This window comes from Rhizobium sophoriradicis, from assembly GCF_003939025.1.
GTDB classification, from domain to species: Bacteria; Pseudomonadota; Alphaproteobacteria; order Rhizobiales; family Rhizobiaceae; genus Rhizobium; species Rhizobium sophoriradicis.
Map to the genome: position 1 here is coordinate 56,628 of NZ_RQIH01000010.1, position 111,402 is coordinate 168,029.

Annotated in this window: 108 protein-coding genes, 1 tRNA gene and 2 pseudogenes (2 of these 111 running past the window's edge); 52 read left to right on the forward strand and 59 right to left on the reverse strand. The window is 62.0% G+C overall.

Features of this window, described 5'->3' with window-relative positions:
* Positions 1-66, forward strand: partial view of an SDR family NAD(P)-dependent oxidoreductase gene (locus EFR00_RS17895; protein WP_038692636.1) — the 3' end only. The gene continues 660 nt to the left of window position 1, outside the view; the window shows 66 of its 726 coding nt (coding positions 661-726); its start codon lies off the left edge, out of view; the stop codon is at positions 64-66.
* Positions 60-548, forward strand: coding sequence for a RidA family protein (locus tag EFR00_RS17900; RefSeq protein ID WP_009995796.1), 489 nt, complete (start codon positions 60-62; stop codon positions 546-548). Before EFR00_RS17895 ends, EFR00_RS17900 begins: the two co-directional genes overlap by 7 nt.
* 54 nt (positions 549-602) lie before the next feature.
* Here the strand turns inward: EFR00_RS17900 and EFR00_RS17905 are convergent, their stop codons facing one another.
* The gene (locus EFR00_RS17905) at positions 603-1,142 is read right to left on the reverse strand and encodes a Pycsar system effector family protein (RefSeq protein ID WP_009995794.1); all 540 of its coding nucleotides are present in this window, start codon (positions 1,140-1,142) and stop codon (positions 603-605) included.
* Positions 1,143-1,272: 130 nt separating this feature from the next.
* On the opposite strand from EFR00_RS17905, the gene EFR00_RS17910 reads away from it, so the two are divergent.
* A complete protein-coding gene (locus EFR00_RS17910; protein WP_077992893.1) occupies positions 1,273-5,055 on the forward strand; it encodes a FecR domain-containing protein in 3,783 nt (1,260 codons plus the stop codon).
* Complete coding sequence (locus EFR00_RS17915; RefSeq protein ID WP_077992895.1) at positions 5,055-7,034, forward strand: CHASE2 domain-containing protein; 1,980 nt, start codon at positions 5,055-5,057, stop codon at positions 7,032-7,034. Before EFR00_RS17910 ends, EFR00_RS17915 begins: the two co-directional genes overlap by 1 nt.
* Before the next feature lie 430 nt (positions 7,035-7,464).
* Here the strand turns inward: EFR00_RS17915 and EFR00_RS17920 are convergent, their stop codons facing one another.
* Positions 7,465-8,046 (reverse strand): TetR/AcrR family transcriptional regulator, encoded by a 582-nt coding sequence (locus EFR00_RS17920; RefSeq protein WP_077992898.1) that lies wholly within the window; start codon positions 8,044-8,046, stop codon positions 7,465-7,467.
* Between the two features lie 143 nt (positions 8,047-8,189).
* On the opposite strand from EFR00_RS17920, the gene EFR00_RS17925 reads away from it, so the two are divergent.
* Positions 8,190-8,747, forward strand: coding sequence for a DUF308 domain-containing protein (locus EFR00_RS17925; protein WP_009997024.1), 558 nt, complete (start codon positions 8,190-8,192; stop codon positions 8,745-8,747).
* A 110-nt stretch (positions 8,748-8,857) separates the two neighbouring features.
* On the opposite strand, the gene EFR00_RS17930 is transcribed toward EFR00_RS17925, so the two are convergent.
* Complete coding sequence (locus EFR00_RS17930) at positions 8,858-9,391, reverse strand: GNAT family N-acetyltransferase (RefSeq protein WP_009997025.1); 534 nt, start codon at positions 9,389-9,391, stop codon at positions 8,858-8,860.
* Between the two features lie 174 nt (positions 9,392-9,565).
* On the opposite strand from EFR00_RS17930, the gene EFR00_RS17935 reads away from it, so the two are divergent.
* Positions 9,566-10,546 carry an SDR family oxidoreductase gene (locus EFR00_RS17935; RefSeq protein ID WP_077992900.1) on the forward strand — a complete coding sequence of 327 codons (981 nt, stop codon included), beginning with the start codon at positions 9,566-9,568 and terminating at the stop codon, positions 10,544-10,546.
* Between the two features lie 84 nt (positions 10,547-10,630).
* On the opposite strand, the gene EFR00_RS34240 is transcribed toward EFR00_RS17935, so the two are convergent.
* Both EFR00_RS34240 and EFR00_RS17945 read right to left on the reverse strand, forming a co-directional pair.
* The gene (locus EFR00_RS34240; protein WP_225880951.1) at positions 10,631-11,068 is read right to left on the reverse strand and encodes a hypothetical protein; all 438 of its coding nucleotides are present in this window, start codon (positions 11,066-11,068) and stop codon (positions 10,631-10,633) included.
* Between the two features lie 394 nt (positions 11,069-11,462).
* On the reverse strand, positions 11,463-12,215 hold the full coding sequence (locus tag EFR00_RS17945) for a nucleotidyltransferase domain-containing protein (RefSeq protein WP_077993083.1): 753 nt from the start codon (positions 12,213-12,215) through the stop codon (positions 11,463-11,465).
* 272 nt (positions 12,216-12,487) lie between these two features.
* Here EFR00_RS17945 and EFR00_RS17950 point away from each other — a divergent pair, with 272 nt between their 5' ends.
* Both EFR00_RS17950 and EFR00_RS17955 read left to right on the forward strand, forming a co-directional pair.
* A complete protein-coding gene (locus EFR00_RS17950) occupies positions 12,488-13,183 on the forward strand; it encodes a fumarylacetoacetate hydrolase family protein (protein ID WP_009995765.1) in 696 nt (231 codons plus the stop codon).
* Positions 13,184-13,195: 12 nt separating this feature from the next.
* Positions 13,196-13,726, forward strand: a complete 531-nt coding sequence (locus EFR00_RS17955; RefSeq protein ID WP_009995766.1) for a gamma carbonic anhydrase family protein — start codon at positions 13,196-13,198, stop codon at positions 13,724-13,726.
* A 342-nt stretch (positions 13,727-14,068) separates the two neighbouring features.
* Here EFR00_RS17955 and EFR00_RS17960 read toward each other — a convergent pair whose 3' ends face one another.
* Entirely contained in the window at positions 14,069-14,470 is a 402-nt protein-coding gene (locus tag EFR00_RS17960; protein WP_010055797.1) for a hypothetical protein, read from the reverse strand.
* A gap of 387 nt (positions 14,471-14,857) precedes the next feature.
* A complete protein-coding gene (locus EFR00_RS17965; protein ID WP_009993373.1) occupies positions 14,858-15,430 on the reverse strand; it encodes a transglutaminase-like cysteine peptidase in 573 nt (190 codons plus the stop codon).
* Positions 15,431-15,621: 191 nt separating this feature from the next.
* Here EFR00_RS17965 and EFR00_RS17970 point away from each other — a divergent pair, with 191 nt between their 5' ends.
* Positions 15,622-16,683: a hypothetical protein gene (locus EFR00_RS17970; RefSeq protein WP_077992901.1), complete on the forward strand. Its 1,062-nt coding sequence runs from the start codon at positions 15,622-15,624 to the stop codon at positions 16,681-16,683.
* A 221-nt stretch (positions 16,684-16,904) separates the two neighbouring features.
* Here EFR00_RS17970 and EFR00_RS17975 read toward each other — a convergent pair whose 3' ends face one another.
* Genes EFR00_RS17975 through EFR00_RS17985 form a run of 3 tightly spaced genes read right to left on the reverse strand, consistent with a single transcriptional unit; the run spans position 16,905 to position 19,064 of the window.
* Positions 16,905-17,303, reverse strand: coding sequence for a Fur family transcriptional regulator (locus tag EFR00_RS17975; protein WP_010054217.1), 399 nt, complete (start codon positions 17,301-17,303; stop codon positions 16,905-16,907).
* On the reverse strand, positions 17,300-18,115 hold the full coding sequence (gene znuB / locus EFR00_RS17980; RefSeq protein ID WP_077992903.1) for a zinc ABC transporter permease subunit ZnuB: 816 nt from the start codon (positions 18,113-18,115) through the stop codon (positions 17,300-17,302). The genes EFR00_RS17975 and znuB overlap by 4 nt, the downstream gene beginning before the upstream one ends.
* The gene (locus EFR00_RS17985) at positions 18,108-19,064 is read right to left on the reverse strand and encodes an ATP-binding cassette domain-containing protein (RefSeq protein ID WP_009993021.1); all 957 of its coding nucleotides are present in this window, start codon (positions 19,062-19,064) and stop codon (positions 18,108-18,110) included. Before EFR00_RS17985 ends, znuB begins: the two co-directional genes overlap by 8 nt.
* A 101-nt stretch (positions 19,065-19,165) precedes the next feature.
* Between EFR00_RS17985 and znuA the strand changes: the two genes are divergently transcribed.
* The 3 genes from znuA to EFR00_RS33065 all read left to right on the forward strand — a co-directional run bounded on the left by znuA (position 19,166) and on the right by EFR00_RS33065 (position 21,725).
* Complete coding sequence (gene znuA, locus EFR00_RS17990) at positions 19,166-20,242, forward strand: zinc ABC transporter substrate-binding protein ZnuA (RefSeq protein ID WP_077992905.1); 1,077 nt, start codon at positions 19,166-19,168, stop codon at positions 20,240-20,242.
* 113 nt (positions 20,243-20,355) lie between these two features.
* On the forward strand, positions 20,356-21,561 hold the full coding sequence (zigA, locus tag EFR00_RS17995; protein WP_077992907.1) for a zinc metallochaperone GTPase ZigA: 1,206 nt from the start codon (positions 20,356-20,358) through the stop codon (positions 21,559-21,561).
* On the forward strand, positions 21,558-21,725 hold the full coding sequence (locus EFR00_RS33065; protein WP_164519039.1) for a hypothetical protein: 168 nt from the start codon (positions 21,558-21,560) through the stop codon (positions 21,723-21,725). Before zigA ends, EFR00_RS33065 begins: the two co-directional genes overlap by 4 nt.
* Positions 21,726-22,016: 291 nt before the next feature.
* Here the strand turns inward: EFR00_RS33065 and EFR00_RS18000 are convergent, their stop codons facing one another.
* Positions 22,017-22,343, reverse strand: a complete 327-nt coding sequence (locus EFR00_RS18000) for an RcnB family protein (protein ID WP_077992909.1) — start codon at positions 22,341-22,343, stop codon at positions 22,017-22,019.
* A gap of 339 nt (positions 22,344-22,682) precedes the next feature.
* Here EFR00_RS18000 and chrA (EFR00_RS18005) point away from each other — a divergent pair, with 339 nt between their 5' ends.
* The 3 genes from chrA (EFR00_RS18005) (at position 22,683) to EFR00_RS18015 (ending at position 25,849) form a co-directional block, all read left to right on the forward strand.
* Positions 22,683-23,915, forward strand: coding sequence for a chromate efflux transporter (chrA, locus tag EFR00_RS18005; RefSeq protein ID WP_077992911.1), 1,233 nt, complete (start codon positions 22,683-22,685; stop codon positions 23,913-23,915).
* 125 nt (positions 23,916-24,040) lie between these two features.
* Positions 24,041-24,424 carry a VOC family protein gene (locus EFR00_RS18010; RefSeq protein WP_038692638.1) on the forward strand — a complete coding sequence of 128 codons (384 nt, stop codon included), beginning with the start codon at positions 24,041-24,043 and terminating at the stop codon, positions 24,422-24,424.
* 93 nt (positions 24,425-24,517) lie between these two features.
* Positions 24,518-25,849, forward strand: coding sequence for a hemolysin family protein (locus tag EFR00_RS18015; protein WP_038689835.1), 1,332 nt, complete (start codon positions 24,518-24,520; stop codon positions 25,847-25,849).
* Here EFR00_RS18015 and chrA (EFR00_RS18020) read toward each other — a convergent pair whose 3' ends face one another.
* Positions 25,850-27,271, reverse strand: a complete 1,422-nt coding sequence (chrA, locus tag EFR00_RS18020) for a chromate efflux transporter (protein WP_077992913.1) — start codon at positions 27,269-27,271, stop codon at positions 25,850-25,852. It abuts the gene before it with no gap.
* A gap of 1 nt (position 27,272) precedes the next feature.
* A complete protein-coding gene (locus EFR00_RS18025; RefSeq protein WP_009994915.1) occupies positions 27,273-28,088 on the reverse strand; it encodes a chromate resistance protein ChrB domain-containing protein in 816 nt (271 codons plus the stop codon).
* A gap of 289 nt (positions 28,089-28,377) precedes the next feature.
* On the opposite strand from EFR00_RS18025, the gene EFR00_RS18030 reads away from it, so the two are divergent.
* Positions 28,378-28,701, forward strand: coding sequence for a hypothetical protein (locus tag EFR00_RS18030; protein ID WP_038689841.1), 324 nt, complete (start codon positions 28,378-28,380; stop codon positions 28,699-28,701).
* 239 nt (positions 28,702-28,940) lie between these two features.
* Here the strand turns inward: EFR00_RS18030 and EFR00_RS18035 are convergent, their stop codons facing one another.
* The 5 genes from EFR00_RS18035 to EFR00_RS18055 all read right to left on the reverse strand — a co-directional run bounded on the left by EFR00_RS18035 (position 28,941) and on the right by EFR00_RS18055 (position 32,528).
* A complete protein-coding gene (locus EFR00_RS18035) occupies positions 28,941-29,243 on the reverse strand; it encodes a hypothetical protein (RefSeq protein WP_077992915.1) in 303 nt (100 codons plus the stop codon).
* A 125-nt stretch (positions 29,244-29,368) separates the two neighbouring features.
* A tRNA-Lys gene (locus EFR00_RS18040) sits at positions 29,369-29,444 on the reverse strand.
* Between the two features lie 228 nt (positions 29,445-29,672).
* The gene (locus EFR00_RS18045) at positions 29,673-30,584 is read right to left on the reverse strand and encodes a PhzF family phenazine biosynthesis protein (RefSeq protein WP_039620743.1); all 912 of its coding nucleotides are present in this window, start codon (positions 30,582-30,584) and stop codon (positions 29,673-29,675) included.
* Positions 30,585-30,648: 64 nt separating this feature from the next.
* Positions 30,649-31,422, reverse strand: coding sequence for an NUDIX hydrolase (locus tag EFR00_RS18050; protein WP_077992916.1), 774 nt, complete (start codon positions 31,420-31,422; stop codon positions 30,649-30,651).
* On the reverse strand, positions 31,419-32,528 hold the full coding sequence (locus EFR00_RS18055; protein WP_077992917.1) for an endonuclease/exonuclease/phosphatase family protein: 1,110 nt from the start codon (positions 32,526-32,528) through the stop codon (positions 31,419-31,421). Before EFR00_RS18055 ends, EFR00_RS18050 begins: the two co-directional genes overlap by 4 nt.
* A gap of 189 nt (positions 32,529-32,717) precedes the next feature.
* On the opposite strand from EFR00_RS18055, the gene EFR00_RS18060 reads away from it, so the two are divergent.
* The gene (locus EFR00_RS18060; protein WP_164519041.1) at positions 32,718-32,924 is read left to right on the forward strand and encodes a hypothetical protein; all 207 of its coding nucleotides are present in this window, start codon (positions 32,718-32,720) and stop codon (positions 32,922-32,924) included.
* 20 nt (positions 32,925-32,944) lie between these two features.
* Here the strand turns inward: EFR00_RS18060 and EFR00_RS18065 are convergent, their stop codons facing one another.
* The 4 genes and pseudogenes from EFR00_RS18065 to EFR00_RS18080 form a co-directional block, all read right to left on the reverse strand.
* Positions 32,945-33,964: an ABC transporter ATP-binding protein gene (locus EFR00_RS18065; protein WP_009995099.1), complete on the reverse strand. Its 1,020-nt coding sequence runs from the start codon at positions 33,962-33,964 to the stop codon at positions 32,945-32,947.
* On the reverse strand, positions 33,952-35,646 hold the full coding sequence (locus EFR00_RS18070; protein WP_077992918.1) for an ABC transporter permease: 1,695 nt from the start codon (positions 35,644-35,646) through the stop codon (positions 33,952-33,954). Before EFR00_RS18070 ends, EFR00_RS18065 begins: the two co-directional genes overlap by 13 nt.
* A 7-nt stretch (positions 35,647-35,653) precedes the next feature.
* Positions 35,654-36,556 carry an extracellular solute-binding protein gene (locus EFR00_RS18075; RefSeq protein WP_077992919.1) on the reverse strand — a complete coding sequence of 301 codons (903 nt, stop codon included), beginning with the start codon at positions 36,554-36,556 and terminating at the stop codon, positions 35,654-35,656.
* A gap of 148 nt (positions 36,557-36,704) precedes the next feature.
* Positions 36,705-37,471, reverse strand: a pseudogene (locus EFR00_RS18080) (alpha/beta fold hydrolase).
* Between the two features lie 192 nt (positions 37,472-37,663).
* On the opposite strand from EFR00_RS18080, the gene EFR00_RS18085 reads away from it, so the two are divergent.
* From EFR00_RS18085 to EFR00_RS18100, 4 genes are all read left to right on the forward strand, one after another.
* Positions 37,664-38,134: a MarR family winged helix-turn-helix transcriptional regulator gene (locus EFR00_RS18085; protein ID WP_009996706.1), complete on the forward strand. Its 471-nt coding sequence runs from the start codon at positions 37,664-37,666 to the stop codon at positions 38,132-38,134.
* Positions 38,135-38,362: 228 nt separating this feature from the next.
* Positions 38,363-39,418 carry an aldo/keto reductase gene (locus EFR00_RS18090; RefSeq protein ID WP_009996712.1) on the forward strand — a complete coding sequence of 352 codons (1,056 nt, stop codon included), beginning with the start codon at positions 38,363-38,365 and terminating at the stop codon, positions 39,416-39,418.
* Between the two features lie 156 nt (positions 39,419-39,574).
* Entirely contained in the window at positions 39,575-40,618 is a 1,044-nt protein-coding gene (locus tag EFR00_RS18095; RefSeq protein WP_077992920.1) for a DUF2278 family protein, read from the forward strand.
* Between the two features lie 300 nt (positions 40,619-40,918).
* On the forward strand, positions 40,919-41,857 hold the full coding sequence (locus tag EFR00_RS18100) for an IS110 family RNA-guided transposase (RefSeq protein WP_077992921.1): 939 nt from the start codon (positions 40,919-40,921) through the stop codon (positions 41,855-41,857).
* Positions 41,858-42,137: 280 nt separating this feature from the next.
* Here the strand turns inward: EFR00_RS18100 and EFR00_RS18105 are convergent, their stop codons facing one another.
* Entirely contained in the window at positions 42,138-43,358 is a 1,221-nt protein-coding gene (locus EFR00_RS18105) for an aminotransferase-like domain-containing protein (protein ID WP_077992923.1), read from the reverse strand.
* Between the two features lie 318 nt (positions 43,359-43,676).
* Here EFR00_RS18105 and EFR00_RS18110 point away from each other — a divergent pair, with 318 nt between their 5' ends.
* From EFR00_RS18110 to EFR00_RS18125, 4 genes are all read left to right on the forward strand, one after another.
* Positions 43,677-44,777: a branched-chain amino acid aminotransferase gene (locus tag EFR00_RS18110; protein ID WP_077992925.1), complete on the forward strand. Its 1,101-nt coding sequence runs from the start codon at positions 43,677-43,679 to the stop codon at positions 44,775-44,777.
* 83 nt (positions 44,778-44,860) lie between these two features.
* The gene (locus tag EFR00_RS18115; protein ID WP_077993087.1) at positions 44,861-45,448 is read left to right on the forward strand and encodes a class I SAM-dependent methyltransferase; all 588 of its coding nucleotides are present in this window, start codon (positions 44,861-44,863) and stop codon (positions 45,446-45,448) included.
* A 189-nt stretch (positions 45,449-45,637) separates the two neighbouring features.
* Positions 45,638-45,901: a helix-hairpin-helix domain-containing protein gene (locus EFR00_RS34245; protein WP_125461983.1), complete on the forward strand. Its 264-nt coding sequence runs from the start codon at positions 45,638-45,640 to the stop codon at positions 45,899-45,901.
* Positions 45,902-45,927: 26 nt separating this feature from the next.
* Positions 45,928-46,671: a TIGR04290 family methyltransferase gene (locus EFR00_RS18125; protein WP_009997064.1), complete on the forward strand. Its 744-nt coding sequence runs from the start codon at positions 45,928-45,930 to the stop codon at positions 46,669-46,671.
* A gap of 28 nt (positions 46,672-46,699) precedes the next feature.
* On the opposite strand, the gene EFR00_RS18130 is transcribed toward EFR00_RS18125, so the two are convergent.
* The gene (locus EFR00_RS18130; RefSeq protein ID WP_077992927.1) at positions 46,700-48,448 is read right to left on the reverse strand and encodes a hypothetical protein; all 1,749 of its coding nucleotides are present in this window, start codon (positions 48,446-48,448) and stop codon (positions 46,700-46,702) included.
* 141 nt (positions 48,449-48,589) lie between these two features.
* Here EFR00_RS18130 and EFR00_RS18135 point away from each other — a divergent pair, with 141 nt between their 5' ends.
* Genes EFR00_RS18135 through EFR00_RS18145 form a run of 3 tightly spaced genes read left to right on the forward strand, consistent with a single transcriptional unit; the run spans position 48,590 to position 51,297 of the window.
* Complete coding sequence (locus tag EFR00_RS18135) at positions 48,590-49,693, forward strand: inositol-3-phosphate synthase (protein WP_077992932.1); 1,104 nt, start codon at positions 48,590-48,592, stop codon at positions 49,691-49,693.
* The gene (locus EFR00_RS18140; RefSeq protein WP_077992936.1) at positions 49,690-50,289 is read left to right on the forward strand and encodes a histidine phosphatase family protein; all 600 of its coding nucleotides are present in this window, start codon (positions 49,690-49,692) and stop codon (positions 50,287-50,289) included. The genes EFR00_RS18135 and EFR00_RS18140 overlap by 4 nt, the downstream gene beginning before the upstream one ends.
* A gap of 33 nt (positions 50,290-50,322) precedes the next feature.
* Positions 50,323-51,297, forward strand: coding sequence for a beta-xylosidase (locus tag EFR00_RS18145; protein ID WP_077992938.1), 975 nt, complete (start codon positions 50,323-50,325; stop codon positions 51,295-51,297).
* Here the strand turns inward: EFR00_RS18145 and EFR00_RS18150 are convergent.
* Both EFR00_RS18150 and EFR00_RS18155 read right to left on the reverse strand, forming a co-directional pair.
* Positions 51,271-52,572: a Coenzyme F420 hydrogenase/dehydrogenase, beta subunit C-terminal domain gene (locus tag EFR00_RS18150; protein WP_077992940.1), complete on the reverse strand. Its 1,302-nt coding sequence runs from the start codon at positions 52,570-52,572 to the stop codon at positions 51,271-51,273. The two genes, EFR00_RS18145 and EFR00_RS18150, sit on opposite strands and share 27 nt — an antisense overlap.
* A 115-nt stretch (positions 52,573-52,687) precedes the next feature.
* Complete coding sequence (locus EFR00_RS18155; RefSeq protein WP_077992942.1) at positions 52,688-53,749, reverse strand: polysaccharide pyruvyl transferase family protein; 1,062 nt, start codon at positions 53,747-53,749, stop codon at positions 52,688-52,690.
* 304 nt (positions 53,750-54,053) lie between these two features.
* On the opposite strand from EFR00_RS18155, the gene EFR00_RS18160 reads away from it, so the two are divergent.
* Together EFR00_RS18160 and EFR00_RS18165 are read left to right on the forward strand one after the other, a co-directional pair.
* Positions 54,054-54,731: a winged helix-turn-helix domain-containing protein gene (locus tag EFR00_RS18160; protein ID WP_009996331.1), complete on the forward strand. Its 678-nt coding sequence runs from the start codon at positions 54,054-54,056 to the stop codon at positions 54,729-54,731.
* The gene (locus EFR00_RS18165; RefSeq protein WP_077992943.1) at positions 54,718-56,112 is read left to right on the forward strand and encodes a sensor histidine kinase; all 1,395 of its coding nucleotides are present in this window, start codon (positions 54,718-54,720) and stop codon (positions 56,110-56,112) included. The genes EFR00_RS18160 and EFR00_RS18165 overlap by 14 nt, the downstream gene beginning before the upstream one ends.
* Here the strand turns inward: EFR00_RS18165 and EFR00_RS18170 are convergent.
* The 7 genes from EFR00_RS18170 to EFR00_RS18200 form a co-directional block, all read right to left on the reverse strand.
* Positions 56,039-56,887 carry a glycosyltransferase family 25 protein gene (locus EFR00_RS18170; protein WP_077992944.1) on the reverse strand — a complete coding sequence of 283 codons (849 nt, stop codon included), beginning with the start codon at positions 56,885-56,887 and terminating at the stop codon, positions 56,039-56,041. The two genes, EFR00_RS18165 and EFR00_RS18170, sit on opposite strands and share 74 nt — an antisense overlap.
* Before the next feature lie 266 nt (positions 56,888-57,153).
* Positions 57,154-58,173 carry a ketol-acid reductoisomerase gene (gene ilvC, locus EFR00_RS18175; RefSeq protein ID WP_077992945.1) on the reverse strand — a complete coding sequence of 340 codons (1,020 nt, stop codon included), beginning with the start codon at positions 58,171-58,173 and terminating at the stop codon, positions 57,154-57,156.
* Between the two features lie 50 nt (positions 58,174-58,223).
* Positions 58,224-58,889: a TetR/AcrR family transcriptional regulator gene (locus EFR00_RS18180; protein ID WP_179363927.1), complete on the reverse strand. Its 666-nt coding sequence runs from the start codon at positions 58,887-58,889 to the stop codon at positions 58,224-58,226.
* 114 nt (positions 58,890-59,003) lie between these two features.
* Complete coding sequence (locus EFR00_RS18185; protein ID WP_077992946.1) at positions 59,004-59,306, reverse strand: hypothetical protein; 303 nt, start codon at positions 59,304-59,306, stop codon at positions 59,004-59,006.
* 90 nt (positions 59,307-59,396) lie between these two features.
* Positions 59,397-60,332 carry a pirin family protein gene (locus tag EFR00_RS18190; RefSeq protein WP_077993092.1) on the reverse strand — a complete coding sequence of 312 codons (936 nt, stop codon included), beginning with the start codon at positions 60,330-60,332 and terminating at the stop codon, positions 59,397-59,399.
* Between the two features lie 145 nt (positions 60,333-60,477).
* Positions 60,478-61,518, reverse strand: a complete 1,041-nt coding sequence (locus tag EFR00_RS18195; RefSeq protein WP_038689893.1) for an LLM class flavin-dependent oxidoreductase — start codon at positions 61,516-61,518, stop codon at positions 60,478-60,480.
* 220 nt (positions 61,519-61,738) lie between these two features.
* Positions 61,739-62,398, reverse strand: a complete 660-nt coding sequence (locus tag EFR00_RS18200) for a hydrolase (protein WP_010045003.1) — start codon at positions 62,396-62,398, stop codon at positions 61,739-61,741.
* Positions 62,399-62,538: 140 nt separating this feature from the next.
* On the opposite strand from EFR00_RS18200, the gene EFR00_RS18205 reads away from it, so the two are divergent.
* Complete coding sequence (locus EFR00_RS18205; protein WP_038689896.1) at positions 62,539-63,411, forward strand: LysR family transcriptional regulator; 873 nt, start codon at positions 62,539-62,541, stop codon at positions 63,409-63,411.
* Positions 63,412-63,877: 466 nt separating this feature from the next.
* Positions 63,878-64,618 (forward strand): SDR family NAD(P)-dependent oxidoreductase, encoded by a 741-nt coding sequence (locus EFR00_RS18210; protein WP_009996289.1) that lies wholly within the window; start codon positions 63,878-63,880, stop codon positions 64,616-64,618.
* Positions 64,619-64,915: 297 nt separating this feature from the next.
* On the opposite strand, the gene EFR00_RS18215 is transcribed toward EFR00_RS18210, so the two are convergent.
* The 4 genes from EFR00_RS18215 to EFR00_RS18230 all read right to left on the reverse strand — a co-directional run bounded on the left by EFR00_RS18215 (position 64,916) and on the right by EFR00_RS18230 (position 70,497).
* Positions 64,916-66,547 (reverse strand): FGGY-family carbohydrate kinase, encoded by a 1,632-nt coding sequence (locus EFR00_RS18215; protein ID WP_009996290.1) that lies wholly within the window; start codon positions 66,545-66,547, stop codon positions 64,916-64,918.
* 206 nt (positions 66,548-66,753) lie between these two features.
* Positions 66,754-68,436 carry a hypothetical protein gene (locus EFR00_RS18220; RefSeq protein WP_077992947.1) on the reverse strand — a complete coding sequence of 561 codons (1,683 nt, stop codon included), beginning with the start codon at positions 68,434-68,436 and terminating at the stop codon, positions 66,754-66,756.
* Complete coding sequence (locus EFR00_RS18225; RefSeq protein WP_077992948.1) at positions 68,436-69,494, reverse strand: glycosyltransferase family 2 protein; 1,059 nt, start codon at positions 69,492-69,494, stop codon at positions 68,436-68,438. Before EFR00_RS18225 ends, EFR00_RS18220 begins: the two co-directional genes overlap by 1 nt.
* A 94-nt stretch (positions 69,495-69,588) precedes the next feature.
* Positions 69,589-70,497, reverse strand: coding sequence for an AraC family transcriptional regulator (locus EFR00_RS18230; protein WP_038689905.1), 909 nt, complete (start codon positions 70,495-70,497; stop codon positions 69,589-69,591).
* A 215-nt stretch (positions 70,498-70,712) separates the two neighbouring features.
* Between EFR00_RS18230 and EFR00_RS18235 the strand changes: the two genes are divergently transcribed.
* Positions 70,713-71,759: an NAD(P)-dependent alcohol dehydrogenase gene (locus tag EFR00_RS18235; protein ID WP_009994926.1), complete on the forward strand. Its 1,047-nt coding sequence runs from the start codon at positions 70,713-70,715 to the stop codon at positions 71,757-71,759.
* Between the two features lie 525 nt (positions 71,760-72,284).
* Here the strand turns inward: EFR00_RS18235 and EFR00_RS18245 are convergent.
* The 3 genes from EFR00_RS18245 to EFR00_RS18260 all read right to left on the reverse strand — a co-directional run bounded on the left by EFR00_RS18245 (position 72,285) and on the right by EFR00_RS18260 (position 75,150).
* Positions 72,285-73,550, reverse strand: coding sequence for an NAD(P)/FAD-dependent oxidoreductase (locus EFR00_RS18245; RefSeq protein WP_077992951.1), 1,266 nt, complete (start codon positions 73,548-73,550; stop codon positions 72,285-72,287).
* Positions 73,551-73,898: 348 nt separating this feature from the next.
* Positions 73,899-74,402, reverse strand: a complete 504-nt coding sequence (locus EFR00_RS18250; protein WP_009996254.1) for a BA14K family protein — start codon at positions 74,400-74,402, stop codon at positions 73,899-73,901.
* A 283-nt stretch (positions 74,403-74,685) separates the two neighbouring features.
* Complete coding sequence (locus EFR00_RS18260) at positions 74,686-75,150, reverse strand: Lrp/AsnC family transcriptional regulator (RefSeq protein WP_009996256.1); 465 nt, start codon at positions 75,148-75,150, stop codon at positions 74,686-74,688.
* A gap of 154 nt (positions 75,151-75,304) precedes the next feature.
* Here EFR00_RS18260 and EFR00_RS18265 point away from each other — a divergent pair, with 154 nt between their 5' ends.
* The 5 genes from EFR00_RS18265 (at position 75,305) to EFR00_RS18285 (ending at position 79,504) form a co-directional block, all read left to right on the forward strand.
* A complete protein-coding gene (locus EFR00_RS18265; protein WP_077993093.1) occupies positions 75,305-76,024 on the forward strand; it encodes an aspartate/glutamate racemase family protein in 720 nt (239 codons plus the stop codon).
* A gap of 231 nt (positions 76,025-76,255) precedes the next feature.
* Positions 76,256-77,173: a bifunctional helix-turn-helix transcriptional regulator/GNAT family N-acetyltransferase gene (locus EFR00_RS18270; protein WP_009996459.1), complete on the forward strand. Its 918-nt coding sequence runs from the start codon at positions 76,256-76,258 to the stop codon at positions 77,171-77,173.
* Between the two features lie 60 nt (positions 77,174-77,233).
* The gene (locus EFR00_RS18275) at positions 77,234-77,857 is read left to right on the forward strand and encodes a TetR/AcrR family transcriptional regulator (RefSeq protein ID WP_039620812.1); all 624 of its coding nucleotides are present in this window, start codon (positions 77,234-77,236) and stop codon (positions 77,855-77,857) included.
* 102 nt (positions 77,858-77,959) lie between these two features.
* The gene (locus EFR00_RS18280; RefSeq protein WP_077992953.1) at positions 77,960-79,168 is read left to right on the forward strand and encodes an MFS transporter; all 1,209 of its coding nucleotides are present in this window, start codon (positions 77,960-77,962) and stop codon (positions 79,166-79,168) included.
* 105 nt (positions 79,169-79,273) lie between these two features.
* Positions 79,274-79,504: a DUF6429 family protein gene (locus tag EFR00_RS18285; RefSeq protein WP_009994991.1), complete on the forward strand. Its 231-nt coding sequence runs from the start codon at positions 79,274-79,276 to the stop codon at positions 79,502-79,504.
* Positions 79,505-79,520: 16 nt separating this feature from the next.
* On the opposite strand, the gene EFR00_RS18290 is transcribed toward EFR00_RS18285, so the two are convergent.
* Positions 79,521-79,937: a winged helix-turn-helix transcriptional regulator gene (locus EFR00_RS18290; protein ID WP_038689919.1), complete on the reverse strand. Its 417-nt coding sequence runs from the start codon at positions 79,935-79,937 to the stop codon at positions 79,521-79,523.
* Between the two features lie 123 nt (positions 79,938-80,060).
* On the opposite strand from EFR00_RS18290, the gene EFR00_RS18295 reads away from it, so the two are divergent.
* Positions 80,061-80,966, forward strand: a complete 906-nt coding sequence (locus tag EFR00_RS18295; protein WP_009994993.1) for an SDR family oxidoreductase — start codon at positions 80,061-80,063, stop codon at positions 80,964-80,966.
* Between the two features lie 225 nt (positions 80,967-81,191).
* Here the strand turns inward: EFR00_RS18295 and EFR00_RS18305 are convergent, their stop codons facing one another.
* Positions 81,192-81,944, reverse strand: coding sequence for a pyridoxine 5'-phosphate synthase (locus EFR00_RS18305; protein WP_009995278.1), 753 nt, complete (start codon positions 81,942-81,944; stop codon positions 81,192-81,194).
* A 443-nt stretch (positions 81,945-82,387) separates the two neighbouring features.
* Between EFR00_RS18305 and EFR00_RS18310 the strand changes: the two genes are divergently transcribed.
* A complete protein-coding gene (locus EFR00_RS18310; RefSeq protein WP_009995279.1) occupies positions 82,388-83,077 on the forward strand; it encodes a MerR family transcriptional regulator in 690 nt (229 codons plus the stop codon).
* Positions 83,078-83,130: 53 nt separating this feature from the next.
* Here the strand turns inward: EFR00_RS18310 and EFR00_RS18315 are convergent, their stop codons facing one another.
* Together EFR00_RS18315 and EFR00_RS18320 are read right to left on the reverse strand one after the other, a co-directional pair.
* Complete coding sequence (locus EFR00_RS18315) at positions 83,131-84,258, reverse strand: ATP-dependent DNA helicase (RefSeq protein WP_077992957.1); 1,128 nt, start codon at positions 84,256-84,258, stop codon at positions 83,131-83,133.
* 70 nt (positions 84,259-84,328) lie between these two features.
* Positions 84,329-85,255, reverse strand: a complete 927-nt coding sequence (locus EFR00_RS18320) for a LysR family transcriptional regulator (protein ID WP_009993775.1) — start codon at positions 85,253-85,255, stop codon at positions 84,329-84,331.
* Between the two features lie 131 nt (positions 85,256-85,386).
* On the opposite strand from EFR00_RS18320, the gene EFR00_RS18325 reads away from it, so the two are divergent.
* The 4 genes from EFR00_RS18325 (at position 85,387) to EFR00_RS18340 (ending at position 88,721) form a co-directional block, all read left to right on the forward strand.
* Entirely contained in the window at positions 85,387-85,866 is a 480-nt protein-coding gene (locus EFR00_RS18325) for a carboxymuconolactone decarboxylase family protein (RefSeq protein ID WP_009993773.1), read from the forward strand.
* 68 nt (positions 85,867-85,934) lie between these two features.
* Positions 85,935-86,690 (forward strand): SDR family oxidoreductase, encoded by a 756-nt coding sequence (locus EFR00_RS18330; protein ID WP_077992959.1) that lies wholly within the window; start codon positions 85,935-85,937, stop codon positions 86,688-86,690.
* Positions 86,691-86,725: 35 nt separating this feature from the next.
* Positions 86,726-87,142, forward strand: a complete 417-nt coding sequence (locus EFR00_RS18335) for a cupin domain-containing protein (protein ID WP_009996859.1) — start codon at positions 86,726-86,728, stop codon at positions 87,140-87,142.
* A 97-nt stretch (positions 87,143-87,239) separates the two neighbouring features.
* On the forward strand, positions 87,240-88,721 hold the full coding sequence (locus tag EFR00_RS18340) for a cyclic nucleotide-binding domain-containing protein (protein WP_009996858.1): 1,482 nt from the start codon (positions 87,240-87,242) through the stop codon (positions 88,719-88,721).
* A gap of 116 nt (positions 88,722-88,837) precedes the next feature.
* Here EFR00_RS18340 and EFR00_RS18345 read toward each other — a convergent pair whose 3' ends face one another.
* Positions 88,838-89,326 (reverse strand): RrF2 family transcriptional regulator, encoded by a 489-nt coding sequence (locus EFR00_RS18345; protein ID WP_077992962.1) that lies wholly within the window; start codon positions 89,324-89,326, stop codon positions 88,838-88,840.
* A 212-nt stretch (positions 89,327-89,538) separates the two neighbouring features.
* Here EFR00_RS18345 and EFR00_RS18350 point away from each other — a divergent pair, with 212 nt between their 5' ends.
* Genes EFR00_RS18350 through EFR00_RS18360 form a run of 3 tightly spaced genes read left to right on the forward strand, consistent with a single transcriptional unit; the run spans position 89,539 to position 91,235 of the window.
* On the forward strand, positions 89,539-89,919 hold the full coding sequence (locus tag EFR00_RS18350; RefSeq protein ID WP_009996856.1) for a COG4315 family predicted lipoprotein: 381 nt from the start codon (positions 89,539-89,541) through the stop codon (positions 89,917-89,919).
* A gap of 21 nt (positions 89,920-89,940) precedes the next feature.
* Positions 89,941-90,456, forward strand: coding sequence for an RNA polymerase sigma factor (locus tag EFR00_RS18355; RefSeq protein WP_009996855.1), 516 nt, complete (start codon positions 89,941-89,943; stop codon positions 90,454-90,456).
* Positions 90,453-91,235 carry an anti-sigma factor family protein gene (locus tag EFR00_RS18360; protein WP_009996854.1) on the forward strand — a complete coding sequence of 261 codons (783 nt, stop codon included), beginning with the start codon at positions 90,453-90,455 and terminating at the stop codon, positions 91,233-91,235. The genes EFR00_RS18355 and EFR00_RS18360 overlap by 4 nt, the downstream gene beginning before the upstream one ends.
* 3 nt (positions 91,236-91,238) lie before the next feature.
* On the opposite strand, the gene EFR00_RS18365 is transcribed toward EFR00_RS18360, so the two are convergent.
* Genes EFR00_RS18365 through nthA form a run of 3 tightly spaced genes read right to left on the reverse strand, consistent with a single transcriptional unit; the run spans position 91,239 to position 92,882 of the window.
* Positions 91,239-91,607, reverse strand: a complete 369-nt coding sequence (locus tag EFR00_RS18365) for a nitrile hydratase accessory protein (protein ID WP_009996853.1) — start codon at positions 91,605-91,607, stop codon at positions 91,239-91,241.
* Complete coding sequence (gene nthB, locus EFR00_RS18370) at positions 91,594-92,253, reverse strand: nitrile hydratase subunit beta (protein ID WP_077992966.1); 660 nt, start codon at positions 92,251-92,253, stop codon at positions 91,594-91,596. Before nthB ends, EFR00_RS18365 begins: the two co-directional genes overlap by 14 nt.
* Positions 92,250-92,882: a nitrile hydratase subunit alpha gene (nthA, locus tag EFR00_RS18375; protein ID WP_039620842.1), complete on the reverse strand. Its 633-nt coding sequence runs from the start codon at positions 92,880-92,882 to the stop codon at positions 92,250-92,252. The genes nthB and nthA overlap by 4 nt, the downstream gene beginning before the upstream one ends.
* Positions 92,883-93,201: 319 nt before the next feature.
* Between nthA and EFR00_RS18380 the strand changes: the two genes are divergently transcribed.
* The gene (locus EFR00_RS18380; RefSeq protein WP_077992968.1) at positions 93,202-94,473 is read left to right on the forward strand and encodes an SDR family oxidoreductase; all 1,272 of its coding nucleotides are present in this window, start codon (positions 93,202-93,204) and stop codon (positions 94,471-94,473) included.
* A gap of 41 nt (positions 94,474-94,514) precedes the next feature.
* Here the strand turns inward: EFR00_RS18380 and EFR00_RS18385 are convergent.
* Positions 94,515-95,107 (reverse strand): annotated as a pseudogene (locus EFR00_RS18385) (LysE family translocator).
* 148 nt (positions 95,108-95,255) lie between these two features.
* Here EFR00_RS18385 and EFR00_RS18390 point away from each other — a divergent pair.
* Positions 95,256-96,104, forward strand: coding sequence for an aldo/keto reductase (locus EFR00_RS18390; RefSeq protein ID WP_077992970.1), 849 nt, complete (start codon positions 95,256-95,258; stop codon positions 96,102-96,104).
* 163 nt (positions 96,105-96,267) lie between these two features.
* Here EFR00_RS18390 and ilvN read toward each other — a convergent pair whose 3' ends face one another.
* The gene (gene ilvN / locus EFR00_RS18395) at positions 96,268-96,840 is read right to left on the reverse strand and encodes an acetolactate synthase small subunit (protein ID WP_009994120.1); all 573 of its coding nucleotides are present in this window, start codon (positions 96,838-96,840) and stop codon (positions 96,268-96,270) included.
* 23 nt (positions 96,841-96,863) lie between these two features.
* Positions 96,864-98,654, reverse strand: a complete 1,791-nt coding sequence (locus EFR00_RS18400) for an acetolactate synthase 3 large subunit (RefSeq protein WP_077992972.1) — start codon at positions 98,652-98,654, stop codon at positions 96,864-96,866.
* A 323-nt stretch (positions 98,655-98,977) separates the two neighbouring features.
* Here EFR00_RS18400 and EFR00_RS18405 point away from each other — a divergent pair, with 323 nt between their 5' ends.
* A complete protein-coding gene (locus EFR00_RS18405; RefSeq protein WP_077992974.1) occupies positions 98,978-101,017 on the forward strand; it encodes an ATP-binding protein in 2,040 nt (679 codons plus the stop codon).
* Here EFR00_RS18405 and EFR00_RS18410 read toward each other — a convergent pair.
* Together EFR00_RS18410 and EFR00_RS18415 are read right to left on the reverse strand one after the other, a co-directional pair.
* Complete coding sequence (locus EFR00_RS18410; RefSeq protein ID WP_077992976.1) at positions 101,014-101,928, reverse strand: dihydrodipicolinate synthase family protein; 915 nt, start codon at positions 101,926-101,928, stop codon at positions 101,014-101,016. The two genes, EFR00_RS18405 and EFR00_RS18410, sit on opposite strands and share 4 nt — an antisense overlap.
* A 20-nt stretch (positions 101,929-101,948) precedes the next feature.
* Positions 101,949-102,563 carry a LysE family translocator gene (locus EFR00_RS18415; RefSeq protein ID WP_077993094.1) on the reverse strand — a complete coding sequence of 205 codons (615 nt, stop codon included), beginning with the start codon at positions 102,561-102,563 and terminating at the stop codon, positions 101,949-101,951.
* 95 nt (positions 102,564-102,658) lie between these two features.
* On the opposite strand from EFR00_RS18415, the gene pdxR reads away from it, so the two are divergent.
* On the forward strand, positions 102,659-104,137 hold the full coding sequence (pdxR, locus tag EFR00_RS18420) for a MocR-like pyridoxine biosynthesis transcription factor PdxR (protein WP_183738681.1): 1,479 nt from the start codon (positions 102,659-102,661) through the stop codon (positions 104,135-104,137).
* Positions 104,138-104,170: 33 nt separating this feature from the next.
* Here pdxR and miaA read toward each other — a convergent pair whose 3' ends face one another.
* Complete coding sequence (miaA, locus tag EFR00_RS18425) at positions 104,171-105,067, reverse strand: tRNA (adenosine(37)-N6)-dimethylallyltransferase MiaA (protein WP_183738683.1); 897 nt, start codon at positions 105,065-105,067, stop codon at positions 104,171-104,173.
* On the opposite strand from miaA, the gene serB reads away from it, so the two are divergent.
* Positions 105,066-105,956, forward strand: coding sequence for a phosphoserine phosphatase SerB (serB, locus tag EFR00_RS18430; protein ID WP_077992981.1), 891 nt, complete (start codon positions 105,066-105,068; stop codon positions 105,954-105,956). The genes miaA and serB overlap by 2 nt on opposite strands.
* Positions 105,957-106,242: 286 nt before the next feature.
* Here serB and EFR00_RS18435 read toward each other — a convergent pair whose 3' ends face one another.
* The 5 genes from EFR00_RS18435 to EFR00_RS18455 all read right to left on the reverse strand — a co-directional run.
* Positions 106,243-107,958: a DegQ family serine endoprotease gene (locus EFR00_RS18435; protein ID WP_077992982.1), complete on the reverse strand. Its 1,716-nt coding sequence runs from the start codon at positions 107,956-107,958 to the stop codon at positions 106,243-106,245.
* 191 nt (positions 107,959-108,149) lie between these two features.
* Complete coding sequence (gene hflC / locus EFR00_RS18440; RefSeq protein WP_077992983.1) at positions 108,150-109,121, reverse strand: protease modulator HflC; 972 nt, start codon at positions 109,119-109,121, stop codon at positions 108,150-108,152.
* A gap of 3 nt (positions 109,122-109,124) precedes the next feature.
* A complete protein-coding gene (gene hflK / locus EFR00_RS18445; RefSeq protein ID WP_038689963.1) occupies positions 109,125-110,213 on the reverse strand; it encodes an FtsH protease activity modulator HflK in 1,089 nt (362 codons plus the stop codon).
* Positions 110,214-110,362: 149 nt separating this feature from the next.
* Positions 110,363-110,881: a dihydrofolate reductase gene (locus tag EFR00_RS18450; protein ID WP_009996664.1), complete on the reverse strand. Its 519-nt coding sequence runs from the start codon at positions 110,879-110,881 to the stop codon at positions 110,363-110,365.
* Between the two features lie 13 nt (positions 110,882-110,894).
* Positions 110,895-111,402: the 3' portion of a thymidylate synthase gene (locus EFR00_RS18455; protein ID WP_077992984.1), read on the reverse strand. The gene runs 287 nt beyond the window's last position; the window shows 508 of its 795 coding nt (coding positions 288-795); its start codon lies off the right edge, out of view — the gene reads right to left on this strand; its stop codon occupies positions 110,895-110,897.

Genomic DNA, 111,402 nt, shown 5'->3' on the forward strand with positions numbered 1-111,402 from the left:
GAAGCTCCGCGCGTCACCGGGGAGGTGCTGCACGTCGATGGCGGCGCACATCTGGGCAAATGGTAAACCATGAGAAAGCGCAGGCAGCCGGCGCGGAACGGCGGCTGCAGGAACTCGGCATCACCCTTCCCCCGCCGCCGACACCCTTTGGCGCCTATGTCGAGGCGACGAGAACAGGCAATCTGGTCTTCTTCAGCGGCATGCTGCCGGTTGTCGGCCATGAGCCCCGCTATATCGGCCGTGTCGGCGGCGCGCTGACATCGGAAGACGGCCGCAAGGCAGCCGAGACGGCGACGCTGAGCGCGCTCTCCGCCGCCAGGGATTATCTCGGCTCGCTGGATAGCGTCGTGAGGGTCGTGAAGCTCGGCGTCTATATCGCCACCGAAGGCGATTTCCGCGACCACCCCAGGGTCGCCGACGGCGCGTCCGAATTGCTGTTTGCGGTCTTCGGCGAGGAAAAGCTCTCCGGCCGCGTCGTCCTCGGCGTCGCCAGCCTGCCCCTCGGCATGCCGGTCGAGATCGAGCTCGTTATCGAAGTCGAGGATTGAATGAGCGGGGCGCGCGCGTCTCAGCGCGCCCTGCATTCTTGCCTTCGCTTGCGCTCAGCCTGCCGCCAACAGCAGCACATAGGCAATGACGCTCACCATCAACCCGCGAAAGGCGAATGTGACGCAGCGATATTTGCTGCGGGCGATGCAGGAAAGAATTTCGGCGTTTTCGAGATATTGATCGAAAAGGTAGCGCGCATCGCGCCGCAGCGCCGCCTCGAAGAACAGGTCGCGGTGCTTGGGCCAGGCGCCCCAGAAGAGCGACGTCGAGGTGCCCAGACGTCGAGGCAGAACGACCAGGATCGCCGAGAGAATGGAGAAGACCGAGGCTGCGGCAAGCAAGCCGGAGAACAGAATGCTGCCCGGCGCACCGCTGACATAACGCGTCGGGCTGAAGACTGCCCTCACCTCACTGGAGCTCACCAGAAAGGCGAGCATAAAAGTAAAGATATAGGCGGCCTTCTGATCGGATATCTTGATCTGATCGTAGAATATGTCATTGATTTTCTTGATGTGGTCGAAATACTCGGAACCGACATCGCCGCTCGACGGCCTGCTCAGCATAACCTCCGTGGCACTTTCGAATTCGCTCACCTGAATACTCCATCCCCTAAAGTGTTTCCCTGATATTACACTTTGGAACGAAAGCAAGAACACGTGTGCAACATGCTTGACTTTTCCACTCTACACGGACAAAGGGGAAGACGGGGATGAGGTCGAGATCATGCGGGGTTATTCCAATAACATCTGTCGCATCGGCATGGCGCTGGCGTTTGCCGTGCCCGGTTTCGGCCGGCCCGCAATGGCCGATCCCGTGCCGCGCGCAACGCCGGTCGCCGGCTCCGTCATCGCCCGCAAGACCGGCGAGGAAGTCCGTTTCATCGACGTGTCGGACTGGCGCGTCGTCGACATCAACCAGGATCTTCTGACCGGCGACGTGCTGCGCACCAATGCCAACGGCCAGCTCGCCATCGTCTTTTCCGATCACACCCAGGTCCGCCTTGGCCGCAATTCGTCGCTGCAGGTCAAGAAGATGGCAGCGAGCGGCGATACGGTGCTCGAGCTTCAGGCCGGCACCATCTGGGCCCGCGCCCAGCGCGGCGGCCAGGGCCTGACGGTCGAGACCCCTGCGGCGGCGGCCGCCATCCGCGGCACCGACTGGACGATGACCGTCGAGGGCGCCAAGACCTCGATGATCGTGCTCGAAGGCCGCGTCGCGCTCAGCAATCCGCAGGGCAGTGTCGAGGTGAGCGAGGGCGAAGGTGCGGTCGCCACCATCGGCCAGGCGCCCACCAAGATCATCAGCGTCAATCCCGATGATCGCGAACAGATGCTGTTCTATCTCGACCTGCGCGACGGCTTCGACCTGATGCCGACATCGCCGCTGCGAGCCGACCGTATGGCCGCGGAGCGCCGCCGTCTGCTGGCGCTGCCGCCGGAGCGTCGCACCACCGAAGACTGGTTGGAACTTGCCGAAGTGCAGAGCGCCTTCGATGGCCGCCAGGCCGCGGCCGCAACCTTGCAGAAGATCCGCGGCCGCAAGCTGACGGCGGCCCAGCAGGCCCGCGTCGACCTGATCGACGCCACCATCGCCGGCTCGGAGAAGCGCTACGGCGATGCCGCCAGGCTCTTCCACAAGGCTTTGCCGCATCTCGACCCGACGCGTCGCAACATGGCGCAATTCGGCGGCTATTTTGCCCGCTCGCTCGCCGATCCCGCTCATGCCGAACAGCCCCCGGCCGATACGACCGGCCCCTATGGCGCGATCATGCAGGCCTATACGACGGGCTTCTTGAAGGACCCGCGCGCGGCAATCGAGATCATCAAGAAAGCCGAGCAGCGCTATCCCGACGATCCGACCCTGCCGGCAGTCCGCGCAGAGCTGGCAGAACTCACTGATGACCGCGAGCAGATGAAGGAAGCGATAGAGCGCTCGCTGGCGCTCGATCCAGATCATCCGATGGCGCTCTCCGCCCGGGCGAGCTACAAGGCGGTGTATGAGAGCGACATCAACGGCGCGCTTGCCGACCTGAATCGCGCGATCGAGCTTGCCCCCGGTGGGTCAAGCACGCTGAATTCGCTCGGCCTGCTGCAAAGCTCGCGCGATGCCAATGGCGAAGCGGAAAAGGCCTTCAAGAAAGCGATCGAGCTCGATCCGCAGGATCCGCTGCTCCACGCCAACCTGGCAATCCTCTATCTCGATCAGGCGCGCATGAAGGAAGCCAAACGCGAGATCGACACGGCAATCGCACTCGATCCCTCGTTCGACATCGCCCTTCTCGCACGGGGCCGCTATTACCTGCAAACCGGCGAACGCGACAAGGCGCTGCAAGACCTGCTTGCCGCCAGCACCGCCAACCCGGCGCATTCGCAATCCCAGCTGATGCTCGCCGCCGCCCATTATGAAAAAGGCGACCGCATTCCTTCGCAGCAGGCGCTCGACAATGCCGACCGGCTCGATAAGAACGATCCCGTCATTTCCGCCTTCCGCACCGCTGTCGATATCGACGATTACGACGCCGACGGCGCGATCCGCAACGCGCAGGAATACCTGCGCCGCTCGCGCGCTCGCGGCGGCGATTACAGCGGCCTCGGCGCCAATGCGAGCGCCGGTTCGACGCTCAACAACGCCTTCCGCCTGCAGGGCCTCGATGCCTGGGGCCGTTATTACGGCGATGCCGCCTTCGACCCCTTCAAAGGCACCGGTTATATCGACCAGTCGATCAAGGGCAGCATCTTTCCCTTCGTCAACGCGACGAGCTTCAGCGACGACAATATCATCCAGAACCGTGGCAACGCGTCGAGCTACTCATCCTTCATCCAGGGCCTGCTGCTTTCTCCGCACATGCTGTCGGGCCGTTCGCGCTCGGCTACGCTGTTCGACGTACCCTTCATCGAAGGCTCGCTCGGCGGCGGCATCAACAGCGTCGACGGCCATACCAGACGCATCGGCGAAGCCGATATCCAGGGCTATTCCAACGAGACGATCCCGATCAGCTTCTATGCCAACCTCAACTGGGAGGAGATTGCCCACGACGGCAACTATACGGATTTCGGAGGCTTCTCCACCGACAACAAAATCCTTGGCGGCAACGGCTATCTCACCGCGACGATCACGCCGGACGATCGCGTCGTCGCTTATGTCAACAGCGGCCGACGCGACTATAACCTCGATACTTTGAGCGAGAACTCTCAGCTGTCGACTTTTTTGAACGACGGGTTGTTCCGACCCATTTTCGGCCCCGGCGGTCTCGCGGCACCTGACGAATTGCCGCTCTACCTGAACCGGCGCGATATCAGTACGACAACCAATGCCGGCATCGGCTGGAGCCACACATTCGGCTACGAAAACGTAATGAACGCCGCACTGCTCTATTCCGCGGCAAGGACGAAGACGACGACAGACCTGCAATTCGACTGGGAGAGGGTGCCGATCCTCGGTGGTCCAGGCACCGACATTCGCCCCTTCGGCCAAACCATCGAGGATCTGAATTCTAAGACCTATGTCGCAGCCCTCAACCACAACATCGGCACCGGGCCGTTGACCTTCCGATACGGCATCGAGGGCGGCTGGATCGACGCCCGCAACAGCAGCTACTTCAATCTCGAAGAAATCTTTCCCGTTCTCCTGCCGGGGGTTACTCTCGGCCCGACTGAAGCCGAAAATCGTGTTGACATCGCCCGCGCCTACATCGACGTGCTGCACGAGATCACGCCTGATCTGAAGGCCGAATATGCGCTGTTCGGCACGCAGATGAGCGGTGGCAGCATCGATGTCAACCGGCTCGAGCCGCGCGTCGGCCTTGCCTGGTCGCCCGTCGAGAACCACTGGCTGCGCGCCGCTTTCATGCGCCAGGGCGTCGATACCGGCGTTCCCACCCTCGCCCCGATCGGCATTCTCGGCCTGCAGCCGAACCAGCTCGCGGTCGGCATCGATGGCTATACTGATACTGTCGCGTTGCAATGGGATGCCGAATGGACCGACCGCTTCTTCACCTCGGTCGAATATCAGCACCAGGACTTGCATGATTTCTCGATCGACCTGCCGCTGATCTCGCTGCCCTCTTCGGATAGTCTGCCGCTGTCGCGCGGCAGCCTCGATCGCGCCGCCATCACCGCCAACGTCGTGCTCGGTCATGGTTTCGGCCTTTCCGCCACCTATGCTTATATGGAATCCGAGAACAAGGATCCGCTGGAGCCGAATTACGGCGGCTCGCTCCCCTATATCCCGAGGAATTCCGGCCAGATTGCGCTGACCTGGGTCAACGAATCCAAGGTCAAGGCGACGGTAGCGGCGAATTACATCGGCGAGCGCGACGGCGATCGCTTCGGCACCAAGCTCGACGATTACTGGAGCCTCGACGCCCACTTGGTCTGGGAGCCGTTCGACAAGCGCATCGAGCTCGAGGCGGCCGCCTATAACCTGCTCGACGAGGACTTCGAGATCACGCCCGGCGTGCCCGGCTGGGGCCGCGCCTTCAAGGGCACGCTCAAAGTCCGCTTCTGATGCGGGCGGAGCACAAGCCGCGGCAGGCCGGACTGGACGGCGGCCAGGCCGGAAGCCGCCGCCTCCGGCTGCTGGTGCTGTCGCTCACCGTATTGATCGCCATATCGTTGCTGTCGCGCCTGCCCGCCTGGTCGCTGCTGGAGCTTAGAAGCTTCGACTACCTCTCGACGTTCGACGATCCGCGTCCGCCGCCGGGCGGGCCTGTCATCGTCGCGATCGACGAGCCCTCACTCGCCGATATCAACGCGCAATGGCCCTGGCCGCGCAGCCTGCATGCCGAGCTCGTCACCCAGCTGCGTGCAGCCGGCGCCCGCGTGATCGGCCTCGATATCATCATGGCGGAGCCCTCCACTCCCGGCAACGACGCGGCAATCGCCAAGGCGGTTGGTCCCGATGTCGTGCTTGCCGGCGACGAAACGCTGATCGAGACGCCGCAGGCCTCGCAGCTGATCCGCGCCACGCCGCTGCCGGCGTTGACCGACGCAGGTGCGGTGACCGGGATTGCCTCCGTCGATCTCAGCGGCGACGGCATCTTCCGCCGCATTCCCGGCTATGAGGACGGCTTTGCCGCCATGCTGGCCAAGGCCTCGGGCGCGGGGGCGGAGATCCTGCCGGCCGGCCAACTGATCCAGTCCTTCGGCCCGGCCCGCAGCTACCCCACAGTCTCCTATTACCAGGCGCTCGACCCTGAGAACCTGCTGCCGCCGGGTTATTTCAAGGACCGCGTCGTCCTCGTCGGGCTCAGCCTGCAGAATGCGCCTGAAATCGACAAGGGCGGCGTCGACGCCTTCGCCACGCCTTACACGGTTCACACCGGCAAGCTCGTCCCCGGCGTTGAAATCCAGGCGACGATTTACGACAATATCCGCTACGGCCTGTCGATCGCGGAAGCGCGCCTGCCAACCGTCGCCGCCTGCATCCTGATCTCGGTGCTGCTTGCGGCGCTCACCGTCTGGCGCTCGACGGGATGGCTGACGATCGTCACCAGCGCTGCCGCCCTCCTCGCCTTCGTGGCCATCAGCTTCGCCGGCATCCGGCTTGGCCATGTCTTCGTTTCGCCGCTCGGGCCAACGGTCGCCTATATCGCGGTCGCCTTCGGCCAGGCCGCCTTCGACTATGCCGAGGAGCGCCGCAACAAGCGTCAGATCATCCGCGCCTTCGCCCAATATATTTCGCCCGATCTCGTCCGCCGCCTGTCGAGCGACCCGTCGCAGCTGAAGCTCGGCGGCGAGCGGCGCACGCTTTCGGTGCTGTTTTCTGACGTGCGGGGCTTCACCACCATCGCCGAGACGCTGAAGGACGATCCGGAACAGCTGACCGGCCTGATCAACCGGCTGCTGACGCCACTCTCCGACGTGGTGATGGATCACGGCGGTACGATCGACAAATATATGGGCGACTGCATCATGGCCTTCTGGAATGCACCGCTCGACGATCCCGATCATGCGTTGCACGCCGTGCGCGCCTCGCTCGCCATGCAGGCGGCGATCTCGCGGCTGAATAGCCAGCTGGAGCGGGAAGCGGCCGCAATCGGCCGCAAGCCGCACGTACTGAAGATGGGTGTCGGCATCAACACCGGCGAATGCATCGTCGGCAATATGGGCTCGACCCGCCGCTTCGATTATTCCTGCCTCGGCGACAGCGTCAATCTGGCCTCGCGCCTGGAAGGCGCCTCGAAGAATTACGGCGTGGCGCTGCTGCTCGGCGAGGAAACCGCACGGCTGATCGCCGCCAATTACACGGTGATCGAACTCGACCGCATCATCGTCAAGGGCCGCACCGTGCCCTCGCCGATCTATACCGTCGTGCATAAGGCCGATGCCGAAGCGCTGGTCGCGCATGAGGGTTTTATCGAGGCGAAGTATGCCGGCACGCTTGCGCCGTCCGACTCGGTCTTCGACACGCTGGCCGCTGATATCCCCGAGCTTTCCGCCTATTACGCGATCGTGCGGGATGGACTGACAGAAGGCGGGGAATGACGGCGCAGCATTTCTGGCCACATGAGTTGGGCGCGGCACCCTCCAACGCTTCTCATCCTGATGAGGCGCGCAGGCCAAAGGCCGGAGCCTCGAAGGACACGCCGCAGCGCTGCTCCTTGCAGCCATCAACCGACAGCGCACCCGCCTCGTCCTTCGAGGCCCCTGCGGGCACCTCAGGATGAGGCTCTCTTGAGCGCTGGGGCGGCATCCGCCAACGCCCGTTGCCATCGGCGCGGCACACCTCCAACCTCCCTCATCCTGAGGCGCGCAAGGCCAAAGGCCCGGAGCCTCGAAGGACACGCCTCAACGCTGCTCCTTGCAGCCATTAACCGACAGCTCACCCGCCTCGTCCTTCGAGGCCCCTGCGGGGCGCCTCAGGATGAGGCTCTCTTGGGCCTCGGCGCGGCATCCGATTGGGAAGAGGAGATCGTTATGCTGTCCGCAGCCTCGCGATCTCAGGTCCAACCACCGCGATGAACAATCCAGGATCGCTAAGAGCCCTCGCCGAAAGCATCGCCCCATGGACCGATGCCATCAGCATCTGGGCCTGCTCTTCCGGCCGCCTGTCCAACTGGAACAGGCCCTGCTCGAAGCCGGCCTGCAACACCGAGGTCAGCCATGCCGCAAGATTTCGGAAATGGGTGCGAACGCGTGATGCGACCTCATCGGGCAGCATCTGCATTTCGCTGGCAAGCATGGCGCAGATGCAGAAGGGCTGCGAAGCGTTCTCGATGCAGGAACGCCAGTAGTCGATGTAGAACTGCAGCTGATCGGCAGGGCTTGCGGCCTGCTCGCGCAGCGACTGCAATCCTGCAGCCGCCTGCTTGGTGTAGCGATCCACCAACACCGCGACCAGCTCGGCCTTCGCAGGAAAATGGTGGTGGATGCTCGCCTTGCGGATGCCGATCGCGGCCGAGATGTCGGCGTAGCTGAAGCCGTTATATCCGCCCGCCACGATGAGCGACTGGGCTACGCCGAGAATTTTATCCGAGGTGGAAGCCATTGATTTCATGATGTCGCCTACCTTCTGGTAGGCAGATTGTCAAGGCCGTTCGGCAATCCTTTACTCACAATGAGGTGTTCGGGCGACGCATTGACTCAGGGCTTTCATCTTCCTACTAGTAGGTAGGCTAGCAAACCAAGAAGGACCTGCCGATGCAAAACAATTCCTCTCCCCAGCCCAACTGGCTGAGATCCTATTATTTCACGCGCGCCGCATTCTCTCTGACCTGGATTGCCGCGGCCATTCTCTCGGGCGGGCAATCCGGCCCTGCCGCCTTTCTGCTGGTGATCTATCCCCTGTGGGATGCCGCCGCCAACCTGGTCGACGCCCGCGTCAATGGCGGCCTCAAGGCCAACCCTTCGCAGGCATTGAATGTCGTCGTCAGCACCATCACCACGCTCGCCGTCGTCATCGCACTCGGCAAAAACAGCTATGCCGTTCTCGCCGTCTTCGGGGCATGGGCGATCCTTTCCGGGCTCTTGCAGCTCTCTACCGGCGTCAGGCGCTGGCGCCTCTACGGCGCCCAATGGGTGATGATCCTCAGCGGCGCGCAATCGGCGCTCGCCGGTGCCTTCATGATCAGCCGGTCTCTCGGCACCGCTTCGCCGACGATTCTTGACATCGTTCCCTATGCAGGCTTTGGCGCGTTCTATTTCCTGCTTTCCTCGCTCTGGCTTGTCGCCGCAGCCTACCGCAAGGCACAGGCATAAGCGCGGCGTGCCATGACGGCGGCAAGTTCTATCTCATTTGCCGCCGCCGCAAGGACGACCATCGCGATGAACGCTTTTGTCGGTACGATCGCGAGGGTGTGGCGGCATCGCTAGGGGGGCAAATTCCCGATTGCATACAAGTTGGTCGGCGCACCGTGCAGCATGACCTCGCATTCGAACAGGAATCCACATTTTTCAAGGATGCGTGTCGATGCGGCGTTGACTGGGCGAACCAACCCGATCACGCGGAAAGCATTGAGATCGCCAAAGGCAAAGGCTAACGTATCCAGAACCAACTCGATGGCATATCCCTTCCCCCAGCTTTCCGGCTGCAGGTGATAGGAAAGATTGAGGCCACCGAATTCTTTCGAAACGGTCACGCCGCCGAAACCGATCAGCGCGCCATTCGCCTCGACCGCCCAACGCCCGAAGCCATGATCTTTCCAGTGCGCAATATCACGCGCGAGCCGCGCCGCACTTTCTTCCGGCGTATCCGGCCGCGGCACCGGTCGATGCGCGACCACTTCCGGTCGTAAAAAGAGTTCCGTCAGGAAATGAATATCCGCAGCCGCGGGGATTCTCAGCCGCATCCTCGCAGTGTGCCGGATTGCCTGCGGCGCGTCATTGAGCTGTTTCTCGACCATCTTCTACCTTTTCAACCCCGCCCCGCCGCTCAAGGCCCTTACGGAGCGCCTCGGGGTAAGGCCTTTGTGTGGCGCTGCCATTCTCAGTTGGCGAGATTTCAGCGAGACGGCCATATTCTTTCACGCTATGAAGGGTCATACAGATCCCGCCCATCAGACACTAAGGCCGCTCATATGACTTTGAAAGTTCTCTTCATTGGCGGCACCGGCCAGATTTCCTACCCTTGTGTCGAACGCGCCGTCGCCGCGGGCCACCATGTCAGCGTCTTCAATCGCGGCTTGAGAGACGCCGCCCTACCCGCCGGTGTCACCTCGATCGTCGGCGAATTGGGGTCGAGCGCTTACGCCGATCTCGCCAAGGCCGGATATGACGTCGTCTGCCAGTTCATCGCCTTCACGCCCGATCAGGTCGCCCGCGACATCGAGGTCTTCTCGGGCAATTGCGGCCAGTACATCTTCATTTCCTCGGCTTCCGTCTATGAAAAGCCGCCGCGTCACTACGTGATCACAGAGGAGACGCCGGCGATCAATCCTTACTGGCCCTATAGCCAGGCCAAGATCGCCTGCGAGGAGCTGCTGAAGACGTCCGCCAACCTCGCCTGGACGATCGTCCGCCCTAGCCACACGGTCCGCACCGGCCTGCCGATCATGATGGGCGACAGCGACATCATGGCAAGGCGCATGCTGGACGGCGAGCCCATCATCGTGGCGGGCGACGGCCACACGCCCTGGACGCTGACCCGCTCGGTCGATTTCGCCGTGCCTTTCGTCGGCCTGTTCGGCAAGCAGGCGGCGCTGAAGGAGATTTTCCACATCACCTCCGACCGCGCGCATATCTGGGACGACATCCAGAAGACGATCGCGAGGCTGCTCGGCGTCGAGGCGAAGATCGTCCACGTGCCGACGGACACGCTTATCCGCTACAATGCGGAATGGATCGGCCCGCTGCTCGGCGACAAGGCCTGGACTGCCATCTTCGACAATTCCAAGGTCAAACGTGTGGCGGGCGACTTCACCTGCGCCGAAAGCCTCGACGAAATCCTCGCCGACTCGATCATGCACCTGAAGCAGCGCCTGGCCAAAAGCCGGCCGCCAAGGGGTGAGCTTGATGCTCTGATCGACAGGATTTGCGCCGAGCAAGGCGCTTTAAGCTAAGATATTCCGCGGGCGTGAACAGATGGCGCCAACGCGCCGCGGGAGGCGCCACCGCCTCGTCTGTCGATGAGGAACGGCCCTGCTCTATTTCTTTCTGACATTGATATTGACCGTCACGTCCTTGATGGTCCCTTCGCCGTAGGAGACCCTCACTTTATACATATCCTTTCCGGAATATCCGCTGTTGGAAGTATAATATTCGGACACGCCAGGAGATTTCCTGGAATTGCACCTGATCTGGGGGGCGCCTGTCGAATAATGTGAGAAAATCTTTTCGCTGACAAATTCTACCGATCCATGCGCGGGGGGCTGCACCAGCTTTATGCTCGGCATTGTCGCAGCGGTGCAGTTTGCATTCAGATTATAAGATTGGCCCATTTTTGTCCGCTCTCCACTCACGGCGCGGCTATGATCGGTGGAGACTTGAACACCATCCTTATTGGTAACGCATCCGGACAGACCCAAAGTTACGGAAAATATAGGAATTAGAATATGGTGTGCCCTGAACAGTCGCCCCGACATTCTTCTTTCATCCTCTGTTTTAAAAATATTACAATTAACCTTATCCAACTGGCCGGTCATTGCAATGGCACGGGTCCACCTCGCGGGGCTGATCCTGCTGCAGATGCCCTCTTTGCTCAGATGCGAGGTCTTGTCCGTGCGCCGAAGGTAAAGCGGCGTTCTCCGACACCTCTCGTCGGGCGGCATCCTCCAATGCTCCTTATCCTGAGGTGCGCAGGCCAAGGGCCGGAGCCTCGAAGGACACGCGCCGACGCTGCTCCTTGCATCCATTAACCGCCAGCACACCCGCCTCGCCCTTCAAGATCCGTGCGGGGCATCTCAGGATAAGGCTCTCGTGGACGCCAGCGCCTTGGCAATGCCGGCGGACGAAAACAATGCCGCGGCTTCCCCGTATCTATTCCGGCCGCCGCGCCTCCGGCGGAGCCTCCTGCCTGAAGCCGTCGAAACAGCGGCCGCCGTGCAAAGCGAGCTCGCGGTTAGCCAATGCGAGTAACCGGCTGCCGTCACCCTGCGCCGCCAGCCTGAACGCAGCGTCGAACTCGGCTGCGACCTGCACATCGAGCCTCCTGATGAGACGCGGCGCCCATTTGCCGCGGCCGGTCCACGCGCCGCGCCCGAGCAGGATCAGATCGGCGAGCTTCTGGTAGAGAGCCGCGGCGATGGCGGCGATTTCATCCGGCGGGCGGTCGCCGCGCAGGTCATCGGCGTAATCGGTGACCTGATAGCGCAACATGTCGTAGCTTGCGCCGGCAAGCGGTTTTGGCCCCGCTTCCAGCACACCCACCGCCTTTGCCTGGACCAGGCGCGCACGCTCGATATCCGGCCCCGCGATGCTGCCGGTTGCGACCATGTTGACCATGATGGGACAGCCGCTCTCGGCATCGGCATGGAGATAATGCGCCAGCGTCTCTTCGTCGTGGACGAAGGACTCGACAGGAAAATCCCCTTCGGTGAAGGATTCCCGCCAGGCTCTTTCCAGCGACGGAAACACCACGACTAGGTCGATATCCGAAAATGCGGTCCCCTCGCCGCGCATGATGGAGCCGGAGACATAGGCGAAGGCCGCCCCGGCATAGCGCATGGCAAGGGCGCGACGGGCGGCAGCAAGCGCCCGCTCGGCAACTATCTGTTTCTGGATATCCATGATCTCGTCCTCGAATGCGGGAGGCGAGCGGGCAAACAAAAACCCGCTCGTTTCCGGCGGGTTGGGCCTCGGCAGCAATGAACGGAATTCAGTCCACGCGTCCGCCACCCACCGCCGAGGCGGTGGTCGTAGACGTCGAAACTGCAAACATCCTGTTCATCGCGGCGAGGATATCGCCGGGCGGCAACAGCGTCAATGCGAGTACAATGCTTCCCCGCCCCGCCGTTTTCCGTCTAAGATGCGGGAAAGACTCGTTGAACAGGAAGAGCCCGCCCATGTCCGATTCCGCCACCGTCATCCCGCTTCCCGCACCTGTTCTGCTGCCGGTGAACGGCAGCGACGAGCGCTTTCCGGTGCGCCGCGTCTATTGCGTCGGGCGCAATTATGCCGACCATGCGATAGAGATGGGCCATGACCCCAGCCGCGAGGCGCCCTTCTTCTTCCAGAAGAATGCCGAGAACCTGCTGCCGCCGGGCAGCGCCTTTCCTTATCCGCCGCTGTCGAACGACGTGCATTACGAGGTCGAATGCGTGCTGGCGCTGAAATCGGGCGGCGCCAACATTGAAGCCCGCCAAGCGCTCGACTGCATCTACGGCTATGCCGTCGGCATCGATTTCACCCGCCGAGATCTTCAGAGTGAGGCCAAGAAGCTCGGCCGCCCTTGGGAAGTGGCCAAGGCCTTCGAACATTCCGCGCCCGTCTCGGCGATCGTGCCGACCAGTCGCATCGGCCATCCCGGCGAAGGCAGGATCTGGCTGGAGCAGAACGGCAAGCGCGTCCAGGACGGCAATCTCAACCAGATGATCTGGAAGGTGCCGGAGATCATCGCCGAACTCTCGACACTCTTCGTGCTGGCGCCCGGCGATGTCATCATGACCGGCACGCCAGCCGGCGTCGGCGCAGTCGCAAAGGGCGACCGCATCACCTGCGGCATCGACGGCGTCGCAACGCTGTCGGTCGAGGTCGCCTGAGAGGAGCTTTCCATGCCTGTCTACGCGCTTGGCGGACTGACGCCGAAACTGCCGCCCGCCGGCCTCCACTGGATCGCCCCGGACGCCCACGTCATCGGTAATATCGAGCTCGGCGGGAATGTCGGCATCTGGTTCGGCTCGGTGCTGCGCGGCGACAACGAGAAGATCACCATCGGCGCCGGCACCAACATCCAGGAAGGCGTGATGGCCCATACCGACATGGGCTTTCCGCTGACGACGGGAGAGAACTGCACCATCGGACACCACGCCATCCTGCACGGCTGCACGCTCTGCGACAACGTGCTGATCGGCATGGGCGCGACCATCCTGAACGGCGCCAAGATCGGCAATAACTGCCTGGTCGGCGCCAATGCGCTCGTCACCGAAGGCAAGGAGTTTCCCGATAATTCGCTGATCGTCGGGGCTCCGGCGCGTGTCGTGCGGGTGCTCGATGAAGCGGCGGTGGAAGGCATCCGCCGCTCGGCGGAGAATTATGTGAAGAATTGGCAGCGTTTTGCGCGGGATCTGAAGCAGATCGGGTGATCGGCGGAAGGGCGGCAGGGCCATATTTTACCCTTCGCTTACGCGCCGTGCAGTCGCGGCGTGCCGTGAGGCCCCCTCATCCGCCCCTTCGGGCCACCAACCGGGGTCGAGCCACAGGTCTCGACCCGTCCTTCGGACCCCCGCTGGGGAGAAGGGGAGCAGGACGCGCTAACCTCATTCTCACATAAGTCTCAAGTGAAGCGAGACGCTGCCGCGATTCCGCTTCTCCCCGGCGGGGAGAAGATGCCGGCAGATGAGGGGGTGAGTGGCAGCGACACCTCTGCAGTCAACAGCGACGTTAGCTGCGGTGGCGGCAATGGGGAATATCGCTGAAAAACTGCCTTATTCGGCCGCTTCCATGAACTGGCTTGCTCCAGACGAGGCGGCGAGCGCCCGAACCCTGGCTTCCGTCTTGGCGATCAACTGATAGAATTCGTCCTGCGCTTCGACATCCAGCTGTATGACGGCATTGACATCATCGGGCGTATCGCAAACACAGGCGACCGCCGAAATCGGACAGATGCCGCCGGGGTAACGCTTGCCTGTCCCCGTATAGGCGCGACGGCCCCAACGCTCGGAATAGACCGTTTCCTCTCGATCGAGGTGGAGGATCGTTCCCTTGCAGGCGGTCACAATGGCCGCCTTGCCGTAAGCGAACCAGTGATAGTTCAGCTTGCGGAGAATATATTTGCCAGTGATGTCTTCGCCAGCCAGTTCGGCAGGGTCTTCTATCATTCTGATCATGACGGCGTCCTCAGCGTCTGGGCAATATCCTTCAAGTCCTCTTGCGCAGCAAGACAAAAAACGCTGCTTTTGGAGGCACTTAGTCACAAAGTGTTTCCGATTCTTACATCATCCGCGTTTTTGGCAGCCTTTCGGATGCACAATTCTTCGTCGAATTTGCCGAGACCTGCACCCGCATCGCCTTCTCGCGCACGCAGTGATGTTATTGCGCTTCTCTACTCAGGCTTGATATGCACCGATAACGGCCTGAAAACTGCACCGATCTCCGCCAATCGGAAGCATCGAAGAGACCGCAGGGACGGTGCGGGAGACTTTCTGCTAGATCGGATGGCCAGGCGAGCGGGCCGACCGCGCCAAGCATCTTGGCGTTTGGACGACGCGTCGGGTTCAGGAGAATTCGCCGGCGCGGGGACCGGCAAGCGTCACCCGCCAGCCGGTTCGCGATTGAAAATCCTGAGTGGCCAAAAACGTATAGCCCGTCGTGCGCCAGAGTCTGACGGCGCTTGTGAGATTGTCGAGCACGTAATCGCCACCGTCTGTGCGGGCAATAAGAACGACGTGATTTTGATCATGCGGGCCGATGACCACGGAAAGCGCCAGCCTGTTTGACGGAAAACCAGCGTCGATCAGGTCCTTCATCTTCTGGAGGGCGTAGTCCTCACAGTCGCCCCGGCCGGCAACCGGCAGAGACCAGGCATCCCCGTGGGAAGACGGACGATCTTCCGCGGGGATGATGCGTCCATTGACCGCCCGATTGACCTTTTGAAGCAGCGTTATGCCTGCCGCGTCGTGCAGCTGTTGAGCCGCCACCCTGCCGCACAGCCACTTATACTTGGCGCAGGCCGCCGCGAATCCCACGGGCGCGCCGATACTTCTCGTCACAGGCAAGGAGGATCCGGCAACAGCCTGAAAAGGCACAAGAAAGGACAAAATGGCAGCGAGAGAAAAGAGACGCTTCATAGCCGATTCCCCATATTTACGCCTCAACAGTAACACGGTCGAGATAAAAATTTATTAAAATTTTATACTTGCGAATTTAACCGTAATATCTAATGAGAACAGATTAACTATCGTTTATTCTTCCGATTAATAGACCGTTAGTATAAACACTCTCCCAATTAACATTCGGTTAACCTTGGGAGACGATTGAAATGAGCAGCAGAGCATCGAAATTCAGCGTGGCCGTTGCTTTCCTTATGGCAAGCAGCAGCTTGACCGTGGCAGCCCCGACAGTCGTTAATTGCAATACCGCCGTGCGCGGCACGCTCGAATACCGGCTGTGCATGCCGACCAGATCAATATCCCCAGGCAATCCGAACGACAGCGACCGCAGCAGCAATGGCATTGGCGGCAAGAAGACGTCGAGCAGCAGCTCGACTGCGCAGACCGGCGGCAAGAGTGGCGGCGGCAGTCAGGTTGCGAACGACGGCGGAAAGAACACCGACGAGGGCGAGGGCAATGATGACCCCGGAAAGGACGACAATGACGGCCCTGGCACGGGTGACAATGACGGCCCCGGAAAGGGCGACAATGACCACCATGGTAAGGGTGGCAAAGACCACCACGGCAAGGGTGGCAAAGACCACCACGGTAAGGATGGTAAAGACCACCACGGCAAGGACGGTAAAGACCACCACGGCAAGGATGGCAAAGACCACCATGGTAAGGATGGCAAAGACCACCACGGCAAAGATGGCCACGGGAAAGACAACCATGGTGGCAAGGACCGCGATCATCACGGCAACGACAAAGGCGACAAAGGCGGTACCGATAAGAGCGACAACGGCGGCTCTGGCAAGAACGACAATGGCAGTTCCGGCAAGAGCGATGACGGCGGTTCCGGCAAGAGCGACAATGGCGGCTCCGACAAGAGCGACAATGGCGGTTCCGGCAAGAGCGACAATGGCGGTTCCGGCAAGAGCGACAACGGCGGTTCCGGCAAGAGCGATAACGGCGGTTCCGACAAGAGCGACAATGGCGGTTCCGACAAGAACGACAATGGTGGTTCCGGCAAGAGCGACAATGGCGGTTCCGACAAGAGCGATAACGGCGGTTCCGACAAGAGCGACAATGGCGGTTCCGACAAGAGCGATAACGGCGGTTCCGACAAGAGCGGCAATGGTGGCTCAGACAAAAGCGACAATGGTGGTTCCGACAAGAGCGATAATGGCGGCTCCGGCAAAGGCGGTTCCGGCAAGGGCGGACCGAACTGAGCTTGTCATTGCAGAGCCGCTCGAGGTGAGGCCGGTCTCCGGCCTCACCTTTCTTAGGTCATCGCTTGAAGCTAAGCAGGTAAGTCATTCACCGCGCGGACGCGCGGTGGCTGGATTCCTGTGAGGAGCACAGGAATGAGGCTGGAGAGGCGGGCGCTTCCCCACAAATTTTCGGTCAGCGCAATGGGATAACATGCCAAGAATACCTTGGAACAAGTCACTTACGCCGCGCAGGTCTCGCAAAGGCCGCGGATCTCGATCGTCGTCTTCTCCGGCTTGAACTTCTGCCCGCGCACCCAGGCCATCAGCCGGTGGTCGACCTCATGGTCGTGGAACTCCATCACCTGGCCGCAGCTTTCGCAGATGGCGAAGGCGACGATGCCGTGGCTGTGGCAATTCTCGCCGGGATGGGCGCAGGCGACGAAGGAATTGATGCTTTCCAGCCGATGCACGACGCCGTATTCGAGCAGCTTCTCCAACGCCCGGTAGACCTGCAGCGGCGCGCGAAAACCGTGATCGCGCAGCTTGTCGAGGATGGTATAGGCGCTGAGCGGCCCTTCGGCCTTTTCGAGCACGTCGAAGACCAGCGACTGGTTCTTGGTCAATTGCGGTGTCGTCATGAGCCTTGTCCTTGCATGACCGCGCGATGGCGCCTGACGGGAAGCAGGCTGAGAATGAAGAGAATGAGCGCCGTAACCACGATCGAAGGCCCCGACGGCGTGTCATAGGTGAGCGAACCGAACAGCCCGCCGACGACGGCCGCCGCGCCGATCAGCGAGGCTAACACTGCCATGATCTCCGGCGTAAGCGAGAAACGTCGCGCCGCAGCCGCCGGAATGATCAGCAGCGAAGTGATCAGCATGATACCGACGATCTTCATGGCGATGGCAATGACGACGGCCATCAGTAGCATGAAGAGCAGCCGCGCCCGCTCGGGTCTCAGCCCCTCGGCTTCGGCAAGCTCGGCATTGACGGTTGCCGCCAGCAGCGGCCGCCAGAGCCAGGCGAGCGCCGCGAGCACGAACAAGCCGCCGCCCCAGATCAGCGCGATGTCGGTCCTGGAAACGGCGAGGATATCGCCGAACAGAAAGGCGATAAGATCGATCCTGACCCAGCTCATGAAGGCGACCATGACCAGGCCGATCGCCAGCGTTGCATGCGAGAGGATGCCGAGCAGCGCATCGGCCGACAGCGCCTGACGCTTCTGCAGGAAGAGCAGCAGCACCGAAACGAGAGCTGCGACCGCGAAGACGGCGAGCGTCAGGTTGAGTTCGAAGAGCAGCGACAGCGCCACGCCGAGCAACGCCGAATGAGCGATCGTATCGCCAAAATAGGCCATCCGCCGCCAGATGATGAAGCAGCCGAGCGGTCCCGTCGTCAGCGCCAGCCCGACACCGGCAAGGATGGCGCGCACGAAGAAATCGTCAAGCATGGCGGCCCTCCCCGCTGCGGGAATGGGCGTGTTCATGCGCATGATCGTGTGCGTGATGACCATCGCGAGCATGAGCATGCGCGTGCTCATGCCCATCATGTGCGTGCTCATGGGTGCCATGAGCGTGCCCATGCCCATCATGTGCGTGATGGCCGTCCTCGGGATGGCAATGATCCGTCACGGAACCATCGGCATGGCGCACGCGACCGTCCGGCAGATGCGTGTGATCGTGGTGATGGCTGTAGACGGCAAGCGTCTGGGCAGCACGGCTGCCGAACAGGCGGACATATTCCGGGCTGCGGCTGACGGCCTCCGGCGTGCCGCGGCAGCAGACGTGACCGTTGAGGCAGATCACCGTGTCGGTCTCCGCCATGACCACGTGCAGATCGTGCGAGATCAGCAGGATGCCGCAGCCGCTGGCGTTGCGGATCGATTTGATCAGGTCGTAAAGCGCGATTTCGCCGGAGAAATCCACGCCCTGCACCGGCTCGTCGAGCACCAGCAAATCGGGCTTGCGGGCGATCGCCCGCGCCATCAGCGCCCTTTGGAACTCGCCGCCGGAGAGATGCTGCACCTCCGCATCGATCATATGGGCGATGCCGGCAGCTTCGAGGGCTGCCTGCATGTCGCCCTGCGGCAGCGGGCCGGTCAGCGTCATCAGTCGGCGCACCGACAGCGGCAGCGTCCAGTCGATCGAAAGCTTCTGCGGGACATAGCCGACCTTGAGGCCGGCCAGCCGCTCCACCCTGCCCTCGTCAGGCTTCAACACGCCGATCGCTGCCTTGGCGCTCGTCGATTTGCCCGAGCCGTTCGGCCCGATCAGCGTGACGATTTCGCCGCGTGACACGGAAAACTCGACGCCGCGCACCAGCCAGCGGCCGCCGCGCAGGACGCCGACATTCTCGAGCGAGACCAGCGGTTCGCCCTTCTTGTTTGCGGGAGAGAGCATCAAATTTTCCGACAGCGCTGTTGCATCCTGCTATTGCACACGTTATAGCATAACGCAATTGATGTAATAACATAACACTTGCAATTCAAGCGGAGCACCTGATGAAACGCGCCCTGAGGCCTCTGAAAACGTGGGCCTTCAATGTCCCGGCAGTCCTCTCCATTCCGGCTTTGGCGATCCCCGCTTTGCTCTTTGCCGGCACGATCCGGGCGGCCGACGCGCCGGTCGTCGTCACCTCGATCAAGCCAATCCATTCGCTCGTTTCGGCGATCATGCAGGGTGTGGGCGAACCGGAGCTGATCGTCGATGGCAGCGCTTCCCCGCACACCTACAGCCTGAAGCCGTCGAATGCTCGCGCGCTGCAGGAGGCCAAGGTCGTCTTCTGGGTCGGGCCGAACCTGGAAGCATTCCTGGAAAAGCCGCTCGAAGCGCTGGGCTCGAACGCCAGCGTCGTCGAGCTGGAGAATGCGCCGGGGCTGACCAAGCTGCCCTTCCGCGAAGGCGGCGCCTTCGAGGCGCATGATGACGGCGACCATGAAACCGCCGCGGCTGATGACCACGGACATGAAGCCGCCGGCACCGGCCATGACGGTGGCCACGGACATGAGGAAAACCACGCCCATCACGACGATCACGAAGAGCACGAACACGGGCATGGCGCCTTCGATACGCATCTCTGGCTAGACCCGATGAATGCGAAGGCGATGGCCGCCGTGATCACCACGACGCTGGTCGCCGCCGATCCCGCCAATGCCCTGACCTATCAGGCCAATGCCAAGGCACTGGATGACAGGCTGATGGCGCTGGACAAGGAGATTGCTGCGACGGTCGCCCCGGTCAAGGACAAGCCCTTCGTCGTCTTCCATGATGCCTACCAATATTTCGAGCATCGCTACGGCATCCGCGTCGCCGGCTCGATCACCGTCAGCCCGGAAACCATTCCCGGCGCCGAGCGCGTCTCGGAAATCCACCGCAAGGTCGGCGAACTCGGCGCAACCTGCGTCTTTGCCGAACCGCAATTCGAGCCGCGCCTCGTCAATGTCGTCATCGAGGGCACCAGCGCCAGATCCGGCGTGCTCGACCCCGAAGCGGCGACGCTGAAGGCCGGCCCCGATCTCTACTTCACCCTCATGCGCGGCATCGCCGAGAGCATGAAGGCCTGCCTCTCCAGCGCATGATTGCCGTGCAATCTCCTGGAGAGAGCTGAGGCGGAAAGAGGCGGATGACCCCGTTCCGCCTTTTTTCGGTTCAATGCATGTAATGATATAACATTAATATCGATGAGGTTTCCATGGACGACAGACTTCCGGTCACGGTGCTTTCCGGCTTTCTCGGCGCCGGCAAGACGACGCTGCTCAACCACGTGCTCGCCAATCGCGAGGGCCTGCGCGTCGCCGTCATCGTCAACGACATGAGCGAGGTGAATATCGACGCCGCCCTCGTGCGCGACGGCGGCGCCAATCTCTCGCGCACCGAGGAGCAGCTGGTCGAGATGACCAATGGCTGCATCTGCTGCACGCTGCGCGACGACCTTCTGAAGGAGGTTCGCGACCTCGCCAACCAGGACCGCTTCGATTACCTGCTGATCGAATCGACCGGCATTGCCGAGCCGCTGCCCGTCGCCACCACCTTCGAGTTCCGCGACGAGAACGGAGAAAGCCTTTCGGATGTCGCGAGGCTCGACACGATGGTAACGGTGGTCGACGCCGCCAATCTGCTCGCCGACTATGCCTCCGCCGATTTCCTCGCCGATCGCGGCGAAACCGCAGGTGACGGCGACAACAGGACCCTCGTCGACCTGCTGGTCGAGCAGATCGAATTCGCCGATGTCGTGGTGTTGAACAAGATCGGCACGGCAAGCGAGGATGAGCGCGACGCCGCGCGCAAGATCATCATCGGCCTGAACCCCGATGCGAAGCTGATCGAGACGGATTTCGCCAAGGTGGCGCTGAAGGACGTGCTCGGCACCGGCCGCTTCGATATCGACAGGGCCGAGACCCATCCGCTGTGGTACAAGGAGCTGCACGGCTTCAAGGACCATGTGCCGGAGACCGAGGAATACGGCATCCGCTCCTTCGTCTATCGCGAGAAGCGGCCGTTCCATCCGGCCAAGCTCCAGGCCTTTCTCGACAAGACCTGGCACGGCGTGGTGCGCGCCAAAGGCTTCTTCTGGCTGGCGACCCGCCCGCACCATGTCGGCGAGATCAGCCAAGCGGGCGCGATCGTGCGCACCGGCAAGATGGGCCTCTGGTGGGCAGCTGTCCCCCGCCAACAATGGCCGCAGGAGCCAAGCTTCCTCAACGCCCTCGGCCCCCATCTCGATCCGGTTTGGGGCGACCGCCGCCAGGAAATCGTCTTTATCGGCGCCGACCCTATGGACGAAGCCTGGATCAGGAGAGAACTCGACGCCTGCCTTGTCGAAGGCGATGCCTTCACGCCGGAGCGCTGGCGCAACCTGACCGATCCTTTCGCCAGCTGGAACCGGCAGGCCGCATGAAGGCGACGGCGATCAACCGTTACCGCTGCGTCTGCGAGGAATGCGAGCCCTTGCCGCCGGTCGACGGGCTGCATCCGCTGACCTATGAGCGGGAGGCTGAGGTTGCGGCAGAAAGGCCGAAGAGATTGCTCGGGATCATTGCCGAGCGGGTGAAACGCGCATGAATTTGCGCAATTCGCGTACTTCTCTCCTTCTCGCGTCGGCGTTCTGTGGCACCCCCCTCTGCCCTGCCGGGCATCTCCCCCACAGGTGGGAGATCGGCAAAGGGTTGGCTCGCCAATCCCTCTCCACCGTCATGCGGAACACAGGTTCGTCAATGTTTGGGGAAACCATCGCGCCCAGCCGATCTCCCCCTTGTGGGGGAGATGCCCGGCAGGGCAGCGGGGGGTGCCACACGGCATTCCTTCCCTCTCAGAATCTAGGAAAGTCGGCCGAAGCCGCCCCCTCACTGCCGATCAACGGCCGACGATGACATTCGAAATGACACCGTTGGTGATGCCGATCAGCAGGAAATCGCGATCGGCGCGAACCCAGCGATAACCGCGCGGCGGAGGGGCGAGCCGATAGCGGCGGTAGTCGTTGATGTTGGAGAAGCGGCGGCGCTCGCTGGCGTTGACGCGGTATCCTTTCTTCCAATGGGGCCGGACGACCGTTCTTTCAACGATCACCCTCTTCTGCACGACCACGGGCGGGCGGCGGAAATCGTCCGCGCTGGCCTGTGAGACGGCCATCGGCGTGAGAAGGAAGGAAGCGGAAAGAAGAGCTGCAAAGATCTTTTTCATGTGTGGTTCCTCGTGTTGGGCACGGGAGAAAACTAGGCCCGAAAAGATGAACCGAAACTGAAATTTAAATTAAACTTTCGTAATGGAATCCTTGGCCTGCGAGGCGAATATTACATTTTAGGTAAAGCTTATGCATCGACATTGGTGGCCGCCTTCGCCCTTCGAGGCCCAGGCCAAAGGGCGGAGCCTCAAGGACGCGGCGGGTGACGGGACAAAGGCCAACCATCGCGAACGTTAGAATGCCGTCTGCGCCTTGCCGCTCGCGCGGGAGCGTGTAGTTTCGGTCGCGCGTCAATTCAGAGGTAAGCAAGACATGTCCCCTTCCCGGCGGAGGCAACAATGAGCGCTCACAACGATGCCCTAACCGTGGCCGGGCCTGCCGACGGCTCGCCGCTCGAGGTTTTCCGCGTCTTCCTCAAGCTCGGCCTCACCTCCTTCGGCGGGCCGATTGCCCATCTCGGCTATTTCAGGGACGAACTGGTGGCGCGGCGCAAATGGATCGACGAGGCTGCATACGCCGATCTGGTGGCGCTCTGCCAGTTTCTGCCGGGGCCCGCCTCCAGCCAGGTCGGCTTTTCCCTCGGCGTCCTCAGGGGCAACGGCCTTGTCGGCGGGCTTGCGGCCTGGTGCGCCTTCACGCTGCCGTCGGCGCTCATGCTTTTTGCTTTCGCGCTCGGCGCCACCGCCTTCACTGGCCCGCTCGCCGAAGGCCTGCTCCACGGGCTGAAGCTCGTTGCCGTCGCCGTCATCGCACAGGCGATCTGGGGCATGGCGAAAAGCCTGACGCCGGACCGCGAGCGCGCCGGCATTGCGCTGGCGGCGATTGCCATCGTCATCTTCGTCGGCGGATCATTCGGCCAGATGGGCGCGATCGCGCTTGGAGCGGCAGCGGGCCTCTATTTCTGTCGCGCCGATGCGCCGGCGCTTGCCGGCCGTCTCGGCTTTCCCGTATCGCGCCGTGCCGGCGCGATCGCCCTTGTCCTCTTTGCCGCCTTCTTCCTCATCCCGCCGCTTCTCGCCAATGCGACCGGCCATCAGGGGATTGCGCTCTTCGATGCCTTTTACCGCTCGGGTGCGCTGGTGTTCGGGGGCGGCCATGTCGTGCTGCCGCTGCTGCAGGCGGAAGTCGTCGCCCCCGGCTGGGTGACGAACGAATCCTTCCTCGCCGGTTACGGCCTGACGCAGGCGGTGCCGGGCCCGCTCTTCACCTTCGCGGCCTATCTCGGCACCGTCATGGCGCCGGCGCCGAACGGATGGGTGGGCGCCGTCATCGCGCTTGTCGCGATCTTCCTGCCGGGCCTGCTCCTCGTCTACGGCATGCTGCCCTTCTGGGATGGCCTGCGCACCCGCCCGGCGATGCAGGCGGCCATGCGCGGCGCCAACGCCGCCGTCGTCGGCATTCTGGGCGCTGCGCTTTACAGCCCGGTCTGGACGAGCGCCGTGCTTTCGCCGCGGGATTTCGCATTGGCGCTCACCGGCTTTCTGCTGCTCACCGTCTGGAAGGCGCCGCCCTGGATTATCGTCCTGCTGCTGGCGGCAGGTTCGGTCTCCCTCGCCGCGGCCGGCGCATAGCGCCACGATCGGATTCGATTTTCGGAACGATTGGGCGCAGATTTAAAACAGGAGCGTCCGCCGCGCGTCCCGTCGGGCCGCCGCGTGCAGCGCTCCGCGACAGTGGAAACACCATGGAGGAAACCATGCCCGGCATCAGCATGCGTTATATCGTCGACGACGTCGACGCCGCGGTGGAATTCTACACCAGACATCTCGGCTTCTCCGTCGCGCTTCACCCGGCGCCAAGCTTCGCCATCCTCACCAGGGACGGCTTTCGGCTGCTCGTCAGCGGCACGACGGGTCCGGGCGGAGCCTCCCAGACAATGCCGGACGGACGGAAGCCGGAACCCGGCGGATGGAACCGCATCCAAATCGAAGTCGCCGACCTAGAGGCGGAGGTCACGGCACTGCGCCAGGCCGGCGCGCGTTTTCGCAATGAGATCGTGCAGGGCATGGGCGGCAAGCAGATCCTGCTCGATGACCCCGCGGGAAACCCGATCGAGCTGTTCGAAGCGCCGAAAAGATGAGCATAGCGGCATCGCAAGAACGACGGCTGCGCCTTGCCAGCCGTCCCCGAGCGTGTAGTTTCGGACTCGCGTCAATTCAGAGGTAGGCAAAATATGTCCGAATCCGCCGGCGGGCTCTTCGACTATGTCGGGATACTAGCGGTGTTCTTTCTCGTCGCCGCCAACGGCTTCTTCGTGGCTGCCGAATTCGCGCTTGTGTCGGTCAGGCGCAGCCGTGTCGCCGAGCTTGTCGCGGCAGGCCGCATGAACGCCTCCGCCCTCCAGCGCGCCGTCGACAATCTCGACGCCAATCTCGCCGCCACCCAGCTCGGCATCACCATCTCGTCGCTGGCGCTCGGCTGGGTCGGCGAACCGGCGCTCGCCCATCTGATCGAGCCCCTGCTCTCCTGGCTGCCCGAACCATGGGCAGCAACCGGCGCCCATACGGTCGCGATCGTCGTCGCCTTCGTGATCATCACGGCGCTGCATATCGTGCTCGGCGAGCTCGCGCCCAAAAGCCTGGCGCTGCAGCGCAGCGAGGCCACCTCGCTGGCCGTCGTGCGTCCGCTCGAGCTCTTCCTTGTATTGTTCAAGCCGGCGATCTTCACCCTCAACGGCATGGGCAACCTCGTGTTGCGGGCCGTCGGCCTTCGCGCCGGAACCGGAGAATCCTCGTTTCACTCGCCGCAGGAATTGAAATTGCTGGTCGCCGAAAGCCAGGAAGCCGGGCTTTTGAACCCCGTGCAGCAGCAATTGGTCGAGCGGGTATTCAACATCGGCGAGAGACCGGTCTCCGACATCATGACCCCACGTCTCGACATCGAATGGTTCGATGCCGATGACAGCGAGGCGGAGATCCTGAAAACGATCCGCGAATGCAGCCACGAGCAGCTGCTGGTGGCCCGCGGCTCGATCGACGAGCCGATCGGCATGGTGTTGAAAAAGGATCTTCTCGATCAGGTCCTCGACGGCGGCAAGGTCCGGCCGCTGGAGGTGATCAAGCAACCCCTGGTGCTGCACGAGGGCACCAAGGTCGTGCGCGTTATCGACAGCTTCAAGGCGTCGCCCGTGCGCCTCGCCATCGTCATCGACGAATATGGCAGCCTCGAGGGCATCGTCACCCAGACAGACCTGCTGGAAGCTATCGCCGGCGATCTGCCCGGCGCCGACGAGGAACCCGACATTGTCGTTCGGGAGGACGGCTCGCTGCTGATCGACGCGATGATGCCGGCCTTCGACGCCTTCGAACGCCTGGGTCTCAAGGATCGCCCCGACGCGGATTTCCATACGCTCGCCGGCTTCGCGCTGCATCAGCTTCAGCACATCCCCGAAGCCGGCGAGATATTCCTCTTCGACGGCTGGCGCTTCGAGGTGATCGACATGGACGGCATGCGCATCGACAAGATGCTGGCGACGCGTGTTGCCGCCGAGGGGGCAGAGGGGTGATCAGTTCATCGCCAGCGTCCAGACCATTCCGGCGGCGGCGCAGCTGAGCAGTGTCGCGATGACGGAAGCCTTGAACCGGAAGAGCGCGATCGCGGCGGCGGCAGACAGCGCCATTGCCGCCGGCACGGCCGATTGCAGCACGGGGATATCGAGCCGCAGGCCGCCAAGACTGACGACGGCAACCTCGGCAAACAGCGTGTGCAGGCCAAACCAGATGGCGAGGTTGAGAATGACCCCGACCACCGCCGCCGTGATGGCCGACATTGCCGCTGCCAGCGCGATATTGCCGCGCAGTTTTTCGATGAACGGCGCCCCCAGGAAGATCCAGAGAAAGCAGGGCACGAAGGTCACCCATGTCGTCAGAATCGCTGCAAGCGTGGCAGCCAGCATAGGATCCAGCGATCCCGGATCGCGGTAGGCGCCCATGAAGCCGACGAACTGGACCACCATGATCAGCGGTCCCGGCGTCGTTTCGGCCATGCCGAGGCCATCGAGCATTTCGCCCGGCTTCAGCCAGCCGAAGTGCTGCACGGCTTCCTGCGCGACATAGGCAAGGACGGCATAGGCCCCGCCGAAGGTGACGACAGCCATCTTGCTGAAGAACAGGCCGATCTCGGCAAAGACACTGTCCGCCCCGAAGACCGCGTAGACGGCGGCGACCGGAATGAGCCACAGGGCAAGCAGCACCGTCGACATGCGTAAGGACCAGGCGGGATTCGGGCGCGCATGCGCCGGTATGTCCTCGCCCAGCATTGAATCGGCATCCGACAGGACCGGCCCTCTGCCCGCCTTGTGCCCGCCGCCGGTCTTGAAGGCGGCAAGCCCGGCCCGGCCGCCGAAAAAGCCGATGATGCCGGCTGCGAGCACGATCAGCGGGAACGGCACATGAAGAAAGAAGATGGCGACGAAGGCCACTGCCGCGATCGCGATCATGACCTTATTCCTCAAGGCCCTTCCGCCGATACGAATGACGGCCTGCACGACGACGGCGAGCACGGCCGCCTTCAGGCCGAAAAACAGGCCGGCAACGATGCCGACGTTGCCATAGGCGGCATAGATGTAGCTGAGACCGAGGATCGACAGAAACCCCGGCAGCACGAACAATATTCCGGCAACGAGGCCGCCCAGGGTCCGGTGCATCAGCCAGCCGATATAGATGGCGAGCTGCTGCGCCTCGGGGCCGGGAAGCAGCATGCAATAGTTGAGCGCATGCAGGAAACGGTGCTCGCCGATCCATCGCTTCTCGTCGACGATGATCCGGTGCATGACGGCAATCTGACCGGCTGGACCGCCGAAGCTCAGGGCCGCGACCCGCAGCCAGACCTTGAAGGCTTCGCCGAACGAAACGCCGTGATGATGCTCCTCGCTTGCGTGTTTCTCCGCAATTTTTCCGGTCGACGCATTTCCTGTCATCTCGGCCATCTCATGCCCTCTTCTTCGGAGCGGGCCAGTTGTGGGTTTCCTCCGTCGCGTCGCGGCACCAGCGGAAGAAGGCGTCATAGAGAAGCATGCCGGCCTCGAGCTGCTCCAGATCGTCGGAATACATCCTGGACAGGCCGAGAGAAGCGGCAAGCAGACCGGGCGCCTCGGGTGCGAGATCGAGCCTTGCAGTATCGGCGGCCCGGATGATCCGCGCCAGGCGCAGCAGCGGTTCCGACCCCAACCCGAACTCCTCGACCATCACGTCGAATGTGCAGAGCTCACCGCGATGGCTCCAAAACACCTCTTCGATATCGAAGGGTGTTGCCCCGAAGCGCGCGCCGACCTCCAGAACCTCGGTCGTCGGCACGAACAGGAACAAGGCGTTCGGATCGACGAAACGCCGGATCAGCCATGGACAGGCGATGCGGTCGATCTTCGGCCGCGCCCGCGTCACCCAGACCGTGCGTCCCTCGAGGTCGCGGCGCGGCAGCTTTTCCTCCGGTACCGCCAACCCCTCAGCGATCCAGGATTCGAAACCGCCTTGAAGGCTCTCTGCGTCGATTCCGGCATGGCGAAGATAAGCGGCCACACCATGGCTGAGCTTGCCGCCCCTCTGGCAGACCACGACGACGGCATCGGCCTCGACGCTGCCTGCCCAGGAGGCGACATCGGCATGGCTGCGCCGGATCGAGCCCGGCACCAGCCGCGGATCGAGCGCAAAGTCCTCTTCAGTGCGGACATCGATGATACAAGGCGCAGCCGGGGTTCCGATGAGCCGGCTGAGTTTGTCGGGAGAAATTTCGAGCAATGACGGCATGACGCGTCCTCCGTTAATCGGCTTGCTGGACGCGATTCTTCAGCATGGCGCCTCGTGGGGTGATCGCGACCCCATGACAAAATCATGCGCAAAGAGACCCACCCATGTCAAGCGCTCGGCCCGCCAGGCGGCGGTGCGCTGGCAGCGCCCACCGACCGCGCCGCAGATTTGAGCGCCGATTCTGGCAGGCTGCAGGCGGAAATCCCTGATATTGCTCGCCTCGCGGCCCCAGAATGGAACAAAATGCTCTTTGCTCCATTTCTTTGTCACCGCAAGAGGAGAAAGTACCATGACGTACGACCCCAATAATGCCAACGACCCGAACCGCCCGCTGAATCCGAATCCGAATCCGAATCTGGATCTGCGCACGACCCCGACCGCGCGCACCAGCAATACGTGGGTTGTCTGGGTTGCTGCATTGGCCGTGATCGCTGTTGCTGCATTCGCCTATTCGCAGTGGAGCAGCACCCCCGGCACCTCCCCGGACACGACAGCCTCCACGACCCAATCCGAGCCAGCGCCGGCCACGCCGATCGCTCCGACCGACAACAGCGCAACGCCCGCACCGGCACCAGCCCCGGCCACGCCGCCGGCTGCCCCTGCCCAGCAGTAAGCGCAGCGTCGCAGAAAGAAGCCGGCCCAATGCCGGCTTCTTTCCGCGGCGGGGCCTTGAACGTCGCCACGCAAGTCCTATCTAAGGACCATAGAGTTTGTCTCTGACGGTTGACCACGGATGTACTGGCAGCCGTTGTCGAGACAGATCGAGAAGGTCGGTGCGAGTTTCGCCCGGCCTTTTTTCTTGCCCTATCGGTCTGCGCGCAACGCATACCTTCTGGTGCCCGCATTTCGATCTTATTTGGGGATCCTGTTGTAGAAGGATTGGGGATCGTACACGCACTCATAGTCGAGAAGGCACATTTTGCCGTCCGCATCCCTGACCGCTGCCGTGTCGTATTTGTCACCCAGATTGCACCTGGCCGGCGGATAACGGAAGCTGCGCCCGCCGATCCCCATGCGCACGAAGACCTTCTTGTTCTGACGGATGATCTGCGCGAGCTCGCGGCAGCTGTGATCGCCCGCTCTGACCTCCATTGCGCCTGCGGCAAAGGCCGGCAGCGGCAATGATAGAGCGACGGCAAAAACGACGATTCTCATGACCCCTCCGCTTGGTAAAGAAAGATAAGGCGCGCGTAACCCGCCGCTGCCAGTCCTAAGCATGCGGCCCACTTCGGCGCAAGACCCCGCTCCGGCCTCTAATATGTCAATCTTAACAAGAGATTTGGTGGGTGATGTAGGGCTCGAACCTACGACCCGCTGATTAAGAGTCAGCTGCTCTACCAACTGAGCTAATCACCCGTTCGCGCTTGGCTGCGCGGTGTGACGGGGCGTATAAACAGGATCGGCAGGCTTGTCCAGCGCATCGGCGAAAATTCTTTGGTTAATCTCAAAGATTTTTCCGCATGGCCGAAATGCAGCGCATAATCTGAAAGCCGGCGCCGATCTTCGGAAAGGATTATGCGCAGATTCAAAGTGATAAAGCCTCCGCAGCGCGTCCTGCCGGACGCAGCGTGCGCTCTCATGAAATCAAAGGTCGAGGGTGCCGCTCGCCAGCCGCACCGCCTGGCCGCCGATCCGCGCGTTGGAAATCGCCCCGCCGTCGACATCGATATGCAAGTGGATGAAAGAGGGGCGGCCCATCTCGACGCCCTGTTCGATCATGATCGGGTGGTGCCCATCCGTCAGCCGATCGAAATGGCGGATAGCGCCGGAGAGTGCGGCTGCCGCCGCGCCGGTGGCCGGGTCTTCGACGATGCCCATGCCGCTGGCGAACATGCGTGCATGGAACTTCGCCACGTGGTTGACGCCGCCGCGACAATAGACATAGGCCGAGGCCAGCGCGCCATCGACGAAGGGCACGATCTTTTCCCAGAGCTGCGGATCGAATTCCACCCGTTGCGCCGTGCCGACATCGTGCACTGGAATGAGCAGGAACGGAACCCCGGCGCTCCAGAGCGAAGGAACGTGGTTTTCAAAGCCGATCTCGGTGACCTTCAATGATAAAGCGTCGGCGATGCCGAGCTTGTCGAGCGGCATGACGGCCTGCTGCGATTTGCGCGGCAGGTCGAATTCGGCAAAGCTCGCCTCGCCCTCCCTCAGCCGCACGGCGCAACGCACCGGCCCGACATTTTCCTCGAGCACGGTAACGAGATCGACCGCCGCGGCACCATGTGCCCGTTCGGCCAGCGCGATCGCCGTGCCGACCGTCGGATGGCCGGCAAAGGGCAGTTCGCGGCCAGGTGTGAAGATCCGGAGCTTCGCCGCATAGGCTGGATTGGTCGAAGGCTGCACGAAAACCGTCTCCGAGAGATTGATCTCCCGGGTGATCGCCTGCATCGCCTCGTCGCTGAGATCGTCTCCGTCGAAGACCACCGCCAGCGGATTACCGGCAAGTTTTCGATCGGTGAACACGTCATAGACGCTGTAGCTTCGCGCCACATCGGCCTCCCTGAATCGTCATCGCGCCGTCAACCTGCCCGACCAAACGGTCGAGTGCAAGGCGCTAACGCCGGTTACCCTTTCCGAAATACCAGTCGATGACGGGCAGCATGGCGACGTTATAGGGATGGGCGGCGGGATCGGCCGAACGGATCGCCGCCGCACCTGCGATTTCCTTGTCCTCGGCGACCAGCATGTGGGCCTCGATCCGCTTCACCATCTCGTCCGCCGTCAGGTCGAAGCGGAAGAGCCTGAGCAGCGTCACCGTGCGCCTGGCATGGCTGGCAAAGAGCCCTTCCCCCGCGACCGCGTCGGCCAGGTCCAGTCCGGTCTCCTCGTGAACTTCGCGGCGCATATTGGCCTCGACGTCGCAGCGCCCATCGACGACATCCTCCGGTTCCAGCGAGCCGGCCGCGAAATAGACCTGGCCGGGATTGGCGGTATGCGCGCCCATGCGGATCGCCACGAGCGCGCCGTCCGAGCTTTCGAGCACGGGATAGGCGAAGATGTGCAGGCCGCCCTGGCGCTGCGGCTGCCGGCGCCACCACATGAAGGCGGAAAATGGAGTGACGTAGCCCTCGCCCGCAATCCCCTCTTGGCTGAATGACAGCCGCTGTTGGAACACCAGGCGGCCGTCGAACAGCGCCGGGTTGGCGGCGGTTTCCTTCGCCCAGTTTTCACGGATCGCCGCTTCCTCGGCGGTGACGAAGGGATGGGTGCCGGGCAGCACACGCAGGTCGACGCCGGCGATCGGGAAAACCGTCGCTTCCGGCGGCCAGCCCGCGAAATCATCGGAAATATCGCCGGTCGGAAATTTCATATTCAAATTCGTTTTCATGGGAGATCCAGTGTCATGACGACGGGGCAGTGATCGGATGCTTTCGGCCGGTCCCAGCCGGTGCGTGGATATCGCTCCACCTCCTGGCCTGGCGGAAAGACCGTGCGGTAGGGTTGGCCGTTGCGGATGATATCAGGCAGGCGGCCGCTATTATGGGCGGCAAGTGCCGGCGAAAGCCAGATATAATCGAGCTGGCAAAGGTGCTGCTCCTGCGGTCCGCGCGTGTGATAGAGCGTCCAGCGGTCAAGCGGCTGGCGGCGGCGCACGACGTTTTCGGCGAAGCCGTCATGACTGAACACGTCGAGCGCGCTTTCGGCCTCTGGTTGATGCTCGAAACGATAACCGGCGCCGCGCCGGCCGACAACGTCGACGCGCTCCTGATAGTCGTTCATATCACCGCAGATGGCGAAGCTCTTCTTGGCGGTGCGGCCGGCGCCGAACCTGTTCTCGATGATGCGGCGCACGGCGCGCGCCTCGGCGCGACGGACCGGCAGTGTCGATTGCCGCCCGTCCAACCCGTCGCGAGGATTGCCCATCGATTTGAAATGCACGACATAAAGCGAGAGCGGCCGGCCGCCGATCAGAAGATCGAGCTCCAGGCAATCGCGCTTGAAGATCTTGTCGTCGATGCGATTAGTGAGCGCCAGGTCCTCATCGAAGAGATCGAAGTCGCGATAGGTCGTCATCGCATGACTTCTGATATCCTTGACTTCGATCTTCTGGCCGTCGCGCGTTTCCTCGCGCATCAGCACGGCCACGTCGATGCCGCGGCTGTCATTGCCCTCGACCAGGAATTTCTGTCTGTAGCCGTTTCCGACCATGCGAAAGAGATAGCCGTATTCGAAGGCCTGCAGGGCGGCCATATTGTCGATTTCCTGCAGGCAGAGAATATCGGCATCCGCATCGGCGATGGCGAGCGCCGTCATCTGCCTGGTGTCATCGGTGGCGGCAATCACCCGGGCCTGCTCGAGCTGCTGGTAGACGCCCTCGCTGTTCACCTCGAAAAGCTTGATGACGCGGTCCTGTCGCAGCTGGTTGCGGAAGCCGGTGAAATCGAACCGGGTCATCAGGTTTTCGACGTTGAAGGTGGCGAGACGAAGCGACATGGCAAGGGTCCGGTTGCGGGCAGTACCTTAACCAGCAATTGCCACAGGGAAAGTGGCGGTGCCAAGAAAGTTGCGAATAACCGCCCGCTTGCAGCCCGGACGCAGCGAGCTGTGGCACCAGTTAGAGCAGTCATGTAATGTCTTCTATATTGTTTATGAATTTCTGGATGTTCTGGATCCGCGAAAATCATGACCCACAAACAGAAAGAGATCCTGGAAGCGCTGGCGTGGATGTGCGAGCAATACCTCAGCCGAGGCAATGGCCTTCTAGACCACGAGGCGATGCATGCCGACGAGCTAGCGATCGAAGTCCCTGCCTCCTGCGGCTTCGTTGAATCGGATATTCAAGGTGACAGGTGGACTGAAAAAGGATTGCTTCTTCTTGAAGGTTCGTAAGGCTTTCAACTCCTAGCTCATCAAAGCCGCCAGCCCGCACGGATGACGGCGCGCACGGTCTCGCCGGCCTCGACGGCCACGCGGCTGTAGGCGCGCAATATCTGGCCGTTGCCGAGGGTGAGCTTCACGGCGTAACGCTCGCCCTCGAACAGCACGGATTCGACGATTGCCGGAGCCCCCTCGCCGCCGATGATCACATCCTCCGACCGAACAAGGATATCGGCGCCATCGGTGTTGGCCGCCTGGAGCGCATCCTGCAGTTCATCCCATTCCAGATGGCGTTCGCCGCCCATGACAGGCAGTGTCAGGATCGCGCCGCGTCCGATCAGGCCGCCGACGATGCGGCCCTCCGGCCGGGCATAGATCTCGGCCGGCGGCGCCACCTGCAGCAGGCGGCCTTCCGACATCACGGCGACGTCGGTCGCGAGCGCCATCGCCTCACTCTGGTCGTGGGTCACGTAGATCATCGTCGCGCCCGAGCGCTGGTGAAACTCGCGGAAGGTTTCTTCCATCTCCTGTTTCAGGTGCCGGTCGAGATTGGCGAGCGGCTCGTCGAGGAGGACGACGTCGGGCGATGTCACCAGGCAGCGGGCGAGCGCCACGCGCTGGCGCTGGCCGCCGGAGAGATCGGCTGGCCGCCGGCCGGCATAATCGGCAAGCCGGACGGTGGAAAGCGCCTCGCCGACCTTCGCCCGATACGCCTTGCCGGAGACGCCGCGCACCTTCAGGGGATAGCCGACATTGTCGGCGACGCTCATATGCGGCCAGAGCGCATAGGACTGGAAGACCATCGCCATGTTCCGCTTCTCGGGCGGCAGCGATTGCGCTGCATCGGCAAGCAGCCGTTCGCCGAGATGGATCGAGCCGTCGGAGGGCGTCTCGAAACCGGCGATCATCCGGAGAACCGTGGTCTTGCCGCAGCCGGAAGGCCCGAGCAGCGCCAGGAAGCCGCCCTCGCGCACATCGAGCGAGAAATCGCTGACGGCCGCGCGCCCGGTGCCGAAATCCTTGGCCACCCGGTTGAGGATCAGTTTCGCCATGGGACCACCCCTTTCGGCAGGTGTTTCGCCAGGAGTTCCAAAAGCAGCATCATGACGACGACCATGAGGACGACGAGCACCGACAGTGCCGAGGCAAGGTCGGAGCTGCCGCTGTCGTCGAGATTATAGATGGCGACGCCGAGCGTCTGGGTGCCGGCCGACCAGAGCAGCGCGGAAATCGTCAGCTCGTTGCAGGCGATCAGGAAGACGAGGATGACGGAAGCGCCGGCGGCGGGCGCAATCAGCGGCACGATGATATCGGAAAGCCGCCGAAAGAAACCGGCGCCGGAAAGACGTGCTGCCTCCTCCAGCGCCGGATCGAGCTGGTGGAAAGCGCTGACCACCGGCTTCAGGCTAACGGCGAAGAAGGAGGAGAAATAGGCGATGAGAATGATCCAGATCGTGCCGTAGAGCGAGATGTGGAGGAAGGGGATGGGCGCGGCGAAGACCAGGATGAAGGCGACCGCCATGACGATGCCGGGCAGCGAATAAGGTATCTCGATCAGGCTGGCGACGAGGCGGGACGCCGCATCCTTGCGCCGCGTCAGCATATAGGCCGCAAGCACGGTCACCACCAGGAGACACATGGCGGTGGCGCCGGCAAGCGAGATCGAGTTGACGAAAGCCGTGCGCGTCACCGCCTGCCGGAACAGGATCTCCTGGAAGGCATGCAGCGACATGGTCTTGAAGGTGAGCGGCACGCCGTAGGCGGGAACCAGCGCGCCGGCGACGAGCGCGAAGAAGGGTGCGGCGAGCATGAAGAACAGGATTGCCCAGAGGAGCGGCGTGAAGGCGAACCGCCAGGCGCCGAGCTCGAAGGCGGCGCTGGCGCCCGACAGCCCGATGACGCGGTAATCGCGGCCTCTGAGCGCCCGGTCCTGGATCATCAAGCCCGCCACCGAGATCATCGCGATGATCGCCGAGAGCACGGCGACATCGCCGAAGGTGCGGCTGGTGAAGGCGGAAAACTTGGTGAAGATCAGTGTCGGCAGCGTGAAGATCGAGGCGGGAATGCCGAGAATGGCGGGAATGCCGAAATTTCCGGTGCAGGAGACGAAGGAGATCGCAGCACCTGCGATAATGCCGGGCAGCGACAGAGGCAGGATGATGTCGCGGAAGACTCGAAAGCTGGAGGCGCCGGAAAGCCGTGCGGCCTCGACGCCGTCACGCGGCAGCGTCATCAGCCCGGCCCTGAGCGCGAGATAGACGAGCGGCGCATGCTGGACGCCATAGAGCAGCGCGATGCCGCCGACCGAATAGAGCGGCTGCGGCGAGCCGAGCGGCGGAGCGATGGCGAGCGCCGTCAGCAGCGGGCTCGACGGCCCCGACATCTGCACCCAGGCAAGGGCCGTCACCTGCGGCGGGATCATCATCGGAAGCACGAAGAAGAAGCTGAGCAGCCCTTTGCAGCGGATGTCGGTCAGCGTCAGCAGGAAGGCGAAAAGGCAGCCGATGAGAAGTGAGAGGATCGTGCCGAGAACGGAGGTGACGACGGTGTAATAGGTGGCCTGCCAGAGCGCCGGGTCGGCGAGCACATCGGTGACACCGCCGCTGGCGAAGCCCGCGATCCCTGCTATGGCAAGGCGGGCGAGCGGCAGCACGCTAAGGATGAGCACGGTAATGACGATAAAGGGAAACAGCCAGGCGGGCTGGCTGTTTCCTGCTCTGACATAGCCTGGCATGAAGAGATCAGTTCGAGCCGTAGATGCCCGAGAAGGTCTTCAGATCCTGATCGGTATTCTTCAGGGCTTCTGCGGCATTGACCGGCAGGACCTTGATGGTCTCGCGCGCCGGGAAGCCTTCCGGCACCTTCATGCCGTTGCGTGCCGGGATGTAGCCGAGCTTGAGGAAGCCTTCCTGGCCCTTTTCGGAGAGCACGTAATCAACGAACTTCTTGGCGGCCTCGGCATTCTTGCTGCTGGCGAGGATGCCGACCGGCTCGGTGACGGCAGAAACGCCTTCGCTCGGGAAGACGAATTCGACCGGAGCACCCTTGGCCTTCTCGCGGATCGGCAGGTAGTCGACGACCACGCCGTAAGCCTTCTCGCCCGAGGCGACCGACTTCAGGACGGCGCCATTGCCGCCGGCGGCGATCGCGCCGTTCGCCTGAAGCGACTTGTAGAAGTCCCAGCCGAGGCCGGGAACGGCGGCAAGCGTCTGGGCATGGATGAGGGCCGCACCCGAAGCAAGCGGGCTCGGCATGGTGACGAGACCCTTGGCTTCCGGCTTGGTCAGATCCTTCCAGCTCGCCGGCTTCATGCCGGCTTCGTATTGGGCGGCTTCCGGCGACTTGTAGGCGAGCAGCTTGCCCTCTTCCTTCAGGCGCTCCAGCGTCACCATGTCGGCGATCAGGAGAAGGTCGGCGACCGGGTTGCCGGCCTGAATCTCGGCCTGCAGCTTGGCGATGATCTTCGGCGTGCCGTCGCGCACCCAGTCGACCTTGATATCGGGATTGGCGGCCATGAAGCCATCGACCGTCGCCTGCGCGTCTTCGTTCGGCTGGCTGGTGTAGAGAACGAGGTTTGCGGCCGAAGCCGGAATGGCAAAGAGGCTCGCGGCGAGAAGGGCTGCGGCGGAAACGATTGTTTTCATAGGGAGGGGTCCTCGGAATTGCGTCACCCCTCCCTTATTAGGGGTCGTTGACAGAGATGTGACAGGCCATCGCAGGTCAAAAATCGCCGCCTTGCCGCCGGTGCAGCAAGGCCACGGCGCTTGCGCGCCATGGCCCTTTGAACGAACTCTACTTCGCCGCTTCCTCGATGAGTTCTGCCACCTTCTGCGGTTGCGACACCATCACGACGTGGGAGGCGCCATCGACGACGACGGTTCGCTTGGACCCTGCCCGCTCGGCCATGAAGCCAAGGGCTGCAGCCGGGATATTCTTGTCGCCGGTGCCGTAGACGAACCACGACGGCAGCTTCTTCCAGGCCGGCTCACCGGATTTGTCAGTCAGCGCGGTCTCGGTGACCGGGCGTTGGCCAGCCGCCATCAGGGCCGCTTGTTCGGCCGGCACGTCGCTGGCGAACTGATCATGGAACTTCGCCTGGTCGATATAGAGATCGACACCGCCGCCGCTGAGTTTCACCGGCGCCGCCAGCGCCCCGCTCAGCGTGCCGCCCGGAAACTTGCCGGCGAGATCGGCAACTGATTCCCCGGCCTCCGGCGCGAAGGCCGCGACATAGACCAGCGACTTGACGTTGTCGTGGCCGTTGGCCGCGGTCGAAATGACCTGGCCGCCATAGGAATGGCCGACGAGAACCACGGGGCCGGCGATGCTGTCGACGACGTCGGAGACATAGCAGCATCATTGGCAACGCTGCGCAGCGGATTGGCGGCCGCCACGACCGGGAAGCCGTCCTTGCGCAAGATTTCGACGACACCGTTCCAGCTGGACGAATCGGCAAAGGCGCCATGGACGAGAACGACGGTTGGCTTGGCCGGCTGAGCAACGGCAGCACCGGAGAAGAGAGCGCCCGCCAGGGCGACGGCAGCAGCAAACTTGAACATTGGTCATTTCCTTTCGTCGGTTGGAAGTCACAGGAGCCGAAGCGGGGTTGCCGTGCTTTTCGGCTCTTAAGTTCGTTATTTTATTTGTAAGCGATTTCTTTGTACACGATTTATTTAGATCATCCGTTCCGCCGCGTCAATAGCTTGCAAACAGATCGCGCACAAATTATATTGAAATCAGAGGAGAGCGTGATGAAAAACACCACATCGAATGATCTCGCCGACGTGCCCAAGATCGATGAAATGCTTTGCTTTTCGATCTATTCAGCCGGCCACGCCTTCAACCAGCTTTACCGCCCGCTGCTCGACGAATTGGATCTAACCTATCCGCAGTTCCTCGTCATGACCGCCTTGTGGGCGCGTGACGACCGCACGGTGAAGGATCTCGGCGAGACGCTTTTCCTCGATTCCAGCACCCTCACCCCGCTGCTGAAGCGGCTGGAAAATGTCGGTCTCGTCACCCGCAACCGAAATCCTGCCGACGAACGCCAGGTGCTCTTGCGCCTGACGAGAGAGGGACAGGCCCTGAAAAGCCGCGCCACCCACGTGTACGACTGCATCGGCAAAGCCGTCGGCCTCGATGCCGTGACCGTCGGCAAGATTCGGGACACGGTAGCTTCGATCCGCGACACCATTCACAACAGGGATAAGGACGAGGCCTGACCCTGGCAGGCACACTGCGTCACTGGCGAACGATTTTCTTCGACAAGCCGTTGGCATGTTGTACGATCCGTCAGCTGCCGCCCCTGCGATCGGCCATGGCCGCAACCCGGCGCGAAGATGCCGGCACCCGCTATCTTGCCTGAGCCTCACGCAGGCGTGAACGCGCCGCCATTGCCATTCGGCCATGCTGAGGTACGTCAATCCTGTTTTGATGAAGGAGGAATTTCAATGGAATATCGTCTGCTCGGCCGCTCCGGCCTAAAAATTTCGACATTGACCATGGGCACGATGACCTTCGGCGGCGTCGGCTGGGCGAAGATGGTTGGCGATCTCGGCGCCTCCGAGGCGAAAAAGATGATCGATATGTGTATTGATGCCGGCATCAATCTGATCGACACCGCCAACGTCTATTCGTCAGGCGAATGCGAAAACATCATCGGCGAGGCGCTCGCCGGCAAGCGGCCGCAGGGCGTGTTGCTCGCCACCAAGGCCCGCTTCGGCATGGGCGACGGCCCGAACGATCGCGGCCTCTCGCGCTACCATCTGATCCGCGAATGCGAGGCGAGCCTGAAGCGCCTGAAGACCGATGTCATCGATCTCTACCAGGTGCATGAATGGGACGGCCAGACGCCGCTCGAAGAGACGATGGAAGCGCTCGACACCCTCATCAAGCAAGGCAAGGTGCGTTATGTCGGCTGCTCGAACTATTCCGGCTGGCACATCATGAAGGCGCTGGGCATCGCCAAAGAGCACAGCTATCAGCGCTTCGTCAGCCAGCAGATCCACTATACGCTCGAATCCCGCGACGCCGAATACGAGCTGCTGCCGATCTCGATCGACCAGGGCCTCGGCGTCTTGGTCTGGAGCCCGCTGGCCGGCGGCCTGCTTTCCGGCAAGCACCGCCGCAACCAGGCTGCCCCCGAGGGGACCCGCCAGTTCGCCGGCTGGACCGAGCCGCCGATCCGCGATGAAAACCGTCTCTGGAACATCGTCGAGACGCTGGTCGCGATTGGTGACGAGCGCGGCGTCTCGGCCGCGCAAGTGGCGCTTGCCTGGCTGATCGGCCGCAAGGCGGTGACCTCGGTCATCATCGGCGGGCGCACCGAGGCCCAGTTCCGCGACAATATCGCCGCCGCCGAGCTGAAGCTCACCGATGACGAGCGCAAGCGCCTTGACGCCGTCAGCCTGCCGCCGATCCTCTATCCCTATTGGCACCAGTTGAACACGGCAAGCGACCGGTTGAGCGAAGCCGATCTCGAACTCTTCGGCTCGCATCTAAATTAAAGAGTGAGAGCATGATGTCGTCCGAAAACCGCTCACACTTTTCGGCATCATGCTCTAGCAATAGCGGCTGAGACATTGCACGGCGGAGGGTACGCGTCACAAAAGATGCACTTTATCAGTGCTAGCATGAGATCCCGCCACCGCAGCGAGGTTCTCATGCTGAAGAATTACAAGGTCCTGAAGGGTACGGCGAGCGCGCTCGCTCTCGATGACGACAACGATCCACATATCGAGATCCGCATCGAGGCGGACGGCGTCAGCTATCGCATCGCGCTCAACGTCCGCTCTAAGATGTCGCCGCACGACCTGCTCTACGCCAATATCGTCGATTTCAAGCATCCGACGCTGACGGAGGCGCTCGAAGCCCTGCCGATGGGCCTGACCGACATTCGCAAAGACCATCCGGAGCTTGCGATCGACTATGTCCGCGGTGGCCTGATCGAGCGCGAGGATATGGATGTCGCGCCCTTCCAGCTCTCCGGCCCGAAGAACGATCTGAGGGAATTCATCGAGCCGATCGTCGAGGAAGGCATCGCCGATCCCGACATCCATTTCTATGCCTTCGGCGAAGCATGGGGGCCGGAGCACGGCAAGCCCGATCAATATTTCGATTTCGAGCCGGGCAACGGCATCCACGACATCCACATGAACCAGGGTGACGGCGGCAGCTTCAAGGCCACCAACGGTCCGAACCAGGACGGGGCGCTGCTCGTCCATTTCACCGATACCGACGAATGGGCGGCAATCTTCCTCTGCTTCCAGTCGCAGAACTGGAACACCGATGCTGAGTCCGGCAATCCCGTCTTCGAAAACCGTGGTGGCCAGGGCCGCGGCGAAGGCACGCGCCGGCCGCAGCCGGTCGTCGCCTCGTCGCTGCGCATCATCGCCGCCTTGATCAACCCGGTGAATGGCGAAGGCGGCACCGAGGCCGAAACGGTGACGCTGATCAACCGCTCCGACATGTCGGTATCGCTCGACGGCTGGAAGCTGGAGGACGAAAACGGCCGGACGCAGACGCTGTCGGGAACGCTTGCGGCGGGCGAGATCCGCACCATCGCGATCGACGCCGCAGCCGGCGGCCCGCAGCTCGCCAACCGCGGCGGCGATATCATCCTGCGCAACACCGACGGAGCGGTGGCCGACCGGGTCGGCTACGGCAAGAGCGAGACCGCCAACGAGGGCTGGACGACGATTTTTTGATTTGGCGCTCTGGTCAGCTGTTTTGCTAAAAGCATGGCAATGGAAGGATAAACTGCTTACCCCTTCCCTCTGAGAGAAGAGGGCGGAAGCACTTCCCTCTCCTCCCTTGTATCTGCACGTTAGTAATTTCGTGCGACGGAAGCGATTGAGCCTCTGGCCGGGTGGCCACCCGGCCAGAGGCTTGACGAAGTAGCCCGTCCCCCCTCCGGTTACAACCGTGGATGAGCCTGGGATCTTCGTCATCGTCACGTACGACCGAATAGTCGCTTGGCTCCAATCGCACGCACAAGGCAGGTTACCGTGAACAGAATTATATGTGGAGTGGATGTTTCGAAAGACTGGCTGGATGCGTTCATCCGCCCGTCCGGGACGTTTGAACGGTTCAGCAATGACGCCACCGGCATTGGCGCGCTGGCCGATCTTTGCCGGGCCGAGAATGTCGAGCTCCTCGTCATGGAGGCTTCCGGCGGTTATGAGCGGACGGCCTTCCTGCTGTTGTGGGAATTGGGCATCGCCTGCGCGCTTGCCAATCCGCGCCATGTGCGCCGCTTTGCCGAATCCATGGGCTTTCTGGAAAAGACCGACCGCATCGATGCAGCGATGATCGCCCATTATGCCGAAACCAGGCGGCTGGCTGCCCTGCCGCCGCCGAAAGCCGCGCAGATGCGGCTGTCGGCGCTGATGGCGCGGCTGTCCCAGGTCACGAGTGATCTGACCATCCAGATGCAGCGCCGCAGTGCAGCCCGCGATCAGCAGTGCGAGGCAAGCCTCAACGAGGTGATCGCACTTTTGGTGCGCCAGAGCCGCACCCTCGAAGGCGAGATTGCCTCGATGATAGACGACGATCCGCTCTGGGCCTGTCTCAACCAGGCCTTTCGATCAATCAAGGGCGTGGCCAACCGTACAGTTGCCCGGTTGATGGCCCAACTGCCTGAGATCGGCCAGATCTCCAATAAGGCGATCGCCAAGCTGGCCGGCCTGGCGCCGATTGCCAACGACAGCGGCAAACGCAGCGGACACCGGCCGGTGCGCGGCGGGCGCTCCGGACCACGCGCCATTCTGTTCCTGGTCGGCGCCATCGCAGCCCGACACGATCCGCACCTGGCCGCCTTCCAGCAAAGGTTGCAAAGCGCCGGCAAACCCAAAATGGTCATCCGCATCGCACTCGCCCGAAAACTCCTGGTTATTCTCAATGCAAAAGCACGAGACGCGCGAAGAGAATTCGAATATGCAACTTGACAATCCAGATAGTCGCTCATTCCTGTGCTCGTCACAGGAATCCAGCGTGCCCAAGTCCTTGGGCACGAGAGAAGCCTTCACGCGTAAGAGTCAATCACGGCGCGGCCGCGCCGTGGCTGGATTCCTGTGACGAGCACAGGAATGAGGGACGGTGGTGAATGCCGCTGCGTGACACATCCCTCCTGGCGGAGAAGTGATATCGATAGAAGCGGCGCGCTCCTTCTCTCCTCCCCGGCGGGGAGAAGGGACTCGTGGCAGCGTCTCGCCCTGCCCGCAGCAATCACCCGCCAATCTCATCGGCGATCAGCTTGCCCAACCGGCCAATGCCATCCTCGATCATCTGCTCGTTGGCGCAGGAGAAGCTGAGGCGGAAGGTGTTGGCGCCGGAGCCGTCGGCGAAGAAGGCCTTGCCGGGTACGAAGGCGACCTTGGCGGTTTCGAGCGATTTCGCCAAGAGCTTGGCGCCATCCATGCCATCCGGCAGCGTGATCCAGATGAACATGCCGCCTTCCGGCTTCGTCCAGCTGGTCCCCTCGGGCATATATTTCTCAAGCGCCGCCAGCATGCAGTTGCGCCGATGGCTGTAGGCGGCCTTGATCTTGCCGACCTGCGCATCGAAGCCACGTTCGGCGACATGGCTGATCGCCATCTGGTTTATCGTCGAGGAATGCAGGTCGGCCGCCTGCTTCATCAGCACCAGTTTGCGGATGACCGGCGCATTGGCGACGATGAAGCCGACGCGAAGACCGGGCGCCAGCGTTTTGGAGAAGCTGCCGCAATAGATCGTGCGCGTGTCGTTGATATGGCCCTTCTCGGCAATCTCCAGCGCCAGGATCGGCGGGATCGGCTCACCGTCATAGCGCAGCGACTGATAGGCCGCGTCTTCGATGACGGCGACGTCGAGTTCTTCGGCAAGCGCCAGCACCTGCTTGCGGCCGGCGAGATCGACCGTTTCACCGGTCGGATTGGAGAAATCGGCCGAGAGATAGGCAAACTTCACCTTGCCGCCGGCGGTGGCTGCCGCCGCGCGATAAGATTCCGGCGTCCGGTTGCCGCCTGGCGTCAGCTGGTCATAGGCCGGCTCATAGGCGTTGAAGGCCTGCAGCGCGCCGAGATAGGTCGGCCAGGTGACCAGCGCGGTATCACCAGGCGACAGGAACAGCTTGCCGAGATAATCGAGCCCCTGCTGCGAACCGGAGACGATGAAGATGTTGTCGAGTTCGCAGGGAATGCCGAGGGCCGCCATCTGCTTGGCCAGCCATTCGCGCAGCGGCTTGTAGCCTTCGCTGACCGAATATTGCAGCGCCGAATTGACGGCAGGACCGGCGAAGATATCGGCGTAGGCCTGCTTGAATTCTTGATCCGGAAACAGCGCCGGATCGGGAATGCCGCCGGCAAAGGAGATGATGTCGGGCCGGTCGAGAAGCTTCAGGAGCTCGCGGATTTCGGATGCGCGCATGCGCGACGAGCGCGATGCAAACATGGTGTCCCAGTTCAGCATGGGGTTTCCTCGTATTTTCTATAATACGGCCGACAAACCATGCGGCGGAAATTATGTCAATAATACTGACCTATTTTCTTGTCATGGTGACATGTTGGAGATCTCATATTCCAAAGCGTTGGATGTTCCGGATCTCGCTTGATATTGACCCCATCCGATATCGAAGGCGCTCGGTCCCGGATTTGCTGCTCGACGCCAGCCACATCGAGTGATTATTCCTCTGATCAAAGCCGAAACCGGCTGATTCAGACCTTTCCAAGACCGGCTCGGCGGCGGTAGTGTCGCCGCCACTCTTCAATTTACTATCAAGGTGCAGCAATGACCGTGACGTCGGCCTCTCCGGAAATCAAAATCGAACTCCACAAATCTCCCGTCTCGGACGCCGAACGCATCCAGGCACTGGAGACGCCCGGCTTCGGCAAGCTCTTCACGGATCACATGGTCCTGGCACGATGGACGGCCGAGAAGGGCTGGCACGATGCAAAGGTTACGCCGAGGCGGCCCCTGGAACTCGATCCTGCGAGCGCCGTGCTGCACTACGCGCAGGAGATCTTCGAGGGCATGAAGGCCTACAAGGCGGACGATGGCCGAATTCTGCTCTTTCGGCCTGAAGAGAATGCACGCCGCTTCGCACAGTCGGCAAACCGCATGGCCATGCCTCCCGTGCCCGAAGAACTCTTCCTGAAGGCGGTCGAAGAACTGGTCCGCGTCGACAGGGCCTGGATACCGTCCGGCGATGCCAGCCTGTACCTCCGCCCCTTCATGTTCGCCAACGAGGCGTTTCTCGGCGTTCGTCCGGCTCAGGAATATGTCTTCTGCATCATCGCCTCTCCGGTCGGCGCCTACTTCAAGGGCGGCGCCAAGGCCGTCTCCCTTTGGGTCGAGACCGAATACACCCGCGCGGCCGCCGGCGGCACTGGTGCCGCGAAATGCGGCGGCAACTACGCAGCCAGCCTTGTGGCGCAATCCGAGGCGACGAAGAAGGGTTGCGATCAGGTCGTCTTCCTCGACGCCGCAGAGCATCGCTGGGTCGAAGAACTCGGCGGCATGAACGTCTTCTTCGTGATGAACGATGGATCGGTGGTGACCCCGCCCTTGGGCGGCACGATCCTGCCGGGCATCACCCGCGCCTCCGTGATCGTGCTCGCCGAAGAGCGGGGCTTGCGCGTCGAGCAGCGCCCCTACTCGTTTACCGAATGGCAAGACGACGCTGCCAGCGGCAGGCTCGTCGAAGCCTTCGCTTGCGGCACCGCCGCAGTCCTGGCGGGAATCGGCCTGGTTCGACATGCCGGCGGCGAGTTTCTGATCGGCGACGGACAGACCGGCAAGTTGACCAGCGAACTGCGCCAGCAGCTCGTCAGTCTGCAGAAGGGCGTAACGAACGATGAGCATGGCTGGACGCGCCTCATCGCGACCTGAACTCGCCCGTTCACGCGAACGGCGGCGTCAGCACCGATATGCGGGGCGCCGCTCCAACCAAGATCCCCGAGCGGCCGACCCACATGCCTCCTGACCGTACCTCAGCCTTTTACGAGGAAAACGCCGAGACATACGCCAACCGGGCACGCAGCCTACCAAAACGGCAGCTCGATGCCTTCCTCGCGCGTCTCGCACCGGGTGCGGCAATCCTCGAACTCGGCTGCGGCGGCGGGCAGGACAGCGCCTACATGCTGTCGCGGGGTTTCGACGTGACACCGACCGACGGCTCGGCCGAGCTTGCAAGACAGGCGGAAATGCTGATCGGCAGGCCGGTCAGGGTCATGCTGTTCCAGCAGCTCGACGCCGACAGCGCCTACGACGGCGTCTGGGCGCATGCGAGCCTGCTCCATGTTCCAAGATCCGAGCTCGCCAACGTTTTCGCCCGTGTCCGCCGTGCGCTCAGAACCGACGGCATCCTCCATGCAAGCTTCAAGGCGGGAGAAGCCGAAGGTCATGACGGCTTCGGGCGCTACTACAACTATCCCTCCGTCGATTGGCAGTCGGCGCTTTTGACGGCGAGCGGCTGGCGCAACATCGCCGTCGAGGAAAGCGACGGCGGCGGATATGACGGAAAGCCAACACGCTGGCTGACGGTGAGTGCGCAACGATAGCGGTGAGCCCCAAGTTCGGCCGTTAGCCTGTCAAATGCCGACGTGCTCGTCGTCCGGTCCCGCGGACCGACTTCGCGAAGGGTTTTCGTCCACCGCGGCAAGGGCGTTCCGGATTTTTCTTCTTCAGCGGGAACCGAAAACCATCAAGAGGGTTCGATCACAATCTGACGAACCCGGCTAAAGCTGAACATGCCGCAGGTATCTCAAAAGCGGACGAAGATTGGTGGGAGAGATACCGAAGATCTCTTATTGACCACCTGTCTCCCTGGATGGATCGCCCGTTCCCTCGCCAGAAGTGGAATTCACCGGATGAGCCAACTGGCAGACATGAAGAACGCCGAACTCCTCCAGCTACCGGGGATTGGCCCTCGATCCGTCGAGCAAATACGGTCGGCGATTAGAAGATTCAAACGTAGCCGAACACACGTCTCGGCGAGGCAGTCGAAAGAATAACCGACGCTTACGGATTGGAGCAGGGAATGAACGAGAAGGCTCGACTGGAAAGCGACATCGCAGCCCTGGGCCCATGGTTTCACAATCTGCGAATTAACGGCGTTCAGACCGCGCCCGATCATTTCCTTGGCGACTACCCGTCTTTCAAATGGGCCCACTTTCAGCAGGTTGTGCCTGAAGATCTCCGCGGGTGCAGCGTTCTGGACATCGGCTGCAACGCCGGGTTCTACTCACTTGAAATGAAGAGAAGGAATGCCGGGCGTGTCGTCGGAATCGATTCCGACCCCCGTTATCTCAAGCAAGCCGAGTTCGCTGCCAGACAGATAGGTGAAGATATCGAATTCAAGCTGATGTCGGTCTACGAGGTTCAAAAACTAAAGGAGAGATTCGACCTGGTCCTTTTCATGGGTGTTCTTTATCACCTGCGGCATCCGCTACTGGCGCTCGACCTACTGCATGAGCATGTCGTCGGCGGAAAGATGCTGTTTCAATGCATGCAGCGGGGCGAAGAGGACGTCGCGGCACTCAGCGAAAATTACGACTTCTTCGACACGACGATATTTGAGCAGCGCGGCTTTCCGAAGCTCTATTTTGTGGAAGAACGTTACGCTGGCGATCCCACCAACTGGTTCATTCCGAACAAGGCGGCGGTCGAAGCGATGCTGAGAAGCGCCGGGTTTGTCATTCGTGCCAATCCGGAACGGGAAGTTTATCTGGTGGAACATGGAACCCGCCACCCGATGGCGGAACCGCCTCCGTCGCTTTGCTGACAAAACTCACTCCAAACCACGTCCGCAGTCAGGGTCCAACCAATTCCGACAAGCGGTCTAGGTAACGTTTGATGGTGCTTTCGATGCGCTCCATCTCAGCGCCATCGACGCTGGCTTTCGCCTGCGACCACAGACCTATCTGGAAACCGAGATAACATGCCTCGAAAAACCTCAGTACATCGTCGCACAAATCGCAGTCCGCTTCCCGACCGACGAGATCGGCAAGATGATTGCGTTCCTTGCTCGAGAGTTGAAATTCCACGCAGGCACCCGCGACGTCCCAGGCAATATCCTGGCGGCCAACCAGATCATGGGCCGCATTGTGGTCGAGCGCATCCGTCTTCATGATGCGCCCGGTCGCGGTGGTCAGCCACTCCCATGGGTGAAGCCGGTTGTCCGTATCGACGCGTCGCAATCGTCCGGATAGCCGCTCGGGCGTGCCGATCACGCGCCTCAATTTTTCGGCGGTGTCCGGTCCTGCCGCTTCCCCAACATTGAAAACAGCCATTTCGCGAAGTTTCTGGATCGAGGCGCCGCCGTTTCGTGCCGGGAGATGACGGGCGCGAAAACCGAGGTAACGTCCAAGGTGATCCACGATTCGGCGCCTTCTCGGACCGCTGGTTTCGAGGGCTGTTCCATCCAGCCATTCGTCGACGATAAATCCGTAACAGGTGCCGGCAATCTTCGGAATAAAGCCGGCTTCGCTCAGCAAAGAGCCTCTTCTTGCCTTGTCCACGTCGCTCCCGCAGAGCCCGGCGAACTTGACATGCCAGGCCCCTCCTTCGGCTTCCATCAGGAATTTGCGCTTTTCCATCTGCATATAGCTCGGCGGCCAAAGTGACGGATCGCGATAACGCGCAGCGCGCCATGCGCCGCCTGACAGGTCCCGCCACGACGATCCCGAAACACCGACAACATCGGCCGCCCATGTGTGCAGACGATGTTCTGGGTGTTGGGCCTCGACGAAAAGATCGTCGAAGCTGACGACGTGGCGCGGCCGATCTCGCCAACGGGTCCGATGCGGCGCGCTTGCATGCGGGCCTGGTTCACCTGCGTGGCTCGGGAAAAAATGAAGCCGACCAGATGCCACACCGTTAGCCTGCAGCCAGTCCCCGACGCAGCCGAACGAACTCCCCGACAGCCCCGGCCCTTCATCGACGATGGCAAAATCAGTTTCAGGCTCCGCAAGAATGCGCTTGGAAAGAGCCGGTGTGACGTGCAGGTGCCGCTCGAAGGGGTGGCCAGTTGGCCGCAGCGAATAGGCAGGCTTGGCACCCAAGGCTGCGGAAACCAGGGCCGCGAGCCCGGTCCCGATGCTGCGTATCCCTATGACGACTGTTTTTGGCGTCAGATTTGAGATCGAACCCGCCTCGATATAGCTCTCGGGATACAAGGCATAAAAGGCGTAGCCCTCTGCGCGCTTCATCCGCACCGGCTCGGCGCTGTCTAGAGACTCAAGTTCGGCTGCCCAATCCTCCGGAAAGGACAAAATGCCGGCAAACCCGTTTCGCCATGATTGCATGATCGCGCGTGCTTGCATGAGCAGAAGTTTCGCGCCTGCTTCCTGAAGCTCGGACAGGTCGTCGGCGCCTTTGCTTGCGAATTCCTGATCGGCCAATCCCTGGACCAGTTCTCCAGTCAGGATGAAGGTTCGAACCAGGGTTTCGTGGCGCTGGCGGCTTGGCTGCATTTCGATGCACGCCATCATCAGGCTTGAGATCGATGCGCGTACTGCTGCCGCGCTTTCGATGTGCTCGACATCACCATAGACGAGCATCCGCTCCTTCCTCCTTGCCGCGATGCCTGCCAGAACTGATTGCAGATCGTCAGTCTGAAAAAATCGGAAAGTCCGGGAACCGCTGCGGTTCCCGCTTGTTAGCTTTGTAGATGCCGCAGCAAGCAGCCCCTGGAGGGAGCCATGCGTTCAAAATCCATTCGCGTTGGATTGGTGGGAGTTGGCAATTGCGCCTCGTCATTGGTTCAAGGACTTACCTACTATGATAACGCCCGGGAAAACGAGCCGGTTCCAGGCCTCATGCACATTGATCTCGGTGGATATCACGTGCACGACATTGCGATATCCTCCGCCTTCGATGTCGCGGCTTCAAAGGTTGGGCGTGACGTCGCCGAAGCGATCTACGCCGAGCCAAACAACACCCAACGTTTCGCAGATGTCGCTCCGATTGGGGTCGAGGTGAAACGCGGCAGGACGTTGGATGGGATAGGCAAGTATCTTCAAGATCGGATCGAGGAATCGACCGAGCCTTCAGCGGATGTGGCGGAAATCCTTAGGCAAACCCGGACGGAAGTGCTGGTTTCCTATCTTCCCGTCGGCTCGGAACAGGCGACGAAATGGTACGCCGAACAAGCGCTGGCGGCCGGTTGCGCCTTTATCAATTGCATTCCGGTATTCATAGCCTCCAAACCGGAATGGCAGCAGAAGTTTGCTGCCCGCAAGCTGCCGCTCATCGGCGACGATATCAAAAGCCAGGTTGGCGCCACGATCGTCCACAGAATGCTCGTCAATCTCTTCCGCGAACGGGGCGTCCGTGTGGATCGCACCTATCAGCTCAATTTTGGCGGAAACACCGATTTTCTCAATATGCTAGAGCGCGAGCGGCTGGAATCGAAGAAAATCTCCAAGACCCAGTCGGTCACCAGCCAATTGGATATTCCGATTCCTGATGACGATATCCATGTCGGGCCAAGTGACCACGTCCCATGGCTCACCGATCGGAAATGGGCCTATATTCGTCTCGAGGGTACGACTTTCGGAGGCGTGCCGCTCAATGCGGAGCTCAAGCTCGAGGTGTGGGACTCCCCCAATTCCGCCGGCGTGGTCATCGATGCAATACGCTGCGCGAAACTGGCCCTCGACAGAGGTCTGGGCGGAGCCCTGACAGGACCGTCGAGCTATTTCATGAAATCGCCGCCGCAACAGTTCACCGATCACGAGGCCCGCCGCCGAACGCAGGATTTCATCGATGACCAGGAGGATGTTCTGCGCGGAGCCGCGGAATGACCTCAACGTTTTTCCTGGTACGTCACGCCGCGCACGACAGTGTCGGGAATTTCCTGGCGGGGCGTACAGCTGGTATTGCGCTTGGCGAAGCCGGCCGCGCGCAAGTTCAGCGTCTCGGGCAGAGGCTGAGTCATGGGGACATCGATGAGATCTACACCAGCCCGCGCGAACGAACACGGGAGACGGCAGAAGGTATAGCATCAGCCTGTGGTCTGGCTCTGCCGCAAATAGACGCGGCTTTGGACGAGGTAGACTTTGGCAGCTGGTCCGGCAAGACGTTCGAAGTTCTCAATGACGATCCCCAGTGGCGCCGCTGGAACACCACACGCAGCCTCACCCGCACGCCAGGAGGCGAGACGATGCTGGACGTCCAAACTCGGATTTTCGACCTGATCGAGACTCTGGTCAGCGGCGGTAACGATCGGCGAATAGCCCTGGTGTCCCATGCCGATGTCATCAAGGCGGCTGTCAGTCATGTGCTGGGACTACCGATCGATGCTTGGCCCAGATTCGATATTGCGCCCGCCTCCGTCACGACGGTTGTGATCGGCGACTGGGGTGCAAAAGTGATGACGCTCAACGAAGTGACCTTGTAACCCGTCCGTTAAATCCTGCCACGGGGAAGCCAAATGATCGAAGCTGCAATGATCTGGAACGAGCCGAACAACAAATCGCACTGGGATCCTGAGATCGATCCTGAATGGAGCCTGTTTGCGCAAATGGCAATCCTCGCGGCCGACGCCATCGCAGCCAAAAATCCGGAATTGACGAAGGTGCTCGGCGGAATATCGCCAATCGACCCCTTCTTCATCAGCCGCATGCAAAATTACGGCGTGCTCGATCACCTCGATGCGGTCGCGCTGCATGGTTTCCCCCTCGACTGGAACCTTTGGCAGATTCATGAGTGGCCGGAGAAAATCAACGAAATCCGCGCTGTCACCGATCTGCCGATCTGGGTCAGCGAAGTGGGTGTCTCGACCTTCGGTGCGGAGGAAGTGCAGTTGTGGGGTCTGCAACGAACGGCGGAGTTGCTCAAGGGTAAAGTCGAGCGCTGCCAATGGTACAGCCTCTACGACCTCCCCCGGTCATGGGAGGCAACAACGCGTCATCGCGAAGCCGAAGGCTCCTCCTACTATCGGCATTATTATATGGGCCTTCTGCGCGAAGACGGAACGCCCAAAGCGGCGCTGGAGGAGTTTGCCAAACACACGCCGGATTTCGGGCTGGTGCAGTGGTTCCACTTCGAAGACCCGCGGCTGGATGAGGCCGCTGCCTGGATGAGCCGGTTGGGCGTGAAATCCGTCCGCACCGGGCTTTCCTGGGCGGACCGGTTCCGGCCCAATGCCCTCGATTGGTTCGACCGCCAGATGCGGGCCCTCGAAGACTTCGACGTAACGGTGACATTCTGCTTCACGCCGGAGCATAAAGGTATCGCGCCGCACCATACGAGTGCGCCCCTGGTGCCGGAAGAATTCGCCATGTTCTGCGAGGAAATGGTCGAGCGTTATGCACCGCGCAGGGATAGCGGGTATGTGTCACGCGTTGCCAAGTCAGCCGCCCGATTGCTGGGGTTTGAATCACGATCGTCCCTCGGAGCCGGATAAACCCAAGCTCTGGGCTATCCTGCCAATCGGCCCCCGGGAATAAGCCACTCCCTGATAGCAAGCCAGGGCTGCCCGCGCCCACAGCATGTAAAGTCTGGGGCAATGCAGGAGATTGGCGACTGAAAAGACGCGATGACTCCAAAAGCTGATCCCATAGCGCATGATGTACACCGCCATGCGCTGCCGAGACAGGCCGTGGCTGCCGGCACGGAGGCGTTTGCGCGGGCGCATACCCATACGAGGCCAGCTCAACCGGAATGAGAGACCCTCGCGGCGCTGGCGGAATCCGGCGGCTTGAGTGGCGACAACAAAGTCGGAATCGACGTAAGACAGCGCGATCCTCTTCTCATCGATCCCCGCTTGGACCGCATCTAGAAGTACTTTCGAGCGGACGATCACCACGTTCGTTCCTCTTCCATCAGAGGAGTAGGGCTCCTTCCAAGCATCCCCGAAAGCGATATCGGCCGTTTCTGCAACGACGTCGTCGCAAAAATTGCAGGCGGGATTCTGAAAAAAGCCGGCGCCCCAGTCCCCATCGACCAGATGCCACCAGTCCCGCGCACGCGTCTCTCCGTTTTCGAGGGTCAGTTCGGCCCGATACCAATTCGCCGGACGATCCGGGGCCTTCTTCCTGTAGTCGAGCCGTTTAACCTGCCTGATGTCCTGACCCATCTGCCACGCAAAGCTCTCGGCCATGCGCGCGCTTTTCATATGGCCGCAAAACAGCCCCAGCGTGAAGGCAATTCGCTCCTTCAATATCGGGTCATCGGCGCAGGCCAGTCGCACCGCCTTGATGAAACAGGGAATACCTACCACGGCATACCGCCCGGGCGCCTCGCGAATAGACTGAAGCGCGCCGGAAAGCTCGACGGGATAATATCGAGATTTGGCGCCCGCCTGAAGTCCCTGCAGATTACGTGACAGCGAATAATGAAACAGGCGTCCTTCCGATTGCGGATCATCGCTCTCCTTGACGTGAGCGACACAGTCGACAAGTCCCTGGCGCAGCAATTCAGCCGCCACCCAGGTGACCATGCCCCCGGAGCTGCCGTTCGAACGGTATTCCCCTTCCTCGACATGGCCGACAAAGGCAGCCTCGAAACGACCCAGCAGAGGGTGTCGGTTTTTCGCGCGGAAAAAATATTGGGCCGCCAATTCGTCCTCGTCCCGAGCCTCCGGGGAAAACGGGCAAATTCGGGCAAACTCTTCATCGCGGCCCTGCAACCAAGTCCTGGGGGCCGTGGGCTTCATCTGGCCGTACCGGTCGAGTTCCATCCGCACATCAGGCCGCGCTGACTTGGCAACGCAGGAGCCGCAGCCGATGCAGAGGCCGGAGCCTGTAATATCCTTGGGGGCGATGCCCGGCGTCAGCCGCTTCTGTTGACCGGAGCTATTGCAAGGCATGGCTGAGATAGGCGTTGGACGTATCACGCAAGAAAGATATTCGTCGCGCAATGTCCATAGGAAGTGGGTTGCCGAGGATAGCTTCCACCTGCGACGGGGTCGTATCTTCGGTCAAAACATGATGCTCGGCTCCGACAAGCTGCGTTAGATCGCGAATCTTGTTGGAGCGGTAATCGGAAAGGACACATGCAAACGGCTTCTCGTTGACAAGCGAGAACACGCATCCGTGAAAGAAGTTCGTCACGACGGCCTTCGCTTCGGAAATGAACCTGGCGAAGTCCTCCGGCCCGGCATCAATCCATTGCTCGTTGGCCCATTCGTTCCGATAGCCGATGCTGACAAGCGGATAGCCCCGGTCTTCTGCCCATCGGCGCACCGCATCCTGGAGCCACGTTGGAAAACTGTGCCCGTAGACGGCAATATAGGATGCCGCCTCCCCATCACCTCTGCTCGCGGTCACCATCTGCGGAAATTGCAGACACGGGTCCAGAACGAGTTCTGGCTCCAGCCCCAACCTCTCGCGGATGATCCGCTCCGAATGCAGGTCCCGGACCGAAATGTGGGAAAACTTTCGCAGCTTCTCCGCCCACCCCTGCAACCGCTCCGACGATGTCAGACTTCCAAACGTCGCGGCATAGGAGACAATGCGCCCGCATCGCAGGCCCTCTCCATAGAACACCGGATAGCCGCCATACCAGGGATGACGCAGGTTCCACACCTCGTCGCTGCCGACGACGATCAGCGAATAGTCACCCATTGCGGCTGGATTCTCCAAGGGAAAAGGCGATGAAAGAGGCAAGCTAGCAAAGGAGCGAAAGAATTTTCGGATCTTCGCTTTATAGAGCGGGTAATCTTCCATCGGCGTTGCCGCAGGAAGCAGCGGTTGCAGCGCGCAGCGCCATTCCGCACGGTTCACGCGACTGGACATGTGTTCCAGAAGGACGGCTTCTACTCCCATCGACGCGAGGCCTTCGGCCAGACACCGTGCCTGCCAGTAGGAACCGTAATTTATGCAGCGATGAAAGGTTAGAATTCCGACCTTAGGCATTTGGTCCCTGAAGTGATCGAATGAGGTCCCCTAACCGATCAACTCCAGTTACGTTCCCAACAAACCGAAGGGCACCTCCTGGTTCGAAATCAGATGTCTTCCTGCGCGACAATTCGCATAGAACCGGCAGCGCGACAGTCGCAAAATGATGTGACCACCACCAGCCGGTGTTCGATTGTCGGCCAGACGGCCTCCTCGCAGCCCCTCCAGCGTGCCCCGCCAAACCTTACCAATCGGTATGTTGTGGCCAGGGCATGCCGTCGACTAGGTTTTAGCCTCCACAGTTGCGGGAACGATCAGGCTGATGAAGATCCTGCTTATCGAAGACGACGCCAAGACGTCGGACTATGTCTCCAAGGGCTTTTTCGAGGCGGGCCATGTCTGCGACGTGTTCGCCGATGGGCGCGACAGCCTCTTTCAGGCGCAGCGGGAAGCCTATGACGTCATCGTCGTCGATCGCATGCTGCCGGGTCTCGATGGTCTTGCGATCGTCCGCTCGTTGCGAGCCGCCAAGGTCGGCACGCCGGCGCTGTTTCTGACCTCGATCGGCGGCGTGGACGATCGCGTCGAGGGGCTGGAAGCGGGCGGCGACGACTATTTGGTCAAGCCCTTCGCCTTCTCCGAGCTTCTCGCCCGCGTCAACGCCCTCGGCCGTCGGCCGCCGGTGCAGGAGCAGAAGACCGTCCTGAAGGTCGCCGATCTCGAGCTCGATCTCATCCGGCGCGAGGCCCGCCGCGCCGGGCAGATCATCGAGCTGCAGCCGCGGGAATTCACCCTGCTCGAAGTGCTGATGCGCGGTGAAGGCCGGGTCATCACCAAGACGATGCTGCTGGAGCGGGTCTGGGACTTTCACTTCGACCCGAAGACAAGCGTCGTCGAGACCCATATCAGCCGGCTGAGGGCGAAGGTCGACAAGCCCTTCGAAACGCACCTTCTGCACACCGTCCGCAACACCGGATACAGCCTGCATGCGCCTCGCTAAGCTGCGCAGGAGCACGCCGTTCCGGCTTGCCGTCACCTTCGGCGTCCTCTTCGTCGCCACCTTCATCTTCAGCGGTACGATCATGTACCACATGCTGCGCGCCGGCCTCGAGCGAGACCTGGAACAATCGCTTCACGAGATGAATTCGCTGATCGCCTCGGCCTACCAGCCGCATGATACCGAAGATCTGATCAACACGCTCAATAACTATGCGAGCTTCCAATCGACCTCCGACGGGCTCTACTCGCTGATGGATGCAGGCGGGCGCAAACTTGCCGGCAATTTCGCCGCGCCCCGCATCCCGAACGGAGTCTATACCGTCACGTCGCGAGACGTCGGGCTGAAGGGGCACGAACGTTACCGTATGCAGGTCTCGGCGATCGGTTCCTATACGCTGGTGGTCGCCGAAAATTTCAACGATGTCGACGAAATGCTGAGGATCGTTCTAATCAGCTTCGAATGGGCTGCCGCGGTCGCGGTGGCGACTGCCATCGGCGGCGGCGTCTTCCTGGCATTCCGCGCTCAGGCGAGACTGGACCGGGTTACCAACACCATGAACGACGTCGCCCACGGCGCCCTGCAGGCTCGCATTCCGATCACCGGAAACGGCGACGATCTCGATACGGTGGCAATCCAGATCAATGCGGCCCTCGAAAGGCTCCAGACATTGGTCGAGAGCATGCGGCAGGTGAGCGCCGATATCGCCCACGATCTCAAGACGCCTCTCAACCGGCTGCGCCTGACGCTCGATGCTGCCGTGACGCTCAACGACCGGCAACTGGATGTTTCGGCTCTCCTCGACGAGGCGAGAAGCGAGAGCGACCGGATCAACGCGACCTTCGCAGCACTTCTGCGCATTTCCCAGATCGAGGCCGGCGCCCGCAAGGAGCGTTTCCAGACGACCAACGTCGACGATGTGCTCGCCGTCATTTCCGAGGTCTATGCCGATGTCGCTGAAGACGCCGGCCAGTCTCTCGCAATCGCTGAGCGCTGCTCCGCGCTCATCTGGGGTGATCGCGATCTGCTGACGCAGATGATCGCCAATCTGGTGGAGAACGCCATCAACCACTGCCCCGGCGGAACGGTCATCACGCTGTCCCTTCGCCGGCATGCCGATCGCGCCATATTGTCGGTCGTCGACAGCGGACCGGGCATTCCCGCCGAGGAGCGGGACAAGGTGTTCCGGCGTCTCTACCGCCTCGACAAGAGCCGCACGACGGAAGGCAGCGGCCTCGGCCTCAGCCTGGTCAAGGCGGTCGCCGACCTGCACTCGGCGGAGATCGCCATGGGCGACAACCATCCCGGCCTCACCGTTTCGATAGGCTTCCCGCTGCTGCCGTATCATCTTTCCAGCCCCGCATCCGCAGCGCCGCAAGCCTGACGAAGCGCACCGAGAACCGGCGCACTTCCGCCGCCGCGCGATACGGCAGGACGCTCCATGGCCGGCGGCGGCCAAGGCGGTAGCTCGAGAGCCCTGCCTGTATCTGGGAATGCGGATCTGCCCGCTGGCTAACCGGAACCGGATCGACGAAACAGGCCCGCAGCCCCTCGTCGAATTCTAGATCGAGCGCGAGATCATAGGGCAGCCGCATGGGAACGAGCACATCGGCGATCCAGCCGGCCGCCTTACGATTGATCAAATAAGCGCCCGAGCCCTTCTCGCGGGTGAGCGCGATCGCCAGCGAGCGCGATGCTGTGAGCGGCTCCACCCTATGCTTGCGCCCTGAGTTCACGGTCGAAAGCCGTAAAATATCCCAGGATGCGTGTTGCTCGAGTGCGGCGGCGAGCACCTCGGCGAAATCGTCATCGAAATCGAGATCGTCTTCGAGAATAAGAGCAAATTCGCCGTTGCCGGCAAGAAACCTTCTCGCGCACTCGACATGGCTGAGATAGCAGCCGATCTCGAAAGGATTCGGCGTACGGCCATGCCGGCGCAGATAGGATTGCCCGTCGAAATCGCGGCGCGGCAGGGATATGCCGACCCCGTCGACGGCCGCCACCCGCTCGAAGCTTATGCCGATCTCGGACAGCAGGCGCTCCATGCGAAATCGGCGAAGCTCTGCCCGGTCGAGGTTGATGAGGTAGGTATTGATCCGCAGGCTGACCGGCTGGACTGGCGAAACGATGGTGGCGGCTAGGGTGGCGCGCATATTCATGAGAGCTGGCCTCGACTTGGTGGCTATGATGGCACCAAGCCTGCGCCCGAAAACTCACGGGGACTTCTCGCGAATTATACAATTCCGTAAGGCGTGCCGGCCTCTTGAGGAAGCATGCCGCGGGGGGCCTGATGTGCGAATGAGGGTTCGAGATGGCGGCCGGCCACCGCAAGGCCGAGGATGACGCCGAGTTGAGAATGAGGCCTGTCAAAACAAGAAAGGCCGGAGCTTTCACCCCGGCCTCCCGTTTAATATCAGCGCATCGCTTAGTTCACGCTCTTGTCGACCAGCTTGTTCTTGCCGATCCAGGGCATCATGCCGCGCAGCTTGGCGCCGACTTCCTCGATCTGGTGGCAGTCGTTGTTGCGGCGGATGCCCTTGAAGCGGGCAGCGCCCGAGCGGTATTCCTGCATCCACTCGGAGGTGAATTTGCCGGTCTGGATGTCCTTGAGGACGCGCTTCATTTCGGCCTTGGTTTCTTCGGTGATGATGCGCGGGCCCGTGACATATTCGCCCCACTCGGCCGTGTTGGAGATCGAGTAGTTCATGTTGGCGATGCCGCCTTCATAGATCAGGTCGACGATCAGCTTCACTTCGTGCAGGCATTCGAAATAGGCCATTTCAGGCGCGTAGCCTGCTTCTGTGAGCGTTTCGAAGCCGGCGCGGATGAGCTCGACGAGGCCGCCGCAGAGGACGACCTGTTCGCCGAAGAGGTCGGTTTCGCACTCTTCGCGGAAGTTGGTTTCGATGATGCCGGAACGGCCGCCGCCAACGCCGCAGGCATAGGAGAGAGCGAGCTCAAGCGCATTGCCGGAAGCGTTCTGGTGAACGGCAACGAGGCAGGGAACGCCGCCACCCTTCTGGTATTCGCCGCGAACGGTATGACCGGGGCCCTTCGGCGCGATCATGACGACGTCGACCGAGGCCTTCGGCTCGATCAGGCCGAAATGGACGTTGAGGCCGTGAGCGAAGGCGATGGCAGCGCCGTCGCGGATATTGGGCGCGATATCGGCCTTGTAGATGTCGGCCTGCAATTCGTCCGGCGTCGCCATCATCATCAGGTCGGCCCAGCCGGCGGCTTCGGCAACCGTCATGACCTTGAAGCCGTCGGCTTCAGCCTTCTTGACTGTGGGCGAACCGGCCTTGAGAGCGATGACGAGGTTCTGGGCGCCGCTGTCCTTCAGGTTCAGCGCATGGGCGCGGCCCTGCGAGCCGTAGCCGATGACGGCGACCTTCTTGGCCTTGATGAGGTTGAGATCGGCATCACGATCGTAATAGACGCGCATTTGAAGTTCCTTCCCTTGTGCTTGTCCTGTTGACTGTCTTTAAGGCGAAATCAGCCGAGAGCCGGCATCTCCGCCAGTACCTTTTCCGTGCCGTAAAGCCGGAGGAAGGCGGTCACCGCCTTCTCCGCCTGGCGCGCGGTATCCTTGAGGCCGGGCTCCCCGAGCAGCATGCGCACATGCAGGTCGGAGACCACAAGGCCGTAAAGCGTATGATAGGCCTCGTCGGCATCGGCAAAGCGCAGGAGCCCTGCCCTCTTGCCGGTATCGATCAGCGCCATGGCGCGCCGGTCGATCTGGCGGCGGCCGCGCTCTAGCAGCAGCTTACCGAGCTTCGAGCCGTCGCGATGGGACTGGCCGATGGCGAGCCGGTTCAGTGCCAGCGAGACATCACCGGCCAGCACCTCCAGCAGGTCACGGGCGAAGATCACGACATGATCGTGCAGGCTCGCCGCCGTCAGCCGCTCGCCGTTGCGCTCGAAGGTGCGCACCTTGCTCGCCTGATAGGCGATCATCGCCGAGAGCAGACCATCACGGTCGCCGAACCACTTGTAGAGGCTTTCCTTGGAGCAATTGGCGGCACGCGCGACACCAGAGGTCGTCAGCGCCTTCTCGCCGCCATCGACGAGCAACCGCAGCGCCTGCTCCAAAACGGCGTTCTGGCGCGGCGAAAATTCGCTCGGCTCTGCGGTATCGACAGACACGGTCGCGGCTCCCATATACGTACCGTACGGTACGGTTCGTGAGCTTTATGCGGCAAACCGATCGGGCCGTCAAGCAGGCCCGGCAAATATTTTAGTTGGGAAATCTGATTGGCCGAATTGCGGGGCGCATCAGGCGTAGCGCGCCGGGTGTTCAAAAGCTTCCACATGCATTGGGAGCGGAACGCCGAGCACTCTATTGCTTCCGCTCATTCTCCCTTGATGGATGGGCTCAATATCTGCTGACCAGTAGTGCGAGGCAATGTTCTGGCAGTTGCGGATCACGGCATAGGCGATGTCAGGATCGCCTCCTTCGAAGGTGTCCGAGTCCGCACCACACATCAGGCAATACATTGGCTGATGAGACGACGGCTGCAATGTTTTACACGGCTCGCGCCAGCTGAAGTAGTCGAGGCGGGGCCATTTGTTGCTCATTTCGTATGTCCAAATTTTTCGAATCCCACTATGGCGCCCGGACGTTCGGGAAGCACACGCTCGCGCCCCTCGCGAGAGAGGTATCCTCCATCAATCCGGCAGTGGGATATGCTCATCCCGGTCATCAATCGGAAGGTCGAAGCGTCCTTCGCCCCAATTCTGTGCTCGCCATTCAGCCTTAGCGTCTTCGATGCGGTCCTTCGACGAGGCGACGAAATTCCACCAGATGTATCTGGGTCCCGAGAGGGTCGCGCCACCAAGGATCATAATCCTCGCCCCTCCGCCACCGGCCGCTACAGTAATCCTGTCTCCGGGGCGGAACACCATCATTTGCGGCGCGCTGAACTCTTGGCCGGCGATCGAGATTGAACCTTCGACGATGTAAATGCCCCGGTCCTCATGATTGTCCGGCATCGGCAGAAGGGCGGCTGCTTCCAGCTTCACATCAGCGTAGAAGGTTTCCGAGAACATCGTCGCAGGCGCCTGTTTTCCGTAGGCGCTTCCCAGGATCAGTCGTACTGAAACGCCCCCATCCTCGATCATCGGCAACGCAGCTTCGCCGTGATGCTCGAACGTGGGCGCCATCTCCTCATGACTTTCTGGCAGAGCCAGCCAAGTCTGAATTCCAAACAAGCTGTTCGGGCCGGTTCGAGCCGCCGCACTGGTACGCTCCGAATGGGATACGCCGCGGCCCGCAACCATCCAGTTCAACTCCCCCGGCCTTATAATCTGGTCGGCTCCGGTGCTATCACGGTGGTGGAAGTCGCCGCGATAGAGATACGTGACGGTGCCAAGACCGATATGCGGGTGCGGCCGAACATCGATCCCCTGACCGGTCAACAATTCGGCTGGCCCGGCCTGATCGAAGAAGATGAACGGTCCGACCATCTGCCGCTTCGGCGCCGGCAAAGCGCGCCGGACCTCGAAACCGCCGAGATCGCGAGCTCGGGGAACGATTAGCGTTTCGATTGCATCAACACTGATCTGATCAGGGCATCCTGGTTCAATGCCGGGGTTCCAACTCATGCACATCGTCCTTTTCTGTTGGCGTTCATGAAACCGATGAGTCAAGGCGAAGCCAGCCTGTGCCCGAATTGGACTTCACACGAGCCGCACGAAGCCTTTTTTCGGCACCTTTTCAAACTGCGTCACCACTGGCGCCTGGGAAGACTTACGGTTTTCGTCCTGAGGCCCTGACGACGGGGGCAACTTCAGTCCCCAGCAGTTCAATTGAACGCTTCATCGCTGCCGGTTCAAGGGAGGCGGTGCTCATCTGGAACGTGATGCGGGAAATGCCGCCAAGTTCCTCGCTGGCGCGGAGCATCTTGGCAGATACGGTTGCTGGATCACCGACAAGAAAAGCACCGTCAGGACCGGCCATGGCTTCGAACTGCTGACGCGTTGGCCGCGACCAGCCGCGCTCGCGACCTATCTTCGCTGTGAGATGCGCCCAGCCAGGAAAGAAGGCTTCCTTAGCTGCAGCGTTCGTCTCGCCAACGAAGCCCATTGCGTGTATGCCGACCCTGAGCATCTCGGGGCCATGTCCTGCACGCCTGCCCGCGTCGCGATAGAGATCGATCAGTGGACGGAAGCGGTCGAAGCTGCCACCGATGATGGCGACCATCAGCGGCAGGCCGAGTGCACCGGCCCGCACGAATGACTCCGGAGTGCCGCCTACACCGATCCACACCGGCATTTGCGGCTGATGAGGACGGGGGAACACGCCCTGCCCTCTGAGTGCCGGACGAAACCGGCCCTCCCATGTGACGCTCGTTGCTTCCCCTAGCTTGAGAAACAGGTCGAGCTTTTCGGCGAAGAGGTCGTCGTAGTCTCGTGTATCAAGACCAAATAGCGGGTAGGCCTCAACAAATGATCCACGGCCGACGACCACTTCCGCACGGCCTCGCGAAATCAGATCAAGAGTCGCAAATTCCTGAAAGACCCGCACTGGATCTGCGGCGCTCAGGACTGTCACGGCGCTTGTCAGTCTGATTTGTTCAGTGCGGGCTGCTGCTGCGGCCAGTATGACTGTTGGCGCAGAATCGAGAAATTCACCTCGATGATGCTCTCCAATGCCGAAGACGTCGAGGCCGACACGGTCAGCGGCGACAACCTCCTCGATAAGTTCGGCCATGCGATCCGTAGGAGACGGAAGCTGACCTGTCGCCGGATCCGGGAGGATGGCTGCAAAACTATCGATACCAATTTCCATGAGACGTCTTTGCAATCCGTTTAGCTATGGGCGGCCAGTGTTGAGAGTTTCGCGATGGCGGGTACGGCCGCCCTCAATCAACCGGCCGCGCCCCATGATTGGAATACTCCGGCGACATCAACCCTAGGGGCAAAATGTCGATCACGGTCGACTGGCTGGGATGACGAGCTAAACCTGAGGCGAGATCCTCGCTCCGCTTGATTCTCGTCATCCCTGGCGGTTAAACCCCCACGGAGGCGGTTGGCACAGGGGTATTTAGCAACTGCTGCTCCCACAAATAGGCGATGCCGCTACCGCCGACATGTTGCACGATGACGTCGGTCACCTTTGCGGCCTGATCCGCACGAGCCCAGTCGCGTTGCCATTCAGCCGCAAGGGCCAGCCAGGTCATTATGTTCACGCCGGCGGCAATCATGCGTTGAATCGCGACCTGATGCGCTTCGACTGAAACAGCGCCGGATGCATCGGTGATGACCGTGACATCCCACCCCTCGCCTGCAGCTTGAATTGCCGGCATTGCAACGCATACCTCGGTCCAGAGTCCGGCGATGATCAGCTGCTTGCGGCCGGTCACCTTGACTGCATCTACGACCTTCTGATCCTGCCAAGTGTTGATGAATGTCCGATCGATGATTTCCTGGCCAGGGAACACCTCGGCGATTTGGGGGAACAATTTGCCACCCCGCTCGGCGATCACCGTCGTCAGAATCGTGGGCACGCCAAAAGCCTTTGCTGCTTTTGCCAAACCCACCGTGTTGTTGACCACCATCGTGGGCTCGTGACTGTTGACGTTAGCCAACTGGTAAGGTTGGTGGTCAATCAGGACAAGCACCGAATCTTCGGGACGAAGGAGTGAATTGAGGCCGTTACGAAAGGTCATGGAATATCCTAAGTTGGCGGTTCGTTGGCACAATTTGGACGCTCCTCTTCGGGAACAATCCGCGGCAAACTTGTCATTCCCTCATTCGATGCGGTAGTCCTCGATGTTGCTGAACTGTGTCGCAAGAAGAGGAACGCAGAGTGGAAATCGAAGACCTCAGGACATTTGTCGAAGTCGCTGATGCGGGTGGAGTCACGTCCGCTGCGCAGCGGCTTGGCATCTCCAAGTCGATGGTCAGCAGGCGTATCGCGCGGCTTGAAACCGATCTTGGTGCACAGCTTCTTGCCAGGACGACCCGCGGCATCGCGCTCACCGAAGCAGGCGCCACTTTCCGGGACTACGCTGCAAGAATCTCTGCGGAGATGGACGCGGCACGAGAGACCATCCTGCCGGCTGGTGAGCTTTGCGGTCGCCTGAGGGTTGCTGCGCCCCTGTCCTTCGGTCCGACACATTTCGCTCCCGTACTCTCTCAAATGGCGCGCCAGCACCCGCAATTGCACATTTACTCTTGCTATACGGACCGCTTCGTCGACCTTGTCACAGAAGGTTTCGACTGCGCCATACGCGTGGGCTATCTGCAGGACTCGAATCTCGTCGCCAGACGTGTCGGCCCGCTTTACGGAAAGTTCGTCGCTAGCCCGGAATATATTGCTGCGAACGGCTCACCCGAGACGCCAGACGAACTTGTCGATCATCAGGCTCTGATGCAAGGAACGGAAGCGTGGCAGGTCACCGATGGGGATAAGGTTCTGACTGTTCGTCCACAAGGTCGCTTCAAGGCCGATAATGGCGTGGCTCTCTTGGCAGCCGCATTGGCGGGAATCGGTGTCGCCAGGCTTCCGGATGGCCTTACCGATGAACATATAGCCTCGGGAGCCCTCGTTCAGGTGATGTCTCGCCACCCGCCGCCTCCCGCAGGGATATTCGTCGTCAGGCCGCCGGGACAACATCCATCTAGGAAAGTCCGTGTGTTGACTGAGATGTTGATCCAGTGCTTCGATGGCGGCGCCTAGAAGCAAAGAGCGAGTTTCCCAAGGTCTACGCGACAGACGTTCCGCTCGCATCCTTGACCTGCTCCAGTCCTGATCGATCTGGCGAAGCGTGTCATCCAGGCCGATCCCGACGTGACGATGAAAGTTCCCCTGACGTCGATGTTAACAACGGCAGCGGCTCAAATTACTGACGAGTGGATGCGGATTATGGTGCAGATCAAACCCGGCCTGGTCACACCCGCGCCGCTCTGGAGCAAACGGCTTACCTGACACGCCGGAGCTAGCATCGCCTCAAGCAAAGGCAGCCGAGCCCTCTGGCTCGAGACATGTCGGCCGACGTTCCTCTTTCCGCAACACAGTTAAGCATTTCTCATCACTACGAGGTGCCTACCGCGCACACCAGATTGGCGGAGCAAACCGACGAGCGCGTTCGCGGCGTCCGCGGTTAGCCTGAATGCTTGAGGCGACCAACTGGAAAGGACAACATATGATTGATCTCAAAGGAAAGCGTGCATTGGTAACCGGCGGATCGCGGGGTATCGGCGCCGCTATAGCGCTGGCGCTGGCGGAGAATGGCGCCGACGTAGCTTTCACATATCAACGCTCGGTCGAAAAGGCCGAAGCGGTGGCTAAATCCATCGAAAGCAAGGGGCACCGAGCAGTCGCTATTCAAGCCGATAGCTCCGACCCGGACGCCATCACACGCGCAGTAAGGGAAGCGGTATCCGCACTTGGTGGACTCGAAATCCTCGTAAACAGTGCAGCCATTGGGCACACCGGGACAATCGCTGACCTCAACGTCGACGACTTTCAGGCTGTAATGGACGTCAATGTGCGAGCGCCAGTCCTGTTCGCCAAGGCTGTTATCCCCCATCTTGAAGAAGGGGGACGGATCATCACCATCGGTTCGGCTTTGGGAGAGCGGGTGCCGTTTCCGGGCATAACGCCCTATGCGATGTCTAAGGCGGCACTTACATCCTTCACTCGCGGCCTTTCGCGCGAACTCGGTCCGAGCGGAATCACCGTTAATCTTGTGCAGCCCGGGGCGACTGATACGGATGCCAACCCGGCGGACAGCGCGGCTGCCGATTTCCAGCGAAGCCTGACCTCTTTGGGACGCTATGGCGAACCGCGTGAAATCGCGAACGCTGTTGTCTTTCTGGCAAGTCCAGCCGCAAGCGTGATCACGGGCGCTACCCTGACCGCCGACGGCGGCGCGATCGCCTGACCGGTATGTGAGCAGTACAGCACCGGCTCTGTCCTGCATAAGGACAGCGCCGGATGAGGCTGCATGCGGCGGGGCCGTTATGCCTCGCACGCTAAAGCCCGGCCCTTCTCAGGACCGGGCCGGCGCCATACTCCTCTCAACGCATCGGTCAAGAGTAGCCTCAATGCCGGTGGCTTCACTGAGCGTGGAACTCGGGCTGTTGTTGGAAATCGAACGATAAACTCTACTGCGCTGTACGTTGTCTCAATTCCATAACAAGACCAAGTCCCAAAGGCGGGCCTCTGTCATGCCAACATATCAGCCATCGCTGCGAAGCTTGCGCGCCAGCGTCTGAAGCTCCTTGAACGCTTCGTAACGCTTGCGGTGGAGTTCCGAAATCTCACCCTGCGACGGCTGAAAGCGTGTTTCCACCCTCGTGAGTTCGCTCATCGCCGCGCGCACATCGGCAAATTGGCGGCCGGCGACGGCCCCGAGGATGGCTGCGCCGAGCAGCACCGGCTCCTCGGCCTTCGTGGCGACCACCGGCTTGCCGCTCGCATCGGCGAGCACCTGGCGGACGAAATCATGCTGGCCGGCACCGCCGCTGATGACGATGTTCTCGACGGTGACGCCCGCCTCGGCCTGCGTCTCGATGATCTGCCTGAGGCCGTAGCCGATGCCGCAAAGCCCAGCGACGTAGAGCGAGACGAGGCTGTCGACATCCCGCTCCATGCCGAGACCGGCGATAACAGCCCGGGCATGCGGATCGGCAAAGGGCGCGCGGTTGCCGAGGAATTCGGGAACGACATGCAGCCCGGCCGCCAACCTGACGGCATCGGAGGCACGGCCCGCCTTGCCGGCGGCCATGTCGGCAAGCAGGACCGGCAGTGCAGTGCCCGCGCTCGTCGCAAGCTCCATCGCCTCGCCGGCGGCTGGATGGAAGGAGAGGAGCTGGTCGATCGCCGCGCCGGCGGCACTCTGACCGCCCTCGTTCAGCCAGAGGCCCGGCACCATCGCCGAATAGTAGGGTCCCCAGACGCCGGATACGAAAGACGGTTCTGCCGTCGATGTCATCGTGCACGAGGAAGTCCCGAAGACATAGGCAAGATTGGCCTGCGGATCGGCGCCGACGGTTCCGACACCGCCGGCATGTGCATCGATCAGCCCGGCCGCGACGGCCGTGCCCGGCACCAGGCCGAGCTCTTCGGCCGCTGCAGCGGTCAGTCCCTCACCAAGCGTCGAACCGGGCTCGACGATGGAAGTGCCGATGCGGGCAAAACCTTCATCTGCCAGCACGCCGAGGCCGATCTGATGGAAATAGCTGCTGTCCCAGCGCTTCTCATGGGCGAGATAGGTCCACTTGCAAGTGACGGTGCAGGTCGAACGCGAGAGATCGCCGGTCGCCCGCCAGGTGAGGAAATCCGCAAGGTCGAAGAATTGCCAGGCGGCATCGAACACGTGGGGGCGGTTTTCCCTCAGCCAGAGAAGCTTGGGTGTCTCCATCTCGGGCGAGATTCGGCCGCCGACATAGCGCAGCACGTCATGTCCGAAGGCGTTGATGCGCTCCGCCTGCGGGACCGCGCGGTGGTCCATCCACACGATGATGTCCCGGTCCGGATCTTCCGAAGGTCCGACGGCCAGCGATCTGCCGCCTTCGCCGAGGACGACGAGCGAGCAGGTGGCGTCGAAGCCGAGCCCGACCACCGAAGCCGGATCGACGCCGGCTGCGGCAACCACCTCCCGCACGGCCGCGCACACCGCGCGCCAAATTTCGCTGCTCGATTGCTCGACGATGGAACCGGCTTCATGAAACAGGCTGATATTGCGCTTGGCGGAAGCAAGCATGCTGCCGGCCATATCGAACAGGCCTGCCCGGGCGCTGCCGGTGCCGACATCGACGCCGATGACATATGTGGCGCCGGCTTCCGTGGTGTGGGATGTGTCGCTCATGGTCTCTCGCTTCAATTCGCCTGGGATCGGCTTGATGGGCAGCCGCGGCCGGATGTCAATCCATGTCTGGAAAGATCGCCGCGTCCGGGGACGCTGACATTACGCGGTCGCGGCGCCATGGCAAGGACGTGCTCCGGAGATCCATTTCGCCGAGGCGATTGAGAAGTCACTGCCTGGTGTTGGCTCGATCTCCGGGAGGCATCGGTTCATAGATCCGTCGGGCAACCGGCGGGAACCGAAAGAGGTTCTGCCGGCGCCGCCTTGTCGATCCCGTAGAGCTTGGCGAAACCGGCATCCTCGACCAGCGTCAGACCGGCCGGCATCAAGGTGCCGACATAGCGGTCGGAGGTATCCGCATTGACGACGAGGATGAAATCGAAACGTCCGCGCCAGTCTGACAGATAGGGTGTGAAGTTTTCATAGACCTGCATCATTGCCGGGCACAAAAGCACGCCGATCGACAGCAGATTGCCTTCGGGGACCGCGATCTCAGACCATGGCGTCAGAACCGATAGGGGCTGCTTGCCTTTCGCGGTGAAGAGAGTCGGCACGAACGCATGCGCGAAAGGCGTGGCAAGCGTCGGCAGGTGCCAGAAAGTCTCCTCTCGAAAGAAAAAATACCGGCTGGAGTGCGCAAGGCCGCCCACCGTCTCGGGATCATGCTCCAGAGGCAGAACGGCCGCGCCGACCGGCACCTTTTTGAGGACGGTCTCGACGGCAGCAACGTCCTTTTGTGCAAGCCACCAGTTCCAGCCGATCCAGCTCGTCCGGCCGAAAACCGCGAGATTGACAACGAGCGCCAGCAACAGCGCCTGGCGGCGCGTCAGATTGGCGAAAGGACACACCATCGCCATGGCGACGAGCGCCATCATGATCGGAAAGCGCCAGCTGATCCATCCGGTTCCGAGCATATGGCGAGGCGAAACACAAGCGAGCAGCAGCAGCCCGCTGGCGGCCACGGCAAGGCCCGCATGCACGCGGATATCGCCCGCGCGTGCGGCACGCGTGCAGATGAGGATCAACGGCAGAACCATCACCACGTCTACCACCGGAATGTATGTGGTGATCGCGGAGAGCAAATTCATGAGAATCAGGACGACGCCGTCGTTCCAGGCAAGGGCAAGGCCGTTATCACCGGCGTTGGGCAAAGCTGGCGAACGGAGATAGAGTGCGAACGGCGGCAGAACGCATGCGCCCAGCGCCAGCGTCAACCGGCCGGCGAGCCGCATCAGCCCCGCCTTCGATCCCAAGACGTCGAAACGCCAGGAAAATTCGAGGCCGCAGATGATCGCCATATAGAAGCCGAGCGAGAAGATGTGCATCACCGTCAGCATGAGCACGGCGGCAAGCCGCCAGGCGAAAAGCAGGACGGGATTGCGGCGCTGTAACCGCAGGTCGGCGCAGGCGAAGAACAAGGCCATGCCGAGGCCGATCTGGAAGTTGATGAAGCCGCCGATCATCGTGGCGCACCAGCCAAGCGACAGCATTGCAATCTGCCAATAGGACCGGCTGCCGAAAAGCGTCCGGTGCAGCGCGATCGCGCCAAGCGGCGGCAGCACGATCGCCAGGAAAAGCAAAGCCCGCGCCAGCCTGTCGGCCCCGACAAGCGGCCCTATTCGGGCCGCCAGAAGATCGATCCCGACATTGGTGAAGGTGCGGTTCCAATCGACCGCATAGACCTCCGGAAACGGCTGCTCGCCGATGCCCCCGGATAGAAGCCAGATACGAGCGTAGTGATTGGCGTAATCAAGAACTGGCGGAAAGCGGAATAACAGGACCAGGAGGGCGACAAACGCGACGAAAACCGCGATCGCAATGGTGGAATCCTGCCGGGCCGCCAATTCATCAGACCCGTCTGCGGCTACAGCAGGCGTGGAAATCTGGTCCATTATCCGATCCGATCACTCTTTTGCGACGGTGGCGACTCTTCGAATCCGAAGGCCGCATCCAGCGCGGCAAGCTTGTCGCCGGCGCCCATCTCCGAAAAAGCAGCCGGCAGTTCCGCACGGTCGTTGCCGCGCAGGATCGCCTCGATCATGAACATCGGCCGCTTCTTGCTCTCCTGCACGAGACGGCCGAGATATTCGCCGATGATGCCGATGCAGATCAGCTGGATGGCGCTGAAGGCGCTGACGGCGGCCATGATCGACGACCAGCCGGTGACCGTCTCGCCTTGCAGCCAGCGAATGAAGGTATAGACGAGCAGCACCATCGCGATGCCGGCGCTGATCATGCCGAGCCATGTGGCGATGCGCAGCGGCGTCGTCGAAAAGCTGGTGATCGCATCGAGCGCGAAATTGATCATCTTGCGCAGCGGATATTTCGTCGTGCCGGCAAAACGGGCGTCGCGCTCATAGGGCAGCGCCACCTGCCTGCCGCCGATCCAGCTGACCATGCCGCGGATGAAGCGGTCGCGTTCCGGCATCGCCAGCAGAATATCGACGACGCGCCGGCGCATCAGCCGGAAATCGCCGGTATCGCGCGGAATGGTCACGGAAGCGAGCCTGGAGAGGGTGCGGTAGAACAGCGAAGCGGTGGCGAGCTTGAACCAGGTTTCACCCTCGCGACGTGTGCGCTGGCCATAGACGACGTCGGCGCCACGCTCCATGATCGGCATCATCATCAAAAGCAGTTCGGGCGGATCCTGAAGATCGGCGTCGATCAGAAGGATGCGCTCGCCCCGCGAGGCGGAAAGTCCCGCCGTCGACGCCAGCTGGTGGCCGTGATTGCGCAACAGACGAACACCGAGCACCTGCGGCACTTTTGCCGCCAGTTCCGAAATGATCTCCCAGGTGCCGTCGGAGGAACCATCATCGACGAGAATGAGCTCGAAGGCATCGCCGGCAACGCTCTGCGCGGCAGCAGAGGCACGGCGGCAGAATTCGCGCAGGCCCTCTTCCTCGTTGTGACAAGGCGCGACGATGGAAAGAAATGGTGCTTGCGTCATGCGGACGGCGGTGCCTGCTTGATTGATGGCGCCAGCCTAGCCGGGAAACGTCAAGCATCCTTTAATACCGCATTTTGGCCGGAACCGCCGGCGTCTATTCCGCCGCCATCATCTCGCGCACGCCGTCGATGTCGCGGGCCGGCGACGCGCCATAGAGGCGGCTGTATTCGCGGCTGAACTGCGACGGGCTCTGATAGCCGACGCGGTGACCGGCGGTGCCCGCATCGAGCCGCTCGACCAGCATCAGCCGGCGCGCCTCGTGCAGGCGCAGCTGCTTCTGGTATTGCACCGGCGTCATTGCCGTCACCGACTTGAAGTGGTGATGGAAGGACGACACGCTCATATTGACGCGCTCGGCGAGGTCCTCGATGCGCAGCGGCCGGGCGAAATTCTCCTTCAGCCAGGCGACGGCCCGCGCGATCCTGTTGCTGTGGCTGTCTGATGTGGCGATGTTGATCAGGCGCGCGCCGTGCGGCCCGGTCAGCACGCGGTAGAGGATCTCCTGCTCGATCAGCGGCGCCATGGCGGGAATGTCGCCTGGACGATCGAGCAAACGCAGCAGCCGGACGGCCGCATCCATCAGCTCCGGCGGCGCGACGTTCACCACCATGCCGCGCTGCCCGTCGGTATCGGCGGCCGGTCGCGGAATATCGATGCGGCTGAGCAGTTCCAGCAGCTTTTCCGAATCGATCGCCAGCCCCAGGCAGAGATGCGGAACCTCGGGGCTTGCCTCCGTGACGCGCCAGGCGACCGGCAGATCGAGCGAGGTCAAAAGATAATCCCCGGTCCCGTAGCTGATGAGCTCCGTGCCGAGCTGCAGGCTCTTGGCCCCCTGTAGCACGAAAGCAAAACAGGGCCGGTAGCTGCTGTGGAAGGGATCGCTGGGCTTGGAGCGGCGGCTGACATGAAGATTGCCGATCGCAGTCGAGAACTCGCCGTCGCCAGGCGCGAAGCGCATCACGATGTCGACGATTTCCTGGTAGGGGCTGAAAGGCAAAGTCATGCGGAAACTCTCTCTGTCTGAGGCCTGCTGAACGGCTCATATCCGAAGCGGCTTCTATCTAGGTCCGCTCGGGCATTTCGAAAACGGGCCGTCCGTCCATTTTTGCAGGATCGTGCAAGAAGCTTGGAGGATCACTCTACCTCCCTCGCCGCGATCGGGGCAATAGTGCGTCATCCCGCTCAACCCCACCTCAAAAATCGAAAAGGAAGGTTCCCATGCCTATCGCAAGAGGCTATGCCGCCACCGACGCTTCCAAGCCGCTGACCCCTTTCACCTTCGAACGCCGCGAACCGAACGCCGACGACGTAGTCATTGACATCAAGTTTGCCGGCATCTGCCATTCCGACATCCACACCGTCCGCAACGAGTGGAAGAACGCGGTCTACCCGATCGTCCCCGGCCATGAGATCGCTGGCATCGTCTCCGCGGTCGGCTCCGCCGTGACCAAGTTCAAGGTCGGCGACCGCGTCGGCGTCGGCTGCTTCGTCGATTCCTGCGTCGGCTGCGCCGAGCGCGATCTCGACCGCGAGCAGTATATGCCGGGTCTCAGCGGCACCTACAACGACTTCGAAGCCGACGGCAAGACGCGGACCCAGGGCGGCTATTCCGACTCGATTGTCGTCAAAGAGGGCTACGTCATGTCCATCCCTGACAATCTGCCGCTCGATGCCTCGGCGCCGCTGCTCTGCGCCGGCATCACGCTCTATTCGCCGCTGCGCCACTGGAATGCCGGCCCCGGCAAGAAGGTCGCGATCGTCGGCATGGGCGGCCTCGGCCACATGGGCGTCAAGCTGGGTTCGGCGATGGGCGCCGATATCACGGTTCTCTCCCAGACCCTTTCCAAGAAGGAAGACGGCCTAAAGCTCGGCGCCAAGGAATATTACGCCACCAACGATCCCGAGACCTTCACGAAGCTCGCCGGCACCTTCGATCTCATCATCTGCACCGTCAGCGCCGAGATCGACTGGAACGCCTATCTCGGCCTGCTGAAGGTGGACGGTTCCTTCGTGGTCGTCGGCGCGCCGGAGAATCCGATCCCCGTTCATGCCTTCTCGGTCATCCCCGGCCGCAAGAGCATTTCGGGCTCGATGATCGGCTCGATCAAGGAAACCCAGGAAATGCTGGATTTCTGCGGCAAGCACAACATCGTCTCCGAGATCGAGAAGATCAACATCCAGCAAGTCAACGAAGCCTATGAACGCGTCCTGAAGAGCGACGTCCGCTACCGCTTCGTCATCGACATCGCCTCGCTGGCGGCTTGAGGAACAAGAGCGGCTCCTTCGGGAGCCGCATTTTTTATAACGGGACACTCAAGCTCCCTCATGCTCAGGTGGGTAGCCCGCAGGGCGGAGCCTCGAAGCATCCCCCGCAAGCGCCGCTCCAATCCGCCCATCGGAGCGCCCGCCCCCCCGTGCTTCGAGGCTCCGGCCTTCGGCCTGCGCACCTCAGCATGAGGCTCTCTTTGTACGGGAAACTCTGTTACACGTATCTAAGAGTCATTCACGGCGCGGACGCGCCGTGCTGGATTCCTGTGACAGGCGCAGGAATGACGGAGGAGAGGTTGCGCAGTGTGGCACCCCCCTCTGCCCTGCCGGGCATCTCCCCCACAAGGGGGAGATTGGCAAGTGGGCAAACCTGCCCGTCTCTCTACCGTTTCGTCGAACTGCAAGGCCAATTGTTTGGGGAAGACGTCGCGCCCAGCCAATCTCCCACCTGTGGGGGAGATGTCCGGCAGGACAGAGGGGGTGTCACACGGAACCCCTCTCCCACTGTCTTCCAACTTGGGCCTACCCCTCCTCCCGCATCGTCTCCCGCTGCGTGATCAGCCGGGCGCTGTGCTGGCCGCTCAGATAGATCCACAACCAGTTCCAGGCGACGGCAAAGCGCGAGCGGGTGCCGATCAGGAAGTAGATATGGGCGATGCCCCAGATCCACCAGGCGATCCAGCCCTTGAGCTTGATCCGGCCGAAATCGATGATCGCCGCACTCTGGCCGATCGTTGCCAGGCTCCCCTGATGCCAATATTTGAAAGGTGCAGGCGCCGGATTGCCGGACAGGCGGGCGCGGATAACTTTTGCCACATAGCCGCCCTGCTGCTTGGCGGCGGGCGCTATGCCAGGCACGGGCTTGCCATCCTCCCGCATGACAGAGGCCGTATCACCGATAATGAAGACATAAGGCAGGCCCGGCGCGCTCAAATCCTTCTCGACGATGGCACGCCCTGCACGGTCAGCCGGAATATCGAGCCACCGCGCCGCCGGTGAGGCGGTGACGCCGGCCGCCCAGACGATCGTGCGGCTGGGCGTGAAAGTCTCGCCGATTCCGACACCGTCGGCGCTGCACTCGGTGACCGGCTTGCCTAGAAGCACCTCAACCCCCAGTTTCTCCAGCGCCTTTTGCGCATAGGCCGAAAGCTCCTCCGCAAAGGTAGGCAGCACCCGCGGGCCGGCCTCGACGAGCACCACACGGGTCTTGCGCGTATCGATATTGCGGAATTCCTTCGGCAGGGTGAAATGCGCGAGCTCGGCGATGATGCCGGCGAGCTCGACCCCGGTCGGCCCGGCGCCGACAATGGTGAAGGTCAGAAGCGCGTCACGTACGGCGGGATCGGCCTCCATCTCCGCCTTCTCGAAAGCGAGCAGCACGCGGCGGCGGATCGTCGTTGCATCCTCCAGCGTCTTCAGACCCGGCGCCACCGGCTCCCATTCGTCACGGCCGAAATAGGCATGCGTTGCCCCGGTCGCCAACACCAGCGTGTCATAACCGAGAGTCATGCCGTTGCGTAACGAAACGGTCTTGGCGCCGCTATCGACACCGGTGACCTCGCCGAGCAGCACCGTCACGTCGGGCCGGTCGGCATAGAGGCGGCGGATCGGCCAGGCGATCTCCGAAGTGGAGAGAATGGTCGTCGCCACCTGATAGAGCAGCGGCTGGAAGAGATGATGATTGCGCCGGTCGACGAGCGTGATCTTCACGCCTGCACCTTTCAACCCGTTGACCAGCTGCAGCCCGCCGAAACCGCCGCCGACAACGACGACATGGTGATCACTCATGCCCTGCCCCTTTGCGCCATCTTGCTGAAGTCAAATGTGGTCTTCGCCGCAAAGGATGCAACCGCCGTTTCGGAATGGCTCCCCTGCGCCGATCGCAGTCGACAGAGCGTGTCGCGCAAAATACGCTGCGATTTTCGGGCGAGCAGCGTATGTCGGAAATTAAAGATTTAATGCACGAGGTGCGCATCTGCGCCGCGCCGTAAAGCCGAGATTATCACACATGCCTGCACTCCCAGCCAGCAAAGCTGGCCGAGCGGCAGTCACGCGTAGTGATCGCTGTCCGACCTCATCTCTGCAAGCCGACATTGGTCGGCTTGCAAGTTCCAAGCGCCGATGCGCAAGCGCCAATCAATAAGGACTGATGCACTGGCGACGGGGTCCATAATAGGGCTGGAAGGTGTTATCGAAAGCCCTGTACGAACGATAACGCGCGTAGCACCAGCTCACATGGCTGCCCCGCCCATAATAGACGGTCGAAGCATAGTTCCGATAGGGCGGGGCATAATACCGTCCATAGTAGCGGTAGGGCGGGCCATAGTAGCGGTAGGGCGAGCCATAGTAGCGGTAGGGTGAGCCATAGTAGCGGTAGGGTGGGTCGTAATACCGGTAGGGCGAGCCGTAAGAGGGCTGTGACAATGCGCTGCCAATGATGGTGCCGACGGCTAGACCACCCAAGGCCCAGCCCCAATTATCCCGCCGATGATGCCCGCCTCGGCCACGCCACCGTACCTGCTCTATCTGTTGCTGCTGCGCCTCGATCTTGGGTGGGGTGATAGCGGGAAACGCCTGAGCCGGCGTGATCCCAGGGGCACCTATGATCAAGCATAACGCGGCGACGGTTAGCTTTCTCATGACTGTTCTCCTCTGTCCTCCAACTGGAAGAAATATCCTCCCCTCATCCTGAACCAAAGGTGAACGCAATATGTCGAAAACCGTTCCATAAAGAGACGAAATTAGTCGTGATCGATGGGCGGGGTGATCGGCTTTTCAGGCAATCGAGCCTAGCTTTTCCAAGGAAATGATAGACTTGCCTTACGCTGTGCGGGACGCCCGGACCAGAGCAGTTTTTCTCCTGGCTGGAAACAGCTATGAATATCGCTGTTGCGCATAATATCGCAGCCCTCAAAATACCGGCTTACAGCGCGTAGCCCACGGGTATCGCCATTCCATGTTTCAATTCTTCCATCGAGATCGACGCTGAAACGTCGAAGAGTTCCAGCTTGCGCACGATCTGCTTATAAATTACGTCGTAATGCTCGACGCGCGGCAGCACGATCTTCAGGATGTAATCGTGGTTTCCGGTCAGCCGGTGCGCCTCGACGATCTCGGGGATGTCGCTGATGATCCAGCGGAAGGCTTCCGTCCATTCGTCGGAATGGTGGGCCGTCTTGACGAGGGCGAAGACCGTCGTCGGCACGCCCATGCGTTCGCGGTCGAGCACGATGATGCGCCGGGCGATATGGCCGCTTTCTTCCAGCCGCTGAATGCGCCGCGAGCAGGCCGAGACCGACAGCGCCACGCGCTCGGCAAGATCGGTCACGGATATGCCGGCATTCTTCTGCAGCATGTCGAGAATGCGTCTGTCACGATCATCAAGCATGGTGTGAAATGAACCTTGCGCTCTCAATTTGCGTCATTTGGCCAATCGATGCAAAATAATAGCACGTCTTCCTCATAAAGGACAAACAATGCAAACCCGCCGCGCGACCATTGCGGCATCATTTTCGAAATTCGAAGCATGGGAGCACGAAGAGATGAAAACGATCGGCCTGATCGGCGGCATGAGTTTCGAAAGTTCGGCGGTTTACTATCGCCTAGTCAACGAGATGGTGCGCGCGCGCCGCGGCGGCCTCGCCTCGGCCGAACTCATTCTGCATTCGGTCAATTTCGAGGAGATCGTCGCGCTTCAGAAGGCCGGCGACTGGGCTGGAGCGTCCCGCCGTCTCGGCGAGGTGGCCGAGCGCCTGCAGGCTGCCGGCGCCGGCTGCATCCTGATCTGCACCAACACCATGCATCTGATCGCCGATAAGGTCGCGGCAAAAATCTCCGTGCCGCTGATCCATATCATCGACGAGACGGCGAAGTCGCTGCATGCCGCTGGCCGCAAGCGGCCGCTGCTGCTTGCAACCCGCTACACGATGGAGCACGGCTTTTATACCGACCGCATGAAAAGCCTCGGCCTCGACGTCATGGTGCCCGATGCCACCGACCGCACCACCGTGCACGATATCATCTTCAACGAACTCTGCGCCGGCAGGGTGCACGACAGCTCGCGCGAAAAACTGATCGATATCATTGACCGCGCCGCGGAGCGCGGCGCCGACAGCATCATCCTCGGCTGCACCGAGATCTGCCTGATCCTCGATCCCCACCGCCTGCCGCTGCCGGGCTTCGACACCACCGCGATCCACGCAAGGGCGGCGGTGGATTTCGCCCTTGGCACGGAGGACGCGGAGGCGGAAGAGGCTGCGTGAGGCCAATAATTTAGTTGACTCTGTCAACTAAATTATTGACAAGTGTCTTCATGCGGAGATCTTTTGTCAGTTTGTTGGCACGTCGGCCACCCCTCCTTCCATCATGCTCGGGCTCGTCCCAAGCATCTGCCTCCGTTCGATAGGACAGCAGATCCTCGGGACAAGGCCGAGGATGACGAGCGAGAAGCGGGCTTGTCAACAATCTGGCGAGGTCTCCCCCTGGAGATCACCATGTCCGATACCGCCCTCATCGAAACCGCCCGCGATTTCAACCGCTTCTATACGAATTTCCTCGGCCTGCTGAACAAGGCCTATCTCGACTCGCCCTACACGCTGACGGACGCCCGCATTCTCTTCGAGATCGGCTCGCATGAGGGCGTCAGTGCCGTGGCGCTTGTCCGCGACCTGCATCTCGACCCGGCCTATCTCAGCCGCATCCTCAAGCGTTTCCGCGCCGAGGGACTGATCGAAACCAACCCCGATCCGGCCGATCTGCGCAGCCAGATCATCACTGTCACCGAGCAGGGACATGTGCAATTCGAGGAACTCGGCCGGCGCGCCAATGCGCAGATCGCCGCCCGGTTCGAAACTCTCGCGACCGGCGAGCCGCAGGCGGTCGTTTCCGCCATGGACAGGATCCGCGCCCTCCTCGACCCCGCGGCCAAACCCGCCCCCGCCGTCATCCGCCCCCACCGCGCCGGCGATATCGGCTGGATGGTGCAGAGCCAGGGGCGCTTCTATGCCGAGGAATATGGCTGGGACCTGCGCTTCGAGGCGCTGGTCGCCGAGGTCGCCGGCAAATTCCTCGCCAACTTCGACCCCGCCATGGAATATTGCTGGATCGCCGAACGCGGCGGCGTCAATGTCGGCTCGGTCCTCGTCACCAATGGCGGCGACGGTATCGCCAAGCTGCGGCTGCTCTATGTCGACAAGGCGGCCCGCGGCCTCGGGCTCGGCAAGCTGTTGGTCGACGAATGCATCCGCTTCTGCAGGCAGAAGGGTTACCGCGAGCTTTCGCTCTGGACCAACGACATGCTGGAGACAGCTCGCGCGATCTACATCAAATCAGGCTTCCGACTTGTCTCCGAGGAGAGACATCGTATGTTCGGCCCTGAAGCGAACGGCCAGAACTGGGTCCTCGCCCTCTGAATTTGCTGCGCACAAAAGTTTCGCTTGATTTGGAAACGATCATTTCCTAATTAGGTGGACATGACCGACGCCAGCCTCACACCAAATGAAACAACCCGCAGCCGTGGCCGGCCGCGCGAGTTCGATATGGACGCAGCGCTGGATTCGGCCCTGCGGGTGTTTTCAGAACGCGGCTACCACGCCACCTCGATCAGCGATCTGACCGAGGCAATGAGCCTCGCCTCCGGCAGCATCTACAAGGCGTTCAAGGACAAGCGCGGCGTCTTCCTCGCCGCTTTTGGTCGTTATCGTCAACTCGGTCGGCGGCGTCTGGAAGCGATGATTGCGCCCGCGGCGACCGGTCGCGAAAAAGTCTTCCAGATGGTGATGTATTATACGGAACTTTCCTATGGCGATGCCGGCCGCAAAGGCTGCCTCGTCGTCGGCGGCGCCAATGACTTCGCCCTGTTGGATGAGGAAACCGCCGCCCATGTCGCGACCGCCTTTGCCGCGGACGAGAGGCTGATGGCCGATCTCATCCGCATCGGCCAGGCCGATGGCACCATCCCGCAAACGGTGGATGCGGATGCCGCCGCCCTCGCCTTCCTCTGCCTGACCAAGGGCCTGCGCGTCATCGGCAAGACGGGACGCAGCCGACAGGAAATGATTTCAGCGGCCGAAGCCGCGATGAAGCTCGTGAGCTGAAAACAGACGAGCGAATACCGGCACCCGGTCAAGGATCGGGTGGCTGCAGCCAGCATTCTTGCATTCAATCTTCCCGATCTTCGAATAATACCGGAGTTTCTAATGAGCATTTCAGCCACTACGCCCGATAATGCCATTCCACGAGCGCTATCCCCCTGGCTCACCTTCCTTTTCGCCGCTGCTTGCGGGCTGGTGGCCGCCAATCTCTATTATGGCCAGCCGCTTGCCGGGCCGATCAGCGCCGATCTCGGCTTCACGCCGGCCGCGACTGGGCTGATCGTCACGCTGACGCAGATCGGCTACGGCCTCGGCCTGCTGCTGATCGTGCCGCTCGGCGACCTCACCGAAAACCGCCGGCTGGTGCTGGCGCTGGTCGCCGTCTCCGCCGTCGCCCTGATCGGCGCCGCGCTGTCTTCGACACCGGCCATGTTCCTCACCGCCTCACTGTCGATCGGCCTCGCCTCGGTCGCCGTTCAGGTGCTCGTGCCCTTCGCCGCGAACATGGCGCCGGATGCGACGCGTGGCCAGGTCGTCGGCAATGTCATGAGCGGCCTGCTCTGCGGCATCATGCTGGCCCGCCCCTTCGCAAGCTTCGTCGCCGAGGCCTCCTCCTGGCACATGGTCTATTACGTCACCGCGGCGCTGATGCTCATGCTCGCCATCATCCTGCGCGTCAACCTGCCGGTCCGTGTGCCGAAGACCAAACTCGGCTATGGCGAACTGCTTGCCTCCATGGCGCATCTGGCGCTGACCTCGCGGGTGCTGCAGCGCCGCGCCCTCTATCAGGCCGGCATGTTCGGCGCCTTCAGCCTGTTCTGGACGACGACGCCGCTGCTGCTTGCAAGCCCGACCTTTGGCCTGACACAGAACGGCATCGCCCTCTTCGCGCTTGCGGGTGCGGCCGGCGCCGTCGCCTCGCCGATTGCCGGCCGGCTCGCCGATCGCGGCATGACGAAGGTCGCCTCGGCCATCGCCATGCTGCTCGGCATGGCGTCCTTCCTGATCAGCCATTTCGCCGCCGACGGCTCGCTGACCGCCCTGATCTTGCTGACGGTGGCGGCGATCACACTCGATTTCGGCGTGACCACCAACCTCGTCTGCGGCCAGCGCGCCATCTATGGGCTGAACCCGGAACATCGCAGCCGGCTGAACGGCCTCTTCATGGCCACCTTCTTTGCCGGCGGCGCGCTCGGCTCGGCGCTCGGCGGTTGGGCCTACGCCACCGGCGGCTGGACGATGACCGCCTGGATCGGCTTCGCCTTTCCGGCGCTCGCCTTCATGCTGTTCCTGACGGAAGGGCGCGGGAAGTAAATTACCTGACACACAGTCTTGAAAATCGGAGTCGATCTCGGAGTCACACGTGAGTTAAAGTGAGCGGACGACAGGGTTTCTCATTTTTGCAGGGATGCTTCCGGCATGGAAATGGATGAAGAAAAGATCGACGATGCCGTTCTCGCTTTGCTCTGGCTGACGCTGCATGACGGCGATCGGGCCTGGAAAGGCTTCGACTGGGACGTGATGGATCGTTTGTACAAGAAGGGCCTGATTGCCAATCCCGCGGGCAAGGCCAAGTCGGTCGTTCTCAGCGACGAAGGGTTACAGCGGTCGGAGGAATTGTTCCGCGCTCTGTTTACGCGATCGACGTAAAAGAAGCCCTCGCCCCTTAACCATCGGCGGAATCAAAACGCGAGCGGGCGGCGCGCACCGCATCATGGTTCGCTTCCGCCCAGTTCAACAGCTGCGACAGCGGCTGGTAGAGCGAACGTCCGAGATCGGTCATCGAATATTCGACGCTCGGCGGCTTGGTCGGGAAGACCTCGCGGGCGATATAACCGTCCCTCTGCAGATCGCGCAACGTCTGCGTCAGCATGCGCTGCGAAATGTCGGGAAGCATCCGCCTGAGTTCGCCGAAGCGGCGCGGCTCGGCCGCCAGAACTTCGAGCAGCAGCGTCGACCATTTGCCGCCGATCTGCTGCATCATGTCCCTGACCGGGCAGTTGGAAAAATCGAGGCCGGCGAGATCGATCTCGCGTCGCGCCCCAGGCATCCTGTTCTTCAGACTGAGGACTGCGCCGCTCATCTGCTGGTTCCTTTTTGGTAACTTACAGCCGAAAAGCTGCCTCCTTTACACAGTGAAGTCAATTCCTATTCTAGAGTTAGTCTCTTTTTGAGACCAACACTCAACGCAGAAGGAAACGACTTCATGAGCGAAACCATCCTGGTCACCGGTGCTGCCGGACAGCTCGGCCAGCGCGTCATCCACCATCTCCTCGAGACCTATAAGGTCGCCCCCGGCGCGGTCGTCGCTGCCACCCGCAACCCGGAAAAGCTCGCCGAACTCGCCAACAAGGGCGTTCTCAGCCGCAAGGCCGATTTCGATGACGCGGCCGGCCTGGAACAGGCCTTCGCCGGCATCGACCGTCTGCTGATCATCAGCACCGATGCGCTCGACACCCCCGGCAGGCGCCTCGCCCAGCACAAGGCCGCCGTCGCCGCTGCCGTCAAGGCGGGCGTCAAGCACATTGCCTACACCTCGATGCCGGCGCCCGACAATTCACTCGTCACCTTCGCACCCGACCATCTCGGCACCGAAAACGCCATCAAGGCAAGCGGCATCGCCTACACAATCTTCCGCAACGCCTGGTATCACGACAATTACATGCACAGCATGCCGCACAACCTGCAGGGCGGCAAATGGTATAGCGCGACGGGCAATGGCAAGGTCGCGAACATCTCGCGCGACGATTGCGCGCTCGCGATCGCCGCAGCCCTTGCCTCCGGCAGCTCGGAAAGCGCCACCTACACGCTGACCGGCGCGGTGTCGCTCGCCAACCGGCAGATCTCCGCCATCATCTCCGAAGCCGCCGGCAAGCCGCTGGAAGTGATCGACGTCACCGACGAACAGCTTGGCCAAGGCATGCGCGGCGCCGGCCTCCCGGGCTTCGTCGCCGACATGCTGGTTTCAGCCGACGCCAACATCCGCGCCGGCAATTTCGACATCGTCACCGGTGATTTCGCAAAGCTGACCGGCAAACAGCCGCAACCGCTGGAGGATTTCTTCGTGGCGCATAAAGCGGCGCTGACGTCGGCTGGAACTGGCGGGCACTGACGCATTTGCGGGCGGTAGTTGGGTCACCCCCTCTGCCCTACCGGGCATCTCCCCCACAAGGGGGAGATCGGCAGAGGTTGGAACATCGCTCCCTCTCCACCGTATCGGCCTAGACGTGCGGTAGTTATCTGGGCAAAGTCATCGCCCCCACCCGATCTCCCCCCTTGTGGGGAGATGCCCGGCAGGGCAGAGGGGGTAGCCCCCCCGTGACGACCAATTGCTTCCTTAAACCGCCTGTCCGCAAGCCCGGCAAAACCGCCGCACCGTCTCGGCCATGCCATACTCCAGCGCATCGGCAGTCAGCCCGTGGCCGATCGAAACTTCGGCAAGATCGGGAATCCGCTTAACCAATGCCGACAGGTTCGCGACCGTCAGATCGTGCCCGGCATTGACCGCGAGCCCGATCGCGAGCGCCGCATCCGCTGTTTTCCCGAGCGCTTCGAGAATCGGCGCTGCCCGCTCCGGCGCGTCGTAGCAGCCGCCATAGGGGCCTGTGTAAAGTTCGATCCGGTCGGCGCCGACTGCCTTGGCGATCTCGACCGCCTGCGCATCACCATCGCCGTCGGCAAACAGCGACACGCGGCTTCCCATCTTCTTCAGCCGCGCGACGACATCGGTGAGGAACACCTGGTGCTTGCGAAAATCCCAGCCGTGGTCGGAGGTTGCCTGTGCGGGATCATCTGGCACCAGCGTCACCTGCTCGGGCGCGGCGCCGGCGCAGAGTTCGAGGAATTCCTCCGTCGGATAACCCTCGATGTTGAACTCGGCCCCGGGAAATTCGTCGTCGATCAGGTTGCGGATGACCGGCAGATCGGAAAAGCGGATGTGGCGCTGGTCGGGACGCGGATGCACGGTCAACCCGCTGGCGCCTGCGGCAAGGGCGATTCGCCCGAGCGCTTCGACGCTCGGCCAGGGCAGGTCGCGCCGGTTGCGCAGCATGGCGACGGCATTGAGGTTCACGGAGAGCTTGGCGGGCATGGCTGGCATCCATCGATCACGAAACGAAAGGCCTGCTTTTAAGCCAAGTGCCCGGCGATGGCCAACGAGATTCGCAGATGGATGCGATGCCGATCGCTGATGAAACCCCAGCATTTCCAACGAGCATCGGCCAGGTGCGTACCACAAACAGTATTTACCGTCGCCTTTCAAGGTGACTGGCTGATGCGGCGGCGCAACACATGTTTTGCGGCAGCACACACGAAATCACGCCGTCACGTTGCTATCCCATTTAAAAGAGATTATTTTTAGCACTTACAAAAACAATCATTCACGCATAACGTGGACATTGTATCGCGTAATCGTACGCCGCGTACCGCTTCTTTCCCCACGAATAAGACCGCCTAGAGGAAACCCCACTCGCCGCGCCCGGGAAGCAACTGGCAAATCCGCATGAGGTGCAACAAGATGCCCTAGGAGGGTTCATGCCAGACGGTTCCAAACACCTGTTTGCTGCCGGTTTCGCTTCGGAGGCCCGGTCGAAATACCGGTTCCTGCCTTCGGCCGCGCTGCCGCCGGATCTACCGGAAGGTCCGGTGCCGATTGCCGATATGGCCAACGCATTCGGCGTTACGCACAGGACGCTGCATTTCTACGAAGAGAAGGGACTGATTTCGGCCAATCGCATCGGCCTGATGCGGGTCTACGGCCAGGACGACGTGATGCGCATGGCCGTCATCACCGTCTGCCGCGAGACGGGCATGCCGATTGCCGTGATACAGGAATTGATGGACGAGCTTCGCAAAGCCGATTCTCAGGAAGGGGCCGAGGCAATGTTCCGCGAGGCCTTGCAGGTGCGCCGGCGCGAGCTGACGGCGGAGATGTCGACGCTGCACCGCCAGCTCCAGCAGGTCAGCGACCTCCTTGATTACGACGGCAGCATCGAGACACAGCCGCTCAACGACAATCAGGATAACTCCAGCCTGACCCCGCAGGAAAAGCGCTGCCTGGAACTGATGGCGGAAGGCTATTCTACCCAGCGCATCGCCCGGGCGCTCGACCTGAAGCATGACGAAACCAGGGATCTCGAAGCCGGAATCATCTTGAAATTCCGCGCCAACAACCGCTTCCAGGCCATTGCCAAGGCCGTCCTGCTCGGCATCGTGCAGGCCTGACGCCTGCAGCCGCCCGACCGCCGCCACCGTCGCCTTACCGGCTGAAACCGGGTTCAGCGCACGATTGTCAGCGTCTCCGCCGCACGTGTGATCGCGGTATAGAGCCAGCGTTCGCGGGTGTCGCGAAAGGCCCAGCTCTCGTCGAACAGCACGACGTCATTCCATTGCGAGCCCTGCGCCTTGTGAACGGTCAGCGCATAGCCGTAGTCGAACTCGTCGTAGCGCTTGCGGGTGTTCCAGGGAATCTCGCCTTCGACATCCTCGAAGGCCTGTTTCAGAAGCTTGATCTTGGCCGCCCCCCGATCCATGTCGTCGTCCTCGGGGCGGACGAGCAGATTGATGCCGGGTTTCGTCGTTTCCTTCGACGAGGTCATGACCTGCCACAGCGAACCGTTGAGCAGACCCTTGGCCGGGTCGTTCCTCAGGCAGACGAGCTTGTCGCCGGTCTGCGGATAATCGGCGTTAAAACCCTTCAACTCCCGCAGGCGCTGGTTATAGCGCCGCCGCGTCCTGTTGGTGCCGACGAGCACCTGGTCGGCATCGAGCACCAGCTGCTGTGTCACCTCGCTCTTCGAAATAACCTTCGCCGTTCCGTAATCGCCATACATCAACTCGTTGCCCTCGCGCACCTGCATGGCGAGCTTGATGATCGGATTGTCACGCGCCTGGCGGTGGATGTCGGTGAGGAGGTAATCCGGTTCCTGATTAGTGAAATAACCGCCGCCCGACACCGGCGGCAGCTGGCCGGGATCGCCGAGCACCAGGATCGGCGTGCCGAAGCTCATCAGATCCTTGCCGAGCGCCTCGTCCACCATCGAGCATTCGTCGACGATGATCAGTGCGGCTTTCGCGACCGGGCTCTGCCGGTTGATCGAAAACATCGGCGCAATCGAGGTCTTGCCGGTTTCCTCGTCCTCCACCGCCTCCTCGCCGCGCGGCCGGTAGATCAGCGAATGGATCGTCCTGGCATTGGAGGCGCCGCGCGAGCGCAGCACCTGCGCGGCCTTGCCGGTGAAGGCGGCAAACAGTACATCGCCGTCGACATTTTCGGCGAAATGCCTGGCAAGCGTCGTCTTGCCCGTCCCGGCATAGCCGAACAGGCGAAAGAGCGGCGAGCGCCCTTCATTCAGCCATTTCGAAACAGCCTTGAGGGCTTCGTCTTGTTGCGGCGCAAATTGCATAGCCCGGCGACTTGGCAGGATTCGCAGCCGTTAGGCAAGGCGGAAAACGGCAAATCACCGGCCCGAACGATCATCCGTTCCATTGGCGGTCCGCCCCGCTCACACACATCGACGGGTCCTGGCCGATGACATCGGTCAGAAAATCCAGAACCGTCCTGACGCGCAGCGGCATGTTCCGTCTCGAGGGATAGACGACCGTAATCGGCAGGCGGCTCGGCTGAAAATCCTCCATTACGGGAATCAGCCGGCCAGCGGCGATGTCGGGCACGGCGATGATGTGGGAAAGCACCGCGAGGCCAGCGCCGGCGAGCGCCGCCCTATGAATGGCAATCGCGTTACAGGCGGTCAGCCGCGGCGTGATCCTGACCGATATGTCTTCCGACCCGTTCGAGAAGGACCATGTGCAGGTGTCGCCTGCCCTATCGTAGCACAGGCATTCATGGTCCCTGATGTCCTTTGGCGCACGCGGGGCCGCCTTGCGCGCGAGATAAGCAGGCGACGCGACGAGAAATGCAGTCGTCCAGCCGATCCGGCGACAGACGAGACTGCTGTCGGCGACCGAACCGAGCCGCACTTCCAGGTCGAGGCGCTCCTCGATCATATCGGAGCTCTGCTCCCGGAAGATGAGTTCGACCGAAAGCTTCGGGTGGCCGGCAAGAAGATCGCCGAGCCTTTCGCTCAAATAGAGGCCGAGCGGCGCGGGCACGCTGAGCCTGACCTTTCCCGATGCCGTGGCGCCGTTCGAGCCTGCCGCATCGCCGAGCTCCTCCACCGCCTCAAGAATTCGGAGCGCCATCGGCAGCATGCGCTCCCCTTCCGCCGTCAGCGACAGGCCGCTCGTCGTACGATGCAGGAGGCGGGTGTTGAAATGGCTTTCGAGGGACGCAACCTGCCGCGAAACCGCCGGCTGCGTCACATCGAGATCATGCGCCGCCGCTGAGAACGAACCGGTCTCTGCGACGCGTTGGAAGGTCCGCAATGCCGAAACGATATCCATCTCTGCCCCCTCATACTTTTGCGCATAGGCTTTATGCAGGCAAACTAGGTGAGAATGGCTTTACAGTCCAGCAATTAAGGATACCTTTTATCCATAAGGATATTAAATGTCCTTAATTGAGGAGAAACGACATGACCCAGCGATTGAATTACGCCCAGCAGTCCCCCGAACTTTTCAAGAAATTCATGGAATTCAGCATGGCGCTGAGAAGCAGCGTCATCGATGAGAAGCTGCAGGCCCTTATCGAGATCCGCGCCTCGCAGATCAACGGATGCGGCTTTTGCCTTGATATGCATGTGAAGCAGGCAAAGATCCATGGTGAGAGCGAACTCCGACTCTATCACGTCGCCATCTGGCGGGAATCGAACCTGTTCGTTCCCCGCGAGCGCGCAGCCCTTGCCTGGACCGAAGCGCTGACCAAGCTTCCCGAAGGCGGCGTTCCCGACGAAATCTATGAGCGCGTGCGCGGCCAGCTTTCGGAGAAGGAAATTTCCGACCTGACCTTCGTCGTCATGGCCATCAATGCCTGGAACCGCGTCAATGTCGGCTTCAAGACGGTGCCCGGCACGGCCGACAAGGCCTATGGCCTCGATAAATCAGGCCTGAACTAACTCTCGCAATTCATTGAGAAGATTCAGCTTTGACGCTGCCGCATGCCGGCAGCGAATGGAGATCTGTTATGAAAATCGTCGTCATCGGCGGAACCGGCCTCATCGGTTCAAAGACTGTCGAACGCCTGCGCACGCGCGGGCATGAGGTGATCGCCGCCTCTCCGAACTCCGGCGTCAATACGATCACCGGAGAAGGACTGGCCGAAGCGCTCGCCGGTGCCGAAGTCGTGCTCGACCTCGCCAATTCGCCCTCCTTCAAGGACAAGGCCGTGCTCGAATTCTTCGAGACCTCGGGGCGCAATCTTCTCGCCGCCGAAAAGACTGCCGGCGTGAAGCACCATATCGCGCTTTCCGTCGTCGGCACCGAACGGCTCCAGGACAGCGGCTATTTCCGCGGCAAGCTCGCCCAGGAACAGCTGATCAGGGCATCGGGCATTCCCTATACGATCGTGCATTCGACGCAGTTCATGGAATTCCTGAGCGGTATCGCCCAGTCGGGCACCGTCGGCCAGACGGTTCGCTTATCGCCCGCCTATGTGCAGCCGATCGCTTCCGACGACGTAGCCGACGCCATGGCCGACGTGGCGCTCTCCGCCCCGGCCAACAAAACGATCGAAATATCCGGCCCGGAACGGGTCCGGCTCAGCGAGCTCGTCGCCCGCTATCTCAAGGCGACGAAGGACCCGCGGATCGTCGAGGCCGACGCCGAGGCGAAATATTTCGGCGCCAGGCTGAGCGATCAGTCGCTCGTGTCCGACGACGATCCGCGGCTCGGCTCGATCACCTTCGAACAGTGGTTCGCCACATCCGCCCGGCCGAGGTGATCGGCCTCTTCACCCCAGGCAATAAGGAGATTGCCATGATCAAGTCATCATTCCTCGCCGCCGCCCTCGCCCTTCTGGCAACGACCGGCGCTTCCGCCCACGACAGCAGCAAGTCCGCCAAGGTAACGCTCGTCTATGAGCACGAACTGCCGAACGTGCCGGGCAAGAGCATCAAGGGCGTGCTGGTTGAATACGGGCCCGGCGGCTTCTCCGAAGGCCACACCCATCCGGACTCGGCTTTCATCTACGCCACCGTGCTGGAAGGATCGATCCGCAGCCAGGTCAATGACGGTCCGGTCAAGACCTATCAGGCCGGCGAGAGCTTCTCGGAAATGCCGGGCGACCGCCATGGCGTCAGCGCCAATGGCAGCGAAACGCAGCCCGACCGCCTGCTCGCCGTCTTCGTCGTCGACACCGACCAGAAAGAACTGACTTTCCCGCTGCAGAACTGACGATCCGCCGAAGGCCATCCGCGCGAGGCCCCATGCTTGCGCGGCTGGCCGACATGCTCAATCATGTGCCGCCCGCCCCTCCCGGAGAAAGAGTGAGATGATCTACGACGCGCTCTTCGGCAAGCCTCTGATATCGCTCATAACGGTCGGTTTCGCCGGCATCGTCGTCTGGTACTTCCTCTCCAGCCAGCGGCCGACGACGCGGCTGGTGGTGCAGATCCTCTTCTTTGCCGTCATGACGCTGATCCTTGTCGGCAGTGGCATCGAACCCCACCGCTTCCAGGGATATGAGACCCAGGACCCGCAAGCCCTACTCGTCATTCTCGCCAAATCGCTCTGGTGGCTTCACCTGGCATGGGCCGTCATCGGTTTCATCAGGCTCTATCTGGTGCTGGAGGGCAGCCCGCGTGAGGCCCGTCTGCTCCAGGATCTCGTCATCGGCGTCGTCTATATCGGCATGGTGCTTTCGATCCTCGCCTTCGTCTTCGGCGTGCCGATCGGAACCCTCGTCGCGACCTCGGGCGTCGTCGCCATCATCCTTGGCCTCGCGCTGCAGAACACGCTCGCCGATGTCTTCTCCGGCATCGCGCTAACCCTCGGCCGGCCCTATGTCATCGGCGACTGGATTCTTCTGAGCGACGGCACGGAGGGGCGCGTCGTCGAGAGCAACTGGCGCGCGACGCACATCCTGACGCCCGGCAACAATATCGTCGTGCTGCCAAACAGCTTTCTCGCCAAGCTCGGCCTGACCAATGTCAGCCGGCCGGACGAGACCCATCTCCTGATCCTCACCATCCGCATCGCCCCGACGCGCATGCCGGCATCGATCCGCCAGGTGATGCTGACGGCGCTGACGAGCTGCAATTCCATCGTGCGCGATCCGCCGCCGGTCGTGGCGTTGAAGGGGCTCGATGCTACGTCGCTCGAAGTCGAGCTGCAGTTTCGCGTAACGAGCCCCAGCCAGCGCGTGCCGGCGCGAAACGAGGTGCTCGATCTCGTCTATCGCCACTGCAAATCCGCCGGCCTGCTGCTCGCCGTCCCGCCCACGGCCAGGATCCTTGCCGCCGATCTGCCGACCGAGGAAAACGCCAAGCCGCCGAGCGTGACGCCGCTTGCGCTGATCGAAGCCATTCCGGTCTTTGCGACGCTGACATCAGAGGAAAAGGCAAAGCTCGCCGAAACCACGACTGTCCGGCAGTTCCGCAAGGGCGACGTGATCGTGCGGGAGGGCGAAATGCTGCCCTCGTTGGTGATGGTGCGCGCCGGCATCATCGCCGCCCGGCATGCGGACGAGGAGCGCGGACGGCTGGCGCCCGGCGATTTCTTCGGCGAGACCGGCCTGCTCGCCGGCATGCAGGAAGTCTGCACCTTGGAGGCGCTGACGCCGGTGACGGCCTATGAAATCGATCAGGAGGCCTTCGCGCCGCTGCTCGCCGAACGCCCGGCCCTGGCCGAAGAAATCGCCGAACAGCTTGCGGGCCGCGCCGAGCGCTTCCGCGACGGCGCCGCCCTGCCGGCGGAACAGGTGCGCAGCGCCCATGCCATCCTGAAGACCATCAGGACCATTTTCAGGGCCTAGAGCATGTCGCGCAAAAGTGTGCAGCGGTTTTGCGGCAACGACATGCGTAAAAGCAAAGAGCTAAAGCGTAAGGAGCGAATCTGAAAGATCGCGACGCGCTTTAGGGTTTCGCTTCCTCAGCCGGCGCGCTTCAGCACCCACTCGAACGTGTCCCGCCAGATATCCGGCGGAACCTCTTCGGATAACGTGCCGACGAGATCGGAGAGGCGCACACGTCGCAGCGTGTCGCGCCAGGCTTCGTCCGCTTCCCACATGACGCGGGCGACCGCGCAGGGCTTGCTGTCGCAATAGCCTGCCGGCCGGCACGGATTGTTCTCCCGGATATTCGTGCAGGCGAAGCTGCGCGCCTTGCCCTCGACCGCCTCGACGATCTCGAGAAAATTGACCTCCGACGGCGAGCGCGCAAGCCTGTAGCCGCCGCTCGGACCGAGCGTGGTTTCGACGAGGGAAGCCTGCGAAAGGCTCTGCAGCGCCTTGGAGAGATATTCCTTCGGCAGGCCATGAAGCTCGGCGAGCGCCTTAGTGGAGAGGTACCGGCCCTCGGGCAGGCCCGCGAGAATGGCGCTGCAATGCAGCGCCCACTCGACCTGGCTTTTCAGGATCATTCAATTACTCATCATGCTGGCTCTGCGAGCGGAATTAAGGATATATGCTATCCGCAAATAGCCATAATGTAAATGACCTGTAAAAGCGGGGCGTTGTGTGCGAATGACCATCCGCCCGCCATAAAACTTCTCCACGCGCGGAATAAAACCGCCTCGCCTCGTGTCTCATCTCAGGCAGCGCAAATTGCGTGCCCAACCCGAGGAGAAACACCATGAAGTCCGTGAAATTCCTGTCCGTCGCAGCGGCAGCCGCCTTTGCCGCGACCGCTGCTTTCGCCGCCGCGCCCGTCAAGGAAGTCGAGACTGCCAAGGGCAAGGTTCTTGCCGGCGAAAACGGCATGACCCTCTATACTTTCAAGAAGGATGCCAAGGGCGTTTCCAACTGCTACGACGATTGCGCCAAGAACTGGCCGCCGCTGATGGCTGCTTCCGATGCCAAGGCCGATGGTGCATATTCGATCATCGAACGCAAGGATGGTACGAAGCAATGGGCCAAGGACGGCATGCCGCTCTATTACTGGGTCAAGGACACGAAGGCCGGCGACATCACCGGCGACGGCGTCGGCGGCAACTGGGACCTTGCCAAGCCCTGATGTGACGGCAAGAGAGCTGGCGTGAAGACACCCGCACCCGAAAGTTTCGAGGGCCAGATCCTGGCCCTCCTTCCCTCGCTCCGGCGCTATTCGCGAAGCCTGACGCGCTCGGATGCGGATGGCGAGGATCTGCTTCAGGATTGCGTCGAGAAGGTGCTGGCGCGCCGCGGTCAATGGCGCGGCCTCAACTTGCGCGGATGGGTCCTGACCATCATGACCAATCTTTACCGCAACGGCCGGCGCGGCAAGGCGCGCGACGGCATGGTCGAGCTCGACGCCGCAGGAGATATGGCAGCACCCGAAGCGCCGGCCGATCCGCTGGAACGCACCCGGCTCGATAACGCGCTGAACAGCCTTTCGGAGGAGTACCGTGCCGTGCTCATGCTCGTCGTCGTCGAGGGATATAGCTACAGCGAGGTCGCCGCCGCGCTCGATATCCCGATCGGCACGGTGATGTCCCGCCTGTCGCGCGCCCGCCGCCGCGTCGCCGAACATCTGAAGGCCGATAACATCATTACGCTTCGGAGACCGAAATGAACGACGCCAACCCGATCGTCACCGAAGCCGATCTTCACGCCTATGCCGACGGCGAGTTGCCCGAAACGGCGCGCGCCCGCATTGAGGCCTATCTCGCCGATAATCCCGACGAAGCGGCGATGGTCGCAGAATGGCAGGCGCAGAATACGGGCATACGCACGCTGTTTGCAGGTTACGACAAGGCAAAGGACACCGATGTCCTGCTCGTCGCCCCCCCGCACGCCATCCCGTCGGCGCCGAACCGCTGGGCAGCCGCCGCCGCAGCGCTCGTCGTCTTCGCGCTCGGTGCCGTCAGCGGCCATTATGGCCCGGCCCTTCTGGCAAAGCCGGACCTGCAGCTAGCCGGTTCCGAAACCCTGCCGAAACAGGCCGAGACCGCCTTCACCGTCTATGCCGCCGAGGTTCGCCACCCGGTCGAGGTCTTCGCCGACGAGGAGGCCCATCTCGCCACCTGGCTCGGCAAGCGCCTGGCGATCCAGAACCTCAAGATCCCAAACCTGCAGCCGCTCGGCTTCAAGCTGGTCGGTGGCCGCCTGCTGCCGGTCGACGGCAGGCCCGGCGCCATGTTCATGTACGAGAACCAGGCGGGCGAGCGCCTGACCGTCATGGTCGGCCGCAACAAGGAAAACCGCACGACGAGCTTCCGCTTCGCCTCTTCGGGCAATCTCGAAACCTTCTACTGGATCGACGGCGAACTCGGCTACGCCGTCACCGGCGAAATCTCGCGTGAGACGCTGCGCGCGGTGGCCGAGGAATGCTACAGGCAGTTTCCGTCGTGAGGATCAGCGCAGCGGATCGTTGGCGAGCTCGATCGGCTGCCCGTGGGGCGTTGCCTCCGCGGCGCGCTGCCAGCTCTGCTGCAGGTCGAGGATCTCGTCCACGTCGACGATGCCGTGGTCGACGATGATGTTGGAGAGGGCTGCTACCCAGCAGTCGAAATAGTCGCTGCCGTCTTCGGCCCGACCGCGCCTGTTCAACTGCATCGAAAGCGCATGGGTCCATTCGTCCCAGTCGAAGATGCCTTTTTCGTATAGCCCCACCACCATGGCGAAGGCATCGGCCATCCATGGATCGGCAAAAACCGGCTCGCCCTCCGGCGACTTTGGCAGGCCCGGTGATTGCGTCAGCGGCGGTGTTTCATGCTCGTTCAAGATAATTCTCCCACGCATCGATCGAAACCATCAGCGACGGGTCCGCGCCTTCGCCCCAGATCTCGCCGCCGTCGAAAACGACGGTATAGAGCCATTGCGGATTCTCGCCTTTGCCATGGGCATTATCGTCAGGAAAAACGAAGGAGCCCTGCACCGCTTCGACAACGCCGGTCTTGGCGCGGGCATAACGCGGCAATCGCGTATGGGTCGCCGGATTGAAATTCTTCGTTTTCACCCGCTCGCCGACCGCAAAGCGTGGCTCGCCATCCACCGGCCGGTCGCAAGGCCCGCCCTTGGCAAGCACGGCAGGCACCATCTCCGCCTTCAGCACCCGTTTCGGCGCCGTGCCATCCTGCAGCCTGTGGCCGGACAAGAGTTCCTCGCGCGTCGCAAAGCCGTGTCGCGTGAGCAGCGTCTCGACGCCGCGGATCCAGATCTCGTAATAGCTCGCCGCGAGGTAATCGGCCGGCGGGATATTCTCACGCGCATGCCGGCTTTCATCGATCGTCCAGGCGCCGAAGGCGCCGCAGGAGAGCGTGATGCCGAGCGCGCGCTTTTCCCATTCGGAATGGAAACAGGGCTCGTTCTTTTCGGGTGCGACAGGCCCGAAGCCCATCTGCCCGCCGAGATCGTGCGGTCCGTTCATGACAGTGCCTCCGGGCTGCCGGCGACCGCCGTGCCGATCATCGCGTCGCGGCTGACGAGACCGGCAAGTGCTGTCTCATCCATGCCCTCCGTGCCCTTCGGCCGCTCCGGGATCACCAGATAGCGCAGCTCCGCCGTCGAATCCCAGACGCGGATCTTCTTGTCCGCCGGCAGGGTAAGCCCGAATTCGGCAAGCACGCCGCGCGGATCGATCACCGCCCGCGAACGATAGGCCGGCGCCTTGTACCAGACCGGCGGCAGGCCAAGCACCGACCAGGGATAACAGGAGCAGAGCGTGCAGACGACGAGGTTATGGGTCTCAGCCGTATTGAAGACGGCGCGCATATGCTCGCCCTGCCGGCCGGTATAACCGAGACTCGCGATCGCCGCCGTCGCATCGCGCCTCAGCCAGTCGGCGAAATCAGCATCGCTCCAGGCCTTGGCGACGACATGCGCGCCGTTCCGCGGCCCGACCTTGGTTTCGTAAGTCTCGACGATCGCATCGATGGCATCGGGATCGATCAGCCCCTTCTCCGTCAGCAGCGTTTCCAGCGCCTTCACGCGGGCCTGCATGTCGGAATAGTGGCTGTCGCGGTGGTGGTCGTGGTCGTCACTGTGGTCGTCGTGCAACGCAATATCCTCCCGGAACGCCGATCGGCGCCCTGTTTCCTCAACGCGCGCGGCACGCTCCTCCTCTTCTCGGGGAGAAGGTGGCCCGAAGGGTCGGATGAGGGGCCACACGGCACACCCGTCATCGTTGCCCTTCGCTTACGCTCCGTGCATTCGCGGCCACGCCGCTCACCCCCTCATCTGCCTGCCGGCATCTTCTCCCCGCTGGGGAGAAGGGGAATGAAGCAACGTTCTGCCCTCAAAGCATCCACCTTCCTTCTACCATACACCACAACCCCGCCCTCCTATCCCACGCAAACTTTTCCGCTAATCTCCCGCCATGAACATCCTGATTCTCGGCGCAACAGGCTTCATAGGCTCGGTCGTCGCGGCCCGACTCGCTGCAGACGGCCATGCCGTGACCGGGCTCGGCCGCAATCCCGCGCGAGCCCGCCTGAAGCAGCCGGCAATCGACTGGCGGCGCGCCGATCTCTCGCGCATGACAAAGCCCGAGGACTGGGAGAACCTCCTCAAAGACCGGCACGCCGTCGTCAATTGCGCCGGCGCCCTGCAGGACGGACTCTCGGACGATCTCGCGGCGACCCAGGCGAATGCGATGCTGGCGCTCTATGCCGCGGCGAAGCGCTCCCGTCCTTTGATCGTGCAGATATCGGCAAGGACCGCCGGCGCGGCAGGCGCGCTGCCCTTTCTCGCCACCAAAAAGCGGGCCGATGAGGCGCTGGCGGCAAGCGGCCTGCCTCATCTCATCCTGCGCCCTGCCCTCGTGCTCGGCCGCAACGCCCATGGCGGCTCATCGCTCGTCAGGGCGCTCGCCGCCCTTCCGCTGGCGCTGCCGCTCGTCCATGCCGAGAGCCCGGCCGAAACGCTTTCGGTGGATGACGTCGCGGAAGCTGTGTCGCGAGCGATCGCAGGCGGTCTACGCGGCGATGTCGATCTCGCCGCCGGCGAGGTGCTGACGCTCGCCGAACTCGTCGGCCTTCACCGGCAATGGCTGGGCCTGCCGCCCGCCCGCGTCCTTTCGCTTGCTCCCTGGCTTACGCGACCAGTGACCTGGTTTGCCGATATGGCAGGCCTGCTCGGCTGGCGTTCGCCGCTGCGCTCGACGGCGATGACAGTCATGTCGGAGGGCATACGAAGCGCCAAGGGGGAAAGCGGCCTCACCGCGACATCGGCGGCGGCGACGCTCGCAGCCAATCCCTCCGGCTTGCAGGATCTCTGGTTCGCCAGGCTCTATCTCCTGAAGCCGCTCATCATATCGGGCCTGTCGGCCTTCTGGCTGCTCTCCGGCCTAATCCCGCTGCTTTCGCTGGAAAGGGCCTCGACGCACTTCCTGCCCTTCATGCCGGAAGCGGCGGCAACGGCGCTGACGCTTGCGACCTGCCTTATCGACGTAGCACTCGGCGCCGCTGTGCTTGTTCGCCCGCTCGCCAAACGCGCCCTTCTCGGCATGCTCGCCGTCTCATTGGCCTATCTCGCCGGTGGCAGCCTGCTCGAACCCGCGCTCTGGCTCGATCCGCTCGGCCCCCTCGTCAAGGTGCTGCCGTCGGTCCTGCTGACGCTGACGGCGCTTGCCACCCTGGATGAACGCTGATGCTTAAGGAATGGCTGCTGCTCACGAAACCGTCGATTGCTCTATTTTAGCATCGGCCAGAGGCTCGCCACGAGAAGCACGGCCATGGTGATGTTGAACCACTTCAGCCGCATGGGATCGGAAAGCCAATCACTGAGCGCCGAGCCGAAGCCCGCCCAGGTCGAGACGCTCGGCACGTTGACCACTGCGAAAGCCAGGCCGACGATCAGCACGCTGGCGAGATAGAGTTCGGGATTGGTGTAGGTCGCCATCGCGGTGACCGCCATCACCCCGGCTTTCGGGTTGACCCACTGGAAGGCCGCCGCCAAAAAAAGGACATTGGCGCAGCACTGTCCCTGCCTTCGCTCAGCGAACGCGAGGAGGCGATCTTCCAGGCGATCCAGACAAGATAGGCGCCGCCGGCGAACTTCAGCACCGTATAGACCAGGGGCATCGTGTGCAGCAGCGCCCCGAGCCCGAGGCCGACGCCGATCAGCAGCGAGAAGAAACCCGCGCCGATGCCGAACATATGCGGGATCGTCCTGCGGAAGCCGAAATTCACGCCCGAGGCAAAGAGCATCATATTGTTCGGCCCCGGCGTGATCGACGTCGTGAAGGCGAAGAGAACGAGGGCGAGAAACGTATCCAGCGGCATGCGAGCTCCCAAAGCCGGCTCTTTTCCGCGGTCTGATTATTTAGGTCAGCCTAACCCTAAACTCTTGACGCCATTACATCATTGTCATGGTGACAGGATTAGTTGAAAGATAAGAACGCTGCGCAATCTCCTAAAAATGGAAAAAATCATGCAGGATGACCCCATCCCCTCCGTCAAATTCCCGAACGGCACGGAAGTGCCGGCGCTCGGCCAGGGAACCTGGGCCATGGGCGAGGATGCCGGCGATGCCAGGATGGAGATTGAAAGCCTCAAGGCCGGCATCGATCTCGGCATGACGCTGATCGACACTGCCGAAATGTATGGCGACGGCGGCGCCGAGGAGATCGTCGGCCAGGCGATCAGAGGACGGCGCAACGAGGTCTTCATCGTCAGCAAGGTCTATCCCTGGAACGCCAGCCTGAGAGGCACGATCGAAGCCTGCGAGCACAGCCTGGAACGGCTCGGCACCGACCGGATCGATCTTTATCTCCTGCACTGGCGCGGCAACTATCCGCTGGCCGAGACCGTCGCAGCCTTCGAAATGCTGAAATCGTCAGGCAAGATCGGCGCGTGGGGCGTCTCCAACTTCGACACCGACGACATGGAGGAACTGCTCAGGGTTCCCGACGGCGCCAATGTCGCCGCCAACCAGGTGCTCTACAATCTCTCCCGCCGCGGCATCGAATTCGATCTCCTGCCCTGGTGCCAGAGCCGCGGCATTCCCATCATGGCCTATTCGCCGATCGAGCAGGGACACATCATTCACCATCCCGAACTGATCCGCATCGCCAAAGCCTATCAGGCGACGCCCGCTCAGCTGGCGCTCGCCTTCCTGCTCGAACGCGACGGCGTCATTGTCATCCCGAAGACGTCGAATGCCGAACGCGTCGCGGAGAACCGCGACTGCGTCTCGCTTGAGATCACCGACGAGGACTGGCAAGCGCTCGACGCCGCCTTCCCGCCGCCGGCAAGGAAAAAGCCGCTGGAGATGCTTTGATCTCCAGCGGCCCGAACTGCTGACAAGCCCTATCCGGCAATACGCCGCGACTTCGCGATTCCCCCTTCTCCCCGAGGGGAGAAGAGATTCGCCGCGCCGTCTCCGTCCCTTGCCTAGTAAGCACAGCTGAGGATGACGCCTAGGGAAGTAGGAAGCTCGTGCCTCACATCCCCTGCGCGCCGCGGTTCATCGCCGCGATGCCGGTGCGGCAGACTTCGATCAGACCAAGCGGCTTCATGATCGCGACGAACTGGTCGATCTTCGACGACTTGCCGGTGATCTCCAGAATGAAATGATCAATCGTCGCATCCACCACCTTGGCGTGGAACGCATCGGCAAGGCGCAGCGTCTCGGCGCGGGTTTCGCCCTCACCGATCACCTTGACCAGCGCCACTTCGCGCTCGATCGGCCGCTCCTGGCCAAGTTCGCGGGCGCGCACCGTCAGATCGACGACGCGATGAACCGGCACGATGCGATCGAGCTGCGCCTTGATCTGCTCCAGCACGTGCGGCGTGCCGCGCGTGACGATGGTGATGCGGGAAAGATGCGCCTGATGCTCGGTCTCGGAAACCGTGAGGCTTTCGATATTGTAGCCGCGGCCCGAGAACAGGCCGATGACGCGGGCAAGGACGCCCGGTTCGTTGTCGACGAGGACCGAAAGCGTATGGCTCTCGATCGCCGTCGTTTCCGGCGAGATGAAGTAGGCAGAGCCGGTGGGCTGAAGATGTGCGTTCATGGTCCTGGGTTCCTACCTTATCATTATACGAGCTGACGGCCTTTGGCGTCGATCGCGTTGGCGACCGCTTCGTCCGTGGCTTCGTCGGGCAGCAGCATTTCATTATGAGCCTTACCCGAGGGGATCATCGGGAAGCAGTTGGCGAGATTGGCGACGCGGCAATCGAAGATGACCGGCTTCTTGACCTCGATCATCTCGACGATGGCGTCGTCGAGCTCATCCGGCTTTTCGCAGCGCAGGCCCACCGCGCCATAGGCTTCCGCCAGCTTGACGAAATCAGGCATCGCCTCGGTATAGGAGTGCGACAGGCGATTGCCGTGCAGCAGCTGCTGCCACTGGCGCACCATACCCATGTACTGGTTGTTCATGATGAAGATCTTGATCGGCGCGTCATACTGGATCGCCGTCGACATTTCCTGGATGCACATCTGGATCGAGGCGTCGCCAGCAATGTCGATGACGAGGCTTTCCGGATGGGCGATCTGGACGCCGAGGGCGGCCGGCAAGCCATAACCCATCGTGCCCAAGCCGCCCGAGGTCATCCAACGGTTCGGCTGTTCGAAGCCGAAGAACTGCGCTGCCCACATCTGATGCTGGCCGACTTCGGTCGTGATATAGGTGTCGCGGTCCTTGGTATGCGCATAGAGCCGCTCCAGCGCATATTGCGGCATGATCACGTCGTTGTTCTTCGTATAGGCGAAGGAGTTGCGCGCCCGCCAGCGAGCGATATCGCTCCACCAATCCTCAAGGCGGTTCTTCTCCGGCTTCCTCGGCAGCGCCCGCCACAGGCGGACCATGTCTTCCAAGACATGGCCGACATCGCCGCGGATGCCGATATCGACGCGGACGTTCTTGTTGATCGAGGACGGATCGATGTCGATATGGATCTTCTTCGAGTTTGGCGAGAAGGCGTTGAGACGGCCGGTGATGCGGTCGTCGAAGCGGGCGCCGATGCAGACCATGACGTCGCAGTCATGCATCGCCATGTTCGCCTCGTAAGAGCCGTGCATGCCGAGCATCTTCAGCCAGTTCTTGCCGGAAGCCGGATAGGCGCCGAGGCCCATCAGCGTCGAGGTGATTGGGAAATCGGTGAGCTCGACCAGCTCGCGCAGCAGCTTGGAGGCTTCCGGACCGGAATTGACGACGCCGCCGCCGGAATAGATGATCGGCCGGCGCGCATTCGCCATCAGCTCGATTGCCGCATGGATCTGGTTGAGGTCGCCCTGGATCTTCGGCTGGTAGCTCTTCTGGATCGGGTAATCGGCGGGCGGCGTATAGGTGCCGGTCGCAAACTGCACGTCCTTCGGAATATCGACGACGACGGGACCCGGACGGCCGGACTGGGCGATGCGGAAAGCCTCATGAATGATGGCGGCGAGCTGGTTGACGTCCTTGACCAGCCAGTTGTGCTTGGTGCAGGGCCGGGTGATGCCGACCGTATCGCATTCCTGGAAGGCGTCGGAGCCGATCAGCGGGGTCGGCACCTGGCCGGTCAGGCAGACGAGCGGGATCGAATCCATCAGCGCGTCCTGCAGCGGCGTCACAGCATTGGTGGCGCCGGGGCCTGATGTGACCAGCATGACGCCGACCTTGCCGGTGGAGCGGGCATAGCCTTCGGCCGCATGGCCTGCACCCTGCTCGTGGCGCACGAGGATGTGCTTGACCTCTTCCTGCTGGAAGATCTCGTCGTAGATCGGCAGAACCGCGCCGCCGGGATAGCCGAAGATATGTTCGACGCCGTTGTCCTTCAGCGCCTTGAGAACGATCTCCGCTCCCGTCATCCGATTGCCTGCCGCCTGATTGTCCGTGCTCATCTGTCTGTTCCGTTTGATGCTGGGATTTGCGTTTGTGGCCGGAAGCCCGAATTTCGGGCATAAAAAAAGGCCCCGGAGGAGCCTGTCATCTAGCGCATGGGTGGCTGTCGCCGGATGGTTACACCACCCTGCCCATGCGCTTTCCCACCACGATAAGAGCCGTTGCGATTTTCATGGTCCGAAGTGATAGACAGAAAATTTCGCAGCGTCAACGCATGCCACAATAAAAAACTGCCCCGCCCCTTCGCCCCTGAAAATCGATAGGATGAAGGATTTGTTAAAGGATCGACTTTATCCTTTAACGCTACTGTAGGAGTAGCCCGTTGCTCAACAACGACTTGCGCATGTCTGGCAAGGCAGGCGAGCACGATCGCCGCGATGGCCTCGCGCCGGGGAATCGCTTTCTCGGCCGCGTTGTTGCATGCAGCGGCTCGCGGGCGACGATTGCCGCCGTCGCCGTTGAGGGCGGGACTGATCTTACCGAACTCTGGTCCGTCGGCCGGCTGATTTCGATTAGCGTCGGCCGCAACCGCGTCGTTGCCCTCGTCTATCAGATGAACACCGGCGGCCACGCCTGGGGCGAAGGCGAGGACAACACTTTCAAGATCGAGACCGAGCTGCTCGGCGAAGTCCGCGTCGATGAGGACGGGCGCGAGGAATTCTCAACCGGCATCTCTCGTTATCCCTATCTCGGCGCCATCGCCCACCGCATCCGTGCTGCCGACCTGATGCGCATCTACGATGCCGGAACGGGCACGACAGCCGTCATCGGCAAGCTGACGCAGGACGAAAGCATCGATGCAGCGATCCACATCCCTTCGATGCTCTCCAAGCATTTCGCCGTCGTCGGCTCGACCGGCGTCGGCAAGTCGACGGCAGTCTCTCTGCTGCTGCACAAGGCGATTGTGGCGGACCCGAAGCTGCGCGTCCTGATCCTCGATCCGCACAATGAATTCGCCGCCGCCTTTCCCAAGCACGCTGTCACCATCGATACAGATACGCTCGACCTGCCCTTCTGGCTGATGCGGCTCGAGGAGTTCGCCGAAGTCGTCTTCCGCGGCCGCCCGCCGGTGCCTGAAGAACTGGATATGCTGCGCGACATCATGCCCGAGGCCAAGCGCGCCTTCCGCGGCAGCGATAACTCACTGGTGCGCCGGACGACGGAAAAGAGCTCGATTACCGCCGATACGCCGGTTCCCTATCGCATGGCCGATCTCCTGGCCCTGATCGACGAGCGCATCGGCCGCCTCGAGGGCCGCGCCGAAAAACCCTCCCTGCGTTCGCTGAAGATGCGACTGATCGCTGCAATCAACGATCCACGCTATCACTTCATGTTTTCCAACAACACGATCAGCGACACGATCACCGACACCATCGCGCAGATATTCCGCATTCCCGGAGACAGCAGGCCCATCTGCACCTTCCAGCTTGCCGGCATTCCTTCCGAAGTGGTCAATTCGGTCGCCTCTGTGCTCTGCCGCATGGCCTTCGAGGTGGCACTCTGGAGTGACGGCGCCATCCACATGCTCGTCGTCTGCGAGGAGGCCCACCGCTATATCCCCTCCGATCCCAGCCTCGGCTTCGTGCCGACGCGCCAGGCAATCGCCCGCATCGCCAAGGAAGGCCGAAAATACGGCGTCTCGCTTGGGATCATCACCCAGCGGCCGGGCGAGCTCGACCAGACGATCCTGTCGCAGTGCTCGACGCTGTTTGCCATGCGCCTTGCCAACGACCGCGACCAGGAAATCATCCGCTCGGCCATCCCGAATTCATCGATCTCGACGACGAGCTTCATCTCCTCGATCGGCAATGGCGAGGCGATCGCCTTCGGCGAGGCGATCAGCGTGCCAATGCGCATGCGCTTTTCGCGCGTCGACGAAAACCTGCTGCCGAAAGCTGCCAGCGCCAACAGCAAGCATAGCGAGGAAGATCCGGATACGGTCGATCTGCGCAAGATCGTCACCCGCATGCGGGCGGTGACGGTCGGACCCGATATTTCGAATTTCCAGCAGAGCTTCGGCGCATCGACGGCACCTTCCGACGAGGCGGATGACGCCGACGAGGTTCTCGAGGCCAAGCCCTACGCACCGCCTCCACCGGCCTCGCCACCACCGGTTTCGGCGCCTCTCGAATCCTACCGGCGCGAACTGCTGCCGCAGACGCCGGGGCTGGACCCGGCCGCACCTCCACCCGTCGATCCACGGCTCGATGCGTTGCGCCGCGAGATGCGCCGCGAGGAACCGATCTTTCCGCGACCTGCGCCGCCGACCGACCAGCCGGCCATCACCCGCCGGGAACCCGGCTCGTCGCTGCGCGAAAGCATACTGAAAAAGCCGCTGAGCAGCCTCTACAACAAGGACTAGCTCTTCCGCCCGCCCTCCAGAGCGATCAGCGGCTCGACGATCTCGAGCACACGCTGGCGATCCGCTGATTTCAGCGGCAGGAGCGGTCGCGGAAGCTCCGCCCTGGCGAGTGAGAGATGCTCGAGCAGCATATAGACCACGCGGATGCTTCCGAATGCCTTAAAGGTTTGCCATAGCGGCGCGAACACCTTATCGAGCCGGCGTGCCTCATCGACGTCGCCGGCCATGGCGGCCTTGGCCAGGCCGAGAGCCGTGCGCGGCAGCAAACCGCCGATGACGCTGTACCAGGCGTCTGCGCCGGAAAGCAGCGCATCGGCCGCGCCCCAATCGCCACTGTAACCGATCGCGAGATCGGTCTTCTCCCGCAAGGCCGCAAGTTCCCCTGGCAAATTGCCGTCAACAGGCAGCGGCATCTTCACCGCCCTGATCGTTTCGATATCGCAGAGGCGCTGGAGAAGCTCCCGGCTGAAGGTGAAATGGGTCGTGCCGGGATTGTTGTAGATGCAGACCGGCAGCTTCGTCGCCTTCGCGACCGCCAGGAAATGCTCATAGGCTTCTTCCTGCGTCAGCGGCGTATAGGAGACCGGCGCCAGCAGAAGTGCATCCGCGCCGGCCGCCTCGGCATCCCTGGCAAGACCCACGGCGTGGTCCGTTCTGAGAGCCCCGGCCCCGACGATGAGAGGAATACGGCCGGCGACGCATTCGGCCGCGGCCTTGACGGCGCGCAACCGCTCCTCGCGCGTGAGGTAAGCATAGATCCCGGTGCTGCCGAGAAGCCCGACAGAGGCGACACCCGCGTCGCACAAGCGTTCCAGAAGGCCGCCGAGGGCTTCGGTGTCGACGCGGCCATCGATATTCGCGGGGGTTGCCGGAAAGGCCGAAAGGCCGTGAAAGGGAGAAGCCGAAGACATGATGTGATCCTGCAGAAGCGTCAGTTTGAGAACAGCAGGCGCGATCCGGCGCCCGCGAAGAACACAGCAAGGCTTGCCTCGATCCAGCGGCGCGCCCTGGCATAGCCGCGCACCATCGGCGCCGTCGAGAACAGCAGGGCATAACCGGCGAATATCGATATCCCGAGCAGCACACAGCCGCCGAAAGCCGTGACCGCCATCTCGGGCGAAGCGCCCGGTTTGAGGCCAAGCGACATGATCGCGACCCAGGCCAGAACCGCTTTGGGGTTTCCGAGATGCATCAGTACCCCACGGCGATAGAGCATGCCGAAGTCCGTCGACAGTCGGGCTGGCTCGCCTGCCGGCGCATCCGTGGCAGCGGCCGAGCGAGCCGCCCTCCAGGCGAGCCAGAGGAGGTAAAGCCCGCCCGCGATCTTGAGGAATAACAGGGCATGAGCATAGCGTACGAGCAGTGTCGAAATGCCGGTGACGGCAATCAGACCCCAGCATGTCGACATCGTTATCACGCCGGCGGCAAGCGCCAGGGCCGGTCGGCGCCCCTGGCTCATCGCGACATTCATGATCGCCATGTTGCTTGGCCCTGGGCTTCCTGCTGCGATGACATAGGCGATATAGACGACGAGAAGATCCTGCATTTTCGCTTTCCAGAAGTCGCTGAGGCCTTCCTTCTCTTCTAAAATTGGTTCACCATGAAGCGCCATTTTCAAGAATCTTCATGGACCATTTTGCAATGTCGAAGCGACGGGCCACCATCGAAATTCCGTCTCTCCACGGGATCGACCGAACGGCCGATGTCGGCCGCCGGCTTGCACAGGCGCTGCGGCACGCCATTGCCTGCGGCGAACTGAGGCCGGGCGAGCGTCTTCCTTCGACGCGTAGCCTTGCCGCCTCTTTGAAGATCGCCCGCGGCACCGTCGTCGAAGCCTTCGACCAGTTGACCGCCGAAGGTTATCTCGAGGCGAGAGTGGGCGCGGGAACTCGCGTTGCCACCGCCCTGACGGACATGGCGCCGGCACTTCCGCCGCCACCGCCCGCGCCGGCGTCCGCAGAGGCGGTGGACCTGCCTGCCCCGGCTGCCCGGCTGATATCGATCGCCCATGCGCTGACCCCTCACCCGCCCGTTCCCTTCGCCATCGCCGTGCCCGCTTCCGGCATTGCGCCCGACGACAATTGGCGCCGTCTCGGCAATCGAATGCGCGCCTCAAAACAGGCCGCCCCCTCGGGCTACCACGATCCGATGGGTGTGCTCGAGCTGCGCATCGCCATTGCCGACCACGTGCGCCGTGCACGGGCCGTTCATTGCGAACCCGAGCAGGTCATCGTTACGTCAGGCACCCAGCAAGGCCTCTATATGGCTGGCCGGGTTCTTCTGTCGCATGACGACCCGGTATGGGCCGAGGATCCCGCTTATCCCGGCCTGACGGCAGTGCTCGACGATCTCGGCGTTCGGACGCATCGAATCCCAGTCGACGCACAAGGAATGAATGTGGAACGCGGCCTCGAACTCTGCCCGGAAGCGCGCGCCGCATTCGTCACGCCTTCGCACCAATATCCGGTCGGCATGCCCCTCAGCATGGCGCGGCGCAACGCTTTGATCGCCTGGGCCGACCAGAACCGGGCTTGGATCGTGGAGGACGACTACGACAGCGAACTGCGTTATGCCGGCCACCCTTTTCCCTCCATGCAGGGGCTGCGTCCGTCGCGCGTCATCTATCTCGGCACCTTCAGCAAGGTGCTCTTTCCGTCGTTGCGTCTCGGTTACGTCATCGCCCCGGCGCCGCTCGCAGAAGCCTTCGCGGGCGCACGCGCCATCCTTGACCGGCATTCGCCGATATCAGAACAGCACGTTCTGGCCGCCTATATCAGGGAAGGTTATTTCGAGGCGCATATCAGGCGCATTCGGGGTCTTTATGCCGAGCGCCGCGCTGTTCTGCTCGCGGCGCTCGAGCGGGTTCTGCCGGAAGGGTGCCATGTTCAGCCGAGCGATCAGGGCATGCACATCCTTCTATGGCTGCCCGAGGAAGCCGACGACGTGCGACTGGCAGCGCACGCCCTTTCGACCGGCCTTGCAGTGCGGGCGATCTCCCCCATGTATGGCGCGCAGCCGGCACGCCCCGGCTTGATGCTGGGTTTCGGCGGTTTTCCACCGGAGCAACTGCAGGCGGCGGCGGGCGAGCTCGCCAAACTGCTGCAGGTGCGCGGCACGTAACCGCACCTGAAGGAGCAGGCGCGGACTTACGCGCTATAGGGCCAGCCGCTCCCAGCTCTCGTCCATCTGATTGCGGAACCAGGTCATCTGCCGCTTGGCGTACTGGCGTGTCGCCGCAGCCCCCTTCTCCAGCACCTCCTCGCGCGTCATCTCACCCTTCAGCATCGCCGCGATCTGCGAAACCCCGATCGCCTTCATGACAGGCGCCTCCGCCGGCAAGCCGAGGCCAAGCAGCGTCCTCACCTCGTCTTCGGCGCCCTGCTGCAGCATTTTTTCGAAACGGCCATTGATGCGCTGATGCAGCACCGCCCGGTCCGGCAGAACGACGATCTTTCGCGCCTCCTCGGCGTCGATCAGAACTGGCCCGGACCGCCCCTGAAAATCGGCGATCGACCGTCCCGTCGCCTGGATCACCTCCAGCGCCCGGACGATGCGCTGCCCGTCCTGCCGGTTGAGGTTTGCCGACATGGCAGGGTCGATTGCATCAAGCTCGGCATAGAGCTTATCCGGCCCCTCCTCCAGCAGCCGCGTCCTGAGTTCCTCCCGAAGCGCCTCGGGTATCGTGGGCATGTCGGAGAGACCGCCTGTCAGCGCCTTGAAATAGAGCCCGGTGCCGCCGACGAAGACCGGCAGTTGCCCGGCGGCTTTCAATGCCGGCAGCAGCGCCGAAACATCGCGCAGCCAAGCGCCGGTGGAATAGGCCGCACCTGCCGGCACGTGGCCGTAGAGATGATGCGGCACGCCTTGCATCTCCTCTTCCGATGGGCGGGCGGTCAGCACCCGCAAAGTGTCGTAGACCTGCATGCTGTCGGCATTGACGACCGCGCCGCCATGGCGCTTTGCCAATTCGACGGCGAGCGCGGACTTGCCGCTGGCGGTCGGCCCGGTTATCAGGATCGCGTTCTCTACGCTCAGAAGGTTTTCCATCATGGCCCTCGTTGCCACGCTTGTTGCCAATCCGTCAAATCCTGTTCTAACCCCCGGTATCGCCGAACAGGCGGCCGAGGCGGTGGAAGCCTCCGGTCTCTACTGGCTGGCCGACGGCGTCGCCTGCGATATCGCACTGCGTGACGGTACGGATGCGCAGGCGGCCGAGGCCAATATCCTTGCCGTCATCGCCAGCGCGCCGATCGACCTCGTCATCCAGGAGCAGGAGACCCGCCGCAAGAAGCTGCTGATCGCCGACATGGATTCGACGATGATCGGCCAGGAATGCATCGACGAACTCGCTGCCGAAGTCGGCCTGAAGGAGAAGGTCGCCGCAATCACCGCCCGCGCCATGAACGGCGAGATCGCCTTCGAGCCCGCTTTGCGTGAGCGTGTCGCTCTGCTGAAAGGCCTGCCGATCTCGGTTGTCGACGAGGTCATCGCCAAGCGTATCACGCTCACCCCGGGCGGCCCGGAGCTGATCGCCACCATGAAGTCGAAAGGCCATTATACCGCCCTCGTCTCCGGCGGCTTCACCGTCTTTACCGGCCCCATCGCCGCCACGCTCGGCTTCGACGAGAACCGCGCCAACACCTTGCTGGACGATGGCGGCATTCTCTCCGGCTTCGTCGCCGAACCGATCCTCGGTAAGCAGGCCAAAGTCGATGCACTGAACGAAATATCGGCACGTCTCGGCATTTCGCCGAAGGAGGCGATCGCCGTCGGCGATGGCGCCAACGATCTCGGCATGCTGCAGCTCGCCGGCTCCGGCGTCGCCCTCCACGCCAAACCCACGGTCGCCGCCCAGGCGCAGATGCGCATCAACCACGCTGACCTGACGGCGCTGCTCTATATCCAGGGTTATCGGAAGACGGATTTTGTGACGGGTTGAATGCTCAACTCACCATCACTGGCCGGGTTACCAAATAAAAACCGGTCGATCACAGGCCATTCAGCACTGTCGCATGCGTCGGCATGAGATTTGGCGCGCCGCTCATCCCTGTGCTCGTCACAGGGATCCAGCGCGCCCAAGTCCTTGGGCGCGGGAGACTCTCTTACCTCTATGAGACTCATTCACCGCGCAGACGCGCGGTGGCTGGATTCCTGTGACAAGCACAGGAATGACGGAGGAGAGGTTGAGCGAGAACAGGAAGACGGCGCTAGGCGCCGTAGCTCCCCTACTCCATCGGCACCGCCACGAACCGCAGATCCCCATTCGCCGATGCGATCATCAGCTGAGCGTTGCGGCGGCCCTCCTGTTTCAGCGATTTCACCTTGTCGGCGACCGCGCCCGGCGACTTCATGAATTCCTGCGCCACCTCGACGATCACGTCCCCTGGCTTCAACCCCTTTTCGGCCGAGGCGGAGCCGGGCGCCACTTCCGTCACGACGACGCCGTCGACGCTCTCGGCAATGCCGAAAGCCTTGCGTGTCTCGGGGCTCAATAGCGATAGCGACAATCCGAGCACCTCCTTGGGTGTTGCCGCATCCGGCGATACCTGGCCCTGGTGCTGGTCCGGCGCCGGTGCACCCGGAACGGGCTGCATCTGATCGCCGGTATCCGGCTGGTCCAGGTCGTTGTTCTCGTCCGGATCAGGGGTGATCACGCCGTCCTGCGAGCCATCGGGCGCTGCATCACCGGATGCAGCCTGATCGCTGTCCTCAAGGCGGCCAAGCTTCACCTTGACGGTCTGCTCCTTGCCATCGCGCAGCACGACGACGTCGACTTCCTTCCCGACCGTGCTTTCCGCCACGACACGCGGCAGATCGCGCATTTCATTGACCGTCTTGCCGTCGAATTTCAAAATCACGTCGCCCGCCTTGATGGAGCCGTCGTCGACGGGGCCGCCCTTGATGACGCCGGCGACCAGTGCACCCTTGGCCGTGTCGAGTCCGAGGCTGTCGGCGATATCGTCGGTCACCGGCTGAATGCGAACGCCGAGCCAGCCGCGCCGCGTCTCGCCATATTCGCGCAGCTGCGCGACGACGCCGGAGGCGAGCTCCGACGGCACCGAAAAGCCGATGCCGATCGAGCCGCCGCTCGGCGAAATGATCGCCGTATTGATGCCGATGACTTCACCTTTCATGTTGAAGAGCGGGCCGCCGGAATTGCCCTTGTTGATCGCCGCATCCGTCTGGATAAAATTGTCATAGGGGCCGGCATTGATGTTGCGGCCACGCCCGGAAATGATGCCGACCGTCACCGAGCCGCCGAAGCCGAAGGGATTGCCGATCGCCATCACCCAGTCGCCGATGCGCATCTCGCTGGAATCGCCGAATTTGACCGCTTTCAGCGGCGCCTTCGGCTCGACCTTCAACACCGAAAGATCGGTCTTCGTATCCGTGCCGATCAGCTTCGCCTTGAGCTTCGAACCATTGGCGAAATTGACTTCGATGTCGTCAGCGCCCTCGATCACGTGGTTGTTGGTGACGATATAACCGGTCGGGTCGATGACGAAGCCGGAGCCGAGCGAGCTGACATTGTGGTTGGGGCCTCTGCCGTCCTGCTTCTTGTTGAAGAAGTCGTTGAAGAATTCCTGGAATGGCGATCCATCGGGCGCGCGCGGCGCCGGACCGACCCCTTCGTCATCCTTCACATTCTGAGAGGTCGATATGTTGACCACGGCATCGAGCAACCCCTCGGCGAGATCGGCGACGGAAGCCGGTCCGTTGTTCGGCACAACGCCCTGAAGCGGCGGGACCTGCTGCGGTGCCGCGGGTGCGGGTGGTGTCGGCGCCGGAGCAGCCGGAACAGGCGCCGCAACCCCGGGTGCTGCTTTTTCAGGCGTGGTTTGCGCAAAAGCAATCCCGCTCATGCCGGCTTGCGCCAGAATTGCGGCGCTCGCCATAAGCGCGAGCGTTCGTCTGAAGGGCGAGCCAATCGTGGGGGCCATCAAGCTTCCTCATAAGCGGTAAATGCGCACATTGAGCATCAGCATAAGGCGGAATGATGGAGGGCGAAATCACCTTTTCGCGAAATCCCCGTGCAATCTGACGCCTCCTCGCAAAAGCCGGATTGTCTCAATCTGCATGCAAAAAGGGCCGGCGCAGGCCGGCCCTTTCAGTGTGCGGACAGCGCGCGGCGTCAGTTCGCCGGCTGGGCGGGGGCTGCGGGCGCAGCCGCGCCGGGAACGGCCGCAGCCGGCGCTCCGGAATTTGCCGGCGGCGTCTGCAGAGCGCCGGCGGCATTGTCGAAATAACGGAAGAATTCCGAATTCGGCGACAGCACCAGCATCGTGTCCTGCGATGAAAGCGCCGAGGAATAGGCCGCCATGGAACGATAGAATTCGAAGAAGGCGGGGTTCCTGGAAAAGGCGTCGGCGAACACGCGGTTGCGTTCGGCATCGCCCTGACCGCGCAGGATTTCTGCATCGCGCTGGGCATCCGCGGTGATCTCCACCACCTGGCGGTCGGCAATCGCCCGGCGGCGCAGGCCGTCTTCCGTGCCCTGGGCGCGCAAGAGTTCGGCTTCGGCCAGACGCTCGGAGCGCATGCGGTTATAGGTGTTCGGCGCAACATCGGCCGTCAGATCGGTGCGGCGGATGCGCACGTCCTCGATGTTGAGGCCGAGCAGTTCAGCGTCCGGACGCAGATCGTCGCGCACTTCAAGCATCATCGACACGCGCTCGTCGGACAGTGCGGCATCGAATTCCCGCAGACCGTAGACGCGGCGCAATGCCGAATCGAGACGGGTGCGCAACCGTGCTTCGGCCGCGTCGCGGTCACCGGAGACAGTTTCGCGGAAGCGCCGGGCATCGTTGATCGAATAGATCACGAAGGCGTCGACGTCGAAGGTCGCGCCGCCCTTGACCTGCACCTGGATATTGTCGAGGTCGAGGCGCAGCTTCTGCTTTTCGACGAGCTGAACGCGGTCGGCATCCATGAAGCTGAACGGCAGCTTGAAGTAGATGCCGGGCTCGGTCTTGACCGACTGGATTTCGCCGAAGCGCACGACGATCGCCTGTTCGCGGGCGTTGACCACGTAGACCGAGGAATAAAGCCCGACCAGCACGACGGCGAAGATGATGAGAATGACGGGAAGCCTGTTCGAAGTCATGGCTCAACCTCCCTGCTGCGACGGTCTGGAGATCTCGTTGAGCGGCAGATAGGGCACGACCCCCTGCTTCTCCTCGATGATGACCTTCTTGGAATTCTTCAGCACCTGTTCCATCGTTTCCAGGAACAGCCGCTTGCGGGTGACGTCGGGCGCCTTCGAATATTGTTCGTCGATGGCGATGAAGCGCTGCGCCTCGCCCTCCGCTTCCTTGACGACGCGGTCCTTGTAGGCGGCGGCATCTTCGCGGATACGGGCGCCGTCACCGCGTGCCTGACCGAGTTTCTGGTTGGCGTACTGGTTGGCTTCTTCCACCAGGCGCTGCTTGTCCTGATCGGCGCGCTGCACTTCCTGGAAGGCGTCGGCCACTTCACGCGGCGGCGCCACGTCTTCGATCGTCACCTTATTGATCGAAATGCCGGAATTGTAGCGCGACATCGTATCCTGAATGATATTGGCGACCTCGCTGGCGATCTCCAGGCGCCGGTCGCGGAACGCGTCCTGCGCCGGGCGCCGGCCGACCACTTCGCGCATCGCGCTTTCGGAAACCTGCTGCAGCGTCTGCGCCGGGCTTTCGACGTTGAAGAGATAGGCGCGCGCATCGCTGATTTGGTAGAGCACGTTGAAGCGGACGTTGAGGATGTTCTGGTCGCCCGACAGCATCAGCCCGCCGGCCGTATTGCTGCTGCCCTGCGTGCCGCCGACATTCAGCAGCTGCTCGGTGACCTTGACGATCTCGACCGTATCCATCGGCCAGAAATGGAAATGCAGACCCGGCATCGACACCGTTTCCCGCGGCTTGCCGAAGCGCAGCTCGACGCCGCGTTCGTCCGGCTGGACGGTGTAGACGCATTGGATCAGCCAGAAGACGGCGACGATCGCCAAAACGATCACCGCCACGCCGCCGTTGAAACCGCCGGGAACGATGTTGCGCAGCTGGTCCTGGCCGCGCCGGATAATATCTTCCAGATCGGGCGGTCCGCCCTTGCCGCCGCTGCCGCGCGGCCGGTTCGGCCCCTGACCCCATGGTCCCTGATTGTTACCGCCGCCGCCGCCCCAAGGGCCGCCGCCGCCATTCTGATTGCTCCAGGGCATCAAAACCTCGTTGTTCGTTAAGTGTTCCCCGCATCCGGGACCGTGGGGGCTGACCGGCGGATGCGTTGGTGACCGTTATAGGTATCACCGCACCGGCTTTCAACGCAGCGTGAGAAACTTGGTCAATTTAATTGGAAAATAGTTCGTTTTCAGGCGTGACGGCGCTCATAGACGACATAGCGGGTGGGATAGTTGTCCCTTTCGCCGGCCGGCACCGCGATCGTCTCTCCCGCCTGCCAGAGATCGGGATCGATCTCAGGAAACGACGCATCGCCATCGAGATCGGCCTCGACATGGGTGATGCAGAGCCGGTCGGCGAGATTGATCGCCTGGGCGTAGATCTGGCCGCCGCCGATGATGCAGATCTCGTCGGCGGCGGTTTCGCGCGCCAGCCTGTCAGCCGCGTCCATCGCCTCGGGCAGCGAATGCGCCATATTGACATCGGGATGATCGATCGCCGTTTGCCGCGAAATCACCACGTTCGGCCGTCCCGGCAGCGGCTTGCCGATCGAATCATAGGTCTTGCGGCCCATCACGACAGGCTTGCCCAGCGTCAACGCCTTGAAGCGCTTGAGATCGCTCGACAGCCGCCACGGCATGTCGCCGTCGCGGCCGATGGTGCCGTTGCGGGCAACGGCGGCGATGATGGTCCTGCGGATATCGGCCATGAAATGTCCCGGATCAGACGGCGATCGGCGCCTTGATGCTGGCATCGGCCTCGTAGCCGATCAGCTCGAAATCATCGAAGGTGAAGCCGAAAATGTCCTTCACATCGGGGTTGATGCGCATGAAGGGCAGCGGCTTCGGCCGGCGCGTCAGCTGCAGCTTCGCCTGTTCGAAATGGTTGTGGTAGAGATGGGCGTCGCCGAGCGTGTGGACGAAATCACCGGGTTTGAGCCCCGTCACCTCAGCCACCATCATCGTCAAAAGCGCATATGAGGCGATATTGAAGGGCACACCGAGGAAGATGTCGGCTGAGCGCTGGTAGAGCTGGCAGGAGAGCTTGCCGTCGGCGACATAGAATTGGAACAGACAATGGCAGGGTGGCAGCGCCATATTGTCCACTTCCGCCGGATTCCAGGCCGAGACGATGTGGCGGCGCGAATTCGGATTGTTGACTATGCCTTTGATCAGATTGGCGATCTGGTCGATATGGCCGCCATCCGGTGCCGGCCAGGAGCGCCATTGG

What these genes read in the sequence shown, in the direction of transcription:
- EFR00_RS17965 (WP_009993373.1), bottom strand. Translation starts at nt 15,430, where the DNA reads ATGAAGCGTCTCTTTTCTCTCGCTGCCATTTTGTCCTTTCTTGTGCCT.
- EFR00_RS18290 (WP_038689919.1), bottom strand. Translation starts at nt 79,937, where the DNA reads ATGAGCGGCGCAGTCCTCAGTCTGAAGAACAGGATGCCTGGGGCGCGA.
- EFR00_RS17960 (WP_010055797.1), bottom strand. Translation starts at nt 14,470, where the DNA reads ATGATCAGAATGATAGAAGACCCTGCCGAACTGGCTGGCGAAGACATC.
- EFR00_RS18400 (WP_077992972.1), bottom strand. Translation starts at nt 98,654, where the DNA reads ATGAGCACGGACAATCAGGCGGCAGGCAATCGGATGACGGGAGCGGAG.
- EFR00_RS17925 (WP_009997024.1), top strand. Translation starts at nt 8,190, where the DNA reads ATGCAAAACAATTCCTCTCCCCAGCCCAACTGGCTGAGATCCTATTAT.
- EFR00_RS18145 (WP_077992938.1), top strand. Translation starts at nt 50,323, where the DNA reads ATGATCGAAGCTGCAATGATCTGGAACGAGCCGAACAACAAATCGCAC.
- EFR00_RS17915 (WP_077992895.1), top strand. Translation starts at nt 5,055, where the DNA reads ATGCGGGCGGAGCACAAGCCGCGGCAGGCCGGACTGGACGGCGGCCAG.
- hflK (WP_038689963.1), bottom strand. Translation starts at nt 110,213, where the DNA reads ATGCCCTGGAGCAATCAGAATGGCGGCGGCGGCCCTTGGGGCGGCGGC.
- EFR00_RS18195 (WP_038689893.1), bottom strand. Translation starts at nt 61,518, where the DNA reads ATGGAAATTGGTATCGATAGTTTTGCAGCCATCCTCCCGGATCCGGCG.
- EFR00_RS17920 (WP_077992898.1), bottom strand. Translation starts at nt 8,046, where the DNA reads ATGAAATCAATGGCTTCCACCTCGGATAAAATTCTCGGCGTAGCCCAG.
- EFR00_RS17930 (WP_009997025.1), bottom strand. Translation starts at nt 9,391, where the DNA reads ATGGTCGAGAAACAGCTCAATGACGCGCCGCAGGCAATCCGGCACACT.
- EFR00_RS18200 (WP_010045003.1), bottom strand. Translation starts at nt 62,398, where the DNA reads ATGACCTTTCGTAACGGCCTCAATTCACTCCTTCGTCCCGAAGATTCG.
- EFR00_RS18380 (WP_077992968.1), top strand. Translation starts at nt 93,202, where the DNA reads ATGAACATCCTGATTCTCGGCGCAACAGGCTTCATAGGCTCGGTCGTC.
- EFR00_RS18220 (WP_077992947.1), bottom strand. Translation starts at nt 68,436, where the DNA reads ATGGACCAGATTTCCACGCCTGCTGTAGCCGCAGACGGGTCTGATGAA.
- EFR00_RS18330 (WP_077992959.1), top strand. Translation starts at nt 85,935, where the DNA reads ATGAAAATCGTCGTCATCGGCGGAACCGGCCTCATCGGTTCAAAGACT.
- znuB (WP_077992903.1), bottom strand. Translation starts at nt 18,115, where the DNA reads ATGCTTGACGATTTCTTCGTGCGCGCCATCCTTGCCGGTGTCGGGCTG.
- EFR00_RS18190 (WP_077993092.1), bottom strand. Translation starts at nt 60,332, where the DNA reads ATGAGTTGGAACCCCGGCATTGAACCAGGATGCCCTGATCAGATCAGT.
- EFR00_RS18260 (WP_009996256.1), bottom strand. Translation starts at nt 75,150, where the DNA reads ATGCTTGATGATCGTGACAGACGCATTCTCGACATGCTGCAGAAGAAT.
- EFR00_RS18280 (WP_077992953.1), top strand. Translation starts at nt 77,960, where the DNA reads ATGAGCATTTCAGCCACTACGCCCGATAATGCCATTCCACGAGCGCTA.
- EFR00_RS18165 (WP_077992943.1), top strand. Translation starts at nt 54,718, where the DNA reads ATGCGCCTCGCTAAGCTGCGCAGGAGCACGCCGTTCCGGCTTGCCGTC.
- EFR00_RS18215 (WP_009996290.1), bottom strand. Translation starts at nt 66,547, where the DNA reads ATGAGCGACACATCCCACACCACGGAAGCCGGCGCCACATATGTCATC.
- EFR00_RS18360 (WP_009996854.1), top strand. Translation starts at nt 90,453, where the DNA reads ATGAACGACGCCAACCCGATCGTCACCGAAGCCGATCTTCACGCCTAT.
- EFR00_RS18180 (WP_179363927.1), bottom strand. Translation starts at nt 58,889, where the DNA reads ATGGGAGCCGCGACCGTGTCTGTCGATACCGCAGAGCCGAGCGAATTT.
- EFR00_RS17950 (WP_009995765.1), top strand. Translation starts at nt 12,488, where the DNA reads ATGTCCGATTCCGCCACCGTCATCCCGCTTCCCGCACCTGTTCTGCTG.
- EFR00_RS18150 (WP_077992940.1), bottom strand. Translation starts at nt 52,572, where the DNA reads ATGGAACTCGACCGGTACGGCCAGATGAAGCCCACGGCCCCCAGGACT.
- EFR00_RS18230 (WP_038689905.1), bottom strand. Translation starts at nt 70,497, where the DNA reads ATGACTTTGCCTTTCAGCCCCTACCAGGAAATCGTCGACATCGTGATG.
- ilvC (WP_077992945.1), bottom strand. Translation starts at nt 58,173, where the DNA reads ATGCGCGTCTATTACGATCGTGATGCCGATCTCAACCTCATCAAGGCC.
- EFR00_RS18410 (WP_077992976.1), bottom strand. Translation starts at nt 101,928, where the DNA reads ATGTCTTCGGCTTCTCCCTTTCACGGCCTTTCGGCCTTTCCGGCAACC.
- hflC (WP_077992983.1), bottom strand. Translation starts at nt 109,121, where the DNA reads ATGACTTCGAACAGGCTTCCCGTCATTCTCATCATCTTCGCCGTCGTG.
- EFR00_RS18245 (WP_077992951.1), bottom strand. Translation starts at nt 73,550, where the DNA reads ATGAGTGATCACCATGTCGTCGTTGTCGGCGGCGGTTTCGGCGGGCTG.
- EFR00_RS18130 (WP_077992927.1), bottom strand. Translation starts at nt 48,448, where the DNA reads ATGCTCGTCTATGGTGATGTCGAGCACATCGAAAGCGCGGCAGCAGTA.
- EFR00_RS18050 (WP_077992916.1), bottom strand. Translation starts at nt 31,422, where the DNA reads ATGAAAACGAATTTGAATATGAAATTTCCGACCGGCGATATTTCCGAT.
- EFR00_RS18110 (WP_077992925.1), top strand. Translation starts at nt 43,677, where the DNA reads ATGACCGTGACGTCGGCCTCTCCGGAAATCAAAATCGAACTCCACAAA.
- serB (WP_077992981.1), top strand. Translation starts at nt 105,066, where the DNA reads ATGGCCCTCGTTGCCACGCTTGTTGCCAATCCGTCAAATCCTGTTCTA.
- EFR00_RS18170 (WP_077992944.1), bottom strand. Translation starts at nt 56,887, where the DNA reads ATGAATATGCGCGCCACCCTAGCCGCCACCATCGTTTCGCCAGTCCAG.
- EFR00_RS17985 (WP_009993021.1), bottom strand. Translation starts at nt 19,064, where the DNA reads ATGCTCTCTCCCGCAAACAAGAAGGGCGAACCGCTGGTCTCGCTCGAG.
- EFR00_RS17900 (WP_009995796.1), top strand. Translation starts at nt 60, where the DNA reads ATGGTAAACCATGAGAAAGCGCAGGCAGCCGGCGCGGAACGGCGGCTG.
- EFR00_RS18315 (WP_077992957.1), bottom strand. Translation starts at nt 84,258, where the DNA reads ATGCAATTTGCGCCGCAACAAGACGAAGCCCTCAAGGCTGTTTCGAAA.
- EFR00_RS18155 (WP_077992942.1), bottom strand. Translation starts at nt 53,749, where the DNA reads ATGCCTAAGGTCGGAATTCTAACCTTTCATCGCTGCATAAATTACGGT.
- EFR00_RS17970 (WP_077992901.1), top strand. Translation starts at nt 15,622, where the DNA reads ATGAGCAGCAGAGCATCGAAATTCAGCGTGGCCGTTGCTTTCCTTATG.
- EFR00_RS17975 (WP_010054217.1), bottom strand. Translation starts at nt 17,303, where the DNA reads ATGACGACACCGCAATTGACCAAGAACCAGTCGCTGGTCTTCGACGTG.
- chrA (WP_077992911.1), top strand. Translation starts at nt 22,683, where the DNA reads ATGAGCGCTCACAACGATGCCCTAACCGTGGCCGGGCCTGCCGACGGC.
- EFR00_RS18070 (WP_077992918.1), bottom strand. Translation starts at nt 35,646, where the DNA reads ATGCCAGGCTATGTCAGAGCAGGAAACAGCCAGCCCGCCTGGCTGTTT.
- EFR00_RS18095 (WP_077992920.1), top strand. Translation starts at nt 39,575, where the DNA reads ATGCTGAAGAATTACAAGGTCCTGAAGGGTACGGCGAGCGCGCTCGCT.
- EFR00_RS18350 (WP_009996856.1), top strand. Translation starts at nt 89,539, where the DNA reads ATGAAGTCCGTGAAATTCCTGTCCGTCGCAGCGGCAGCCGCCTTTGCC.
- EFR00_RS18075 (WP_077992919.1), bottom strand. Translation starts at nt 36,556, where the DNA reads ATGAAAACAATCGTTTCCGCCGCAGCCCTTCTCGCCGCGAGCCTCTTT.
- EFR00_RS18085 (WP_009996706.1), top strand. Translation starts at nt 37,664, where the DNA reads ATGAAAAACACCACATCGAATGATCTCGCCGACGTGCCCAAGATCGAT.
- EFR00_RS18125 (WP_009997064.1), top strand. Translation starts at nt 45,928, where the DNA reads ATGAACGAGAAGGCTCGACTGGAAAGCGACATCGCAGCCCTGGGCCCA.
- EFR00_RS18185 (WP_077992946.1), bottom strand. Translation starts at nt 59,306, where the DNA reads ATGAGCAACAAATGGCCCCGCCTCGACTACTTCAGCTGGCGCGAGCCG.
- EFR00_RS18310 (WP_009995279.1), top strand. Translation starts at nt 82,388, where the DNA reads ATGCCAGACGGTTCCAAACACCTGTTTGCTGCCGGTTTCGCTTCGGAG.
- EFR00_RS18250 (WP_009996254.1), bottom strand. Translation starts at nt 74,402, where the DNA reads ATGAGAAAGCTAACCGTCGCCGCGTTATGCTTGATCATAGGTGCCCCT.
- EFR00_RS17955 (WP_009995766.1), top strand. Translation starts at nt 13,196, where the DNA reads ATGCCTGTCTACGCGCTTGGCGGACTGACGCCGAAACTGCCGCCCGCC.
- EFR00_RS18135 (WP_077992932.1), top strand. Translation starts at nt 48,590, where the DNA reads ATGCGTTCAAAATCCATTCGCGTTGGATTGGTGGGAGTTGGCAATTGC.
- EFR00_RS18015 (WP_038689835.1), top strand. Translation starts at nt 24,518, where the DNA reads ATGTCCGAATCCGCCGGCGGGCTCTTCGACTATGTCGGGATACTAGCG.
- EFR00_RS18025 (WP_009994915.1), bottom strand. Translation starts at nt 28,088, where the DNA reads ATGCCGTCATTGCTCGAAATTTCTCCCGACAAACTCAGCCGGCTCATC.
- miaA (WP_183738683.1), bottom strand. Translation starts at nt 105,067, where the DNA reads ATGATGGAAAACCTTCTGAGCGTAGAGAACGCGATCCTGATAACCGGG.
- EFR00_RS18345 (WP_077992962.1), bottom strand. Translation starts at nt 89,326, where the DNA reads ATGATCCTGAAAAGCCAGGTCGAGTGGGCGCTGCATTGCAGCGCCATT.
- EFR00_RS18415 (WP_077993094.1), bottom strand. Translation starts at nt 102,563, where the DNA reads ATGCAGGATCTTCTCGTCGTCTATATCGCCTATGTCATCGCAGCAGGA.
- EFR00_RS18060 (WP_164519041.1), top strand. Translation starts at nt 32,718, where the DNA reads ATGACCCACAAACAGAAAGAGATCCTGGAAGCGCTGGCGTGGATGTGC.
- EFR00_RS18055 (WP_077992917.1), bottom strand. Translation starts at nt 32,528, where the DNA reads ATGTCGCTTCGTCTCGCCACCTTCAACGTCGAAAACCTGATGACCCGG.
- chrA (WP_077992913.1), bottom strand. Translation starts at nt 27,271, where the DNA reads ATGGCCGAGATGACAGGAAATGCGTCGACCGGAAAAATTGCGGAGAAA.
- EFR00_RS18325 (WP_009993773.1), top strand. Translation starts at nt 85,387, where the DNA reads ATGACCCAGCGATTGAATTACGCCCAGCAGTCCCCCGAACTTTTCAAG.
- EFR00_RS18305 (WP_009995278.1), bottom strand. Translation starts at nt 81,944, where the DNA reads ATGCCCGCCAAGCTCTCCGTGAACCTCAATGCCGTCGCCATGCTGCGC.
- ilvN (WP_009994120.1), bottom strand. Translation starts at nt 96,840, where the DNA reads ATGAACGCACATCTTCAGCCCACCGGCTCTGCCTACTTCATCTCGCCG.
- EFR00_RS18265 (WP_077993093.1), top strand. Translation starts at nt 75,305, where the DNA reads ATGAAAACGATCGGCCTGATCGGCGGCATGAGTTTCGAAAGTTCGGCG.
- pdxR (WP_183738681.1), top strand. Translation starts at nt 102,659, where the DNA reads ATGTCGAAGCGACGGGCCACCATCGAAATTCCGTCTCTCCACGGGATC.
- EFR00_RS18390 (WP_077992970.1), top strand. Translation starts at nt 95,256, where the DNA reads ATGCAGGATGACCCCATCCCCTCCGTCAAATTCCCGAACGGCACGGAA.
- EFR00_RS18105 (WP_077992923.1), bottom strand. Translation starts at nt 43,358, where the DNA reads ATGCTGAACTGGGACACCATGTTTGCATCGCGCTCGTCGCGCATGCGC.
- EFR00_RS18010 (WP_038692638.1), top strand. Translation starts at nt 24,041, where the DNA reads ATGCCCGGCATCAGCATGCGTTATATCGTCGACGACGTCGACGCCGCG.
- EFR00_RS18210 (WP_009996289.1), top strand. Translation starts at nt 63,878, where the DNA reads ATGATTGATCTCAAAGGAAAGCGTGCATTGGTAACCGGCGGATCGCGG.
- EFR00_RS18335 (WP_009996859.1), top strand. Translation starts at nt 86,726, where the DNA reads ATGATCAAGTCATCATTCCTCGCCGCCGCCCTCGCCCTTCTGGCAACG.
- znuA (WP_077992905.1), top strand. Translation starts at nt 19,166, where the DNA reads ATGAAACGCGCCCTGAGGCCTCTGAAAACGTGGGCCTTCAATGTCCCG.
- EFR00_RS18270 (WP_009996459.1), top strand. Translation starts at nt 76,256, where the DNA reads ATGTCCGATACCGCCCTCATCGAAACCGCCCGCGATTTCAACCGCTTC.
- EFR00_RS18225 (WP_077992948.1), bottom strand. Translation starts at nt 69,494, where the DNA reads ATGACGCAAGCACCATTTCTTTCCATCGTCGCGCCTTGTCACAACGAG.
- EFR00_RS17910 (WP_077992893.1), top strand. Translation starts at nt 1,273, where the DNA reads ATGCGGGGTTATTCCAATAACATCTGTCGCATCGGCATGGCGCTGGCG.
- EFR00_RS34240 (WP_225880951.1), bottom strand. Translation starts at nt 11,068, where the DNA reads ATGTCGGGGCGACTGTTCAGGGCACACCATATTCTAATTCCTATATTT.
- EFR00_RS18285 (WP_009994991.1), top strand. Translation starts at nt 79,274, where the DNA reads ATGGAAATGGATGAAGAAAAGATCGACGATGCCGTTCTCGCTTTGCTC.
- EFR00_RS18140 (WP_077992936.1), top strand. Translation starts at nt 49,690, where the DNA reads ATGACCTCAACGTTTTTCCTGGTACGTCACGCCGCGCACGACAGTGTC.
- EFR00_RS18035 (WP_077992915.1), bottom strand. Translation starts at nt 29,243, where the DNA reads ATGAGAATCGTCGTTTTTGCCGTCGCTCTATCATTGCCGCTGCCGGCC.
- EFR00_RS18000 (WP_077992909.1), bottom strand. Translation starts at nt 22,343, where the DNA reads ATGAAAAAGATCTTTGCAGCTCTTCTTTCCGCTTCCTTCCTTCTCACG.
- EFR00_RS18090 (WP_009996712.1), top strand. Translation starts at nt 38,363, where the DNA reads ATGGAATATCGTCTGCTCGGCCGCTCCGGCCTAAAAATTTCGACATTG.
- EFR00_RS18340 (WP_009996858.1), top strand. Translation starts at nt 87,240, where the DNA reads ATGATCTACGACGCGCTCTTCGGCAAGCCTCTGATATCGCTCATAACG.
- EFR00_RS18295 (WP_009994993.1), top strand. Translation starts at nt 80,061, where the DNA reads ATGAGCGAAACCATCCTGGTCACCGGTGCTGCCGGACAGCTCGGCCAG.
- EFR00_RS18235 (WP_009994926.1), top strand. Translation starts at nt 70,713, where the DNA reads ATGCCTATCGCAAGAGGCTATGCCGCCACCGACGCTTCCAAGCCGCTG.
- EFR00_RS18450 (WP_009996664.1), bottom strand. Translation starts at nt 110,881, where the DNA reads ATGGCCGATATCCGCAGGACCATCATCGCCGCCGTTGCCCGCAACGGC.
- EFR00_RS18030 (WP_038689841.1), top strand. Translation starts at nt 28,378, where the DNA reads ATGACGTACGACCCCAATAATGCCAACGACCCGAACCGCCCGCTGAAT.
- EFR00_RS18320 (WP_009993775.1), bottom strand. Translation starts at nt 85,255, where the DNA reads ATGGATATCGTTTCGGCATTGCGGACCTTCCAACGCGTCGCAGAGACC.
- EFR00_RS34245 (WP_125461983.1), top strand. Translation starts at nt 45,638, where the DNA reads ATGCCGCAGGTATCTCAAAAGCGGACGAAGATTGGTGGGAGAGATACC.
- zigA (WP_077992907.1), top strand. Translation starts at nt 20,356, where the DNA reads ATGGACGACAGACTTCCGGTCACGGTGCTTTCCGGCTTTCTCGGCGCC.
- EFR00_RS17935 (WP_077992900.1), top strand. Translation starts at nt 9,566, where the DNA reads ATGACTTTGAAAGTTCTCTTCATTGGCGGCACCGGCCAGATTTCCTAC.
- EFR00_RS33065 (WP_164519039.1), top strand. Translation starts at nt 21,558, where the DNA reads ATGAAGGCGACGGCGATCAACCGTTACCGCTGCGTCTGCGAGGAATGC.
- nthB (WP_077992966.1), bottom strand. Translation starts at nt 92,253, where the DNA reads ATGAACGGACCGCACGATCTCGGCGGGCAGATGGGCTTCGGGCCTGTC.
- EFR00_RS18160 (WP_009996331.1), top strand. Translation starts at nt 54,054, where the DNA reads ATGAAGATCCTGCTTATCGAAGACGACGCCAAGACGTCGGACTATGTC.
- EFR00_RS18065 (WP_009995099.1), bottom strand. Translation starts at nt 33,964, where the DNA reads ATGGCGAAACTGATCCTCAACCGGGTGGCCAAGGATTTCGGCACCGGG.
- EFR00_RS18115 (WP_077993087.1), top strand. Translation starts at nt 44,861, where the DNA reads ATGCCTCCTGACCGTACCTCAGCCTTTTACGAGGAAAACGCCGAGACA.
- EFR00_RS18435 (WP_077992982.1), bottom strand. Translation starts at nt 107,958, where the DNA reads ATGGCCCCCACGATTGGCTCGCCCTTCAGACGAACGCTCGCGCTTATG.
- EFR00_RS18275 (WP_039620812.1), top strand. Translation starts at nt 77,234, where the DNA reads ATGACCGACGCCAGCCTCACACCAAATGAAACAACCCGCAGCCGTGGC.